Genomic DNA, 115,343 nt, shown 5'->3' with positions numbered 1-115,343 from the left:
CTTGGCTCAGGCGCGGGAACAGACCGTCGATGCGGCCTTGCTCCTGGGGTTGAGTACGCCGGTGGGGGAGGTGCGCAGCATTGCTATTCCAACCCGTGCAGCCTCGGTGGGAGCCCGCGTTTATATCAATGATCCGGCCAGCCCGGTGGAAGCGGCCGTGGTCTACTTTCATGGTGGCGGCTGGGTGGTGGGTGGGCTCGATTCCACGGATTCAGTGTGCCGCTACATTGCCGCCCATGCGAATGTGGCCGTGATTTCGGTGGACTACCGGCTGGCGCCTGAACATCGCTTTCCGGCCGGGCTTCAAGACGCTGTGGATGCGTACCGGTGGGTGCGGGCGCAGCCGCAATGGGGCGATGTTGTTGTGGTGGCCGGAGATAGTGCAGGCGCCACCTTCAGCGCAGCGGTGTGTGCCCAGACGCTTGAAGAGGGTGCACCGGATTACCAGTTGTTGTTTTACCCAGCGACTGATTTGTCCACGAAACACCGCTCCTACGAACTGTTCGGCGAAGGGTTCTTCCTGACCGGCACCAAGATGGATTGGTACCGGGAGCGCTATCTTAGCGATCCCGGACAAGCCACCGATCCGCTGGTCTCACCTCTCCTAGGGGAGGTTGCCGGCCACCCGCCTGCTCACGTGGCCGTTGCCGGTTTTGATGTGCTGCGCGATGAGGGGCTGGCCTACGCCGACAAGCTTGAGGCTGCAGGGGTCCCTGTCACTCGGCAGATCGCTACCGGACACATCCACGCCTTTGTCAATGTTATTGGCGTTGGCCAGACCGGACGCCGGGAGCTCGCTCTTGCGGTTGAATCTTTGCGAGCGGGGATCGCCGCGATTCGCCAATCCAGAGTTGATCCTTAGAACGGGCGGCGATCAACTAGCAACGGGCCAGCTGCAACGGGCTAGGGGCCACGGTGATCATGGAACTTACGGCGAACATTATCGGTAGTGCGTTTATTGAGTACCGTTTATTGAGCACCGTTGGCGTAGGCGATGATCTGCGTGACGCTGGGCTTTTGAGGAAGTCCGAGCGCGGTGGGGGTGATGGTGTTTTCCTGCCCAGCTTCGGTTACTTGGAAGGACACCTTTGACGTTGTGTTGATGCCGTCGGAGGCGCCCGCAAACGCTCTCAAGGACTCCTCCATGACTGTTTCCAATGAAGGGGTTCCGGCCTCGGCCGTAATCCTCACTGTGACGGAGGAACCCATGCCGGATTTCACGGTGTACCGCGAATCTACCGACTCCACACCGGGAACAGCCGCGATGGCTGCGTTGAGGTTTTGTGCCACGGAGCCGTCGTCGCCGGTTTTATTGGCACTTCCGCCGACGTTGCAGGCGCTGAGCAGCAGTGCCAGCAGCCCCACGAGGGCGACAGTTTTTGCTTTGTTGAGCATCTGGCTACCTTAACCTAATCCTGTCCCAAATCTAATACCGGCCGGTGGGGACATCCACGGCTGTCACCCGGGACGCATCATTGGTGAGGAACGGATTCATGGACGGATCGTTCTCATAGTCCGCGATTTGTGTGTACTGATCGGTGTTGGCCATGGAATCGACGTAATTATTGAAGTCATGATTTGTGATGGCGTCACTGGCAGCCGTGCCAGTAGCCGCCCCGGCAGCGCCGACAACCCTGCTGGCCTGATCTGGGGTAGCTCCGCCCGGAAGGTTTCCTATGGCCTCACCAACCCCAGCTCCGATGCCCCGACCCGTCTGACTAAACTGAGCGTCCTGTTGCTCGTTGGCAGGTGGGTTGTCCATGGTCACGGTGGTGACATTGGAGGGTTGGCTGGGGACTGAGTCATCAGCGCGGAGGCCGCCGAGGTCCAGCTGGGGGACTAGATCGCCCGCGTGTGCAACTTCCAAGATATTGACGCGGGGGTCCACATTGGCGCCGTCCACAGGTGAACCGACAGTCATGACGTTTGTAATGTTGTACTGTGCCATGAAGGCAGGATCCGATACGAGGGCGATCGCCAGCATGCCGCCCTGGCTGTGCCCATTGATCATGACGGGCGCTCCCGGAGGGATGCCGGCGCGCTGCATGGCCAGGATTACGGCTTGCTGGGCTGAACTGGATTGGCCCGCCATGACCATCAGGTTGCTGGTCAGATCCCGGCTCTGTCCACCGCCAGTGACGCCCCAATTCTCTGTTCCCGGGATGTTGACTATGTACGCGAAGCTACCGTCGGGCTGTTCAATCTTCAGGATGCGGATATCACCGTTCTCGGTGCCCGGCACATCTCCGGCAACGTACGCGTCTGAGACGCTTTGAATCATGGCGCTGGCGGAGCTGGGTAGCGTCAGTTCTGGTCGTGAAGTGTTGAACGCTACAGGGATGGGGTCCCCAGCGTAGGGACGTCCGTCGTCAAAAATATGGAGATCCACTTGGCCCCGGGTAAACACGTTCGCCCCGAAATTGATGCCAGCCCCTATGGTCAAGCCCACCTGGGCGGCCAGGGCAGACACGGAGGGTGGATTGCCGGTGAGCATATTGAAGCCCATGACGCTCAAGTGGCCCAACTGGTTGGCGAAGTTCCACACCGGTCTAATGGCAGGGAGCCGGATGATTTCCCCGCCAAGCCAACTCAGCCCGTCTCTGACCGTGTCAAGGGCGCCGTCAACAGCATCGCCGATACCATCCACAACATCGCCGACGCCTTCGGTGACGTCCTCCCAGAGGTTCTGTCCAGCCTCGATAATGCTGTCCCAGAAACCTCCGCCATCATCCACGGAGCTGGCCCGTTCCTGCTCAGCAATTTCGCGCAGCAGCTGCGTTGCGGCATCGTCCAAATCTCGGGCAGTGCTGCTCAGGCGTTTCCGGTTCGCCGGCCACTGCGTGCGGAACCGCTGGCTATCCGGCCCCTGCCATCCCGTGTGGGCAACAGTCTGGCTCAGGAACGCACCTGCCTGGTCCAGCTGACGCGCGGAATTCTGCAAGATCTTGACTAGATCACGGCAGTCCGCGGGATCAAGCCCCTGCATCCCCGTACTCATTTGGCGCCATCCTCGGCCGCACCGGCCGCACTCGGCGCAGTTGCAGCGCCGGCCGCACTCGGCGCGGTTGCAGCGGCGGCTTCGGCAGCCGCTAAGGCGTCGTGGGCGCCAACCACGGCGAAGAGCAGTTCGTGGGCAATGTGCCCCGCAGGCACCTCGGTCATCCGCAATTCAGGGGCTGCCCCATTGGCCGAGGTGTTAGCCACCGCGCTGTTTTCGCTGTTATTCTCGGGGCGCGATGCCGTGTTGCGGGTGGTCACCGAATACAACGTCTCGCCCTGGACCGACCACATGCCTGACCAGACCCGCGGTGGAAGTCCGGGGGATACCGTGGTGACGCTGAGAGTGACGTTCGCGTCCTCGGGAGGGAGCGACGCCGGATCGGTCCCCGCGCCGAGGACCACCGCAGGTTCGGCGTTGCTGGGTCCAGCCTTGGCCGGTGCACGCACCACATCCAGTGGTGGGAGTAGCCGGGACACCGCACCCCACACGTTTTCCTCGTTGAACAGCGTGATCTCCATGCTGTCTTCGCTGCCGGTGATGGTGGTCCCAGCAGGGCCTTGCTCCGACACGTGCCGCTGGTGGACAGCCAGCCCGCGCCCGGCCCGCAGCCCCACAGCACTAGTAGTGCTGACACCGTTGTACGTGCCCCGCGCCGTCACCGTGATGGGAGCCGTCAAAAGAAGTGCGACGGCGCCCGTCCACTGCCGCGTTACCTCACCTGGCAGCGGGGACATCTGGAGTTCGTTGAGTTCCGCCCAGCCCGCAGCTGTGGCTTCCTTAGCTATGGATGCGGCCCCGTTGGTGGGTTCTGCCGGTAGTCCCAGGGTTGCGCTGGTTGATTCGCACAGCAGTGTCCAGGCCGTGGTGCTCATTTGCACGCGCCGCAAAATAATAGGGCCGGCAGTGGATGGTTCGCTCATGTGTTTCCCCTGTGCAAGATCGGAATACGCCGGATGAAAAATCAATCCAGTAGCGTGGAATAGCTTTGTATCAAGCTATGTCACCGAGAATGCAGTTGGCGATGGGGCGCACTCCCCATCTGTTGGGAGCGGCACCACCTGACAGCGGGGCTACCTAGAAGTAGCGCCCGGCGTTAGATTTCGTGGAGCAGGCGCCGTACGAAAGCTTGGGTGCGTTCTTGTTGGGGGTTGCGTAGCACCTGACTGGCCGGACCCCGCTCCACCACCACGCCGCCGTCCATGAAGACCACCTCGTCCGCCGTTTGCCGGGCAAAGGCGAGTTCGTGGGTCACGATCACCATGGTCCAGCCTTCTTCGGCCAACTCCTTGATAACGGCCAGAACGTCGTCCACCAGTTCAGGGTCTAGCGCAGAGGTGGGCTCGTCGAAAAGGAGTAGTTGCGGCTTCAAAGCCAGGGCACGCACAATGCCCACGCGCTGCTGCTGTCCGCCGGAAAGTTCAAAGGGGTAGGCGTCGCGTTTATCGGCCAAGCCCACGCGCGCCAGCAGCTTTTCCGCCTCGGCGACAACTTCGGCACGGGGGCGCTTTTGCACCTGAACCGGGCCTTCTATGACGTTCTGCAACACCGTTTTGTGGGGGAACAGATTGTAGTGCTGGAAGACCATGGCACTGCGGTCACGTAACGCGTCAATCTCAGCAGCACGGGCCTTCTTCGATCCCGCTGTGGCACTGAAATCAACCGTCAGGTCTTCACCCCCCGCAGCGTCCCGGGCACCCATGGTGACGGATCCGGCGTCGGGCGTTTCAAGGCCGTTAAGGGAACGCAGCACAGTGGTCTTGCCGGACCCAGAGGGGCCAATGAGCGCCACCACCTTGCCGCGCGGGACATCGAGATCGATGCCGCGCAGCACGGTGTTGGCACCAAAAGCCTTAGTCAGGCCACGGACCTGAAGAACTGAAGCAGTATTAGTGGGCAACATAGCGGTCCAACCTCTTTTCCACGCGGGTCTGGGCAGTCGACAAGATGAGGCAAATGACCCAATAAATCAGGGCTGCTTCAAGGTAAAGCAGCATGAATTCCTGGCTGAATGCCGCCACCTGCTGGGCCACACGGAACATCTCGGTGACCAGAATCAGCGACGCCAGGGAGGTGTCCTTGACGAGCGAAATGAAGGTGTTGGACAGCGGTGGGACGGACACCCGAGCGGCCTGCGGCAAGATGATGCGCAGCAGCGTCTGGTTGCGCGACATCCCGATCATGTGCCCGGCTTCCCATTGGCCGCGGGGCACCGAGAGGATAGCTGCGCGAATGATCTCGGCCGCGTAACCACCCACGTTCAGGGAGAAGGCGATGATGGCACTGGGCCAGGGATCGAGCTTCACCCCGATGGTGGGCAGCCCGTAGAAGATCACGAATAACTGCACCAGCAGGGGTGTGCCACGGATGATCGAGACGTAGACCCGGCCCACGCCACTGGCCAGTTTGTTCGAGCTAATGCGCATGACCGCAATGACCAGCGCGATCAGCAAGCCCAGAACAAACGAGGCCAGTGTCAGTGGAATGGTGCCCTTGATGGCGCCCAGCAGCATGGGGCCTAAGGAACTCCAGAAAAGATTAAAGTCCATGGCTGAACTCTAACGGGTTCGTGACCGGCGCTTACTTGCTGAAGTCTTCGCCAAAGTACTTTTCGCTCAGTTTGGTCAACGAGCCATCTGCGGCGAGATCCTTCAACGCCACATCAACGGCGTCCTTGAGAGCAGTAGAGCCCTTGTGGAAGGCGATGGAGGAGTCGGAGGATTCATCGGTGGTTGCGGCGATCTTCAGGCCCGAGTTAGGCGTGTTCTTCATGTAGTCCTCCACGGTGAGCTTGTCATTGACGCTGGCATCAACGCGGCCGTCCTTCAGCAGCGAGGCAGCCTGGGCCCAACCCTCAACGGCCTCCACCTTGGCGCCGTTTTTAGTTGCCAGCGTGTACCAGTTACTGGTCAGCGACTGAGCTGTGGTCTTGTCCTTGAGATCGGCAAAGGACTTGATGTCAGTGTTGCTTTCCAGAGTCACGATGACGCCACGGGAAACCGTGTACGGCGTGGACAGCTCATACTTTTCCTGACGTTCCGGGCTGACTGTCACCTGGTTGGCAATGGCGTCAAAGCGCTTGGCTTCCAGCCCGGCAAAGATGGAATCCCACTGGGTTTCTTCAAACTTGGCCTTCACACCGAGCTTCTCGGCCACAGCCTTGGCGACCTCAACGTCGTAACCGGTCAGCTCGCCAGCACCACCTTCGTGGTAACTGAACGGCTTGTAGGTGCCCTCGGTAGCGAACACAATCTCACCGGCATCCTTCACGCTACTCAAGGACGTGTCCCCGCCAGCGGTGGTTCCCGTATCCGAGGTGCCGCCGCATGCCGCCAGGACAAGCGATGCTGCTGCCAGTAATCCGACGACTCCGAAACTGCGACGATTCATGTTGATGTGTTCCTTTACTGTGAACGATTGCCGTGCGCGTTTGTTGTGCACGTTTTTGTAATGCCGTATGCCGCGAAATTGTTGGGTCACGGCGAGCCCATGATTGGACGCTACCACTGTGAAACCACAAAACGGGCGGCAATATTTCCTCCGGCGTAGCAATGGAGACGTTGGTGATGTGAATCTCGGTCTCAAGGATGCCGGAGGCGGATTCCGGAGGCGCAGGCCGGCAGCGGAATCGGAACCCGGGAATTCCCAAGGCGGGGCCGGGCGTTTAGGCTTGTAGCTTGCCCTCTTAATGATTAGGAACACACGCATGAGTATGGAAGGCGCTGCCTGGAGCTCACTTTGGAGCACCATGCGCTCGGATAAGTCCAACGGCGGAATCTCGAAGGACACCCTGCGCCGCACCATCCTGTTCGCCAAGCCCTACAGCCGCAAACTGCTGATCTTTGTGGTGCTGTCGGTCATCTCGGCGGCGCTGGCGGTGGCCACTCCGGTGCTGGCAGGCCAGGTGGTGGATGCCATTGTGGCGAAATCTGCCGTGGATGTGGTGATCCGCCTTGCAGGTCTGATTGCTCTCGTAGCTGTTTTGGACGCTGGGCTCTCCCTGGTGATCCGCTGGATTTCGGCGAATCTGGGTGAGGGGGTCATCTTGGATTTGCGCACCTCCGTGTTCGACCACGTGCAGCGCATGCCCATCGCCTTCTTCACCCGAACCCGCACGGGTGCGCTCGTCAGCCGCCTCAACAACGATGTCATTGGCGCGCAACAGGCATTTTCCGGCACGCTTTCGGGCATTGTGTCCAACTCCGTTCAGCTGGTGTTGACGCTCATTGTCATGCTGAATACCTCGTGGCTGGTGACGGTTTTGGCCCTGATTTTGTTGCCGATCTTCCTCATGCCGGCCCGCCGTTTTGGTCGCCGACTGGCCGGGCTGCGCCGCGAGGCCGCCGACCTGAACGCGGATATGAGCACCCAGATGACCGAGCGTTTCTCGGCTCCCGGCGCCACCTTGGTCAAGCTGTTTGGCCGCCCCGCCGAGGAATCCCGCGAGTTCGCCTCCCGCGCCAACCGTGTCCGTGACATTGGCGTGCGCACGGCCATCTTGCAGTTCGTGTTCTTCACCGCGCTCATGCTGGTCTCCTCCCTGGCCCTGGCGCTCGTGTATGGCTTGGGTGGCGCCCTAGCCATCGGTGGCACGCTCAACGCGGGCGACGTCGTCGTACTGGCCCTGCTGTTGACCCGCCTCTACGCCCCGCTCACCGCCCTGGCGAACGCGCGCGTGGACATCATGAGCGCGCTGGTTTCCTTTGACCGCGTGTTTGAGATCCTCGATTTGAAGCCGCTGATTGCGCAGAAGCCGGTTCCGATGTTGCTTCCTTCGGGGCCGCTCGCCGTGGAGTTCAGCGATGTCCGCTTCGCCTACCCGTCCGCCGACAAGGTCTCGCTCGCCTCGCTGGAGGACGTTGCGGTGCTGGATACGCGCGGCGGCGAGGAAGTGTTGCATGGGATTTCCTTCCGTGCAGAGCCCGGCCAGACCATTGCGCTGGTGGGGTCCTCCGGTGCCGGCAAATCAACCATTGCCCAGCTTTTGTCCCGCCTGTACGACGTCGATTCCGGCACCGTGCGCTTGGGTGGCGTGGACGTGCGGGATCTGTCCTTCGATGGCCTCCGTGCCGGCGTTGGCATGGTCACCCAGGACGGGCACCTGTTCCACGAATCCATTCGTTCCAACCTGCGCCTGGCCAAGCCCACGGCCACGGATGCGGAGATTTGGGATGTGCTGCACCGTGCCCGGTTGGAGGATTTCGCGAAGGCGCTGCCCGATGGTCTGGACACTGTGGTGGGGGAGCGCGGTTACCGGCTTTCCGGTGGCGAGCGTCAGCGCCTGACCATTGCGCGACTGTTGTTGGTGCAGCCGGCCGTGGTGATTTTGGATGAGGCAACGGCCGCTCTGGACTCCACCAATGAGGCCGCCGTGCAGGCCGCCTTGGGTGAGGCTTTGGAAGGCCGGACCGCGCTGGTCATTGCGCACCGGCTCTCCACCATCCGCTCTGCCGACGTGATTTTGGTGCTGGAAGCTGGACGCATTGTTGAGCGTGGCACGCACGAGGAGCTCATTGGTGCCGGTGGCCGTTACGCCGAACTGCACGACACCCAGTTCGCCCAGGCTGTGGCCGCTGTTGCGGACGCCGAGGTGCCGGACGGCAACTAGCGGCGCCCCGGCTGTGGCCAAGCTGTGGCCAAGCGGGACTTTAAGTTGTATCTTCTGGGTGACAGGCGTGTTTCCTGCGCGGTGAAACCTGCACCATGTGAAAGGTACTAAATGTCGTTCATCGCAGCCGGAGCCGAGATTCTCGATGACCTCGTGGCCATTCGCCGCGACCTCCACCTAAACCCGGAGATTGGTCTGGACCTGCCCCGCACTCAGGCCAAGGTCCTTGCCGCCCTTGGCGGATTGGGCCTGGAAATTACGCTCGGTGCCGAAGCCACCTCTGTTGTTGCCGTCCTGCGCGGGGCCGCGCCCGGGCCCACGGTGCTGCTGCGCGGCGACATGGATGCCCTGCCCGTCAAGGAGCTGACTGGCCTCGATTACGCCTCAACCAACGACTACATGCACGCCTGCGGACACGACCTCCACACTGCTGGACTTGTGGGTGCCGCCCGCCTGCTGACTGCCCGCCGCGATGAGCTTGCCGGCAATGTCATCTTCATGTTCCAGCCCGGCGAGGAAGGGTACAACGGTGCCGGGGTCATGCTCGGCGAGGGTCTCCTTGAAGCGACCGGGGACAAGCCGGTTGCCGCCTACGCGATCCACGTGGGGCCGGGGCCCAACGGTGTCTTCATGACGAAGCCGGGACCCATCTTGGCTGGCGCCAACGAACTGCACATCACCGTCAACGGGGTTGGCGGGCACGGTTCGCAGCCGCACACCGCCACGGATCCCGTACCGGCACTCCTGGAGATCGGCACGGCCCTGCAGACCATGGCAACCCGGAAGTTCGACGCCTTTGACCCGGTCATCATCTCGGTCACCCAGCTGTCCGCCGGCGAGGGGCTCAATGTCATCCCCGAATCGGCGTCCTTGGGAGCCACCGTGCGCACCCTGTCCAAGGCCTCCACCGACAAGCTCGCCGCGGAATCCAAACAGCTGGCCGACGGTATTGCCGCCGCCCACGGCTGCACCGCTGACGTGAAATTCCTGACCACCTACCCGGTGACCAACAACGATCCCGACAGTGCCGCCGCCACCATCAAGGTGCTGCGCGCGCAGTTTGGTGAGAACCGGGTGGCCTTGATGGACACGGCCTTGATGGGGTCCGAGGATTTCTCACTCGTGCTGGCGGAAGTCCCCGGGACGTTTGTTTTCCTGAGCTGTTCGCCGGATGGGGTGGACCTGGCCACCGCCGAATTCAACCACTCACCCCGCGTGCTTTTCGACGACGCCGTCCTTGGCGGCCAGGCAGCGGCACTGGCCCAGCTTGCCTACAGTCACCTCGGCCCGCAGGAGGGCTAGTTGTTTAGGTTGGTGAGGTGGGGGAGGACGTACTCGGTGAGGAGCGGGGCGAGATCGTCGAAGTCCGCGGCCGCATCCAGATGCATCCAACGCAGTTCTGCGATCTCGGCTGCCGGGTGTATTTCAGCAGGGTCCCACGTGCCGGGAGCCGTGAAGACCGTGGCTTCGATGTCGGTATTGGACTCATTCGCGGCGGTGCCCGTCCACACCCCGATGAGTTCAAGGTCGACGGCGGTTATCTTCAGTCCGACTTCCTCGGACAGTTCCCGGACACCGGCCTCAGCGGCGGATTCGCCGGGCTCCGGTTTGCCTCCAGGGTGCATGAACTTGTTGGTGCCCTGTTTGCGGACTGTCAGCAGGCGCCCGGCTGGATCGTAAATGCAGACGGCTGAGACTCTGAGGATTTTTTTCACGTGTTGATCCTAGCCGTCGAAATTCCAAAGTACTGACGGCGCCGAGAACGGGGTGCAATGGTGGAGACTGGCTAGGCTGCCCTCGGGGCGAACATGATTACGCTGACGCCAAGCAGTGCAATAAGGGCGCCGATCACGTCCCAGCGGTCGGGTGAAAACTTGTCGAACACCATGCCCCAGACCAGGGAACCTGCAATGAACACCCCGCCGTACGCGGCCAGGACGCGGCCAAAGTTGGCGTCGGCCTGCATTGCTGCGATGAAGCCGTACGCCCCGAGCGCCACGATTCCCAGTCCGGCCCACCACCAGGCCTTGTCCTCGCGCACCGCCTGCCAAATGAGCCAGGCGCCGCCGATTTCAGCCACGGCGGCCAGGACGAACAAGATGACGGTTTTTGCAATGCTCATGGCTCCATCATCCCCCGCTGGGACCTGGCCCGCCGAGTGGGAGGCGCCGCCCACGCAATCTCATTACCCAAACCAGGGGACAGACTTGTGCTGCACTGGTACGGCGTTGTCCGCCGGTTGGAGCTCAAGTTCAAACGAGGAGTCGGCGTCTGCCAGTTCACGCAGCGACACCCGGTGAACGCCAGGGGCGCAGGGCAGGCGCAGGCTATTTTGAGGATCGGCAGCGTCCTCGTCCTGAAATTGTGCTGCCATGGTCAGCTGCGTATAGCTCGTCAGCCACAGACCGGCGTCGCCCACCCGGAGTGTGCCAGACGCCTCCCGCACCACCCTGCCAGCAACATGCCGGTTCACAAGCTGGAATGGTTCATCGGCAGCGTCGTCTCCTGGATAGGCGATGAAGGCGTTCCCCAGGTTCATTTGCTCCACGAACCGGTCCAGGAGTTGAGCCAGAGTCCAGTCCTCGCCAACGAACCCGCTGTAGTGTGCCGGGGAAACCAAGGCCAGAAAACCGTCTTCGTCAAGAGGGAAAGATCCGTTAAACGCCAGGGGCTGGTTCATGGCGTTGAGTCTAGCGCGGCCAGTGTTTTGCACGCAGAGAGGGAGCGTTGGGTGTGGCAGGTGGACGGCGCCGGTCAGCGGAGGCGAGGGGTCCGGCGCCGGCCATCCACCGCTAGGAATAGCAGCGACAACAAGATGGGACCGTAGGTGAATATGGAACTCCAGCCCAGCGTTTCGCCCAAATACACGGAAACGCCCACCAAGAGGACCGGTTCCACATAACTGAGCAGTCCAAACAGTGAGAGGGGTAGCCACTTGCTCGCCAGCAAATACAGGGCCATGGCGACACCACCGAGCACGCCGATCGAGATGGCTGCGAAGAGGCCGGTGGTTCCGGCATCAGAACCCACGCCGTGTGGACCGGTCAGAATGAAAAAAAGGCCCACCGGAAGCAACAGCAGTAGCTCGGCAGCAAAGGCTGGCAGGTTGTCGAATCCAAATTTGCGCCGCAGCACAAAGTAGATGGGGTAGCCCAAACACACCACCAGAGTTGGCCAGGCCAGACCGCCCGCGGAGAACGCCTCATGAGCCACGCCCACCGCCGCTGCGGCAACCGCAAATTTCCGCAATCGGCTGAGTCTATCGGCGAAGAAAATCCGCCCCGCCAAAACCATGGTCAGCGGCAGCAGGAAATAGCCAAAGGATACCGAGAGTGCCATATTATTCAGCGGCGCCCACATGAAAAGCCACAGCTGCACGCCGACGATCCCGGCCGCGAATACCCCGGGCAGAAGGAGGGCTGGCCGGCGTCGAACTCGTCTTGCAAGAGATTTTAATTCAGTACGAGCCCCGGGCAGGAACGGCATCATTGCGCCCAGAGTTGCCAACGTCAGGACCACGCGCCAGCCAAAGATCTCCTGAGCACCCCACCCCGGAAGGAGCCCGGCAATCAGGAAAATGACGGCGAACAGGACCGAGGCAACGATGGATGTGGCCACACCACGGCCGGCACGGGAAGGCGCTGAGGAAATAAGCCCGGAAGCCATGACCGTTCTCACTTTCTCCAAAGCGCCAAAAAACGCCGGGACGGCAGCGCTGAATGCGGGCATGAAAAGTGCCCCCGCCGGGGATCGAACCCGGATCTGCCCTTTAGGAGAGGGCTGTCTTATCCATTGGACTACAGAGGCGCGTCACCTAGCCTAGCGGAACAGGCAGGCAAGCAAAAAACTGGTTCAGGCTCGCAGCGAAGCGGCTTTCTTCTTGCCGCCGAGGAACAGGGCAACACCGATAGCCAGCAGTGAGGCGATCAGCAACATCCATGAGGCCGTGACGAGTCCCGAAGCCAGCGACACCGCTCCCGAGTCAAGGGTTTCGGCCCCAAGCATGGAATCCACGGCCGCATTGGACCACAGGGAAATCGCGGCAAAGGCAAGCGGCAGCACCCACAGCGTCCAGCGCAGCGACTTTTTGGCCACATTAGAGGCGATCAAGGTCAACGCCGTGATGGCGAAAATCAGGGCGAAGAGGGTCCCGGCGGTCTTGCCCACATAGTTCAGCTGGCCCAGCGCATCGGCATCCATGGCCAGGCGCAGCGCCTCCACATGGGCCGAACTAAAACCAAAAACGAACGACTGCGGCATGGCCAAACCGTCGGCTAGGTCCCTCATCTGGTTCAGTGTCAGCAGATGAAGGTACGCAAACAAGAATAGGCTGGCCACGGAGCCGGCGATCAGGATCAGATTTGCGTTGCCCTGAGCCTTCTGCGGCGTCCGCGTCGTGCTCGTGTTAACGATAGGTGTACTGGGCGGTGTTGCAGCCTTGCCATGCAGGGCTGCACGCTGGGCGGGAGTTTTTGCCATGCAGCCATTATCGCCCAGATTAGGCTTACCCCATGGCATACCTTGTAAATTCAGCGCCCAGTGACAGCGATTTGGCGGCGAAACTCCTGCGCGAAGCCGGAGCCCTGGCCCTATCCATCCGAGCCGAAGGCCTCGACGCCCTGCACTCCGGCCGCCAGATCAAGGCGAACGTCGCCGATTTCGCCACCGCCGCCGACCTCGCCGCCGAGGCCCACATCTTTAAGGCCCTGCGCGCCGCCCGCCCGGAGGACTCCATTCTGGGTGAGGAAGGCGCCGGATATGTGGGCACCTCGGGGCGCAGCTGGATCATCGACCCGGTGGATGGCACCTACAACTTCACCAGCGGCTCCTCCTATTGGTGCTCGGCGCTGGCCCTGGTCCGATCTTCGCCACTCTCCACCGATGAAGGCGCCCCTGAAAGTTCGACGCCGGACCCGCTCACCAACGCTGAGGTGCTGCTGGGCGCAGTGTTCCAGCCTGAAGAAGACAAACTGTGGTTGGGGGGCGCCGACGTGCCTGCCACGTTGAATGGGCAGCCGATCCGCACCCTTGCGCCGGCGTTGGTGGGGTCGCTGTCTGCCGGAACGTACATCCACCCCGGTTGGCTAGCCCAGCCCCGGGCCGCCGTGCCGTGGCAGCGGGCAGCCGAGTTACCGGCCACGCTGCGCATGATGGGATCCGGTTCGTGCGATCTTGCCCGGGTCGGCCAAGGCGAGTTGGGAGTATGGTTCCAGCACAGCGTCCCGTCCTGGGACTGGCTCCCGGGCAAAGGGATCGTTGAAGCGGCAGGCGGGGACACCGCCGTCGTGCGCGTCAATGGCTTGGATTGGTGTGTGGCTGGTCCTCAAGCTGCTGTGGCCGAGCTTGCCGCAGCGCTGCGGACAGGAGCTCTGCCGGGGTAGCTGCGCGCGAGTAGCGGGTAGGCACGGGAATGTCAGTGGGGCGAACTACACTAGATTGCACCATGGATATGTTGTTTGACCCTTACCCCCAGAAGCCCAAGCCAACGCTGAGCGCAGGTGCCGGACTGCCCGCGTGGCAGCCTTTTGAGCAGGAAGATCCCGGCGCCGATATGCCGGAGTTCGCCGGAGCGGCCCCTGCTTGGGAGCAGCACGCCCAGCCGGAGGAGCCTTCGCAGCGTCGCTGGCCCGATCGGGACAGCCTGCTCGAGGGCATGAATCCGCAGCAGGAAGCCGCCGTGATCCACACGGGCTCACCGCTGCTCATTGTGGCCGGTGCAGGCTCGGGCAAAACCCGAGTGCTCAGCCACCGCATCGCGTATTTGCTGGCCACGGGACAGGCTCATCCGGGGCAGATTCTGGCCATCACCTTCACCAACAAGGCCGCCGCGGAAATGCGCGAACGTATCGAGGCGCTCATTGGGGACGCGGCGAAGAGCATGTGGATTTCCACGTTCCACTCCTCGTGCGTAAGGATCCTGCGCCGCGAAGCCAAGACGATCGGGCTCAATTCCAACTTCTCCATTTATGATTCTGCCGATTCGCTGCGCCTGATCACCTTGGTGGCCAAGGGGCTGGATCTGGACCCGAAGAAGTTCACACCGAAATCGATCATGCACAAGATTTCAGCGCTGAAAAATGAGCTCATCGACGACGATGAAAACTCCATGAACACCAACTTCAGCGACCCCTTCGCGGCAGCCGTTGCCGAAGTCTACAAGGGCTATGCCCAGCGTCTGCGCCAGGCCAACGCCATGGACTTCGATGACCTGATCGCCCAAACCGTGTACATGTTCCGCGCCTTCCCCGGCGTTGCCGAGTACTACCGGCGCCGTTTCCGCCACGTCTTGGTGGACGAGTACCAGGACACCAACCACGCCCAATACGCGCTGGTAAAAGAAATTGTGGGGACCGAAGCCGGCGCCGCTGTGGCTCCCGCCGAGCTGACAGTTGTGGGCGACTCCGATCAGTCCATTTACGCGTTCCGTGGCGCTGACATCCGCAATATTGTGGAGTTCGAGCAGGACTACGCCAACGCGGCCACCATTAAGTTGGAGCAAAACTACCGCTCCACGCAGAACATCCTCAGCGCCGCCAACGCCGTGATTTCACGCAACCCGAATCGCCGGGAGAAGCGGCTGTGGACTGCCGAGGGCGACGGCGAAAAGATCGTGGGCTACGTTGCCGAGTCCGAGCACGAGGAAGCGCGGTTCATCGCCAAGGAGATTGATCGGCTTCAGGACGAGTCCGAACTCCGCCCCGGCGACGTGGCTATTTTCTACCGCACCAACGCCCAATCGCGCGCCATTGAGGACATCCTGGTCCGCGTGGGCCTGCCCTACCGCGTGGTGGGTGGCACCCGTTTCTACGAGCGCAAGGAAATCAAGGACGCCCTCGCCTACCTGCGTGCCCTGGTCAACCCGGACGACGACGTCAACTTGCGCAGGATTCTCAACGAACCCAAGCGTGGGATTGGCGATCGCGCCGAGGGTGCCGTGGCAGCGCTGGCAGAACGCGAGCGGATTTCTTTCTCGGCGGCCATGGCCCGGGCAGAGGAAGCTCCTGGCATTGCCTCCCGTTCGCTGAACGCCGTCAACACCTTCGCGAAGATGATGGCCGACCTTGCCGAAATTGCGGCAACCTCCTCACCGGCCACAGCGCTGGAAGCTGTGTTGGAGCAGAGCGGCTACCTTGAAGCGCTGCGCACCAGTACCGATCCGCAGGACGAATCGCGGGTGGAAAACTTAGCCGAGTTGGTCGCCGTCGTGCGTGAATTTGGGCAGGAAAACCCGGAGGGGACACTGGGGGAGTTCTTGGAGCAGGTCTCACTCGTGGCAGATGCCGACCAGATTCCCGATGCCCCCGGCGGCTCCGAAGCTGAAGCTGCCGCAGCCGTTGCCGAAGCCAAACGGTTGGGTGTGGTCACATTGATGACCTTGCACACGGCCAAGGGACTGGAATTCCCGGTGGTGTTTTTGACCGGGTTGGAACACGGATTGTTCCCGCATTCGCGCTCCGCCACTGACCCCAAGGAGCTGGCCGAAGAACGCCGGCTGGCCTATGTGGGGCTCACCCGTGCCCGCAAGCGGCTGTACATTACCCGCTCGGAAATGCGCAGCCTCTGGGGACAGAGTCAGTACAACCCGGCCAGCCAGTTTATCGATGAGATTCCTGCCGAATTGATTGAATGGAAGCGCGAAGGCACGGCCCGGGTGGCGCCGGTGGCGGGAAACTTTGGCACCAGCCGCTACTCCGGTTCCTCCTGGGGTGCAGGATCGGCCGTGGGCGGCCGCGATTCTGGTGCATTGCCGCCCAGCATCTCCGCCCGCACCGCTGCTGGGCGTGTGGAACCGCAGAAAGAAGTCATCTCCGTCAGCGTGGGCGACAAGGTCAACCACACCAGCTTTGGCAACGGCGTGGTTCTGGAAATCAGTGGTGCAGGGGACAAGACAGTGGCCAAGGTGCGTTTTGAGATTGGCGAAAAGCGTCTGCTGTTGCGCTATGCACCGCTGGTGAAAGAAGAAGGGTAACGGATGGGAATGGCTCTGCGCAGAACTGCGGCTTTGCTCGCGGCCATGCTGTTTTTTTGTGTTTCTCTTTCCGGCTGCATCACCGTTCCGGATCCAGCGCCGGCAACTGCCACCAGCCAAGGGCCCACGGATCCGCTCACTTATGTGGAGCGGCTGAAAGCTACTCCGGTGGTGAAGCCCACGGATGGTCTCGCCAGCACTGAACTGCCGCAGTTTGTGACGGATTCACGCAATATCGCCTGCATTTTCACCACCTCACAGGCTGGAAACTTGAACCTGCCGTGGGAACCCAACAACTACGGCAATAGTGCCAACGAGGCCGCACCGATCATCCCCGTGGCGCACTGTCAGATGGCGAACTATCCGACGCCTGCCCAGAACGACATCGTTGATAACTGCGCCGGCACCAATATCGGCTACCTCGGAGGCACAGCCCTGCTTTACCCAGATCATGCCGAATATGGTGGCTGCCGGGCAGGGGTCACCGCTGTTGAAGCTGTATTTGGTTTCAGCGGAGCGGCCAAGCAAAACTCGGGTGGCCAAGACATGAACAGCATTGCCGTGCTGCCACCCGGCAATGCCATGGAGGCCCAAGGGTATCGCTGCGCACCCCTGGACGACGGGGTGGCCTGTGCCAACCTGGCCGACGAGACCGGATTCTTCATTGCGGCCAAGAAATATGAAATCTTCGGGCCCGACGTCCCCGACGCCCCCGACGTCAAGGCATCTGCTGCACCCACTTCGGCCGCACCCACTTCATAAGTGCGGGAAAGTGCCCGCTCCTTGTGGAAGGGGGCGCACCCACGCCCTAGCCGAGGGAGCGCGCACGGTTGGTGCGCGCGCAAGGAAGGTCACGCCGTCGTACGTTCCGTGCGTCAATAGAGGGTCAGTGTGAGCCGAATTACCCGTTAATCGCTTTAAAACAGTGGTGAATTAGTCAAATATGTGCTTGTGGTGTGAGACGGTAATGTGTGAAAGGGGCTAACACCCTCAAGATCACTACTTCGACGCAGAAGGACACTAATCCGTGGACCTGTTTGAATACCAGGCGCGCGACATGTTTGAGGCTCACGGCGTTCCCGTGTTGGCCGGCATCGTGGCGCACACCCCTGAAGAAGCAAAGGCAGCAGCCGAGAAGATTGGCGGCGTCACCGTCGTCAAGGCACAGGTGAAGGTCGGTGGCCGCGGTAAGGCTGGCGGCGTCAAGGTAGCCAAGAACGCTGAAGAGGCGTTCGGTTATGCCTCTGACATTCTCGGCATGGACATCAAGGGTCACACCGTTAACACGGTCATGATCGCACAGGGTGCAGACATTGCGCAGGAGTTCTACTTCTCCGTACTGCTGGACCGCGCAAACCGCAACTACCTGGCCATGTGCTCGGTAGAAGGCGGCATGGAGATCGAGGAACTCGCCGTTGAGCGCCCCGAAGCTCTGGCCCGCGTTGCTGTTGACCCGGCCGTCGGTATCGATGCGGCCAAGGCCGACGAGATCGTCGCCACCGCAGGCTTCAACGCCGAGCTGGCTCCGAAGGTGGCCGCCACCATCATCAAGTTGTGGGACGTCTTCATCAAGGAAGATGCAACCCTGGTTGAGGTTAACCCGCTGGTTCTCACCGGCGCCGGTGACATCGTGGCTCTGGACGGCAAGGTCTCACTCGATGAGAACGCCGACTTCCGTCACCCGCACCACCTGGAACTCGAAGACGCTGCTGCAGCTGACCCGTTGGAGGCCAAGGCCAAGGCTGCGGATTTGAACTACGTCAAGCTCGACGGCGAAGTTGGCGTTATTGGTAACGGTGCCGGCCTGGTTATGTCCACGCTGGATGTTGTTGCTTACGCTGGCGAAAACCACGGCGGCGTCAAGCCCGCCAACTTCTTGGACATTGGCGGTGGAGCATCCGCAGAGGTCATGGCCGCTGGTCTGGACGTCATCCTCAATGACCCTCAGGTCAAGAGCGTTTTCGTCAACGTCTTCGGTGGCATCACTGCTTGTGACGCTGTTGCCAAGGGCATTGTCGGCGCACTCGCCGAGCTCGGCTCAGCTGCCAACAAGCCGCTGGTTGTCCGCCTGGACGGCAACAACGTTGAAGAAGGCCGTCGCATTCTCAACGAAGCCAACCACCCGTTGGTCACCCTGGCCGCAACCATGGACGAGGGCGCCGACAAGGCTGCCGAACTCGCCCACGCAGCAAAGTAGAGGTTTAGAAAACTTATGTCTATCTTCTTGACTAAAGACTCCAAGGTCATCGTCCAGGGCATCACCGGCGGCGAAGGCACCAAGCACACCGCCCTGATGCTCAAGGCCGGCACCCAGGTTGTTGGCGGCGTGAACGCACGCAAGGCCGGCACCACTGTTGTTCACGGCGACGTTGAACTCCCCGTTTACGGCGCTGTTGCAGAAGCTGTTGCCGCTACCGGCGCAGACGTCTCCATCGTGTTCGTCCCCCCGGCATTCACCAAGGACGCCGTCGTTGAAGCCATCGAAGCCGGCGTTCCGCTGGTTGTTGTCATCACCGAAGGCGTGCCCGTTCAGGACGCTGCCGAGTTCTGGGCACTGGCCCAGTCCAAGGTTGACGCAAATGGTGAGCAGATCACCCGCATCATCGGCCCGAACTGCCCCGGCATCATCACCCCCGGTGAAGCACTCGTTGGCATCACCCCGAACAACATCACCCAGAAGGGCCCGATCGGCTTGGTCTCCAAGTCCGGTACCTTGACCTACCAGATGATGTTCGAACTGCGCGACCTGGGCTTCTCCACCGCAATCGGCATCGGTGGCGACCCCGTCATCGGCACCACGCACATCGACGCACTTGCTGCGTTCGAGGCTGACCCGGAGACCAAGGCCATCGTCATGATTGGTGAAATTGGTGGCGACGCTGAAGAGCGCGCAGCCGAGTACATCAAGGCCCACGTCACCAAGCCCGTTGTTGGCTACGTTGCAGGCTTCACCGCTCCTGAGGGCAAGACCATGGGCCACGCCGGCGCCATCGTTTCTGGCTCCGCAGGAACGGCCCAGGCCAAGAAGGAAGCCCTCGAGGCTGCTGGTGTCAAGGTTGGCAAGACGCCTTCCGAGACCGCAACCCTGCTGCGCGAAGTTTACGCAGCTCTGTAAGTCTTCTTTACTCCCGGGTGCCGCCAAACTGGCGCCACTTGTGAATAATGCCGCTGTTTGACGTAAATGCCATGGTTTGAACTATGGCATTTACGTCAAACGGCGGCATTTTTCATTTCTGCCCGGCGACCACGGATTTTCATGTACGACGACGGCGGCTGGCTGGGTGCCTCGATGCGCCGCCGCTAGTGCGTTGCCGCCGCCGGTGCGCCGCCAGAGCTCAGCTGAGCCGGGCCAGGCCTGCTAACCCCCGAGGCACCTGGACTTTCAGCCGCGTCAGGACGTCCTGCAACTCCGAAGTCCGGTCCCGCTCTGGTGGCAGTCGCGCAGGATTAATGGCGACTCCGTCGGCCCAGGCCTTGATGTCTGGTTCGGAGTTGAAGGACATCGAGGCGCGGGTCCCCAGAAGGTTCATGAGTGCCCAGTCCGCCAGCGAGTTCGGGTACGGTGTTGCCGGGCACAGCCGGTTCTTCTCCGCGTCGTCGTCGCGGGTGGCCTCCACGTAGCCCGCAAGTGCCGCCCCGAAACAGGGGAATCCGGCCCGGATGGGCTGCAGCGTGATCGCTGTGCGGCTCCAGATGGGGATCACGGGCGGGTATTTCAGACCGGACGCAGCGCAGTGCACAATGACGGCGTCCTTCGCCGTTGGAACTGAACCTTGCTCGAGCGTGATGCGCCCAGTCTCAGCTTGGCGGACGTGCCCCAGCCGCACCACGTGTTCAATGGTGCGCAGCTGCTCCAGTTCCCACTTGGCCAGGGTGGGCGTTTTTGCCATGGTTGGTGTGAGGGAGCGGTCGATCCGCACCATGATGCCAGCGTCTTCCATCCGCAGGAACAACTCCTCGAGTGACGGCGCGGCCGCGGCCGCCTCCATGATATCGGCGGCCATGCCAAGGAACACCGCCGGATCCGGCTGAACCACTGCCCGGTTGAGCAGCCAGGGCTCACGCGGCCTGATCCAGCAGATGTTTACGGCCTCCACGCCATGGCTGAGCAGCCAGACGCAGGCATCGCTCGCCGTCTTGCCCGAGCCAACGATGACGTACTGGCTTGGCGCCAGATCTATCCGGGCCAAATCGCCGACGGGAATGACCCGGGTGCCGTCGGCCACCTCGAACGGAGCAGAGTTGTTCGCTGGAATGTCGGGGGAGAGGTAGCGTGCATCCACAACGCGGCAATCCGGGGGGACCTGCAGTAGCTGGCCGGAGACGCGCGAGAGAATCTGGTGGGTGGGCAGGTAGCTGCAGTTGGGAAGGAACTCCACCCGATCTGACTCCAGCATCCGGTCCGTCAGGATGTGGCTGTAGTAGGAACAGATTTCTGCGGAGTCGGCACGTTCGTGCAGCCCGGATTCTGGACCCCGATGCTGAAGTTGGCCGCGGCCAAGAAGCGTTGACGCGACGCCGTAGAAGGCGGATGCCTGATGCAGGCGGACGAAGGGGTAGGCATCCAACCAGTGACCGCCAACCCCGTGGCGCCGGTCCACCAGAGCCACGCGGGCGTTGGAGTGGTCAATCAGTGCATCCGTAAATGCCATGCCCGCGGCGCCTGCCCCGACCACGAGGTAGTCTGCCTGCACTACACGCGTCATGGACTAATCAAAGCACCGGGGTGGTGGCTGAACAATGGATTCCGGAGTATTTCTGCAACAGCCCGAGACACAGGAAGGATCCCGGAAAGGCACAGGAACGGGAGACGGTGCCCGGGCGGCATTGCACCCCGAAAGTTTCTCCATAGCTGGATGCGCCATCCACGGTCTCCGCAATCGAGCATTGGCTTCGGCAGGTGTTGTCAGCTGGTCCGCGATCGATGCACGGACATATTTGGAGACCGCACGTGGGGCACTCCCGATTAGGGAGCTCCGTTCTGGGCAGCGACCGTTAATGTCGCTGGCCCATCGGCTGGTAGGCGCCCACGGATCAGGGGCTACCACTGACGCCCGGCTAGGCCTGGTGCTCGAGTCCGACGGAGCCCCGTCGAGACCGACGCAGCGCTACGTCTGACTCGACGGCGCTCCGTCTGACTCGACGAGCGGGGCCCGGTTCCGCCCTAGACGGCAGGAACCGCGGCGTGGAGCTGGGGGAGGGCGGTAACCAGCGGTGCCAGCTCGGGCAGCAGAGCAGCTTCGGCGAGGGCGCACTCGAGAGCCTCGTCGTGAACAGGCCGCGCCAAGGTCAGTAGTTCCGATCCTGCAGGCGTGAGTTCGGTGTAGATGCCGCGGCGGTCATCGGCGCACAGGATCCGCGTGAGTAGCCCGCGATCCTCCAGCCGGTTGACCAAGCGCGTGGTGGCACTAGGGCTCAGCGCCGTAGCCCGGCCCAGTTGCTGCATGCGCATATGCCAGCCATCCTGCCGTGCCAAAGCATCCAAAACTGTGAATTCAACAACAGAGAGTTGGGCTGCATTCTGCAGCGACTTCTCCATGCTGGACTCAATCAGTCCGTGCAGAGCCGCCAGTGTTCGCCAGCCCTGGGCGCGAACTTCAACGGCGTCGTCCTTGATGCCCATGGACCTTCCCCTCCCGAGATTACGTGCTGTGCAGCACAAAAGTATTTAGTTGCTTGCGCGGGATAGTTGCGTGTGCAACAATTTATAACGCGTCTGCAACTAATAGTTTACGCGCATTGCAAGCAGTACCCAAGTCTCTCAAAGGAAAATCATGCCTCTTGGCCTCATTGCACTGGCCTTGGGAGGGTTCGGCATCGGACTCACCGAGTTTGTCATCATGGGCCTATTGCCCGAAGTCTCCGCCGACTTCCAAGTTAGCGAAGCCACCGCTGGCTGGCTCATCTCCGGCTACGCGCTCAGCGTTGTCATTGGCGCACTGTTCCTCACCGCCGCCGTTACCCACCTTCCGCGCAAGCCCGTGCTTGCCGCACTCATGGTCCTCTTCATTGCCGGGAACCTGTTGTGCGCCCTCGCCCCCGACTACAGCACCATGATGATCGGCCGCGTCATCGCCGCCCTCTGTCACGGAGCGTTCTTCGGTATTGGTGCCGTGGTGGCCGCCGACATGGTGGCACCCAACAAGAAGGCTGGCGCCATCGCCATCATGTTCACGGGCCTCACCGCTGCCAACGTTTTGGGCGTGCCGTTGGGTACCTTGCTCGGCCAGCAGGCCGGGTGGCGCTCCACCTTCTGGGCCATCACGGCTGTTGGCGTGGTTGCGCTGATCGGCATTTTGCTCCTCGTGCCCAAGATTACCCACGAACGCAGCGCTGGCCTCCGCGGTGAATTGCAGGCCTTCAAATCGCGCCAGGTCTGGCTGTCCATTGCCGTGACCGTGCTCGGCTATGGCGGCGTGTTCGGCGCCTTCACCTACATCGCCTTCACCCTGACCAATGTCTCCGGATTCGCCGCGACCTCCGTGCCGTGGCTGCTGATCCTCCTCGGCGTAGGTCTGTTCATTGGCAACACGCTCGGCGGTAAGGCAGCTGATAAGAACGTCGATGCGACGCTCATGGTGATCCTGCCGGTCCTCGTGGTTATCCTCGCCGTGTTCGCCCTGACTGCCAGCAACCAGCCCATGACTATTGCGTCCTTGTTCCTGATGGGTGGCATTGGTTTTGCCACCGTTCCCGGCTTGCAGATGCGTGTCATGAAATGGGCGACGGCGGCACCCACCCTCGCATCCGGCGCCAACATTGGCGCGTTCAACTTGGGCAATGCCTTGGGCGCCTGGTTGGGCGGGGTCACCATCACGGCTGGACTCGGCTACACCTCACCCATCTGGGCCGGTGCAGGACTGACCCTGCTGGCCGTCGGCGTCATGGCCTTCGCGGCAGTCGACGGCCGCAAAAGCGAGGCCAAAGCATTCAACCGCTCGGCCGCCGTCGACCATGCTTCGCAGCATGAGGCCAGCGCTCACGCGACACTCTAGTTCGCACTGATTTCTCACCACTCACGAAAGTAGAACACATCATGATTTCCATCCCCACCATCACTTTGAACAATGGCGTGGCCATGCCGCAGATCGGCTTCGGCGTCTTCCAGGTCCCCAACGATGAAACCGAGAAGGCAGTGACGGCGGCGCTTGCTGCTGGCTACCGGAGCATCGACACGGCCGCGATCTATGGCAACGAGGAAGGTGTGGGCCGCGCATTGGCCACATCTGAACTGGCCCGCGAGGAGCTGTTCATCACCTCAAAGGTGTGGATTTCCGATCTCGGATATGAAGCGACCTTGGCCGCCTACGATGCGAGCCTGGCCAAGCTTGGCCTCGAATACCTAGACCTGTACTTGATTCACTGGCCAGCCCCGGCAACGGATGCGTTCCTGGAATCATGGAAGGCGCTGCAGGAGTTGCTGGCGGCTGGGCGGGTGCGGGCGATCGGCGTCTCCAACTTCCTGCCTGAACACCTGGAGAAGGTCATTGCTCTCGGTGGAACTATTCCGGCTGTGAACCAGGTGGAGCTCCACCCGGCCCTGCAGCAGCGCTCAATCACTGATTTTAATGCAGCTAACGGGATCGCCACCGAGGCATGGAGTCCGCTGGCTCAAGGCGCCGTGCTGAACGATCCCGCAGTGCTGACCATTGCTGGGGCACACGGACGCACACCCGCTCAGGTAGTGCTGCGCTGGCACCTGCAGCAGGGGCGCATCATCATTCCGAAATCGGTCACCCCGGCCCGCATCGCCGAGAACCTGCACATTCTGGACTTCGAACTCACCTCGGCTGACGTTGCTGCCATTGACGCGTTGGAGCGAGAGGGCCGCACGGGTCTGAATCCGGCTGACTTCAACGGCTAAGATCCCGGCGCGTGCGTGCGTGCGGCGCATGAGTGCGCATGAGCCGGTGCGGCGAGTGCGGGCATCAGCCGGGGGGTGTGTGAGGGCGCGTGCCGCGGCGGAGCTTAAGCGTCCGGGGGCACCATCGGCAGGCCCTCGGCTTCCCATCCGCTCATGCCGCCGGTCAGCGTGTCGGCGTTGAATCCGAGCTCGGTTAGGGCTGCAGCAACCCGACCGCTGCGCCCGCCGCCGTGGCACACGGCAATGACGCGGCGATTCTTATCCAGCTCACCCGCACGCTCAACCACAGAGCCCGAAGGAATATGGACAGCGTCCTCGATCATGCCCGTGGCCAGTTCGGCAGTTTCGCGGACGTCGATGATCTGCACATCGGGATCGGCGGCCAAGATATCGGCGGGGGTGATTTCTTGCATGGGGTCTCCTGAATGATGGGTGGACGCGGTGCTGACGTAGCTGCTGGCGCCGCGCACGAATGAAGTACCCCCAGCCTAGACGGGATTTGGTGGGCGGCGCGGCTAGGCTGGGTGCGTGAATGCACCCCTCGCGCCCCAAGCCCGCACCGTTGAGATTGAAGAGCTGGATCATTTTGATGCGCTGATTGCCGGCGGTGCGAAGTCCATGCACGGCTGGCATTTCCAATCGGTCGATCTGCGCGAGAGGTCGGCGGCGCTGGTGGCGTTGCATGCTTCTGGTGCTGTTTTCATGGGCTGCAGTTTTGATACGGGTGTGGCAGATCTGCTGCGTGGGCGCGGTGCCCTGATTTTTCCAGCGCTGCCGGACCTGCCTTTCAACGCTTACCGCGGCCACCTGTACACGGGCGCCGAGCTATTCGCCGGGATTTCCGCTGCCAAATATGAGCAGGTACCGGACGCGCGCATTTACCAGTGGAGCCTGCAGCCGGGCCCCGCGCTGCATTCCACACTCGCCACCGCCATGCACGACCACGCCATCGCCGACGCACTCGATGATTTCCTTGCCCAGCAGTCGGCACCGGTGGTTGGTGTGATGGGCGGGCACGCGGCGGCACGGGGGAGCCGGGAGTATGCGCAGGCGGCCCAGTTGGGTCGGGCCCTGGCGCAGGCCGGATTTCTCGTCGCGACCGGCGGCGGGCCCGGCGCCATGGAGGCTGCAAACTTGGGTGCCTATCTTTCCACGTACGACGCCGGGACCTTAGAAAGTGCCCTACTCACCTTGACGGCCGTCCCCGGTTTCCGCCCCTCGGTCACCGAATGGGCGCGGGTGGCGATGGCGGTGGTGAAACGGTATCCGGACGGGGCCCCGAGCCTAGGGATTCCGACCTGGTTTTACGGCCACGAACCGCCCAATGTGTTTGCCAGCGCCATCGCAAAATATTTTACAAACGCGCTGCGTGAAGCTATCTTGCTGGACCGCTCCCGTGGCGGGATCGTGTTCCTGCCCGGCGCTGCGGGGACTGTGCAAGAAGTGTTCCAAGACGCCTGCGAAAACTACTACGCCGCCGAAGGCGCCGTGGCGCCGATGGTGTTGGTGGACCATCACTATTGGGCGGTTGAAGTTCCCGTAGTGCCGTTGCTACACACGCTGGCCAAGGACCGGATCATGGCTAACTTTGTCCATGTGGTGGACACCGTGGAGGAAGCGTGTCAGGTTCTAGCTGGCTGACCGACGGGCCAGTCTTGGGCAGAACCCGCGCGTTAGGCCTCACGTTAGGCCGCGCGCTAGGTCTCGCGTTGCGCCGTGCGTTAGGCGATCAGACCGCCGAATGCCAAGCCCAGCAGGTACGTGGCCGCGGCGGCACCCATGCCGATGGCCAGCTGGCGCAGACCGCGCCAGAGTGGTGACGCTCCGGAGAGCAGGCCAACAATGGCTCCGGTTCCCATGAGCGCAATGCCCACCAAGATGCAGGAGAGTAGTAGCGAGCCGAGTCCGGTCATGCCGAAGAGGAATGGCAGGATCGGAATGATGGCGCCAGAAGCGAAGAAGCAGAAGCTTGATCCGGCGGCGCCCCAGGCTGTGCCAAGAGTTTCGTGTTCGTCGGGAGATTCAAAGTTCTCTGGCTGCAACGACAGGCTGGGATCGCAGTCGCAGCTGAACTGTCCCATTCGCTCGGCCGCACGGTGTTCGGCGGCTTCGCGCGTCATGCCGCGGGCCAAGTAGACGAGCACGAGTTCGTTGTTTTCCAGATCCAGCGATTGGGCAGCTGTCAGGGTGACCTGTGTGGGTTGGGAAGCGTCGAGGAGTTCGCGCTGGGAGCGGACGGAAACAAATTCGCCAGCACCCATGGACAGGGCTCCGGCCAGCAGCCCGGCCATTCCGCTGAACAGCACTACTTGGCTGGATACACCTGTCGCGGCCATGCCGACGACGAGCGAGAGGTTGCTGACCAAACCATCGTTGGCGCCAAAGACTGCTGCCCTAAATGAACCCGAGAGGCGGATGCGGCCCCGCGTAGCTAGGCCTCGAACCACTTCTTCATGGATGGATTCATCGGCAGCCATGGCGTCGGTTGCGTCAACATCCGTGGCGTAGGGGGACCTGGACTCGGAACGCTGAGCCAGCGCTAAAACAAAAACGGAGCCAAAACGGCGTGCCAGTAAGCCCAGTAGTTGGTTGCGCAGTGAACCGCGGACTGGAGCCCCTGCATTCTCGCCCAGTAGCTCCAGCCAATGCCGTTCATGGCGCCCTTCGGCCTCGGCGAGGGCTAGCAGGATGGCTTGTTCTTCGCCGTCGCGACGCTTAGCCAAGTCACGGTACACGGCCGCCTCGGCCCGTTCATCAGCCAAGTATTGACGCCACCGCTTGATTTCTGCAGGTGTGGGTATTCGGTCTGGCGCTGTCTCTGCCACGGTGTTACTCCTCTAAGTCAGCAACCACTGTAGCGCGGAATCACGCGGTTTTTTGGCCGGTTAACCTCGGAAAAAAGTTTAGGTTGCCCGCAAAATCACACATCAAGAAAACCAATTATTAGAAAGTACTTGACGTAACGGAAAGTACTTCCCTAGTATTGAGTTATTGCTTCACCATCGAATACCTCATCTCAAGGAGAACACCATGAACGCCACCACAAAGACCCCAGCAGCAAACAACTATGGCACCCGCTTGCTGTGGATTGGCCCTGTTGCTGGGCTCGCGTGCATGGCCGCCCTGTTCATCGCCGGGCTGATCACAGGCAGCGCTGGAATGACTGTCATGGCCGCCACCACCGCAGCCTTGCTCGCCGCGGTCTGGTCCTCCACCGTAGCCGCGGCCAAGAAGAAGGCAGCGGCCCACAACTGAGCAGCCCGGCCCACTACACGAGTACACAGAAAACCATTTCCGCGGGACATATCCCGCGGGACACCCACACCAGCTTCCGTACCCAACTCGTGGCAGAGTGAAACGGGATTTCGCCAATGGGTAACGCCAGTCTCGCGCCGGGGACCTGAGCAACGACGGCGTGAGCCCGCCTGACAGCGCAAGGTGACGTCCCGGCGTCGTACCTTGGAGGGGGCGCACCGCGGCCGACGGATGGGTAACAGCCCCGCCCCGCAGCGTCTCGTTGTACGCTGGCAGTGGAGGCTCAACCATGCACACGATGGCAACCGAGGGTGAAAAGCCGGGCACACTGCTGACATCGGTGGGCCGCGCCCTGACGGTTTTGGACTGTATCGGTTCGGCGTCCCGCCCGCTCTCGGCAAAGTCCATTGCACGCGCCACGGGTCAAAGTCTGGGAACCACCTACAACGTGCTGCGCACCCTGGCCCACTCGAACTATGTGGTGGCCGAGCGCGACGGTTTCGTGTTGGGTCCGGCACATCCGGCGCTGGCCGCGGGCAGCCAAGCGGTCACGCTGGCGCGCAGCCGCGGCATCATGAACGGTCTGCGAGATGAGGTTCGGGCGGCCATTTATCTGAGCCGATTCACGGATGGTGAGATTGAGGTGGTGGACATTGTGGACACTCCGCTGACGCCGCGCGTGGATCTTTGGGTGGGCATGCAGGACGGTGCGCACGCCACAGCCTTCGGCAAGCAGATATTGGCCTCCCTCGACGCCAACATCCGGCTGGACTACATCGCCCGCCACCCGCTGGCCGAATTGACGCCGTACACCATCCGATCGCCCCGGGAATTCCTGCGGGAACTGGAGCAAAATTCCACCACCATGATGGACCACCAGGAATACGCCCTGGGCTTCACCTGCATTGCGGTTCCGGTGTCCACCTCGTCCTGGATTGGGGCGCTGGCGCTGTCGGTGCCCTCCGGGGAACGGGACGCGTCCGGGACATCGCGCGCCGAGTACGGGAAGGCGCTGCATGAGGCTGCCGGGCAATTATCGCTAGTGCTCGGCACCGGCCACGACGGCCCCTGAGCGGCTCGTTCCGGCCCGTTCCGAAGCGTTCCGGCCCGTTCCGAGGCGAACCGAGACAATACCCACGGTCAAGGCCGCACTTTTCACGGACTGAAATCTTGGCCATACCCTCCCACACGCCGCACGCATACGCTCGGAAGACAGGGACGTCGAGCCGGCCATGCGCGGCGTGGCGAGTGCTGATACAGCGCAGCAAGCAGCGCAACCGCGGGCTCCCACACACCCTGTTCGGACACTAGGGCTGGACAAAGGAGTCGCTATGACCACCGAAGCAACTGAGGCCGCAACGGCGCTCAGCGCAGAGCAGCAGCGCGGGCTGCTGCGCCAAATGATACTGATCAGAACCTTCGAAGAGGCCATCCTGCGCGAATACCACGCGGACAAGGGGCCGGGATTCGACATCGGCAAGGGTCTGATTCCGGGCGAAATGCACCTGGCCGCCGGGCAGGAGCCTGTGGCGGCCGGTCTGTGCGCCCACCTTGAACAAGGTGACGCACTCACGGCAGCTCACCGTCCGCACCACCTGGCCATAGCCAAAGGGATGAACCTGCGTTCGCTGACCGGTGAGATCTTCGGCCGCGAATCCGGGCTGGGCCGAGGACGCGGCGGGCACATGCACCTGTTTGATCCATCAATTCATTTCTCTTGTTCGGGCATTGTCGCGGAGGGCTTTCCGCCGGCGCTGGGCCAGGCGTTCGCGTTCCGCAACGCTGGCACCAACAACGTCGCCGTCGCCGTGGCCGGTGAGGGCGCGGCCAACGCCGGCGCCTTCCACGAGTCACTGAACCTGGCCGCGCTGTGGAAACTGCCCGTCATCTTTGTCATCGAGGACAACGACTGGGGCATTTCCGTTCCCCGCAGTGACTCAACGTCGGTTCCCTCCAACGCAGTCCGCGCAGCCGGGTACGGGATTCCTGGCGTGCGGGTCGAGGGCAATGACGTGGAAGGCGTGTACGCCGCGGCCGCCGAGGCAGTGGCGCGGGCCCGGGCAGGGGAGGGACCCAGCCTGATCGAGGTGCACACCCTGCGCCTGTGGGGCCACTTCGAGGGCGACGCCCAAGGCTACCGGCCGGACTTGGCCACCGTTTCCGACGACGACCCCATCCCTGTCTACAGCCGGAAACTGCTCGACGCCGGTGTGCTCACCGACGCTGACATCGCCACGATGGAAGACGACGCGCGCACGCAGGTGGAGGACGCCGTCGAGCATGCCAAAAACTCGCCAACGCCCAACCCGGCCGAGGCACTCAAGTACGTCTTTGTGGAAGGAGCCTCATCATGAGTGCAACAACGGAAAATACGACGGCGGCACTCAAGGCGCTGCCGCTGGAACCTCCCGCAGGGACTCGCCGCCTCAACACGGCCAAGGCGTTGCAGGAGGCCATCGGTTCGGCGATGGAGCAGGATCCGGCCGTGTTTGTCCTAGGTGAGGATGTAGGTGCCTACGGCGGCATCTTCTCCTCCACAACGGGCTTGCTGGAGAAGTTCGGGCCGGAGCGGATCATTGACACACCCATCTCGGAGTCGGCCTTCATTGGGCTGGGCATCGGGGCGGCCGTGGAAGGTATGCGGCCCATTGTGGAGCTGATGTTCGTGGACTTCTTCGGTGTCTGCATGGACCAGATCTACAACCACATGGCCAAGATCCATTACGAATCCGGCGGCAATGTCCGCGTCCCCATGGTGCTCATGACAGCCGTGGGCGGCGGCTATTCCGACGGCGCCCAACACTCCCAGGCGCTGTGGGGCACCTTCGCCCACCTGCCCGGGATGAAGGTGGTGATCCCGTCGAACCCGTATGACGCCAAGGGGCTCATGACCGCGGCCATCCGCTCCGATGATCCCGTGGTGTACATGTTCCACAAGGGCGTCATGGGCTTGGCCTGGATGTCGAAGAACAAGCGCTCCATCGGCGCCGTGCCCGAGGAAGATTACGAGGTTCCGCTGGGCAAGGCCAAGGTTGTTCGTGAGGGCACGGACGTGAGCATTGTGACGCTGTCACTCTCGGTGCATCACAGCCTGGACGTCGCTGAAAAGTTGGCGGAGGAAGGCATCAGCGTTGAGGTCCTGGACCTGCGCTCGCTGGTTCCGCTGGACCGTGAGGCCATCATCGCCACCGCCGCCAAGACCGGAAAAGTCATTGTGGTGGATGAGGATTACCAATCGTTCGGCCTCTCCGGGGAGATCGCTGCCACCATCACCGAGCACAGCCCCACCTTGCTGACACACTTCAGCCGGGTGTGCATGCCGGATACGCCCATTCCGTACGCCCAGGAACTGGAATATGCTGTGTTGCCAACGGCCACACGCATAGAGGCCGCGGTGCGAAAGGCGGTTGCCGAATGACTGAAATTCTCTTCCCGAAGATGACCGGGGACGCCAGCGAGCCCGGCGTCGTGTCCACCTGGTATGTGGAAGACGGCGAGCAGGTGGCGGAAAAGCACCTGCTCGCCGAGGTCTCCATTGACAAGGTCGACGCCGAGATTTACGCACCCGTCCCCGGCACCGTCCGGCTTCGGGTTGCCGAAGGGGACGAGGTGGCCCAGGGCGCGGTGATCGCCGCGATTGAATAGACGCCATTGAATAAGATGGCTATCCATTTAGTGGACCCGGGGTGATGAGCTGTGGCCCGCCTCATCATGTGGGCACCTCCACATAATGGTGGGGCAGCTCCACATCGGACGGCGCTTGCGGGAAAAGACGGCCGTCTAATGCCGTCTTTTCCCGCAAGCGCCGTCCTTTTTGCGAACGTGGTGCCGATCCGGGCCGACACCCGTGCGTTCCCGGCCGTCCAAGCTCTCAAGTCCATACGCAACGTCGAAATGCCTGTCCAGACTATGACGTGCAGACCAAGGTCCACTAAAAGGATAGCCACCTTGAATAGACGCCATTGAATAAGCACCCGCAGCAATGCGCCTGGCGGTCTTCCCCAGCCGCCCGGCGCATTGCTGTGCCGGCATTGCTGTGCCGGTGGGGCTTAGATTGCTGTGCTCGTGGGTCTAGATCGCCACGAGCGGTGCCCACTCACTGACTGTGAACAATGGTCCTGAACCGCTGTCTGATTTGCTGACCTTGAAGCCGCCGTGGCCACCAAAGTGTGCGGGAAACATGGTCAGTCCCTTCTCTGCGGCCTCGGTGAAGATCCGTTCCCGGGTGGCATTTGCCGTGGCCGGGTCCTCGTCGAAGCAGCTGGAGGTATGGACGTCGTGGACCTGGGCCGGACTGTGCAGGGTGTCGCCGACGAATAGCACTTCCTCGCCGTCCGAGGAGAGCCGCACGATCGATGCGCCCGGAGTGTGGCCCGGCGCGGCTTCCAGAGTCAACGCCTTATCGATGCGATGCTGACCGCTCCATGCTGTGGCCTGACCGGCGTCGAACACGGGCATAATGCTATCTGCCCAGACGGTGTGCGCGCCCTCGCCCATGATGGTGGAATTGCCGCTGGCAGGATTCCAAAAATCGAGATCCTTGGCCGGCAGCAGGTACTCCGCGTTAGGGAACGTCGGCACCCAGACCCCGTCCACGAGCCTGGTGTTCCAGCCAACGTGGTCGGCATGCAGGTGGGTATTTACCACGACGTCCACGTCCTGCGGTGCGATGCCCGCCGCGGCGAGCCGGCCCAGGAATTCGGTCTGCAATTGCGACCAGCTGGGCACGTCGGGTCGGTCCTTGTCGTTGCCGACGCACGTGTCAATGAGGATCACTTTTCCGCCACTGCGCAGAACCCAGGTCTGCATGGCGACGCGGGCCGTGCTGCTCAAGACGGTGTCGCCGTCGGATTCAAGGAAGTGGGGCCGCAACTGGTCGGCGCCGCCTGTCCAAGCCGCGGGATCCGTGCCGGGGAAGAATTGCTCAGGCGTCATGCCAATGCTGCCGACGCTTTCAACGACGCGGGTCACGGTGACGTCTCCGATGGTGAGGACGGGGGTGGTTTCAATGGTGGAAATTGTCATGATGATCTGTGCTTTCGCTCGGTGGTTTCATTCGATGGCTACGTGAAGTACTCGGGCAACGTGAAGGTAAGCCCCGGCGGGCTGTGTTCTTCCAGCCCTGGAATCCAGTATTCGTTCCAGCGAGGAATCGTGGCACTCCCGCTTTTGCCTACCACTGACAGGGGTAGGCAGCATTGGGTGAAAGGCAGCAGACTAGGGGCATGACATCTCTGGACAATGGTGATCTGAGTGCTTTTCTGCAGGCACGACGTGAACGCATTACCCCGAAACAAGCCGGTCTCACGCTGTATGGCGACTGACGCCGTGTGGCCGGGCTGCGCCGTGAGGAGTTGGCAATGCTGGCTGGAGTCAGTTCTTCCTATTACACAAGGCTGGAACAGGGGCGCTCACGCAATGCCTCACACCAGGTTCTGGATGCTCTAGCCACCGCACTGCAGCTCAACAGCGCCGAACGGGCCCACTTGATTCGGCTAGGGACAAGCCCTAAGCGCCGCCCGGGAACCCCTAAACCGCCGACAGAGGATGCCGACCCGGCTCTGCTGGAACTGCTGGCGGCTGTCGGTGACGTACCAGTGCTCATTCTGGGCCGGCGCAGTGACGTCCTCGCCTGGAATTCCTTGGGCCACGCGCTGCTCGCACCACATCTAGATATAGCCGCGCCACTATCGCCTGCAGCACGACCGAACATGGCATCCATGGTCTTCCTGGACACCGAAACGCGCGCCCTGTATCTGGACTGGCCATCCAAAAGCCGTGCTGTGGTGGGCAATTTGCGGCTCATCGCTGGCAAGTACCCCGAGGATCCGCTACTCGCTCAACTGGTGGGTTCCTTGGCCGTAGCCAGCCCAGAGTTCGTTTCTCTTTGGGCCGACCACAGAGTCCAACCGTGCGCGACTGCGGTGTACGAACTAGCGCACCCGCTCATCGGGAAACTTGCGCTGACCCAACAGACCCTCAGATCGGTGGAACACCCCGATCAAACCTTCGTAACGCACACGGCTGCGACGCACACGGCTGTCGCTGGATCGTCGGCGCGAGAAGGGCGAGAAGGGCGAGAAGGGCGAGAAGCGCTGGTGCTGCTGGCGCAACTGGTGGGAACCGCGCAGGCCGAGGCAGACAATGCAGTACAGCAGCACACCCAGCAGCCCACCCAGCGGCGCGCTAGTGAACGGCTCTAGAAAGCGGAGAGCCGGAAACCCACGTTGCGTCCGGCCCGCACACCGCTCTGCGCCACAGTGATGACCAAGGTGCCCAGCTCTGGAATCCAGCGGGCCGGGCGAACCGCCTGGGTCAGGGCTGTGGCAAGCTGTTGCGGCTCCTGCGTCTGATAGTCGTGGAAGCCGTTCGGGGTTTGAAACGAAACGGCGCCGCGGCTCACATCTACCGAAGGCAGCACCGGAATTCCGGTGGATTTTGCGGGCAGGTTCCCCACGGCGGGACCCGCCGCAGTCCGTGCTGCGGGGGCGGACTGCCCAACATTTTGGCGCTGACGGGGCGTGACAGGGGTGCTCGAAGACATGGCGATGACCTTTGCTTGCTCTTGCCCAACGGAGGTTTCCGCGGGCCGCTTCCTCATCCGAACCACCCGTGAAGCATGGGGTTGGCGTGCGGCCAGTCGGAGCTTGGCGCCGCATCTCTTGAAGCTGTCCTCTACACTACTGTTTTAACGGCCGACGGCGGATGGTGACGTAATAAATTACGTCACCATCCGCCGTCGTACTTCTGCGAAGGTTACTTCACGAGTTACTTCACCAAGGTGGCAGCGTCTTCATCCGGGTTGGAGTCCGTGACGGCCGCGGCGAGGCGGTCGTCCCAGCCCTTGCGGATGTGCGCGGGGGTTGCCGGGGTCAACAGGGAGATGACAACGTAGACCAGCAGCGAGGCGATGAGGCCGAAGTAGATGGGCTCGTTGGCGTAGATGCCGTCGGCGCTGGGGATGATTGAGGTGGCGTACAGAACCAACATGACCAGGGTCAGTGCGCAACCTACGGCCATGGACCAGGCGGCGCCGAGGCCCGTGCCGCGCTTCCAGACCAGACCGCCGATGATGGCCACGAGCAGGCCGCCAACCAGGATGTCGTAAGCGATGGTGAGGGCGAAGACCACATCGTTGACCACGATGGAGATGACGATCACCATGACACCCAGGATCAGTACGTACCAGCGGTTGGCGCGGACGTCGTGCTCGGGGTTGGTGGTGTCGGAGGCATCGATGGTTTTGCCGAACCAGCTGGCAACGAAGGGGACAACGTCTTTGCGGGCCACCGTGGCGGCGGCAATCAGGGCGCCGGACGCGGTGGACATCATGGCGGCTACGGCGGCGGCCATGACAATGCCGCCGATGCCCATGGGCAGCAGGTAGGTGGCGACCTCGGCGTAGACAACGTCCTTGCCTAGGCCTGCAACATCGATGTCTGGCAGTGCCACAAAGGCGGCCATGCCGATCATGGCACCGGCAACGCCGTACAGGATGCAGTAGATGCCGGCTGTGGCGCCGCCCCACCGGGCCACCTGCGGATCGCGGGCGGTGAAGACGCGCTGCCAAATGTCCTGACCGATGAGCAAGCCCAAGGTGTAAACCACAAAGTAGGTGATGATGGTCTGTACGCCGATGCCATCCCACTGGAAGAAGCTGGCGTCAACGCGTTCCTTGATGCCGGCCAGGCCACCGGCTGCGTTCCAGGTGAAGGGCAGCATGAGCAAGAAGATGCCCACGGTCTTGATGACGAACTGCACCTGATCGGCGAGCGTGATGGACCACATGCCGCCAATGGTCGAGTAAATCAGCACAATGACACCACCGATGGCAATGGCCAACCAACGGTCCAGGCCAAACAGCACCATGAAGATGGTGGCGTAGGCGCCGGTGGAGGTTGCCGAGATCATGATGGTGTAAGCCAGCATGACAATGCCGGACATTTTGGTTGCCTCGGCGCCGTAGCGCAGGCTCAACATTTGCGAGACCGTGTAGATCTTGAGCTTCTGCAAGGTCGGAGCGAACAACAGGCTCAGTAGCAGCACGCCGACACCGATCGCGACCACCAGCCACATGCCGGAAATTCCGAACTTATACCCCAGCCCAACGCCACCAACGGTGGAGGCGCCGCCGAGGACCACAGCAGCCATGGTCCCCGTGTAGAGGAAGGGGCCTAGACGGCGGCCGGCGACGAGGTAGTCGCTATTGTTCTTGGTCCGAGATTTTCCCCACCAGCCAAAGGCCAGCATGGCCACCAAATATAAGACGACTATGGCAATGTTTAAGTCCATGGTGTGCTCCAGTGTGCGAAAGTTATGGGATCCAGCCGCGCTCGCTGAACTAGCGGAGCTGGCCGAGAAATAGAGTAGCTAGGGTCCGACCTAGCCAATATTGCCTATTGAGCAACATTTGTTGTCTATTAGGATAAACTGTGATCGTGGTTACAGTCAATGTGCCGCTAGAAGTCCTTGGATCTCACTAGCAATACGCAATAGCAATAGAGGAGCCGTCATGAAAGCCTTAGCCCTAGAGCCCAGTTTTGGGCCGGTTGCCATTGGCTCGCGCATCCGTGCTGCCCGTCAGGATCAGCGCCTGACCATTGAGCAAGTGGCTGAGGCTACGGGCCTAACTAAGGGCTTCTTGAGCCGAGTTGAACGCGACCTCACCTCACCCAGTGTTGCCTCCCTCGTCACTATGTGTCAGGTGCTTTCGATCTCCATTGGGGATTTGTTTGCCGCTCCGGAGACGCACTTGACCCGTAGGGGCGAAGGCCCGCGAATCTCTTTGGGCGGCGAAGGGATCGTGGAGCGGCTCTTGACATCGCGTTCAGAACGGCGGTTGCAGGTCCTCGGGGCCACCATTGAACCCTTTGGCCGTGGGGAATCCGAACTGTACGCCGTGGACTGTGACGTGGATGTCCTGCACATCATCAGCGGGGAACTGACGCTCATTATGACGCAGGAATCGTATGACCTGAAAGCTGGGGATACGCTCTCCTTCCCTGGCCGTGAGCCGCACAGTTGGGAAAACCGCACACCGTATCCGGTGGAAGCGCTGTGGATTCTGGTGCCAGCGGCCTCGGGGTCCGGGGCCAGCTAACGGCGGAAGTTAACGGGCCCAGCTAACGGGGGCCGGCTAACGACGCCGGCTAACCGCGCCAGTGAGGGCGGGATGCTTGCGGCTTGGTTACCCGACGGTAAAGTATGTGTGAGCCACTTCACATACGAGGACTTCACGTCAGGGGTCAACATTGTCCGAGATTGCGCCGAGACTTTCGCAGCAGCGCAGTGAGCCGCTTCTCGGTGCCCGCACCTGGCTGTCCCTGATCGTTGTAGGCTTCGCCGGGCAGCTCGCCTGGACCGTGGAAAACATGTACCTCAACGTGTTTGTCTACAACACCATCAGCACCAACCCCGCAGTGCTCGCCTTGTTGGTTTCCTCCAGCGCCGTGGTGGCTACCCTGGCCACAGTTTTGGTGGGTGCCGCATCGAATAGGGCCCGCCGCCGTCGTCTTTACCCAACTCTCAGATGTGGAAGATGAGCTCAACGGCCTTCTCAGCTATGACAGGCGCGTGACCGAGCTGCCGGATCACGTGATGCAGGCCGTCACCTCGACGTTGGTTCTGAATGCTGCCACCCACTTTCACGTGACTCTAAACCTAAGGAACACGATGAGCGCGGGCATGCTGGTTGAACACGAAATTACGTCCCGGGTCGCTTTGACCTTGCCCAATGGCAGGCTCAATCCGGCCGCCGTGGGGTGGACGCGCACGCCGCTGCACGACACCTCCGGGATTGGTCGCGGACGGCAGCGGTGGAGGCGGAACAAGCGCTGGGAGTACTGGGCCATCACCTCGCCCACGCACATTGTGGCTATGACGGTGTCTTCGCTGGACTATGCCGCCGTGCATGAACTGTGGGTGCTGAATCGGGTCACCGGTGAATCTGTGGGCACGAATGTGACGGGTGTTTTGGGTGGGAGCGCCAGGTTGCCGGCGTCGCTGGGGGATGGGTCCGCGCGGGCCAAGACTTCCAAGCTGCAGATCGACATTGCCGAGGTCCCCTGCGGGACGCGGTTACGTGCTTCCACACCCCGGGTGCGTCTGGACATCATTGCGTCACGGCCGCTGGCCGTATTCGATGCACTGGAATTGGGGTGCCGGGTCCGGCGTCACGGACGGGCGAACCATTGGCATTCAGCTCGGATCCAAATGGACCGATGGCACCGGCGCCACCGAGAACTCGCTGCTGGTGGACGGACGGTTGCACAAGATCAGCGAGAACCTGATCTGGGATTACAGCACCACCGATTTTCCGGCCCCGTGGCACATTCACGGCGCTACAGCGGATCTGGTGTTCACGCCGTTTTACGACAAAGTCTCAGCGATCAACTTAGGTGTTCTGGGCAATAACACCCACCAGTGCTTTGGCCACTACGACGGCGAGATCGCCGACAGCGACGGGAACCGTATCACGGTGGCCGGCATCCTGGGATGGGCGGAGGATGTGCACAACCGCTGGTGACGTGTTTTCGCGTTGGCGTCGCTGCGCTCACGGGGTTTCGTGGGGCGCAGTGTCGCGTGCCTGCGCGTTTAGCCGACCTCGGCGCGTAGACCAGCGAGACTAGCCGACGTGGACCCAGGGGCGCTGCATGAGATCCGGCTCCGCTTCACGGAGCACTTCACGCGTGACGGGTGCAATTTCGCCTTCTCCAATGAACAAGAATTTCAGCAAATTGGTGATGGGATTGCCCTCGTTCCAGCGGAAGTAAATGTGCGGAATGAGTCCTGTGACATCACGAATGTGCAGCAGCACGGCGGCAACAGTGTTGGGCACGTTGGTGGCATGAACCTGCAGGATCTTGAAGCCGTGCCGGTTGATACCTCGGACTTCCAAGTCGGTTTCAAAATCCGAGGAATCATCCACAATAACTTCCAGGAACAAGACATCCTGCAGATTTCCCATCGCGTTGACATAGGCCGCGTGGGCCAGTTTGCGTCGATAAGCTGCGGCATTCTTGGTCTTTGGGTCGTGGGAAACGATCCGGATGGTGTCCGATTTTACGGAGGTCACAAAAGCAGTGGCCGCCTCATCCATGTGAATCGACGTGGCACGCAGCTCGAACGCCCGGCGCATGCGAGAAAGCAGGCTGACCAGCACAATCCCCAAGATAAACAGGGCCGCAATCTTGAGACCGTCGGGCCGTTCAATGGAGTTCGCCACCGTGGTGTAAATGAAGGCCACCGAGATCATGCCGAAGCCAATCGCCTTCTTTTTCTCACCCTTGCGTTTGGCAGACAGGGTGACCGCGACAGCGGCAGAGGTGATGAGCACCAGCACACCGGTGGCATAGGCACCTCCTTGAGCAACGACGTCGGCCTTGAAAATGATGGTGATCAGAACGGCGACGGCGGTGAATACCAATACCAGCGGACGGACGGCTGCCGCCCATTCGGGGGCCATGCCAAAGCGCGGCAGGTAGCGGGGGACCAGGTTCAGGAGTCCGGCCATGGCGCTGGCGCCAGCGAACCAGAGGATGGCGATGGTGCTGATGTCGTAGGCGGTGCCGAAGCCTTCGCCGAGGAGATCGTGGGCCAGGAAGGCTAGTGCGCGGCCGTTGGCGGCGCCGCCGGGCTGGAATTCGTGGGCCGGGATCAAGATGGTGGTGGCGAGCGAGGAGGTGATGAGGAAGGAGCTCATGATGAGCGCCGCCGTCGTCAGTAGCTTGTGAGCGCCCTTGATGCGGCCCTCGGGATTCTCCTCGGTATCGGTGGGGCGGCCCTTGATTTGCGGCATGACGGCCACCCCGGTTTCGAAGCCGGAAAGGCCTAGTGCGAGCCGGGGGAAGACGAGCAGTGCCACGGCCACGATCATGAACGGGCTGCCGTGTTGGGTGGTGAGGGCTCCCCACCAGTCGGCGGTGAGGAGGGGGCTTTGCGTCACTTTTGCCAGTGCCACCGAGATCACGATCAAGTTCATGGCGAGGAAAACGGCCACCAGAACCACGGCGATGCTCATGGCTTCCTTGAATCCGCGCAGGAAGATGGCGGCCAGGCCGGCGACCAGGATCAGCGTGATGCCGACGTTGTGGCCCTGCAGGAAGTGGGGTGCAAACGGGTTTTCAATAATGTGAGCGGTGGCGTCGGCGCCGGAAAGCGTAATGGTGATCATGAAGTCCGTGGCGGCAAAGCCCAACAACGCCAGAACGAAGAGTTTGCCCCACCAGCGTGGCAGGAGGCGTTCGAGCATGGCGATGGAACCGGCGCCGTGGGGGCTTTCCCGGGCAACGCGTTTGTAGACGGGGAGTGCTCCGAGCAAGGTGACAAGGACCAGAACGATCGTGGCCAGCGGTGCCAGAACTCCTGCGGCTAGGGCGGCGATGGCCGGCTGGTAACCCAGTGTTGAGAAGTAATCCAGACCCGTGAGGCACATGACCCGCCACCAGGAAGCCGGATGATGATTCTCAGCGGGCCGGCCATGGGGACCTTGACGTTTGCCGGAACTCTCAGGCAAACCCTCCAGTAGCCAGAGGCGCAGGGCAGCCTTTCCCCGCGGCTTTGCATACGTGCCGGGTTCGTCGGGTGCTTTGGCGAGCGATGTCACGAAGGGGCCTTCCGTGTCGTGGCCGTCCATTGGCGGCTTATGGAGACTAGCACCGGGTTGGGCTCGCAGACCCCTGTCTTGACGAAATCTTTACGGCCTGGTTTTTGTGTCACGGGATTCTTCCGGCGGAGTAGTCCGTGCCGCCTTAGTGACCAGCGCCGTCGATAGTGCGGCGGCGAGGGGCATTATCGACGGCTTTCTTGAACGGGAGCGCACGGGAGCGCACGGGAAGCGCACGGCGGGGTGGGCACCTGGGTAACGGGTCCGGCGTCGAGCATAAAAAGTATCCTTTATGAAACTTCTGGTTCCCATTAGTGAACATCGGTTGTACGATGGTGAACAATTGTTTGGGTGTGACGCACGTCTACTGTGCGGGACCCGCCTGAGAAAATGCCACACGAAACGAGGACGTCCATGAAAGAGCTCCGCATCGAGGCCAATGGGAATCTTGGCCCGATCGATTCCTCCCAAATTCCGCGCTATGCCGGTGCTGCAACCTACGCACGCTTGCCGCGCCTAGATCAAGTGGCAAAGGCTGATGTGGCCGTTGTTGGCGTGCCTTTCGATAGCGGGGTCTCCTACCGGCCCGGCGCCCGCTTCGGCGCCAATCACGTCCGCGAGGCCTCACGCCTGCTACGCCCTTACAACCCGGCGTGGGACGTTTCGCCCTTTGAAAACTGCCAGGTCGCCGATGCCGGTGACATGGCCGTGAACCCCTTCAATATCAACGAAGCCATTGAAACCATCCAGCAAAACGCCCTCGATCTAACGGCTGACGGCGCCAAACTCCTGACCATCGGTGGCGACCACACCATCTCGCTGCCTCTGTTGCGAGCTGCTGCCGAACGTGCCGGCGAGCCTGTGGCCATGTTGCACTTTGACGCGCACCTGGACACTTGGGACACCTACTTCGGTGCCGAATACACACACGGCACCCCTTTCCGCCGAGCTGTCGAAGAAGGGATCCTGGACACCGAGGCCATCTCCCATGTCGGCACCCGCGGTCCGCTCTACGGCAAGAAGGACCTCGACGACGATCACCGCTTCGGATTTGGCATCGTCACCGCAGCAGACGTCTACCACCAGGGGGTGCTGGAAACCGTGGCCAAGATTCGTGACCGCATCGGCAAGCGCCCGCTCTACATCTCCGTCGACATTGACGTCCTGGACCCCGCGCACGCACCTGGCACCGGCACGCCCGAGGCCGGCGGCATCACCAGCCGCGAACTGATCGAGATCATTCGTGGATTCCGCGGCATGAACCTGGTCGGCGCCGACATTGTGGAGGTCGCCCCGGCTTATGATCATGCGGAAATCACCGGCATCGCCGCCAGCCACGTGGGCTTCGAACTCGTCACGTTGATGGCTGACAATCATGTGGAAGGTGACCGCTTTGGCACCCCGAACGGTTACGCCGCGCAGGCCCTTGACGCGGAAGCACGACGCCGGCCCGCCGGTTTCGCGCCCACGGCAGCCACTAAGGGGGAAACCAAGTGACGAACGGATTGAACATGAAAAACCACGCCACGGAGGTTCAGGCCGCAGAGGCCCAGACCATGGAAGCCCAAGCACCGGAAGCCCAGCGCAACGGTGGCGACCTCGTCGTAGAGACCCTGACCGCACTGGGTGCCAAGACCGTTTTTGGTATACCCGGCCAGCACGCCTTGGGCCTCTTCGATGCGCTCAGCCGATCGTCCCTGCACTTTGTGTCCTCCAGAGTGGAGAACAATTCGGCGTTTGCCGCCGACGGCTACTCCCGTGCCACCGGTGAAGTGGGGGTGCTGTTCTTGTCCACGGGCCCCGGCGCACTTACTGCGTTGGCCGGATTGCAGGAAGCCTACGCCACCGGTGTACCCATGATTGTGGTGGCTAGCCAGATTCCGTTGGAGGGTTTGGGAGCCCGACGCAAGGGCATGTTGCACCAGCTCGATGACCAAAAAGCCTCCGCAGCCAACGTCACCAAGAGCCAGCGACTCATCCAGCATGCCTCCGGAATTCCGTCGGCCATCCAGGATGCGTGGACCGAAGCCGTGTCTTCTCCGCAGGGCCCGGTCTGGATTGAAGTGCCACAAAACGTGCTGCTGGATCCCATCTTCGTGCCCGCAGTCGAGGATGCGCTGGCCGAACCGTTCGACAACCCGCCGCGCGTCGAGCTTGTCAGGGAGGCCGTGAAGTGGTTGACGGCCGCCAAGCGCCCGGCGATTGTGGCCGGTGGTGGCACCCGCCGCGGACACGCTGAAAAGCAGTTGCTCTCCATCGCCGAGAAGCTCAACGCACCCGTGGTCTGCACACCCGGTGGCAACGGGGCGTTCCCTTGGAACCATGAACTTTCCTTGCAGTCGTGGATGGAGGACCGCTACGTCACCGAGGTCCTTGAAGACGCTGATGTGCTGGTGGTCATCGGCTCCTCGCTGGGGGAGGTCTCTAGCAATTACTTCACCATGGAGCCGCGCGGGCGCATCATCCAGATCGACGCAGAACCGCGCGTACTGGAATCCAACCGCCCCGCGCTGGGTATCCGGGCCGACGCCGGACAAGCACTGAGCGCTCTCGATGACGCTCTGGACGCATCGTTGCGGGACGATGCCGATTGGCACGGCGCCACACCGCAGGCCGTGGTGGCGGAAACTCTTGCGAAAGTTCAGGCGCGCTTGGACAGCCAGGATTTGGGCCTCGAACGGAAATTCATGGCCGATATCCGCGACGCCGTCCCTGCCGATATGCAAACCTTTTGGGACATGACCATCTCCGCTTATTGGGGATGGAGTTGCTGGGATTCCAAGGACGGCGAGTTCCATTCGGCCCAGGGTGCTGGCGGGCTGGGCTATGGTTTCCCGGCGGCGCTCGGAGCGGCGCTGGGCCTGCAGAGTCAGGGTAAGTCGCCGCGGGTTTTGGCGGTGGCCGGCGATGGTTCCGCCATGTACTCCATCTCGGAATTGGCCACGGCTCGTCAGCACAACGCGCCTGTCACCTGGCTGATTGTGGACGACGGTGGCTACGGGATCCTGCGCGAATACATGATCGACACCTTCGGCAAGGCTACCCACACCGAGCTGGCCCGGCCGGACTTCGTGAAGCTGGCCGAAGCCTTCGGCGTGCCGGCTCAACGGGTCAAGCCGGAGGATGTGGGGGACGCGCTCAAGGCGGCCTTTGCAGCCGACGGCCCCAACGTAGTGGTGGTCGACGTGCTCCTGAAGATGTTCGGCCCCACCCACCTGGACATCTAGCCTCAGCCCCTCAGCGACGCTATCCCACCTTTGGTGCGTTTTTCCGAAACGCTATCCCACCATTGGTTCCCTTTTCGGGATCGCTATCCCACCCAGTACGACGACGGGAGGTCACCTTCGCGAAGAAGGTGACCTCCCGTCGTCGTACTTCAGACGTTACTGGGCGAGGAGCTCGAGCAGGTTCTGCCGGTACTCCAGAAACGCTGCCCGCCCACGCGCAGTAATGCCGAGGTAGGTGACCGGGGTGCGGCCCTGGATGGTCTTTTCTTGGATGATGTAACCAGCGTCCTGGAGCCTGTGCAGGTGCACCGACAGATTCACCGCCCTCATGTCGCGCAATCGGGCGCCTCACCGCGAGGCCTAGACTGGGGCGCATGGCCATTATTTATGACGCGCAGTTGAGCCCATCCAAGTCCGAACTCCTTGAGAAATGGCTGCCGTCGCAGCCGTGGTTCCGCGGCGAAGCGTCCACATTGGTGCGACTCGGAGCGTTTCGCTTCGACGATCCCGCCGGTGAGGTGGGAATCGAAACTCACGTTCTCGCCGTCGATGGTGCGACGTATCAGGTGCCGTTGACCTATCGTGGCGCCCCGTTGGAGGGTGCTGAGGATTTCCTGGTGACCACCATAGACCACTCGGTTCTTGGCACGCGGTGGGTCTATGATGCCACGGCCGATCCGGTTTATCTCCACGAGCTTGCCGCCGCCATAGTCTTGGGGAAGCCGCAAGCGCCGGAGCAGTTGGTGGTGGGAGATTCGTTCGAGGCCCTTCCTGTCACCGTCTCCGTGAGCAGTGCAGGAACGCACGACGCCGCTCTGCCGGAGTTGCGCTTCGAGGCCCCGCGAACTGCTGCAGGAGTCACCACTATTCCAGCTGGGTCAATCAACTTCGCCGTGCTGCGCGAGCTAGACACCTCGGGTGCTCGCCAGTCCGGACCCGCGCTAACTGCCCGATGGGATGGTCAGGACGAACCCGTAGTGGTTGCTGCGGCGATTATTGTCTGAAGCTGAGCTGTTCCGGCCCTAATTTCCCGAGTTACCGAATTCGAGTCGCCACATATGGCCCGTTCGCGGCCTCGGAACAGGCCATATGTGGCGACTCGAATCAGCTGGACGATGCGAATCGATTTATCTGCGGTTTCGAATTGCCGACGCGAGGTGAGGGCACCATTTCGAGCGGCGCCGAGATCGTGGTGTACCTAGCGTTTTTGGTGCGGTTCTTGTTCTAGCTCGCCCCTTCCCACCTCTACTACTTAGCGCTACTATGTACTTGTAACTAGTAGTGCTAAGTAGCTGAGGGGAGTGTGCCGTGGGGAAGCAAATGACGGAGATGCTCAAGGGCACTCTGGAGGGCATTGTTCTGGCTATTCTGGCCACGCAGCCCGCCTATGGCTACGAAATCACCGCGCAACTGCGGGCTCAAGGCTTTGATGACATTGCTGAAGGCACTGTGTACGCGCTGTTGGTGAGGATCGAGCGCAACGGGACGGTCGACGTCGTCAAGGTCCCCTCCGAAAAGGGCCCGCCGCGGAAGGTGTATTCGCTGAATCCGCAGGGCCGGGAACAACTTGAAGAATTCTGGAGAACGTGGGGCTTCGTGGCCGAGAGGCTGGAGAAACTCCGTCGTGGAGGATGGCAATAATGGCTGCAAAATGGATCGAGACGGTCACTGGATCGCTCGAGCAAAAGAAGCAATACAAGGCCAATAAGGCGCGCATGCAAGCACTGCCGGGGCCGTATCGCACGGCGGTCGAGGCGATCGAGCGGTACCTGACGTACTTTGGCGCCATTAATAAGGGCGATGTTTTGGTGACGATGTTCCAGGACCTCGGCGATCTTTTCGAACAGGCGGCGGCGGACGGCACCCCGATCCGCGACCTGATCGGCGCGGACCCCGTTGAATTCGTGGAGGCGTTCCTGGCGAATTACGCCGAAGGGCAGTGGATCAGCAAGGAACGCCAGCGCCTGATCGATACCATTGACGGCATCACAGAAGCCTAGCGGAGCCCGCCATGAGTGCGTTTACGCCCCAATCCCTGGCCATCTCGGTGCAGGGTCTGGAGAAGTCATTTAAGAATGTGCACGTGCTGCGGGGCGTGGATTTCGAGGTGGCCCGCGGCAGCATCTTCGCCCTCTTGGGGTCCAACGGGGCCGGTAAAACCACTATCGTGAAGGTCCTTTCCACGCTCTTGAAGCACGACGCCGGGGCTGCCGCCGTCAATGGATTCGACGTCGCCTCCCAGTCCGGCAAGGTGCGGGAATCGATCAGCCTGACCGGGCAGTTCGCCGCCGTCGATGAAATTCTGACAGGGCGGGAAAACCTTGTGCTGGTAGCCAAGCTGCGGCATGTGGCGGACCCAGGTGTTGTGGCTGACGGCCTCCTGGAGCGGTTCGCGCTGACCGAGGTGGGCTCCCGGAAAGTGTCTACCTACTCCGGAGGCATGCGGCGCCGGCTGGACATCTCCATGAGCCTGATCGGAAACCCGCCCGTCATCTTCCTCGACGAGCCAACCAGCGGGCTCGACCCCCAGGCGCGCCTTGAGGTGTGGGCTGCGGTGCAGGAACTTGCTGGCCACGGCACCACTGTACTGCTCACCACGCAGACCCTTGACGAGGCCGAACATCTTGCCGATCGCATCGCGATCCTGCACGAGGGACGGATTATCGTCAACGGCACACTGGCCGAACTGAAGGCGCTGCTGCCTCCGGCCAAGGTTGAATACGTGGAAAAACAGCCCACCCTCGAGGACGTCTTCTTCGCTCTTGTTGGCGGGAGCGGTGCCGGGAACAACGGCAGCAGTGCCGCCGGGCGCGGCGTCGCCACATCGGACTGAGGATCCACCATGAGCAAGCATTTCTTTTCCGACACCACCGTCCTGTTGGGCCGGTCCCTGCGGCACATCACGCGCAGCATGGACACCATCATCACGACCACCATCATGCCGATCGCGTTTCTGCTGCTCTTCGTTTACGTCTTGGGCGGTGCGATCCACGCGGGCGCAGGATCCTATGTGAGCTACCTGCTGCCGGGCATCTTGGTCATCACCATAGCCTCCGGCATCTCCTACACGGCATTCCGGCTGTTCCTGGATATGCAGAGCGGCATCTTTGAGCGGTTCCAGTCCATGCCCATTGCCCGGTCTTCGGTGTTGTGGGCACATGTGGTGACCTCGCTTGTCGCCAACCTGGTTTCCGTGGCCGTCGTCGTGCTTGTTGCCCTTGTTATGGGATTCCGCTCGGGTGCTGGGCTCTTGACGTGGCTGGCCGTGGCCGGAATTCTGCTGCTGTTGACGCTGGCATTGACCTGGATCGCCGTGATTCCGGGGCTTACGGCTAAATCGGCGGACGGGGCGAGCGCCTTCGCCTATCCCATCATTTTCCTGCCATTTATCAGCTCGGCGTTTGTGCCCACCGATACCATGCCGGGCCCGGTGCGCTGGTTTGCCGAAAACCAGCCGGTGACCTCGATCGTCAACACGGTCCGGAACATGCTGGCGCAATTGCCCGTGGGTGGGGATATTTGGCGGGCGCTCACCTGGTGTGTTGGCATCCTGGTGGTCGCGTACATTTTTGCCATGGTGGCCTACCGGAAAAAGATCGCGTAGCTTGGCGCCTGCAGAAATGATCCCGGTCCCGCCAAATGATCCCTAGAACTCAAGATTCCGGGATCAGAAAGCGGGCTCCGGACCTTTTTGGCAGTCGTACGCCGTAGGCGCGGTGTTGTCAGTATTCGCGGGGGAGGGGCTCATGCCCTGCGCGGGGGAGCAGAGCCGCGTAGGTGCAGGCTGCTGCGGTGAATAACAGCAGGAAACCTAACATGCCCATGGCCACAGAATTGCTGGAGACCTCAGTCGGGTCCAAGTCCACGGTGCTGAGTATTGTTCCCAGCGCCACCCCAATCACGCCGTAGCCCAGTGACACGAAGCAGACCACCACGGCTTTCTGGGTGGGAAACCAGTGACCGTCCCGGAAGAACCCGCGGGCCAGGGCCCAGCCAATAAGGAATGGGAGAATGGAGGCGGCGAAGATGACAGCCATGATGAGAACCGTCGAGCTGTAGCCAACGCCGTCGGGTCCCACATGCCGGGCAATCTGGCTGGGGATCAGGGGACTGAGAATTAAGTAGAGAACCACGGCCAGGATCAGTGCGCAGGCCGGGGCCACGATGAGTAATGGCACGGCTCTGGTGTTCACGCGGGTCATGCCGCTCGTGTTTGAATTCACAGTCAATCTGTCCCCTCAGATTCCAATCCCGAAATGGATTGCAGTAACCAATGTATCGACGCCGGGTCGGGGAGTCGAACCGTTCCGTCCCGGGGATGTTCGTTATGGCTGTAGCGCCAGCGACGACGGTTTGATTACGATTGCGCCATGACACACACCGCACCAGCCCCCGTGATCTATCTCAGTTTTCCCGGCACCGCGCGTGAAGCGCTCACTTTCTATGCCGACATCTTTGGTGGGGAGCTCGTGCTGCACACTTATGAGGAATTCAGCCGCACCGATGGTCCCGGCCATGCGATAGCCCATGGAATGCTCCTGGCTCCGGTCTCCTTGGCGGGGTCGGATGCTGCCACGGGACAACAAACGGTTCGGATGGAAGGGGCCATGCTCTCCCTGCTTGGTACCGCGGACGCAGACGTGCTCGAGGAGTGGTTCGCCAAGCTGGCCGTGGGCGGAACTGTTGTGGATCCTCTGGCTGAAAAACCATGGGGAGCCTGCGACGGGCAGGTTATTGACCGTCACGGCCTGCATTGGCTCATTGGGTACGAGCATTGAGAATCCGGAGAAACCCAGCTAGCCCTCCAGCAGTTCCAAAAGTTGAACGTGTTCAAAAATGGTGCTTTACTCAGAACTGAACACGTTCAAAAGATGGGATTCGGTATGGACGCGCAACCGATGGACAGCAAGAGCGAGCAAACCAAGGCGCTGGTACGTGAAACTGCCATGGCCATGTTCCGCACCAAGGGCTACGCGAAAACCACCATGCGGGGTATTGCTGCCGACGCCGGAGTCTCCCTGGGTAGCACCTATTACTACTACGCCTCCAAAGATGAACTGGTCCTGGAGCTCTACCGCGAATCCGTCACCGAGCAGCAGGCCGCCGCCACCTTGGCGCTGGCCGATGCGAGCGGCTTAGCCGACCGGCTCAAGGCCGCCCTGCATGCCGGCATTGACGCACTCACGCCGTATCACTCCTTCGGCAGCGCGTTGATTGGCAGCGCACTTCCGCCGCAATCGCCACTGAACCCGTTTGGTGAGCCGTCGCGGGAAGTCCGGGAGTCCGCCGTCGGAATTTTCAGTGAGGTGGTGGAGGGCGCCAAGGTGCCGGCATTCCTCCGCGCCCAACTGCCCGAACTCCTGTGGCTCGGGTACATGGGTGTGGTGCTGTTTTGGGTGTACGACCGCTCCGAAGGCCAGCGCCGCACCCGCACCCTGATCGACGGAGCAGCGCCGCTGATCGCCAAGCTCGTTGCATTCTCGCGCCTGCCGGTGGTCAAACCGTTGGTCGAGGAAGTGCTCGCGCTCAAGGCGAAGGTTCAGTCGTGAAAACCGTTGTCATCGCCGGGGCGTCCGGGTTCATTGGCGCTCATTTTCGCCAACAGTTTGCCGCTGCCGGGTGGCAGGTGCGAACCGTGGGCCGCAACGGCTCAATCGCCGACGCCGCGTGGGGCGACACTGCCGCCATCACCGCACTGCTGGATAACGCTGACTTGCTGCTCAATCTCGCCGGAAAATCGGTCTCCTGCCGCTACACCCCTGCCAACAAGGCCGAGATCGTGCGGTCCCGGGTCGAGACCACAGCCGAGCTGGGCCGGGCTATGGCGGTCTGCGTGAATCCGCCGCGCGATTGGTTCAACGCCAGTACCGGCACCATCTATCGTGATGCGCGGGACAGGCCTCAAGATGAGTACGACGGCGAACGTGGCTCCGGTTTTTCCGTCGAGGTGGCGCGGGGCTGGGAGGAAACGCTCGCTGCCGCGGACACTCCGTCGACGCGGCGGATCCCGCTTCGGATTTCCATCGTCATGGGCCCTGGCGGTGGCGTGATGCGCCCCTTCAACAATCTGGCGCGGCTGGGGCTGGGTGGGCGTATGGGTGATGGTGGGCAAATATTCAGTTGGATTCATGTCCAGGATTTGTTCCGCGCCGTGGTGTTTCTGCACGAGCACAGGGAGATCACGGGACCCGTAAATATCGCGTCTCCAGTGGTGGTGACGAATGCCGAGCTGATGCGGGCTGTGCGCAGCGCAAACCGGGCACCGTTCGGGGTCCCCACCCCGGCATGGCTGCTGAAGATGGGGGCGGTGTTGATTCGGACCGAAACCGAGCTGGTGCTCAAGAGTCGGTGGGTGGCCTCGCGGAAACTCCGGGATGCAGGCTTCATCTGGAAGCATCCGGAACTCAGCGGTGCGCTTGCGAGCATTGCCGGGGATCGGCATGAGTGAGGAAAAGGTGGCCGGATTCAGAATGGAGTATGGGGTCCCGGCGGTATTGATTGGCTGGTTCGTGACGTTCTTCGTTTTCTGCTTGGGATTGACCGTCGCCAACTTTGTGACGGAGGGAGCCAATGGGCTGGGCCTTGGATTCCTAGCCGCGTCTATGATGGTTGGCCTCCCCGTCGCAGTATTGATCGGGTTGCCGCTTGCGCTGCTGATTTCTTGGCCGCTGCGGAGGGTGCGGAACCAGGAACTGCACGTTCTGGTATTCGCACTCGGCGTTGGCGCGGCCATGGTGGGTGGGGTGTATTTCTCCTACGGGGGAGAGGTGAACTGGGGTGCTGCGGCTCTGGTAGCAGGGGCCGCCCTGAGCGCCGCAATTGGGCGGGCTAGTGTCATCACCATGGTGGCGAAACGGAATCAAGTGCAAATCGGGCCGCGAGGTAGGTACTAGCAAGCACGTGGATGGCCAAATCCGCTAGGCTCACAGCAATAGAGATCTCCTGCTTTTTGCGTGCCCCTCGACTGTGATTGGACCTTCCGTATGTCAGCCGTCTCCACCCTGAAAATCACAACCCGGACCCTTGAGCTGGCAGAGTTGGGCGCCGATTCGCCGCTGCCTTCGGTGCAGCCGCTGCTGGAGCCGCCCTATACCGTGGGCGCAGGCATTCCCGAAGAGATCTCAGCGGGGGTGCGCTGGGGCAAGGTCAGCAACATTTACCCCTATCCCATGCAGGAGAGCTATTCGCGAGAGACCCGCGCAACGGAACTGACCGCCGTCGTGCTTGAAAATGAGCATCTGAAGGCCACCTTCCTGCCGCAGCTGGGCGGGCGTCTGTGGGAGCTCACGGACAAGGCCACGGGCAAGGAATTGTTGCACACGCAGGAGAAGATTCAGTTCGCGAATCTGGCCCTGCGCAATGCCTGGTTCGCCGGTGGGATTGAGTACAACATTGGCACGCGCGGGCATTCGCCCACCACGTGCGTGCCGCTGCACACGGCGATTGTGCGCACGCCGGAGGGTCAGGAAATCCTGCGGATGTGGGAGTTCGACAGGCTCCGCGAGGTGGTGTTCCAGATCGACGCATGGCTGCCGGCCGACTCCAACGTGGTCCTGGTGGCCGTGCGCATTCGCAACCCCAACGACAAAACCGTGCCCATGTATTGGTGGAGCAATGCGGCCGTTCCGCAGTCGCCGGACACACGCGTGATTGCCCCGGCGACGCACGCCTACGCGACCGATTATGACGGTTCCATGACGCGCGTTGACACCACCAACTTCCACGGTGCCGATGCCACCTGGCCTGTTCGGAATTCCCAGGCGGCGGATTTCTTCTTCGATATTGCTCCTGAGGAGCGGCGCTGGGAGGTAGCTGCCGATGCCGACGGCGATGGGCTGGCCCTGATTTCTTCGGCGCAACTGCGGGGCCGGAAGCTGTTTGTCTGGGGCGAAGGTGCCGGTGGCCACCGGTGGCAGGAGTGGCTGTCGCCCTCGGATTCTGGCGAGCCGCGGCGCTATGCGGAGATCCAGGCCGGCTTGGCCCAGACCCAGTTTGAGCACGTGCCCATGCCCGCCGGGGCCAGTTGGCAGTGGGTCGAGGCGTACGGCAACGCTGCCCTTGATCCGGCTCTCGCCGCAGGGGACTGGGGCGCCGCCGTGGCTCATGGCGCGCAGCGCGTGGAAGCGTTGGTCTCTGAGCGCAGTATTGCCAATGCCCTGTCCGACGCCGGACGCTGGGCTGATCTGCCGCCTTCGGAAATGGTGGTGGCTGGCAACGGTTGGGGTGCTTTGGAGCGGGTCCGTCGCCACCATTCCACCACTGACTGGATCGATGAGGCCGGCACGCCCTTTGGGGTTGAGACGCTCACCGCAGATCAGGCGCCATGGCTGGAGTTGCTCAACGCCAACGAAGGAATTGTGGAGAAGCCCTTTGAAGCGTCTTCGGGGGAGGCGCCGAGTCAGCCATTCGCGGGAGCTGAGTCCTTTGTGCGTGGCTTGGATTGGGAAGATCTGCTCACGGCTGGCCGGAATTCCAGCGCCGAGGGCGCGTTCCACCACGCCGTCATGGTACATGCGCGGGCTTCCACGTCGGCGGGGGATCAGAGTGTGGTTGCGGCGTTGTACCGAACGGCCCTTGAAGGGACCTTCGTGGCCGGGGCTGATTTGAGCGCGCGAAGCCGTTCATTGGCACACCGCGGTTTGGGGTTGGCGCTGATTGCCTCCGGGGATGTGGCCGGTGGACTAGCCGAGTTGCGGGCAGCTTGCGGCGTAGATCCCAGCTGCCGTGAACTGTTGGTCGAGGCCATGGCTATGGCTCTGGACAACGCTGAGCCCGCTGTGGCGCTGGAGGTGCTCAGCCGTGCACCCGAATCTCTGGCATCGCTGGGCAGGGTCCGGTTCCTGGAAGCCACGGCACTCGCTGCACTGGGGGAGGACGCTGCCGCCGCCGCGATTCTCACGGCAGGACTGGAAGTGGCCGACCTCCGCGAAGGAGTCAACTCAATCTCGGACCTGTGGACTCAGGTCTGCCCAGGACAAGATGTTCCGGCGGAGTACCAATTCAGCATGCAGTGACTCGCCCTCCTCCAGTCCTCCGACGCTGTCGCCTCCTGCCGAGGCTGTCGCAGCAATGGCTGGATTTCCAGGAACGCTCGCGCACTCAGCGTGAACTGCTCCCCGATTTAGCAGCCATTGCTGCGACAGGGTCGTCGATAAAGCAGCCATTGCTGCGCTAGCGTTCCCGAAATAGCAGCCATTGCTGCGCTAGCGTCGAGACGGATTGACACGCGCTGTGAGCCGTGTCATAGTCTTCATTATGAACTTGTCAGACAGCTGGACAGCCGGACAGTCGCAAATCGTCCGGGTGAGCGCCGCCGAGGCCGTATTCCAAGCCATCCGCTCCGCCATTGAGGGCGGCCAGCTCACCGTTGGCACCAAGCTCAGCAGCGAAACCGCGCTCGCAGCCCAATATGGTGTCAGCCGCTCAGTGGTCCGTGAAGCCCTCCGGTCCTGCACCGCGCTGGGCCTGACGGAAACGCAGACCGGCAAGGGCACCTTCGTCATAGCCAGCCGAGCATCGAGCGATCTGGTCCTGGGTCAGTTCTCGGCCCGCAGCCTCATGGAGGCCCGCCCTCACATCGAGGTGCCCGCCGCCGAATTCGCAGCAACCCGCCGCAGCACCGAACAACTCGAGGAAATGCGCGGCATCCTGACCCTCATGGCCGAAGAGGACGACCCCGAAATCTGGGTCAACCTAGACGCCGCCTTCCACGGCGCCATCGCCCGCGCCAGCGGCAACGGCGTCTTTGAAAGCGTCGTCAACGACATCCGTGACGCCATGGTGAACCAGTCCGAAACCATCAACCTCATCACCGGCCGGGCACGCCAATCCGACGCCGAACACCTCGTCATCCTCGACGCGATCCAACGCAGCAACACCAAGGACGCGGGCCTCGCCATGGCCACGCACCTCTCCGCCGTCGACACCGCCCTGAGCCAGATCATGGGAGCCACCCAAGCATGAACCGCAGCAATTTTCCGGCCCACGCACCGCTCGCCGTGCAGACGCGCGGCGACCTCATTGAGAGTGTCCATTATGGTTCGCTCGTTGCCCTGACGTCCGACGGCGGGAGCGTCCTCCTGCGTGGAGAGCCCACCGCCCGCATGTACCCCCGCTCCGCCCTAAAGCCGCTCATGGCGGTGGCCATGTTGCGCGCCGGTGTGGAACTCTCCGATGAACAATTGGCGCTGGCCTCAGCCAGCCATTCCGGCGCAGCTGAACACCAGAGCACCGCGGCAGCCATTCTGGCAGGAGCCGGCCTCACCCCGGCTGATCTGGGGAACTCCACCGATCTGCCCTACGGTGTGGAGGAACGGGTGCAGTGGCTGGCCGCAGGCAATGGCCCCACCCAGTTGACCCAAAACTGCTCCGGGAAGCATGCCGCGTTGCTGGCCACCTGCGTGCATAACGGCTGGTCGGTGGAGAACTACTTGCACGCAGATCACCCGCTCGCGGCACTCATCCGGGCCACCGTGGAAGATCTCACCGGCGAGGCCATCACCATCGTCAGCACCGACGGCTGCGGCACCGAGGTGTTTGCGCTGTCACTGACGGGCATGGCCCGCGCCTTCGCGCGCATGGTCACGGCAAAACCGGGCACCCCGGAACGCCGCGTTGCCGACGCCATGCGCGCGCACCCCGAGCTGGTGGCCGGCCGCGGCCGAGATGTCACCGCGCTGATGCAGACAGTTCCCGGGCTCCTGGCCAAGGACGGTTTTGAAGGCATCCAGGTGATTGCCCTCGCTGATGGCAGCGCCGTGGCACTGAAAATTTCCGACGGCGGCGACCGAGCTCGTATGCCGGCGGCAACTCCGGCACTCATCGCCCTAGGAGTCGACCCTGAGCAACTGACTGCTTTCAATCGCCTCCCCGTCTATGGCGGCGGGCATCCTGTGGGTGAGCTGCTGGGGCTGCCAGTTCCTCTTTAGTCTCGACCGAGCAGCACCCACAACAAGCTACTAATCCCCACGCTTATCCGCACCAGAGAGTGCAATTTTGTGGCGTAATGATGCGCCGTCCTTAGGAGAGTCATGACTGAAACTATGTCCACCACCCCCGTATCCGATCCCGTTGACTACCGCAGCGAGCACGATCTCATTGGTGACCGCGATATCCCGGCGGACGCTTACTGGGGTGTGCACACACTGCGAGCCGTGGAGAATTTCCCCATCACCGGCATTCCTCTGAGCAATAACACTCACTTGGTCAACGGCTTGGCCATGGTCAAACAAGCCGCAGCGCAGGCCAACCATGAACTCGGATTGCTCGACGACGTCCGGGCCGCAGCCATCATTCAAGCTTGCCAGGACATCATTGCCGGGAAGCTGCACGACCAGTTCGTGGTGGACGTTATCCAGGGCGGTGCCGGGACGTCCTCGAACATGAACGCCAACGAAGTCATCGCCAACCGGGCACTGGAAATCCTGGGTCACCGCAAGGGCGATTACCAGCACCTGCACCCGAATGACCACGTCAACCTGAGCCAGTCCACCAACGATGTCTACCCGACGGCCGTGAACGTGGCGACCATTTTCGCGGCGAAATCGTTGGTCGGGGCCATGGAATACCTGTGCGATGCCTTCGCTGCCAAGGCGCTGGAATTTAGGACCGTGGTGAAAATGGGCCGCACGCAGTTGCAGGATGCGGTGCCCATGACGCTCGGCCAGGAGTTCAACACCTACGCGGTGACGATGGGCGAGGACCGGGCCCGGCTCGCCGAATCCACGCTGCTGGTCCACGAGATCAACCTCGGCGCCACGGCCATCGGCACCGGGCTGAACGCTCCGCGGGGCTATTCAGAACTGGCCTGCCGCCACCTTGTGGAGATCTCAGGGCTACCGCTGACCGTTTCAGTTGACCTGATTGAGGCCACACAGGACGTCGGTGCGTTTGTGCACCTCTCCGGAGTGCTCAAGCGCGTGGCCGTGAAACTATCCAAGATCTGCAACGACCTGCGACTCTTGTCCTCCGGTCCGCGCGCCGGCTTCGGCGAAATCACGCTGCCGGCCGTGCAGGCGGGATCCTCCATCATGCCGGGCAAGGTCAACCCTGTCATCCCGGAAATGGTGAACCAGGTGGCCTATGAGGTGGTGGGCAACGATGTCACCATCACCATGGCGGCAGAGGGCGGGCAGTTGCAGCTCAACGCCTTTGAACCCGTCATTGTGTACAGCTTGACCAAGAGCATGCGCCACCTTGAAGCGGCCTGCATTACCTTGGCCGACAAGTGCATCCGCGGCATCACAGCCCACGAAGACAAGCTACGCGCACAAGTTGAGCACTCCATTGGTCTGGTCACCGCGCTCAACCCGCGCCTTGGCTCCGCCACCTCAACAGCCATTGCTCTGGAAGCACTGGCCAGCGGGCGCGGCGTGGCCGAGCTGGTGCTCGAACGCAAACTCCTCACAGAAGAACAGCTCAACGAACTGCTGCGTCCGGAGTACCTCGCCAATCTCAGCGAGCTATCTACCAGCAATTGAGCTCCTCAGTAGCTGACCTCTTCCGTAACTGAGCTCTGCTTCCAGTGATCTCACCAGCAACTTTCCATCCAGTATTTTTCCTTCGAGTGGCCCGAATGCGCGGACGTAGCAGTGCGCTAGCGTTCCAGAAGAAACCGCCATTGCTGCGCTAGTCGCGAAGCTTCGAACCATCGCTGGAGCCGCGGGCTAGGCGCTGTTTCGCTGGCCTCAACCAACGCCGGGAATAACTCCGGAATTCTCTCTGTTGACTCAATTAGATGCAAACGCATGAATTAAGGAGTCATAATGCAGCGTACGGTAGTAGTCATTTCGGCAGGCCTCGGTGTTCCCTCGTCCACCCGTATGCTGGCGGACCAAATTGCCGCTGATGTACAGTCGCGTCTGAGCCAGGCAGGGACCGAACCCATCATTGACGTCATTGATCTGCGCGACTACGCCACCGACATCGCCAACAATATGGTGTCCGGATACGCCGGACCGGCATTGGCCGCGGTCATCAAGCGGGTGGAAGCTGCCGATGCCATGATCGCCGTGACTCCTACCTTCAGCGCTTCCTACAGCGGTTTGTTCAAGTCGTTCTTCGACGTTCTGGATCCGAAGTTCATTGACGGAATGCCCGTGCTGTTCGGTGCTACGGGTGGCTCATCGCGCCACTCCCTGGTGCTGGACATGGCTATCCGACCGCTCTTTAGCTACCTGCGTGCCAATACGATGCCCACCGCCATCTACGCTTCCCCGGAGGATTGGGGCGGCTCCGGCACCAACACCTTGGAACGCCGGATTGGGCAGGCCGCGCAAGAATTGGTGACCGTCCTGACCGGCCAGCAAGGATCTGCCGCCGGAACCTCGGGAGCCGTCCTGATCGATCACAAGGCCAAGCGCGCCGAACGTGAGGCCTCGGATATGACATCGCTGCCGTTCGAAGAACTGCTCGCCCAGACACAGCGCCGATAACCAGTCACCAAGCCGGAACGTACCGAGCCGGAACACACCGAGCCGGGGCCGCCTAGAAGATGGGCTGCTCCGGCTTTACTGTGAGCGGCCGCGGATCCAAGGCGTCCAGCACCACAGAGAGCGCAGTGCGGTAGACCTCCGGATGAATTTCCGGGCTTGCATGCCCGGTGTGCGGAACGTCGTAGGCGAACCGTGGATTGCGCGGCAGCAGCGCCTCCCAGCCAAGTTTGGCCATGACGGCATTGACTATGAAGTCTTCGGGATCGTAAATGAGCCCGAGACCGGTGCTCGTGGGCACTCCGCCGTCGAACTGCCGGGGGAACGCTTGCAGGAACGTGGCTTGGGTGGTGCTCAGAATCAGCGAATTATTGTTCGAATCCAACGATCGAGCCACACCACTGCGGGCCGCCTCATACATGCCCTGACCGTTCGGGTTGCTCAGCCCACCCCAAAGTCCCGCACCCAGCCGCCCCAGTAGCCCCAGATACGGCACCACTTTTCCGGCGATCGAGATGTATTCCTTGCCGGGGTCCAAGGTGTCAGCCACATTCGACGGGCTTGATCCCATCACGATCAGCCGCACTTTAACGCCAATATCCGTCAGTAAAGAAGCAAGTACGACGGCGGCCATCCCACCAAAACTGTCTCCGTAGAAATACACGGTGTCGATGTTGCGGGCGTGGATGTCGCGCTGGATGGCAATGAACAGTTGGGCGATGTCGATACCTTCATTGGAGTAGCCAATGTAGGAGGCTGGAGCGCGCTGGTTCATGGCCGGCTGCAACGCCTCGAGTTTGCGCCCGGCGTCGCGATAGCTGACCCGGAAACCACCCAACAGGTACCAGGTCCGGCCGGGAAAACGTGCAGCGGCAGTCTGGTTGGCTTCGTTATCTGGAGTGGCGATGCGGTACTGGCTGCGCTCGGTGAGTTGAGCGTCCAGGGCAATGTTGGCTTGGAACGCCGTGGTCAGCGCAGCGGCACCCATGGTGAGAAAGAACTTTCGGCGAGGCATATCGGCGATCTGGTGAGCGGGCTTCGCGGCAGGGGCGGGCTGCTCGGGAGCCTCGTCGGGCCGCTGGCTAGTGTCAGGTACTGTGCTTGCTGTCATGGTGGATCACCCTTATTCTTCCACGCTTCGTGAGGGATTATTCCAGCGACTACCAGCCGTTCCCAGCAACCCGGACTTCAGCTGCGAACCCGTAGACTGGGGGCGTGAACACCACGCCGCACAACCTGCACCCTGCCGTTCCGGGGCTACCATCTGCCGGAACAGTATCTGGGCGCCTGTATTCCGGCTTGCAACCATCTGAACGTGTTCAGGAACGGTACGAGAAGTTCATTGACGCCGGCATCGAGGTGTTTGGCACCGTGGGCTATGCCTCATCCAAGATCAAGACATTGTGTCACTGTGCGGGCTTGAGTGAGCGTTACTTTTATGAATCCTTCGATTCCCGCGAACACCTGCTGACCGACGTGTATGAGAGGATTTCCACCAACTTAATGCAGCAAGTGACCGCGGCACTGCAGGATCCTGACGCTGAGGCAAAGGATGCCATCAAGGCCAGTTTGGCGGCGGTGGTCAATTTCATGCTGGGAGATCCCCGCCATGCACAAATTGTGCTGGTGGAAATTGTTGGTATTTCCGAGGAATTGGAAGCCAAACGCCACTTGGCGATGACGAATTTTGCCGGACAGTCCATGGGGGCGTTGCTGGTATTGGGCGGGCTCGAAGGCCCCGTGGTTAAGGAGATGCTCGGTGGTGGACTGGGGAGTCAAGGTGGGGGATCCAAATCCCGTGCAGGTATACGTCCTGTAGACCCGAATCATCCGCTGGCCGAGGTATTTGAATTTGCTAGACTTACGGCCATTTCCATGGTGGGCGGAGTGAATAATATGCTCCTCGACGCAGTCATCGGGGGGACCACCGCCAACGTTGAGAAGATCCTCGAGGTCGCCTACCAGCTGATATGCAACGCCTCCTCCGGGATCAGGGCACTTGCCGGCACTGGCCCAGCACGTCCGGCCCGAAAGTGACCCCCGCGACGTAACTATTGGTTGCTGCACAGCGAAGTGACACGATGGGTTCATGTCATTTCCAGAACTCTTTGCCAGCTATTGGTGGTTGCTCTTCCCACTGGGAGGCATGGCGGCCGGCGGTTTCAAAGCACTGTTCGCATCTCATGAACGTGCGCAGGAGCGAGCCCATCAACGTGAGATTGAGATGTACAAACTCCAACACCCGGAAGTGGCGGCGCTGGATGTCTCAACCCGCCCCCAGCCGTTGACGGAAACCATCAGTCTGGCCAAAGACGGCTATTCCGAAGGCGACGTGGCCAGGGTGAAGGGTGAACACGATTTGGTGAATAAGCGCTGGCTCAGCTACGAGCTTGACGTCGGCAAGCTGATCGACTTCCCTATGATGAGCGATGTTCGTGAACCGCTGACAGTCGCGTTTTTACGAGCCAAGCGCGACGCCGATGCCCTCCGCCCGCTCGAGGGCGATGAGATCTCTGCCAAGAGCCGTTGGGACGACTACCGCAACGCCGTCAATGCCTTCGCGGTGGCCTTTGACGTCGCGGAAAAGGAAGCCCACCGGATCAAGGACTCCGCCTTCAACGATGCGCAACGGGCGCGCCTAGGCACCGCCCGCAAGCTAGTGAACATTGCCGAGGACAACGCCGCCAGCCCTGCCGAGCGCCAGACCGCCTACAAGCGGGCGCGCAAGGAACTCGATGGCCTGATCGTCCTCCCCGACGTCACGATCGCCTCCCTCGAGCAAAAGGTGGCACGCATGATTGACGGCACTGCGGGCTAGATAAGGCCGCGCAAACGCTTTTGGGCTCACCCGCTTCCGGTTGCCATGCCTCCCGCGCGAGACCCTCCCCAAAGCCCCAATCCGCACGACGCCAAGGACCCGATACTGTGAACGCCCCGAGCCCTGCCTCCACGCTTGCTGCCAATCTGGCCGAAAACCCCTACAACGTCGTCATGGATCTAGAAAACCCAGGTCCTGGCACCGGTGGGATTCAACCGCGCGCCCACGTGGACAGCGGTTTGCCCACCCTCTCGCTCAACGGCGATTGGCGTTTCCACTACGCACCAACGCTGGCAGCGGCCCCTCTCGGTATTGAATTTGAGACGTTCGACGACGGAGCCTGGGACACGCTACCGGTCCCCTCCTGCTGGAATTTCCATGGTTATGGGGCTCCGGCCTATACCAATGTCCAGTTCCCCTTCCCACTGGATCCGCCGTTCACGCCGGATGCGAATCCCGTGGGCGATCATAGGCTGAGCTTCGATGCCACGCCTGAGTTCCTGAACGGCGCCATTTTGCGTTTCGATGGGATCGATAACGCGGGAACTATTTGGCTCAATGGGGAATTGTTGGGCACCACTCGTGGCGCAAAGCTGGTGCAGGAGTTTGACGTAACAGGCAAGGTCCGAGCCGGCGAAAACCTGTTGGTGGTGAGGGTTTCGCAATTCAGTGCATCCAGTTACCTCGAGGACCAAGACGCTTGGTGGTTACCGGGCATCTTCCGTGATGTGACCCTGTTGGCCCAGCCCGCCGGAGCCATTCGGGACGTGTTCGTGCATGCAGGCTTCACCCCAGACAAAACAGGCTCCGGCGCCACCCAAGGCACGGGAACCCTGCGCGTGGAGTTGGATCCGCCGCTGCCAGGAACCACAGTGGAGATTCTCCAGCTCGGCGTCTCTGAAATCCTGGATTTCGGGGCGGTATCTGAGGCTGACGCCAGCACAGCCAAGGTCTCAGCCGCCAGCAGCGCAGCCAGCAGCGTAGCCACCTCGCAAACACTTCACGTGGGTGCCGTGGAACCATGGAGCGCCGAATCGCCCACCCTGTACCAACTGCGGATCACCACACCAGTGCAAACCCTTCGCCTAAACGTAGGTTTCCGGAGCATCACGGTTGAGGACGCGCAGATTAAACTGAATGGCAAACCCCTACTCTTTAGGGGTGTCAACAGGCACGAGCACAACCCGGATTTGGGCCGCACCGTCCCACAGGAACAGGTACTGCGCGAACTGCACCTGATGAAGCAGCACAACATCAACGCCATCCGCACAGCCCACTACGCCCCGCACCCGTTCCTGCTGCACGCTGCCGACCAGCTGGGCTTCTACGTCATCGACGAGTGCGACTACGAAACCCACGGTTTTGAAGACGGCGACTGGGCGGGGAACCCCAGCGCCGAACCGCAGTACCGGGAGGCCCTGCTGGATCGGATGGCGCGCTTGGTGGAGCGGGACAAGAACCACCCTTCAATCATCATGTGGTCGCTGGGCAATGAGGCAGGCACAGGAGCCAACCTTGAGGCCTTGGCGCAGTGGACTAAGCAGCGCGATCCCGAACGGTTGCTCCACTACGAGGGCGACTGGGCCAGCCCCTACGTGGATGTCTATTCGCGCATGTACGCTTCACCGGCGGAAGTGGAGTTGATCGGCCGCCAGCAGGAGGAGCCGCCAGCGGACGCCGAACAAGATAGTCACCGACGGAACTTGCCGTTCATCCTGTGCGAATATGTCCACGCCATGGGCAATGGCCCCGGCGGCCTGCAGGAATATCAGGAGCTATTCGATAAATACCCGCGCCTACAAGGCGGCTTCGTGTGGGAATGGATTGAACACGGCATCCGCCAGCACACCATGGACGGGGAAGCGTACTTTGCCTACGGCGGTGACTTTGGCGAAAAGGTCCACGACGGCAACTTTGTCATTGACGGGCTCGTCTCCGCAGATCTGGAACCGCGCCCGGGACTGTTGGACTTCAAAAAAGTGGTGGAACCGCTGAGCCTGGTCATTGATGCGAACTGGCAGAGGCTGAACATCCACAACAAGTACAACTTCCTGGACACCTCGCATCTGGCCTTCACCTGGAGCGTTGCGGGGCCGGAAGGTCGCGTGGCCTGTGGCACCCTGGAGGTGCCGTTGACGGCGGCAGGGGAGGAGTCCGGCGTCGTGCTTCCGGCGGAATTGGCTGCGCACCGAGGTGAGCAGCGGGTGGTTTCGATCAGTGCCGCGCTGGCCGCCGATGAGCCGTGGGCGCAGGCCGGGCATCAGATTGCCTGGGGTCAGCAGGGGCAGGTGGCCGCGCCGCTTCCTGAGGTCAGTGGCGACGGCCAGGTCGAGGTGGCGGGCCGGAATGTGCGTTTTGGGCCCGCGGTCTTCAGCCTCGATACGGGGGAGCTGAGCGCGTTCAAGGGTGTGCCGGTCAATGGCCCGAGGCTGACCGTGTGGCGCTCGCCGACAGACAATGACCACGGTAAGAATTGGGATCTGCCGGGGCAACCGCGCGATGCAGACACCTGGCGGGCTGCCGGGTTGCCGCTGCTTGAGGGGCGTCTGCAATCGATGAAGCACGACGCCGGGATGTTGGCTGTGCGGGTGCGCTACGGTGTGCCGGTGCTCCGGAATCACGTAGATGTTGAGTATGTGTGGCGCACCGACGGGGTTTACCTGGAGTTGGCGGCCAGGGTGGAGCCGGGGCCCTGCTGGGGCGTGAGTTGGCCGCGCGTCGGCTTTGATTTTGAGTTGCCGGGCGAGTTTTCACAGGCGTCATGGACCGGATTCGGGCCGGGACAAAAGTATCCGGACACGGGGTTGGCTGCGCGACTGGGCTGGTTCAATGCTTCCATCGAGGAACTCCAGGTGCCGTATGTGCGGCCGCAGGAAAATGGTGCGCGGGCGGGAGTTTCCCACTTGGAGATTGCGGCTCCGGAGGCCGGGCAGAGCATCACGTTCCAGAGCGAAACGATGTGGTTCACGCTGCGCCCGTGGTCCCAAGAAGTACTGACGGCGGCGAAACACACCCCGGATCTGGTGGCCGATGGCATCAGCTATCTGACGTTGGATGCTGCGGTGCACGGGATCGGCACGGCGTCATGCGGTCCCGGAGTGCAACCGGCGTACCAGCTGGCACCGGGGCCAATGACATTCAAGGTGGTGCTGTCCTAGTACGCAGCTGGGCGGTGGTCCCGGGGGTAAGCTGAAAATTGTTCTAAGGATGCACTATGAAACGAACAGTTATCATCACCGGCGCCAGCGACGGCATCGGAGCGGCAGCGGCAAAAATGCTGGCCTATCCCGGCGATACCTTGGTTTTGGTGGGGCGCTCGCCGGAGAAGACGCGGGACATCGCACAGGAACTCGACGCCGACTATTTTCTGTGCGACTTCACCGAGCTGGCGCAAGTGCGTGCGCTGGCGGTCACGCTTGCGCAGAAGTATCCCAGAATCTCCGTCCTAGCCAACAATGCAGGCGGCATCATGGCTGCGCGGGAAGAAACCGTGGATGGGCACGAGAAGACTTTTCAGGTGAACCACCTAGCCCCGTTCCTGCTCACCACACTGCTCATTGATAATTTGGTGGCCAGCAGGGCAACCGTCATCAACACCTCCAGTGCTGCGCACCGGCACATGGCCAAGTTCGACATTGACGATCTTGACGCGCGCCAGCACTACAGCCCCAGTACTGCGTACGGGAACGCCAAGCTGGCGAACATCCTGTTCACCACGGAACTGCAGCGCCGCTTCGGGGATCACGGCGTGAACGCTGCTGCGTTTCATCCGGGCGTGGTGGGAACCAACTTTGCTGCCGAATCAACACCCATAATGAAGCTGGGTTACGGGCCTATTGCCAAGCGGTTGCTGCTCTCGCCGGAGCAAGGAGCAGACACGCTGCTGTGGTTGGCCACCACCGTTCCCGGTGCTGATTGGAAACCGGGGCAATACTATGCCAAGCGCAAACCGGCTAAGCCGAGCCGACAGGCGCAGGACCCCGCCTTGGCCGCGCAATTGTGGGAGCACAGCGCTGCCATGGTGGCGGCCGGCTAGCGCTGACACTAAACCCAGCCCCGACAACCTGGACCTGCAACCTGCCTTAGGGCTGCAGATACCCGCCGGTGTAGACGCCTTCGCTCAGTTGCTGAACAAGCCAGGGGCTGAAGGCGAAGGGTGTGGCCGCAACCGCTTCTTCAACATCCACTACGTCGGCCCAAGCCCAGTCACAGACTTCGGCGGGGTTGGGTGCGATGGCAGCAGCATCAGCGGCATCAGATCCGGCAGCAGCATCGCTGTCGGTGGTTGGCACGCCATCGGCGGAAACAGCGCCGTCGTACACGGCGGTGAAGACGGGGCAGATTTCATTTTCCACAATGCCGGAGGCGTCCACTGCCCGGTACCGGAAGTCCGGCAATGCCGGCTCGATGTTGGTCACGGTGATGTTCAGTTCCACGGCGGCACGGCGGATGATGGCTTCTTCGAATGATTCACCGGGGGCCGGGTGGCCGCAGAAGGAATTGGTCCATACGCCCGGCCAGGTCAGCTTGGACAGTGCCCGGCGGGTCAGCAGGGTGCGGCCCTGGGCATCGAAAAGGTGGCATGAAAAAGCCAGATGCAAGGGGGTCTCGGTGGTGTGGACCAGAGCCTTGTCGGCGGTTCCGATCTCAGCTCCACTGTCATCTAGCAACCTGACCAGCTCAACATTTTGACCCATGGTGGGGGACCAGCTCCTTCTACACGTGTCTGGCCAGTTTACGGCTTGAGCACGTCATGCGTGACCACGGCATGGAGCTCAATCCCGCCCTCCTTCAGCTTCCAATAGTGCAGCCGCAGCGCCCCCGCAGTTCCTTGCTCAACATAGAGCCGCCAACACACATCCTCCCCGCGCATGGTGGGTGGGGCTTGGGCACCGTCGTTGAGTCGCAAGATGTGCGGCTCCCGCTTGTGCAGGGGCCCTTTCCAATGGGCCACCAACTCCACCGCAGCACGCAGCGACTTGGTGCGTTGTTGCGTTGTGAGGTCCGCCAGAGAATCCAAAAAGACCGGACCCACAGTGAACTTTCCCAGCGGATGCAGACTCTTCTCCGTCGCCGGAACCACCTGTGCCCAAGCATTCCGCAGCTCGAAGGAGAATTGTTCGGCCGGGTCCAGGAACAGGGTCTCCGGCGCATTCTCGGACCGAGAAGTGGCTGATCTGCGCTGCTGCCGGATCTGCACCAGCGACGCCTTGGTCTTGGCCAGCTCAGCCCGCAGCGCCTCCACCTGATGTTCGGCCGCATGCAATGTGCGGGCAAGCTCGGCAGAGCTGCGACGTTCGTCCGCCAGCTGATCTTGCAGCGCCCGCGCCACCTTATCCGTGGCCCCTTGCCGCTTCGCCGCCGCCATCAACTCATCGATGGTGCGCCGGGCCGTCACCAGCTGCATTTGCGTGCTTTGGAGTGCCGTGCGCCGTTGAGCCGGGCTGAGCAGGGCTTCCTGCTGTGAAAGTTCGGCCCCGGATAGTCCGGGTTCGCCGTCGTCGTCCGCGGTCTCCGGGGTAGGGGAGGTAACGGCGGGGCAGGTGGTGAAGATCGAGGCATAAGGCCGGTCCAGGTCAAGCCACGGAGGACCGCCCCGAAGGAGAGCTGGCGGCGGGACTGCTGTTTCGTCGTCGTCCACGTCCAGCATGGACAACACCACCGCACCGTTCTCGTACAGGACTCGCACCCGGACCACTTCACCCTCGGTCAGCAGGTCCTGGGCGGAATCGAGATCGTTGGAGGAGATTCGTTCCACGCCAATGCGGAAGTCACTGCCGGGCCAGAGCTCCACCATGGCGTAGCTGGGGTAGACGTTTTTGACCCGGGACAACGCCACATCGCCATTTTGGTAGACGGTGACCGGGGAAGTGCGGGGGAGCAGAAGGGTCTTGATGTCCAGGGCGTGGGTGGCGGGATCGAGGATCCCAGAGAGCTGCTGGCCCTTGGCGATCAGCCAATTGAGCGGGATCCCCGGCAGCAGATCCTCGCTGCGAATGAGTGCCTGTTCGCCGCTGGATACCAGTTCCACCATGGCCCGGTCATCGGCGAGAAAGCCCTTGACTATGGCTTCGGAAAGTACCGGGACGGGTGCGGTGACGGGCGGGGCCGGCTCGGGATGCTGGGCAGCCAAGACCTCGTGCTCAAGAGTGTCATACAGTGCCGGCAACTGGCCCGCGTGGTGTGGCACATGAGGCCGAGGGACCCGCGCCTGCCACAGCTTGCCATAGGGATAGACCCGTGCGCCCGTGCCGAATATGTGCAGCTGAGGAGGCAAGCCCTTTTCCAGCTGGTGAGTGTCGGGGCCGTTAGCCACCTCGATGACTGCGGCCTCGGCACCCAGCCGCGAAGCGAGCACCTGGGCATCGATCCGAAAAGCTTGCTCCGGGATGTGGGAGAGCACCACCACCGTGACATCACGGGCCGGATCCACAAGATGCCTGGCCAGTGCCGCCCCGCCCATCTGGTGCACGGCCGGCTGGATGGGTTGTTCGGGGGTGGACGCTGGAAGGAGCCGCTTCCTGTTCCGCTGTGCAGGCACTGTGGCTCCTCCCGTCGGTATTACCGAATCGTGTTAGTGACCCACCTTACAGTGGTGGTCTGACACTGGCGCTTGCAGGCTCAAAATTACGTGCTGGCCCAGCTGCCAGCCCATAAACCACCCCACCAAGGAGGGTCGACGGCGTGACATCAGTGCCGTCGTCGTCCGCGGCCCGGGAGGCATCTCCCCAGACACCCATGGGCAGGACCGAGGTCAGCCCCATGACCCGCTCACAGTAAACACCTAGGGGTGAGTGCAGGAGCTCGACGACGTCCGCAAAGCAGTCGTCGGCGATCAAGAGCGCGAAGGGTTGCACCAGCGGCACCACCCGCGCCAGCGGCGCAGATGCTGTTTTGGCTGTGGCGCAGACTATGTCCCGAGAGGTGAGTATCTGAATGCCAGCTGCCGGGGCCGTGGAGAAATCCCGCTGCAACGTGGCCAACCACTGCTGCCGGCGATGCTCGTGAGGAACCACAATCAGGACCGCTGCGTCGCGCAGCACCGTGCAAATCGTGGCCGTCACACCAAGGTAGGCCTTGCCGGCGTCGGAGCCCGTTTCAATCACACCACGCCGGGCATTCATGTCCCAGGCAGCCAACGCCTTGTGCTGCCAATGCTCGGGAAAGCCACTGGTGGACAACGGCCGCGTTGAACCCTGCGCTGGGCCACGCGCGGGGGAATCCTCCTGCTGTTGGACTGTCATGTTGCTCCTTGAGATGAAAGATTTGGGGCGAAACTTGGCGGTGAAACTAGGCTGCGAGTGCCATCGCACGGCGGCGCTTGAGCGTCACAGCGCCAGCGATCGCTGCGCCAGCGACCACGAGGCCGCCGAGAATCCATGACCACATGCTCGCTGGCGATGCGGGCTCTGAAGTTGCGGCGCTAACGCCGTTGTCGGCAGCCGCCAACGGTTCCGGGGCTACCGGAGCGGCCAGCGGTGCAACCACAAGGCTGGTGGTTGCCGTTGCTTCTTGGGGAGTGCTGGTGGTGACGGTGACGGTCCATTCACCCTCGGCCAAGAAGGCTTCCGGGCTAACCCAGAGGCCGCGGCCTTCGGAGGAAGAGATCAAAGCGATGGGGCCGGCTTCCTTGCCGTCCTTGGATGTTGCAGTAGCCACAGGATCCATGATCGATTGGACCGTGTGGCCGTCCTCCGTGTAGGTGGCCGCCACAGTGATGCCGCCGGCACCATCGGGTGTCACTTGAAGTTCGTAGGGCCCGCCGTGGGCGCTGGCCGTGGAGATACCGGTCAGAAGAAGTATGAGGGACAGAGCGGCAACAACGAATGTGCCCATCAGTGTCCGGGAAAGCTGAAGTCCAGTGGTGAACATGGTGAAGTCCTTTCCATGGGTGCTTGTGTCGCCGCGGCCTGAGCCGAAGCGACACAAGCACCCATGATGTTGGTTTGCACTACTGAATTACTACTGAATTACTGAACTGCTGTATTACTGCGTTGCCACTGGAACTGCTAGTGCCGCGTAGTTTCACGACGGCGCTTGGCCAGCAACATTCCCAGCCCTGCCAGCAGGATCAAGATCCCACCTGCCGTAGCCGGCCAGATGCTGGCACCGGTGTGGGACAGCTCTGAACCGCCCGAACCTGAACCCGAACCTGAACCGCCGGGCTTGGTGCTGCCCGGTGTGGTGTCACTCGGTGTGGGGCTTGGCGGAGTGCTCGTGCCAGGTGCCGGGGGAGTAACCACAGGATCAGTGGGGTCCACCGGAGGATCGGTGGGATCCACAACTGCGGCCGTCACGGTGAGGGCCTGGTTTGCCAGTTCCTCATCGCCCACCAGCGCACGAACGTGGTGTTCGCCCACGTCGGTGCTGGCCGGGATCTGCACCGTGGCACTGAAAGCGCCCTGTGCATCGGTAACCACAGTGGTCAACAGAACAGGATCAGAAGCCAGCCACAGCTCAATGCTGGTACCGGCCTCAAATCCGGTACCGGTGACGATGATGGACCCGCCCTGCTTCACGGTTGACACATTGAGGCTGAGAGCAGGATCCACCGGCTGCGGTGCGTCTGCTGCAATCTCAAGGGTCGCTGCGCTGCTGGCATTGCCGGCCACATCGATCGCCCGGTACTGCACTGTTACTGCCTCGGTGCCGGAAACGGTGAAGGCCTCCGAGTAGCTGATCCACTCTGTCTCGGCACCCACCAGGTACTCGAGGTGGTCAATGCCGCTCGTTGCATCCGATCCTTCCAAGGTCACCGTGCGGCCACTAGCCGAAGCCGTTGCCGCAGGTACCACGGAGTCGATCTTCAGCGTCATGGTCTCCGATTCCACAGCGAAGGTGCCGTCGGTAGCGCTGACAACAACTTCCGAGGTGCCCTGCTCAGCAATGGTTGCCGCGCCGGTAAAGGCAACGTCCGCACCGTTGACGCTCATGCCGTAGCTGAGCTCATCGGTGCCCGTGGTGGTACCCACAGCCGTGAGGTCCACCGCCCTCGTGTACCAGCCGCCAGCACCGTTAGGCGCTGCCGGATCCAGTGTCACATCGAGGGTGATGATGGGATCTGCCGGATCAACCGGTGCTGCCGGGACGTTGAGAGCCCCTTCAACACTGATGTTTCCGGCCGCATCGGTTGCGCGGTAAGCAATGCTCTGCGCTGTGCCGTCAAGTTCGACGGCGGCCACGTACGCCTGCCATTCACCGTCACCAATGCGGTACTCAGTGGTGGCGACGCCGCTTGTAGCATCGGCTGCCGTGATGGTCACGGTGCGCGGAGTAGCTGCGGCTTCCAGAACGGCAGCGACGGTGGGAACCGTCTTGTCGATCTTGAGGGCGAGCGTTTCGCCATTGACAGTGTCCTGGCCTGGGGCCGAAGCGCGGAAGTCAATGGTGTGTTCACCGTCTTCGGTGACGAGCAGCGGTGCGGTGTATTCGCGCCAGAGCGTGCCATCGAGGTTGATCTCACGGTAGACGGTGCTTTCGCCGCCGCCTTCTGTGTGGACCGTGACGGCTACGTTCTGCTTGAACCAGCTGTTGCTGCCATCAGGTGTTTCCGGTGAGGTGGTGGCACTGACCGTGACTGGTTCCACGGCCTCGTTGCCAACAACGTGGAAGTAGTCGAACCGGGCCGTTGCGGAGCTATCGCCCTGCTGCGGATTGCCCAGCGCGTACAAGCCCACAGTGGCGCTCGCAAGTGCCGGGTTGACCATGGTGTCAGCGAAAGCAGTCCAGTCGGTTCCGTTAATGGAGTACCAACCGGTTAAGGTGTCACCGGTCTTGCCCAGTCGCAACCAGACAACACCATCGGCCGGGGCCGTGGCATTAGGCTGCGGGTTCTGAACCACGCCGGCGATCTCACTGCGCATTTCCAAACCGCGAGTAACGGCGGAACCGGCAGTGTTGGTTGCCAACATGTCGACCTTGACGTAGTTGTCATCATCTACGTAGAGGATCAAACCACCCTGCTGGTAGCCGCGGTCAAACGCGGAACCATCCAGCTTGGTTTCCACAACCCAGTCACCTTCCGGCTGTGCCTGAACAATGAAGTTCTGCACACCCGAATCGGCGCCATAGATATCGAACGGTGAGGTGTCGATCTCCAAACTTCCATCGGAAACTCGGTAGCCACTAGCGTCCTCGTTGACGACGCTCCAACGGCAAGCGTCCAGTGAAGCTCCACCAAACTCGTCATTGGGTGTGTCAACAACCGCAGTTGAATCCGGGGTGATGTGGAACCAATCGAAGTTGGCGTCGATCACATCGGCAGTGGAAGCGGTGTTGGCAAAAGCCATGACGCCGATCCGTGGGTTGGTCATCCCGGCCAGTGACTTGGTCTCCGGCATTGACGTGAAGCTCACGCCGTCCGCCGAGTAAGCCGCTGTCAGGTTGCTGCCATCGCTAGCCATCCGGACGTAGTACGTGTCCGGGAAGTCAGCGCCCAGGTTGGCGGTGTTGGAGGCGGCTACCTCGTTGGGTTCGCCACCTTCTTCGACAACGAACTGGAAGATCCGTTGTGCAGCATCGGATCCACTGCTACGTCCCTGCAGTGCCATCTTGGCGTAGTTGTCATCGTCTCCGTAGACAACCAATCCCGCCTGCTGGTACTGATTGCGGGCTTCGAAGGTGACCTTGGTAGTTGCCTGCCATGCGCCATCAGGAAGATCCTGCATGACAATGTTGGGCACGGTACCCTCGCCGGCACCGTAAATGTCAGTCTTCGTTGCCGGGATGGTGAGGTGGCCGTCGGCTACATGAGCGTCCTGGTTGGGACGGACAATGCGGTTCCAGCGGCTGGCGTCAAGGTTGGCGCCGTCAAAGCCGTCGGAGCGACCGCTAAAGCACTTGCCTGCTCCGGGAGCGGTGACCGTGATGGTGACCAATTCCTCGGTGTAGGCGCCGCCTTCATCAGAGGCCCGGACCGCCAAGGAGTACGTGCCCGGAACAGTGTAGGTGAACTGTTCAGAAGCTGTGCCCTTGATGAATCCTTCGCCGGTTCCCTGGTTCCACATGAAGGTGACTTCGCCACCGTCGGGATCGGTTCCGGTCGCGCTCGCATCAACCACTAGTGGCGTGCTGCCAAGTCGCGGTGTTGCTGTGAGAACCACATCCTTGGGTGGGCTGTTGGCGTCTACGCCGGCGCCGAGCCATTCGAAGTAGTTGTAGTTTGCCCCGCCCACGGTTTGGACGAGGAACAGGGTTCCGGTTTCAGCCGGCAGGTTTTCCAGGTCAATGGTGAAGTCCTGGTATTCCTGCCAATCACCGGTGTTGGGGAAGGTGACCTCACCCAAAACCGGACCATCAGGGGCGTTCCAGCGCATTTGCACCGTGCCGCCATCGGCGGCGTCTGAGGCAATGCGCATGGTGACGCCATTGATTCCCTTGAAGTTGACCGGTGTGTAGGACCACCAGTCATTGGCCTCAACGTAACTGACGTTCTGGCCACCGCCCTTGACGTCAGCGGTGGTTTCCACCTGTACGCCTTCACCGTCCGCGCCGGTTCCACCAAGGGCACCGGTCTGGTCGAAGAACTCTGCCTGGAAATGCTTCGGGTTCAGGATGTTCAGTCCGTAGCCTGTCAGCGGAATCCCGGCTGCACCGCCGTCGTCCGTGTAACGAATGTCAACAACCCAGAAAATGTTGGATTCAATGCCGTGTCCGGCATCGCGTGCGGTCTTGATGGTTCCCTCACAACCGCTGAGCTGCTGCATGGGGTGCTGGTGCGAATCGTGACCCAGTGCCGGAAGCACCTGGACACGGCTGCAGTCGATCGGGCCTGCGGCGTCGGGATCATTGATCTCAACCTTGTAGGAGACATCATCACCCCAGCTGAAGAATCCGCCACTTTCGGGGAAGGTGATGGAGACGGTGGGGATTTCATTTCCCACCACAATCGGGATGCTGGCAAAGGCTTCCTTGCCATCCTCATCGGTCACCGTCAGCGTTGCTGTGTAAGCGCCGTTGGCTGTGTAGGTGTGGCTCGGGTTAGCCTCCGTGCTAGCAGGGGTGCCGTCACCAAAGTCCCAGCTCAAGGAGATGGGCTTGGAGACGGGGTGGCGGGTGCCTTCCGAAGAGAACTTCACGTCCAGGCTCGGGCCGGGACCGTGGGTCACATCCGCGGTGGCTTTTGCAATCGGGGACGGTGATGCCTGGACATAGTCCACGCGGTAGATGCCGGAGTTTTCCGTGTTTCCGCCGAAGTCCGAACCCCAGTCCACAACGTACATGGAACCGTCAGGACCAAATTCAAAGTCCATCGGCTTACTAAAGCCCTTGTTCGGATCGAAGATCTGCGGAAGCATGCGGTTGATGTCCACAATTTCGGTGTGCAACGGTGCTGTGGCAGTGTCCTCATTCAGTTGGAATGAGTACATCTTGCCCTGGTTCCACTCGGCAAACATTGCCTTGCCGTCCCAGTATTCGGGCCACTTCGTGTCCGAATCCAGTTCGGGATCGAACTGGTACAGAGCTCCCGCCATGGGGGCGCCGCTGTTACCGATCTCCGGGTAGGTGGCGGTGGTGCCATTCTCTGTCCACCACTGGGGCTCAATAACTGGTGGCAGCGTGGTCAGACCGGTGTTGTTCGGGCTGTTGTTGATGGGGGCGTTGTGGTCAAACTTTGCTCCGGAAGCTTTGGTATCAAAGTTGTAATCGTTGTAGCAGGTGAGGGCAACGCACAGCGGCCAGCCGTAGTTTCCGGCTTCGGAGAGGATGTTCCACTCCACTGAACCACCGGGTCCGCGGTTGGCATTGGCGCTGCCGGCGTCGGGACCGTAATCGGCTACTAGATAGTTTCCGGTGTAGGGGTCAAGGCCAATACGGAACGGGTTTCTAAAGCCCATGCCATAAATTTCTGCGCGGGTTTTATCTGACGCTGCAAAGAGATTGCCTTCCGGAATTGTGTAACCGCCGTCATCTGTCGGCTTGATTCGCACGATCTTTCCGCGCAGATCGTTGGTGTTAGCGGAGGTGCGTTGGGCGTCGTAGTCTGCACGGCCCGGGCGTTCGTCAATCGGTGAGTAACCGTCTGATTCAAACGGGTTGGTGTTGTCCCCCGTGGCGAGCACCAGGTTGCCGTCTCCGTCAAAGAGCATGTCACCGCCGGCGTGGCAACAGGTGTTGCGCTGCGTGGGGATCTTCAGAACGGCGATCTCGGAGGCAGGGTCAAAGGTCCCTGACGCCGAGTTGTAGGTGAAGCGTGAAATGCGGTTGTGTGGACCGTCCGCACCAGGATCAGTGGGGGACCAGTAGAAATAGCCCCAACCGTTCATGGCGAAGTTCGGATCCAGCACAGCTCCCAACAAGCCATCCTCATTGGCGAGGGTGACGTTGAGCTTCAACGCTGTGGTGGTGTCATGAGTGACGGGGTCAATGCGCTGAACCCGGCCGTCACGCTCTGCATAAAAGACAGTTTTATTTGGTGCGATGGCCAACGCCATCGGGTTGCCAGTGTTGTCATCGAGGGTGACGAGTTCGTAGCTGCCGCTCTGGCTGGCGGCGCAATCGGCGTTTTCAACGCCGGCTGCCGTCTTGATGCCGCCGAGCAGGTGACTGACGAACTTTTCATCAACGTAAGATTCCTTGGTGTGACCGCCTCCGGTGTACCAGGATCTGCCGCCTTCATAGTTCTGGCACCAGGCGATGGGGTGGTCGGTGCCCATGGTGCCGCCGGTGTAGGTACTCTCATCCAGTGACATCAGTACATGGGCGGTGTCGCGGGTGCTCTTGTTGAAGCTGTACCACTCATCGAAACGGTCCCAGGTGTCGCCCAGACCAACAGTAGAGGGATGGACGTGATCCTCCACCTTGACGGAGGCGTTCTGGGGTGCGGGGTGGCCGGCGAAGTAGGCGCCCACCAGGCCGCCATACCAATCCCAGGTGTATTCGGTATCTGAGGCTGCGTGGACGCCGGCGTAGCCGCCGCCCGCTTCAATGAAGCGCTCGAAGGCCCCTTGCTGGTCCTCGTTGAGGACATCGCCGGTTGTGGACATCCAAATGACCACGTCGTAGTTTTTGAGGTTTTCATCGTTGAAATCCGCACCGTCTTCGGTGGTGTCAACGTCGAAGTTGTTTTCTAAACCGAGCTTTTCCACTGCGGCAATGCCGGCCGGGATGGCATCGTGCCTGAATCCGGCGGTTTTTGAGAATACTAGCGCCTTGAAATCTGATTCCGGCAGCTCATCTGCCATAGGAATCAGCTCAAGAGGTGCGGCACTAGCAGCCACTGGTCCCATAAAGAGACTAGAGGCAACTATGCCAAAAGCGGCCACCGTAGCAATGGCACGAGACCGCCATTGTTTTGGGGGAGGTTGGACAACACTGTGCAACATACTTCTCCTCGGTTCGGTGCATTCGCTGAACCCAGATGGATTCGGCGCTGACACGTACCGGGCAGCCCCCGTTATTCAACGCGCATATCACGGGTCGTGCCGACGATACTCGCTGGAGCCTATCAACGCTATTTGTTGTGTATCAATACATAATTAATTAAGGAGTCCCTTTGGATGGTCCGACATAAAAACCGCTTAAAAACAGGATAAAGTCAAGGGTATTTCTAGAATGTTCTAATTTTTTGCAAAAGGAGACATTTCTGTTTTGGCGCTTTAGTTCAGAATCAACACATATTTCATGTGGCGCGGAGAGCCGAGCCTAGGAACGTTTCTCGGGGCTCGGCTGTAGAAGATTCACGCACGACGCCGGGCCCGCTCACCTGGGCTGGACCACCACGGAGTGGGCGGGGCGCAGGGTGGCAGGGCACAGGGCGGCGATGGGCAGGGCCAAGGGCAGCCAGGCGGACCCGGCGCAGGGCAGCGTCAGGACACCTCTTTCGCGTCAGGACGCAGGTAACCTGACGGGGCCAGGTGTCAGCTGATCAGCGCCTCGGGCTCGGCGATACTGGCCGGGTCTGCCAGCACCGAGGCAAAAGCCAGCTGTGCCGCACCCACCAGCAGTAGATCAAGACCCAGTACGGCACGGACAATGCGGACGTCCGCATCAGGGCCGGTCATGGCCTTGGCCTTGACGATCTCTTCCATGCGTTCGGGCTCGGTGGCGTACAGGGTGCCCAGGAAGCCACCCAAGATGATCAACTCCGGATTGAAGACATTGACAATGCTGCACAGGGATTCGCTCAGGTACCCGACCTGTTGGTGGACTAGCTCTAGAATCTTCGGCTCGGGCCCGCCGGGACGGGAGAATTGTGCCAGCAGGGTGCTATCGAGTTTTTCAACCTCGTTGCCACTCAAATCCAATGCCGCCAGCAAGGGTGCCTGGCGTACTTCAGTTTCGAGACAGCCTTGCCGTCCACAATGGCAGGTGAGGCCGTTTGAGTTGACTAGGCCGTGGCCAAATTCGCCGGCAAAACCACTGGTTCCCAGTAGCGGATGTCCGTCAATGGCAATGCCGCCACCAATACCGCTGGCGCCGCCGTTGAGGTAAATGTGGTTGCGTCCGCCGCGGCCTGCGCCAAAGGTACTTTCGGCCATGAGCCCGGTGGAGGCATCGTTTGCAGTAGTAACGGGCAGCTTAAGTGCGGCGCTGAGCATGGCCGAGAACGGGACGCCATGCCAGTCAAGGTGCGGTGCGGCAACCACTTCACCATCAATTTCACGTACCAGCCCGGGGACCGCCACGCCAACGCCTACGGTACGGAAAGAACTATCCAGCTCACCACGCATGCCAGCTACAACGGCTGCCACAATGTTGATGACTTCCTCAGGGGTGGGCACACGGGCAGTGTCATAGCGGATGCGCTTGAGGACGCGGCCGGACAGAGAGACCAAACCGATGGTGACGGCGTCGACCTCTGGATTGATGGCGATCGCCACAACGTCCTCGCGAGGCACAATGATGGGACTTGGGCGGCCGGCATGATGTGTCATGCCGGGCTCTTGTTCTTCCACAAGCCCCAACTCAACGAGTTCGGCGACAAGACCAGCCACCGTGGACCGGTTCAGGCCTGTTGCGCGGGTGACATCAGCTCGCGACAAGCGTCCACGAACATGGGCCAGGTTCAAGACAACGGCCAGGTTGTTCCTGCGGACGTCATCAAGGTTATTGCCCCTGCGTACAGTCCGAGGAGCTGGAAGATCTGGTACTGCCACTTAAACCACCTCTTTCGGCACACTTGTGGAGGAGAAAACTTGCAAGCGGCCCGCTCCATATTACCCGAACGGCGCGTTACCCGAACGGCGTGGGAGTTGGAGCGGACCGCTGATCACTGCTGGGCCAGCTACTGGGCTTTGAACGCGGAGTCGAAGGCGGCATCCGGGGCAGCAAAGGCGTTGCGTTTGACGAAAGCCAGTGCCTCGGGTGCGCCCAACAGCCTGTCCATACCGGCGTCCTCCCATTCCACGGAGATGGGTCCGTCGTAGCCAATCTGGTTCAAGGCGCGGAAGCTGGCCTCCCAAGGAACATCGCCGCGCCCCGTGGAAACAAAGTCCCAGCCCCGGTTCAGATCTGCCCATGCCAAGTGCGATCCCAGCACACCGTTGCGGCCGTTGCCCAGACGTAGCTTCACATCCTTGCAGTCCACATGGATGATCCGGTCAGCGAATTCCAGAATGAAATCGACAGGATTCAGCTGCTGCCACATGAAATGGCTCGGATCCCAGTTCAAGCAGAACGCCTCACGGTGACCAATAGCTTCCAGCGTGCGCTTGGTGGTCCAGTAGTCATACGCAATTTCACTGGGGTGAACCTCGTGAGCGTAACGCACGCCCACCTCGTCAAAGACGTCAAGGATCGGGTTCCAGCGGTCGGCGAAGTCCTGATATCCGGCGTCGATCAGTTCCTGTGAGACCGGCGGGAACATGGCCACATATTTCCAGATGCTGGAACCGGTGAAGCCAATGACTGTCTTCACCCCGAGCTTCGCGGCGAGCCGGGCAGTGTTCTTCATTTCCTCGGCAGCGCGTTGGCGCACACCTTCGGGATCGCCGTCGCCCCAGATCGCATCGGGGAGGATGTCACGGTGCCGCTGGTCGATGGGATCATCGCAAACAGCCTGTCCTTTGAGGTGGTTGGAGATGGCGTACACCTTGAGGTTGTACTTGGCCAAGAGGGCCAGTTTCTCGGCGATGTACGCTTCGTCATCCCACCGCGAAGGGTCTAGATGATCGCCCCAGCAGGCAATTTCAAGCCCGTCGTAGCCCCAGCCTGAGGCCAGTTTTGCCACTTCTTCAAGGGGCAGGTCGGCCCATTGGCCGGTAAACAACGTGATCGGTCGGCTCACTTGCGTCTCCTGTTTCTTGGTGCTCTTGAATGGGGTTAAAGGAATTTCGGTTAGAGGGTGGTCCAGATGCTGTCGGCCGCCGCGCTGGCTTCCACGGCCGCAAGGACTTGCTGCACCTGCAGTCCGTCAGTGAACGACGGCGTGGGTGCGGTGGCGCTGGCAACGGCCTGAACGAAATCCCGTACCTGGTGTGAAAAGCCGTGTTCGTAGCCGAGCATGTGCCCGGCCGGCCACCACGCGCTGATGTAGGGGTGCTCGGGCTCAGTCACCAAAATAGTGGTGAAGCCCTGCTCAGTGGCAGGTGCGCTCGCATCGAAGAAATCTAGCTCATTGAGCCGTTCCAAATCGAAGCTGATGGCGCCTTGGGAACCAGACACTTCGATGCGCAAGGCATTCTTGCGTCCCGTACTGAAACGGGTGGCTTCAAAGGAGCCTAGGAAGCCATCGTCCTTGGATCCAAATCGACCCGTGAAAAGGGCCAAATCATCGACAGTGACGGCGCCCCGGCCTTCCGCCGCGGTGCCGGAGAGGCCAGTGGAAGCTGCGGCAAGCGGACGTTGCGCCACAATGGTTTCCATGGTGCCGCTGACAGAGCTCAGCTCCACACCGGTGATGAACTGGGCAAGATCGACGGCGTGCGCCCCGATATCTCCCAAGGCGCCTGATCCTGCGCGATCCTTTTGCAACCGCCAGCTGAGCGGGCTGTTCTCATCCATTAGCCAGTCTTGCAAGTAGGAGGCACGGACCTGGCGGATCTTGCCGATCCGGCCAGCGGCAACCATGTCACGGGCCAGGGTAGCTGCGGGCACCCGACGGTACGTGAAACCCACCATGGAAAACGCCCCCTTCTTGGCGCCACGTTCGGCAGCCTCAGCCATTGCTTTGGCTTCTGCAACCGTATTCGCGAGGGGCTTTTCGCACAAGACGTGCTTACCGGCGTCGAGCGCTGCAATGGCAATTTCAGCATGAGAATCGCCGGGGGTGACGATATCAATGATGTCAATGTCCTCGCGGGCAATGGCCTCACGCCAGTCAGTTGAGGTCTCTGCCCAGCCCCACTGTTGCGCAGCCGCCGCGGTTTTCTCGGGGTCCCGGGCAACCAGCAGTGTCATCTCGGGTGTAGCGTCCAAGTCAAAAAACCGTGGGGCTACGCGCCAGCCCTGGGAGTGAGCCGCACCCATGAAGCCAGCCCCGATCATGGCGACCCGCAGTGGGCGTGGTGAGTCAGACATGAAAAACCTCTCTGAGTTCTTAGTGGTTGAACCAGTGCTACTTTAAATACTTGTCAATGCTGAAGAGCGGGGCGTCCGTGACAGCATTTGAGTGCTGTCACGGACGCCCCGCAGTCAGGCTAGGAAGCGAACGCTGCGCCGATGTACTGGTCCACGTTGTCCTTGGTGACTACCGGGGCATCGAGCACAATCCGGTTCGGGACACCCTTCGTGATCAGGTCTGTGACCACTTCGCCCTGAGCGATCAATCGTGCCAAGGCAATGCCGTCAGCTGCCTGGGTTGACGGGTAGATGACCGTGGCCCTCAAGACCGAGTCGCCAGCCTTGATGGATTCCATGGCGTTCTTGGAACCGGCGCCGCCGACCATGAAGAACTCGCTGCGGTTGGCGGCCTGGATAGCAGCCAGCACGCCGATGCCCTGATCATCATCGTGATTCCAGACGGCGTCGATCTTGGGAGCAGCAGCCAACAGCTGCGAGGTGGAGGCTTCGCCGCCCTGGACGGTGAAGTCTGCGGCCACGCGGTTATTGACCTTCAGGCCACAGTCCGCAAGGGCTTCCTTGAAGCCGCGGCTGCGGTCCTGTGTCAGGGGCAGGCTGTCAATACCGGCGATTTCGGCAACCACGGCGTCCTTCTTACCGTCGAGCTGCTCACAGATGTAGGTGCCGGCGCTGATACCCATGCCGTAGTTGTCGCCCAAGACTGTGGTGCGGGCGGCGAAGGTGCTGCTGAATTCGCGGTCGACGTTGATGACGGGGATGCCGGCTTCCATGGCCTTGATGGCTACGTCGGTCAGTGCGGCGCCGTCGGTGGGCAACATGACGATGGCATCAACCTTGTTGTTGATGAAGGTTTCAATCTGGCTGATCTGAAGGCTCGCATCGTTGGTGCCTTCGGAAACTACCAGTTCTACGTCGTCGAACTGTTTGGCCGCATCAAGAGCGGCGCTATTAATAGCGCCCAGCCAGCCGTGGTCAGCTGCGGGGCCCGAGAAACCAATGGTGATCTTGCCGCCGGGAGCCTTTGACTCTTGGGTCTGGCCCGCGCTGCTGGTTGTTTCACTTTCGGGTGTCCCCGGGGTGCAAGCGGTGAGCAGACCGCCAACAGCAAGCAGGGCTCCTGATGTCATGAGCAGCCTGTGGCGAAGTGAACGATTTTGACGCATCTTTTTTCCTCCAAAGTTATTCAGACCCAGACGGTCCAATGTGGGGTGGTGCGAGTCGCCGCTGCGGAGGGAAAATCATCAGCTGGGGAGTTGGCTCGAGGCTGTGATGTCCACTTTGACGTCTAAAGCAACATAACAGGCATTTTTTGAATTTACTAGGGATTTGGAGAGAACTTTTACCGTTCCGTTATCTGTTTCATGTGTATTCCAACAAACTAGATTCCCGTAACTTTCAGGGAACAGTCGCAAAAAAACCCGTGCACAATCGAGTTTTTACTGTTATGTTGCCTTTATGATCAATGTTGCCCATGACGGTCCTCTGCTGACCGTACGCTCCCTGACCAAGGGATTCTCCGGCGTCCAAGCGTTGAAGGGTGTGGACCTTGAGGTTCGCCCAGGCGAAGTCCACTGCCTCTTGGGCCAAAATGGCGCCGGTAAATCCACTCTCATCAAAACCCTTTCCGGGTCCTATCAGCCCGACAGTGGCGATATCGTCTGGCAGGGCGAACACGTCACCATAGCCAGTCCGTTAGACGCCATCGAGATGGGCATTGCCACTATGTACCAAGAGCTCGATGTGGTGGACGGGCTCACCGTGGCGGAGAACATCTTCCTTGGCCACGAACACGCCAAGGCCGGAGTCATCGACCGGCGCACCAGCATCAAGCAGGCGCGGCAGTTGATGGAGCGTCTAGGCCACAACAACATTTCGGCTACTCAAGAAGTGGGCACACTTTCGGCAGCCAATAAGCAGATTGTCAGCATGGCCAGAGCACTGTCCCACGACACCAAGCTGATCATCATGGATGAGCCCTCCGCAGTCCTAGACTCCGACGAGGTCGGCAACCTGTTCCGTGTAGTGGAGGACTTGAGTGCCTCCGGTATTGCGGTGATCTACATTTCCCACAGGCTTGAGGAGATCCGCAAGATTGGTGACCGCATCACCGTCATCAAGGATGGGCGCACAGTTGCCACGAACCTTCCAGTCGAGACCACCCCTACCCAGGAGCTCATCAAGTTGATGACGGGCAGGGAAGTCAAAAACGTCTTCCCAGAGGCTCGGCCACTTCCCGAAAACGCTGCCGTCATTTTGGAAGTGCAGGACCTGGCACTTGCCGGGGTCTTCACAGGTGTCGGCTTCGATGTCAGGGCCGGCGAGGTTGTTGGTTTGGCCGGGCTAGTGGGTTCAGGCCGCTCGGAAATCCTAGAAACCATCTATGGCGCGCGTAAGGCTTCCGCCGGCACCGTGAAAATGTCCGGAAAGACGGTAGCGCCTGGTTCGGTGTGGGCCGCAGTGAAATCGGGGATGGGACTTTCCCCTGAGGAGCGCAAGAGCCAGGGCCTGATTCTGGACGAGCCGATCTACCGCAACATCACCCTGGCAAGCTTTGCCCGCTGGGCTACCGGTGGCTTCGTCAATGAGAAAGCTGAGCGGGAAGTTTCACACCAGCAGCTGGAATCGTTGGAACTGCGGCCCGCCGAACCAGACAGGATTACCCGCACCTTGTCGGGCGGGAACCAACAAAAGATACTTCTGGCGCGGTGGCTCCTGCACGGGACAGATCTACTTCTGCTCGATGAGCCTACCCGCGGTGTTGATGTTGGCGCACGTGCCGAGATTTACGCCTTGATCCGCAAGCTTGCCGACGCCGGGACCGCCGTCGTCGTGGTCTCCAGTGAAATCGATGAGGTGCTCGGTCTATCGGATCGGGTCCTGGTGATCGCTGATGGCCGTGTCATCCATACTTCCCCCGCAGCCGCCATTGACGAGCACGGGGTGCTCGACTTGGTCATGAAAGGATCTGCAGCATGAGCGAAAATAACGTATCCATCGACGTCGCCGAGGATAATTCCCCGCCGCATAATGCTGGCGGGAACCGCAGCGGTGGAGCTCAGTCAGGGAGTCTTTTTTCTCGTCTCATGGGAAGCTCCGGAGCCCGCTCCATCGGCTTGGTCGTGGCACTGCTGCTCCTGGCGCTGGTGGGGTACATTACCGCCGGTGAAAGATTCGCCAGCGTTGGCAACCTACTGGTGATCCTGCGCTTCGCCTCCGTCATTGGTGTGGTCAGCATCGGTATGACCTTTGTGATTACCAGTGGTGGAATTGATCTGTCTGTGGGCTCCGTGCTGGGGCTGACCAGCGTGGTGGCTACCTTGTCCTGGGTACAGGCCTTTGCTAACGAAACCCATTGGATCGTTATGGTGCTGGTAGCCATGGTGGCCGGTATGGTGGTGGGCCTGATCAATGGACTGGTCATTGCTTATGGCGGGGTGGTGGCCTTCATCGCCACTCTGGCCACTCTGGTGGCGGCGCGAGGATTGGCAGAACTGTTAGCCAACCGCACAACCCAGATTGTGGTTGTCAGCGAGTTCAAGTCCGCTCTCTCCGGGAACCTGTTGGGCATCCCGGTGCTGATCTGGATGTTTGCCGTGGTGGTTGCTTTGGGCTGGTTCCTGCTCAACCGGACTACCTTTGGCCGACGCACCGTTGCTATTGGTGGCAACTTGGAAGCTGCCCGCCTAGCCGGTATCAACGTCAAGCGTCACCTGGTGTATGTGTATGGTCTGGCCGGGCTAACCGCCGGTTTTGGTGGCGTCATGATGTTGGGACGCACCACTGCTGGTACGTCCACTCACGGAACGTTGCTCGAACTCGACGCCATCGCCGCCGTTGTGGTTGGCGGTACCCTGCTGATCGGTGGCCGCGGCAGCATCATGGGTACTGTCTTGGGCGTCCTGCTCTTCTCCACCCTGACCAACGTATTCACGCAGAACAACATGTCCACCTCGGTGCAGGCCATCGCGAAGGGCGTGATCATTGTCGGTGCAGTCATGCTCCAGCAGCGCTTCGCCAACCGTGCCCCGAAGAAGCTAGCCGCCGAAATGAAGATGCCGGCGGCGACTACCGGAACTGCTGGGACTACCAAGCTCTGAGTCTGCGTGGGTGTTTGTCCCCGTGTGTTTGTCCCCGAGTGATTGTCCGCGAGTGTTTGTCCGCGAGTCGCCACGTCTGGCCCCCTCATCACGTTTTAGGGGGCCAGATGTGTCGACTCGCGTTGGTGGTGGGCGGTGTGAGCCCGTGCTGAGCCCATAAGAAGCCCGTGCTGATGGATAATGCCCCCGATTCGGGGAATCTGCCCTGGAAAAACACGATTAGCGGCCCGGTCGTGGAAAGTTTTTCGGCAATTCATTGGACCAAACTGACCCGTTATCCACAGATTCTTCACTTTGGCCGATATCCGGCCCATTCCCTGCAAATTTTTGGCATTAATGGGGCATGGACAGATTGAATCCTCTGCCACGTCATCTCGAGAAAAGGCCGTTCACTCTCGAAGAGGCGCGGAGGGCAGGCCTTTCCCGCAAGCGAACACGTGGGCGTGACTTGGTGACGCCGAGTCGTGAGCTTCGCTTCCCGGCTGCCGTCCCATCGACACTCATGGATCGTTGCCGGGCCTACCTTGCTGTGACACCAGAGGGCATTATCAGCCATGCTTCTGCGGCAGTCCTCCATGGGCTGTTGCTGCCTTGGCGTCTTGAGAACCTACCCGACATCGATGTGACACGGCCGCGGGGAGAAAGGGGAGTCAGACGGAAGGGAATCAATGGACACGCCTTGCGCCTTGAGCCCTGGGAGGTGACAAGGGTGGCCGGGATCGCGATCACTACCGTGGAAAGAACTCTCCTAGACCTTGCACCATATCTGGGGATCGACGAATTGGTGGTGATTGCAGACCAAATTGTTTGTGAGCACCACCGCTCCTATGGCAGGGAAGTCTATCCGCGTGTTGAACTCGGCAGATTGCTTCGTTACCTGTCAGGACATTCGGGGGCGCGCGGCATGAAGCGCCTGCGGGCAGCGATGGACCTGGTCCGAGTTGGTTCCGACTCGCCTCCTGAAACCAATCTGCGGTTGTTGATCATGCGTTCACCCCTGCCCAATTTTGAGCACAATGTCGAGATCAAGGATGCGTATGGCCGTGGCAAGGTTGGGCCTGACTTGGCGTGTGAAGAGTACAAGACGTGTGCCGAATACGATGGCCGGCACCATTTCACGCCAGCGCAGCAATCCAGCGATCACGACAGGGACTTTGTCACGAAGTCCTTGGGTTGGCACCAGGTCCTGATCAACAAGGACGATATGGAGGCAGGGGAACTTGTGGTTGTCACAAAAATTGCCCGTATGTTGGTCGCAGGAGGCTGGAAGGATCCGCAGAACCTCGCACAGCGCTCAATTGAGGGCCGGCTAAACACGCGCTGGGACTTCGGCTGACGCCCCACTGCTATCCCACACTGACACTTCGAGCCCGCGAGTGGACGCATTTGGCCCGCAAATGAGGAATTTGGGGGCCAAATGTGTCGACTCGCGGAGATCGGAGAGTAGAGAGCGGAGGGCGAAGAGCCGAGAGCGGAGAGGGGCGGAACGAGCGAGAGGTTACGCCTTGTGCGCGGCCTCCTGATAGTTCGTCAGGATCTCCGGGCGAAAATCGGCGGCGGGAGAGGCGATTGTCTCCAGCGGCCAGTCCGGACGTTTACCGTGCAGCATCCATGCGGCCTGCACTGCGGCACCACGGGCTACGTATTCGCCCGGCGTGGGGATGACAACTGGCACATCAAACACCTGACCAGCCACCACCTGGACCGCAGCATTTTGTACGGCACCGCCAATGAGTAGCAGGCGTTTGGCCGCCGCACCCGTTGCCGCGATGGCGCCGAGTCCGCTGGCTAGTCCGCACAGCATGCCCTCGATCGCAGCGCGGGAAATGTTTTCCCGGGTCGTTGAGGAAATGCTCAGACCATGAAAACTGGCCTTGGCGTGCGGCAGATTAGGTGTCCGCTCACCTTCAAAATAGGGAACAAGCACGACGCCGTCACTTCCCGGCTGGGCGGCTAGAGCCAGTTCCGCGAACTCATCAAAGCTGACATCCAGCAGTGAGGACACGGAGCTGAGGATGCGGGCGGCATTCAAGGTGACGGCGATAGGTAGGAAGGCACCCGATGCGTCCGCGAAACCGGCAATGGTTCCAGAGGTGTCACTGCTGGGCTGCTCGGCTACGGCAAAAACCGTCCCGCTCGTCCCAACCGAGACCACCATGTCCCCGGCAGCGGCTCCAAGACCAAGGGCGCCGGCGGCGTTATCGCCCGCACCTGCTCCGATAGTCACAACGTCGTCTGTGGTCCGGTCAAAGAGTGAGCCGTGAACGGTACCAACAGATTCTGCTGGGCCTGCCACTCGGGGGAGAATCACCACTGAACTCGCAGCACTGCCGGCCTGAGGATCGGCTTCCCGGGCGGACCGGCCCAATGCGATTTCAAAGAGCTCTAGATCGTAGCTTTCCAGATGAGGGGACCAGTAACCGGTGCCGCTGGCATCGGAGCGGTCCGTGGTTAGTTGCTCAAGGTCCGGACCCAACGGGCTCTCCCCGGCAGGACCGTAACCGCGCAGCCGCCAGGTGAGCCAGTCGTGGGGGAGTGCCACGGCTGCAACGCGGGCAGCATGGCTGGGTTCGTGGTCACGAACCCAGCGCACCTTGGTGATGGTGAGGGAAGCTACGGGGACCGATCCGCAGCGGCTCGCCAACTCGGCGGCGCCCAGCTCGGTGATCAGATCGGTAGCGGATTGGGCCGATCGGGTGTCGTTCCACAGCATGGCCGGGCGGATCACCTGCCCAGCCGAATCCAGCAGGACCATCCCATGCTGTTGCCCCGCGATGGAGATGGCAGAGACGTCAGCCAGCCCTCCGGCGTCGTGCATGGCAGCCGATAAGGCCTCCCACCACAGAGACGGGTGAATTTCCGTCCCGTCCGGGTGGGAGGCCTTGCCGGTGCGCACTGTTTGCCCGGTGCTGGAATCAACAACAACAACTTTGCAGCTTTGGGTCGAGGAATCGACTCCGGCAACGAGGCTCATTATTCTCTACCGGGCGCCAAGGAGGTGTTCGAGGAACAGCTGCTGGAGCTTAACAAAGCCGAAGCCCTTGCCGTCGTAGTAGGCTGCCGAATCGAAATCTTCGTAGGAAGACTTGTCTGCCAGTAATGCGTCGTAGCTTTCGCCAGCGTTGAGGGTGGGCTGGTTGATTTCGGCAACCTTGGAGAATTCCAGTGCGGCCTGGACTTCGGGATCGGCGCGGAAGGCTGCGGCACGTTCCTTCAGGAGCAGGTACATGCGCATGTTGGCAGCGGCCGAATCCCACACTCCGTTGATGTCCTCGGTGCGGGAGGGCTTGTAGTCGAAGTGGCGCGGACCGGTGTAGGTCTGGGTGCCGCCGGGGCCACCATTTTCCAAGAGGTCAACGAGGGAGAAAGCGTTCTGGAGATCGCCGTGGCCAAAGACCAGGTCCTGATCGAACTTCACGCCGCGCTGGCCGTTGAGGTCAATGTGGAACAGCTTGCCTTGGTACAGGGCCTGGGCGATGCCGTGGGTGTAGTTGAGGCCGGCCATCTGCTCGTGGCCGGTTTCCGGGTTGACGCCCACCATCTCGGGGCGTTCGAGGGTTTCAATGAAGGCGAGGGCGTGGCCCACGGTGGGCAGGAGAATATCGCCGCGAGGTTCGTTGGGCTTGGGCTCAATCGCGAAGCGGATGTTGTAGCCCTTGTCGGTGACGTAGTCGCCGAGCAGGTTTACGGCCTCGCGGTAACGCTCCAGTGCGCCGCGGATGTCCTTGGCGGAATCGTATTCGCTGCCTTCGCGGCCGCCCCACATGACGAAGGTTTCGGCGCCCAGTTCGGCTGCGAGGTCTAGGTTCTGGATGACCTTACGGATGGCGAAGCGGCGCACATCGCGATCATTCGAGGTGAAGCCTCCGTCCTTGAAGACCGGATGACTGAACAGGTTGGTGGTGACCATGGGGATCACCAATCCGGTGGAGTCCAGGGCGCCCTTGAGCCGATCAATCTCCTTGCGGCGTTCGGCGTGTGTGGACTCGAACGGGAAGAGGTCATCATCGTGGAAGGTCATGCCATAGGCACCCAAATCACTGAGCTTGTTGACGGCAACCACGGTGTCCAGTGGGGGACGCGTTGCCGAGCCGAACTGGTCCTGGGCATTCCAGCCGATGGTCCAGAGACCAAAGGAAAATTTGTCTTCGCGGGTGGGCTCGAGAGCCATGAGATGCCTCCAATGTAGTGGGACAGAGCTTTAATAAGTTCTGATCTCAAACATATTAGCTAATCGCAACAAGGTCAATGACCTGTGGAAAGAATATTCTTGGCGTCCTGACCAGGAAAGTACCGGTGGTGAGAAGGATGGGCCGTGGAGAGTGCCGCTCCTGGGCCTGGGGTTAATTTGTGGGTTCTTGCACGAAAAGGGCCTCCGATGGGCACCGCTGGACGCATTACTGGAACTGTTAGCAATTTTCGGCTGACCATTCCGACAGTATTTTTGGCTAGTACTGGCCTCACCTGGAGAGGCTCGTTTCCTGTCTTGGCGCGACCTTGAGCGAGAGTATCTCAGGCTCGTCGCGCCCGAAAAGCGGAACGTTACTGACGAGTAGTCCTTTTGGATAGGAGTTCCGTTTCCCGCGCCAAGAGGGCAGTGAGCTGCTGTACATTGGCTTGAGCAAGTGTGAGGGAGATAACATTTCCGCTCATCTCAGACCAAGTAATTCTCGTTGAGGCCCGGCCGTCACCCATGGTCACCCCCGCGAACCAGCTCAAAAGGATGACTTAATGCCACTGCACTCACCCACGCAGCGGAGGCCGCATCTTGTTGCCATCGCTGTATTGCGGAGGCTGATCCAATGATCGGCTTCATCGCAAAACGGTTTATCAACTACGCGATCCTCTCGGCGATCGCTACTTTGAGTGCCTACGTTTTAGCCAGCCTAATTTTGAACCCGGCCAGCAGATACCTTGGCCGTAACCCCCGCCCATCAGATGAGACCATCAACGCCATCTTGGACGGGCTTGGCGTCAACCCCAACACCCCCGTCATTGAACGGCTCTGGGCTTGGATTCTCCGGTTGGTAACCGAAGGATCCTTGGGCGACACCATCCACAACACCAGCGTGATCACAGAGATGACGGCACGCGCCGGAACCAGCTTGCGTCTGCTTATCTTGGGAACCATCATTGCCGCACTGATAGGTGTTTTCCTGGGTGTCTGGGGTGCTGTGCGACAGTACAAACTCAGCGATCAAGTCATCTCTTATGGTTCCTTCACCATCTTGGCCATGCCGTCCTTTGTCATTGGCATCCTGCTCATGATCGCAGCCACTTCGCTGAACAATGTTCTGGGTATCCAGTTGATCAACTTCACCGGCGAATACACCGCAGGGCTGGAGGGCGGTTGGTGGGTGCACACATGGGACCGTGCAGCGCATCTGTTTCTGCCAACCATTTCCCTGGCCCTCATGGGCGCCGCTGGCTACTCCAGATACCAGCGCAGCGCCATGCTTGATGTGCTCTCCGCTGACTACATCCGCACGGCTCGCTCCAAAGGACGCACTCGGGGCTCGGCACTCATCCGGCACGGTGTCCGCGTGGCGTTGATTCCCATGTCCACATATTTTGCTTACTCCTTCGCGACAGTCCTGGCCGGGGCTGCCGTTACCGAGCTGGTCTTTAGCTGGCACGGCATGGGCGAGATGCTGGTGCAGGCCATCTCCCAAAGCGACATCAACGCTTTCACTGGCGCCATTTTGTTCAATGCCGTCTTGATCTTAATTGCCGGAACCCTGGCCGATGTTGTTTACGCCGCCCTTGACCCGAGAGTGAGGGTGTAAGCATGTCCATGCTGGAAGAAGTTTCCGTTCCTGATGTCACCGCAGCTAGTGCCGACATTGTTAAATCCAAAAAGCCGATCTCACGTTTCAAGCTGGTCCTCTCCAGGCTGCGCAGCACACCACGATTTTGGGTGGGCATTGTGGGACTTGGCATCATCATCCTGTGGGCTATCTTCGGTCTAGTGCCCAATGCTTGGAATTATACGGATCTTGATGTGTACAACATGGGCTCAAGCCCTTCCGCCCTGCACTGGTTCGGTACCAGCGATATTGGTGAAGACATTTACGCACAAACCATTGTTGGCCTTCGCAAGTCGCTCATCATTGGTCTCTTGGTGGGTCCGCTGGCCGCCATCATTGCCGGGATTATTGGCGCAGTTGCTGGTTACTTAGGCGGCTGGTGGGACCGGATTCTGGTCTGGATCATCGATCTTTTGCTGGTTCTGCCCAGCCTGTTCCTGTTCATCCTCCTCAGCCCCATCTTCAAGTCGTTGTCATGGGTGGCCCTGATTTTCCTCTTATCCGGCTTCGGCTGGATGATCATGGCCCGCGTGATCCGAGCACAGACCAAATCCTTACGCGAACGCGATTTCATCAAGGCCGCGCGTTTTATGGGCGTTGATACCTGGACCATCATTCGTCGCCACGTCCTGCCGAACGTTTCCTCACTGCTCATCATTGATGCGACGCTGGGCATTGGTGGTGCCATCTTGAGTGAAACCACCCTGAGCTTCTTCGGCTTTGGTATCCAAGCCCCAGATGTCTCCTTGGGGACGCTGCTCTCCGCGGGCCAAACCGCGGCGGCGACCAGGCCTTGGCTCTTCATTTTCCCCGCGGCCATCCTCGTATTTACGGTGCTCTCGGCCAGCCTTGTTGGCGATGCCTTGCGCGACGCCGTGGACCCTACCTCCGGAGTCAACCGTGACTGAGATTCTTACTTCTGCAACAACCAGCCCGCTCAAGGCCTCCAACCACCTTTTGGAAGTACGCGATCTTCACGTCACGTTCCCGCAACCCGGCGGAGCGGTCACAGCCGTCCGAGGCGTCAACTACCACGTTGATAAGGGTGAATTCCTTGGCATCGTAGGCGAGAGCGGCTCCGGAAAATCAGTTTCCTCGCTAGCCGTGATGGGGCTGCTGCCCTCATCAGCCAAGGTTTCCGGCGACATCCTCTTTGAAGGGAAGTCCCTGCTGGGCAGCAGCGATAAAGAATTATCCAAGTTGCGCGGCGACGGCATCTCCATCATCTTCCAGGATCCGCTGTCCGCGCTGACCCCGGTGTACACCATTGGTACGCAGATCGCGGAGGCGCTCCAACTCCACGACAGCAAACTTTCCAAACTTGCCGCCAACACCCGTGCCGTGGAACTGCTGAAAATTGTGGGTATTCCCAACCCCGAACGCCGTGCACAGGCGTTCCCCCATGAGTTCTCCGGCGGCATGCGTCAGCGCGCCATGATCGCCATCGCCATCGCCAACAACCCTCGCTTGATCATCGCCGATGAACCAACGACGGCGTTGGATGTCACCATTCAGGCGCAAATCCTCGAGGTGCTCCAGAAAGCAAAGGAGCTCACCGGTGCTGCGGTGGTGCTGATTACCCACGATCTTGGAGTGGTGGCTGGCAATGCTGACCGGCTCGCTGTGATGTATGCCGGACGGATCGTGGAAACTGGAACGGTTGATCAAGTCTTCCAGGCTCCGTCCATGCCCTACACCATTGGGTTGTTGCGTTCCATGCCGAACCTCGCCACGGCCGGCCATACTCGCTTGGTCCCTCTGGAAGGGCGTCCACCGCAGTTGAGTAACTTGGCGCCGGGCTGTCCCTTCGCGCCACGGTGTCCGGTAGCCATTGATGCATGCCGCACCACAGAACCGCCACTGACCATGATCAACAATGAACCGCTGAACGCCTCGGCCTGTCTACGGATCCAGGAGATTGCTAGTGGTGAACTAAACCGGAGGACGTTGTATCCCGTACCGGAGCCCGTGGCTGCTGCCCAACGTGCTGATGTGGCACCGGAGAATATCATGGCCGTTTCCGGATTGAAGCGGCACTTCCCACTCTCCAAGGGATCCATCTTCAAACACACCATTGGTACCGTGCGTGCAGTGGACGGGGTAAGTTTCCACATCAGAGCCGGCCAGACGCTGGGACTGGTGGGCGAATCCGGGTGCGGCAAGTCCACCACCATCATGGAGATCCTAGAACTAGCCAAGCCTCAAGCTGGCCAAGTGGAGATCAATGGCCAGAACGTGGCTAGCCTTTCGGCTAAAGATCGACGGGCGTTACGGAAAGACATTCAAGTGGTTTTCCAGGACCCCATGGCGTCCTTGGATCCGCGGCTTCCGGTCCAGGACATTGTGGGCGAGCCACTGACCGTTCACGGTATTGGGGCCAAGGAGCGTCTGAAAAAAGTGGCGGATGTTCTCGAACTCGTGGGTCTGGATCCCTCCATGGCATCACGCTATCCCCATGAATTCTCCGGAGGTCAGCGTCAGCGAATCGGCATTGCCAGGGCGCTTGTGACCGATCCCAAGATCGTGGTGCTGGATGAGCCAGTGTCAGCGCTGGATGTTTCCATTCAAGCCGGCGTCATCAACTTGCTCCAAGACCTGCAGGAAAAACTGGGGCTCTCCTACTTGTTCGTGGCCCATGACTTGGCAGTGGTGCGGCAAATCGCCGACGACGTTGCCGTCATGTACCTGGGGCGGATTGTGGAAAGCGGTCCAACAGAGAACATTTTCGACAATCCCCAGCACCCTTACACGCGGGCGCTCCTGTCTGCGGTGCCCGTGCCAGATCCTGCTGTAGAGCGCAGCCGCACCAGAATCATTCTGGATGGAGACCTGCCCAGCCCCACCGAAGACATAACGGGTTGCAACTTCCGCACCCGTTGCCCGCTATACCGGCTTATGGATGAGGCAGGACAACAAATGTGCCGCACCATTGATCCTCAAAATAGGTCAGTGAATGGAAGTGACGTTGCCTGCCATCACGCTGAGCACATAGATCTCATGACCCCTGCGTAACGCAGACAAAGACCCACCAAAACCAAAGAGCCTTCGGATTGCAAGATCTGTAACTACGAAGGTTCACTCACTGGGAGGAAACAAATGAAACACATCAACAAAATGCTGGGGGCAGGTGTTCTGGCCCTTGCCCTCACCGTCACTGGTTGTAGCGCTGGCGGCGGCGGGGACAACAAGCCCACCGTTGACAGCAGTAAAGGTGCAGCAGAAACGGCGACTCTGCCCACGACGGCGTGGACTGTGGCCGATTATGCCAAGGTCAAAGATGGCGGCACGCTGACGCTGGCTGTTGATCAGCTGCCGGATAACTGGAACACGCTCCAGGTGGACGGCAACGTCAAGGCCGCTGCTCAGATCCTTGACCCCACCACGGGTGGTCCGGTCCGCAACACAGCTGATGGCGGTTGGGAATTGAACAAGGACTACGCCACGGACGTGAAGCTAGCCAGTGAAGATCCTCAGGTTGTTGAGGTCAAGTTGAACCCGAAGGCTGTGTGGGAAGATGGCACTCCCATCACCTACAAGGACTACGACGCCACCATTAAGGCCAACAACGGCAGCAACAAGGATTACCAAATTGTGGGCGACAACGTCTTCAAGGACATTGAATCGGTGACCAAGGGCGATACCGACTTCGACTTCAAGATCACCTTCAAGAACAAGAATGCAGACTGGCCTTCGATCCTTGGCGGCAGTACAGCCGGATCGTCGCAAGTAGCTGTTCTGCCGGCAGCTGTTGCTGGGGATGTGAAGGCATTCAACGAGAACTACAAGTCAAAGCCGTTGCCCTCCAGCGGGCCTTTCAAGGTAGGAAACGTTGACACCACCGGCCAGGTAGTTACTTTGGTCCCCAATGACAAGTGGTGGGGCCAGAAGCCCAAGCTGGAAAAGATCATCATGAAAGTTGTTTCTCGCGATGGTTTGGCTCAGGCCTACGCCAACAAGGAACTCGATGCTATGAGCATTGGCACCAGCAAGGACAACTATGAAACCGCCAAGAAGCGCGACGACGGTACCGTCCAGCAATCCGGTGGCCTGACCTGGAATCACGTCACGATGAACGGTTCCAAGGGACCGCTGGCCGATGTCAAGGTTCGCCAGGCCGTAGGCCGCGCCATTGACCGCGACACTATCTCCGCCAGCCGTTTGTCGCCCATTGGGGCTCCGGTGGCTAGCCAGAACAGCTACATCTTCATGCCGGGCCAGAAGGGCTACGAGGACAACGCCACCGCAGTCATCGGTTTCGACACCGCGAAGTCTGAAGAGCTGCTGAAGGAGGCTGGCTACACCAAGGCAGCCGACGGAACCCAGGAAAAGGACGGCGCAAAGCTGGAATTGACCTACACCCTCGATGCCAAGAACCCAGTGTCAGAGCAGATCTTCAAGCAGATCCAGGCCAACCTGAAGGTTGTGGGCATCACCCTGAAGAACAACACTGTCCCTGAGGATAAGTTCTTCTCCGATTACGTACTCAAGTCCAACTTCGAGCTCACCGGCTTCGCCTGGTCGGGCACGGCGTACCCGATTGCTGGCACGGAATCCGTCTTCTACCCGAAGGATGCTGGTCAGAACTTCTCCGGCGTCACCGATGAGAAGTTGGGTGAAATGTGGGCTAAGGCCAACGGTGAGCTCGATCCGGAAAAACGTCTGGCTCTCGCCAACGAGATCGACAAGACGATCTTCGCCTACACCCCTGTCATCCCGTTGACCCCCACACCGAACACCTACGGTGTGAAGAAGGACCTGGTCAACTACGGTGCCGCGCAGTTCCAGTCGATGGACTGGACCACAGTGGGTTTCACGTCCTAAGTAAGTCCTAAAAATGTCAGGCCCGGTCCGCTCGTGAAGAGCTGGCCGGGCCTGACTTTTTGCGTTCTAGCTGAGGGTACTGATGACTCCCAGAACCAGCAGAAAGACACCGACGACGACGATGAGCACGTTCCAGCGGCTGCTCACCTTGCCCAGCTGGCCCGGCTGGGAGGCGGGGGAAAGCTGGGAGGAGGTCTCGGCGTCGTGCATCATCAGGCTGTTGTTGCGCTCCCAAACATCCCACTGAGTTTGGATGATGGATTGTGTACGGGGGAGTGAGGGCAGCTTAGCCGCTCCAGTTCTGGCGAATTGAGGGCCCGTTTTGCCAGCGCCCGGTGCGCCCCAGCTGGTGATGCGCCCGGCGGTGGTGTCGAGGGTGAGGGTGTGGATCACTCGCAGGGAGCGTAGTTCGCTGAATGGAATGGTGTGCTCGCGCAGGATGTTGCGCACGGTCAGGCCGTCGGGGCGTACCAGTAGGCATGGGCGCCAGAGGAGAACGAACATACCCCACGCAACAAACAGTAGCCACGGTAGAAAATGCCAGATGGAGCTGGGCGTGCCGGCCATGATCAGGTTAAGGGCGAGGGCTGCGCAGATGGCCAGCACCACTGCCCCGAGCACGCGGGTGGGGGTCGAATAGACGGACACGGTGGGCAGGGCGGCGGAGACTGATTCCATGATCTTTCAAGGATGCCAGAGTTTGCCTGAGCACAGATCCAAGCTGGCGGCTCGTGAGGCCTAGAGCCTATCGGGCTCGGTTTCCGACTCGGCTTCTAACGAGGCTGCATGTTCGTTGATCTCTTCAATGTCCGGAGTCACCAGTTCCGAGTAGAGCTCACCAAGTGCATCAGGGGCGGTGTTTTCATGAATCAGGTCTTTGTCGTCAAAATCTGAATTTGTGCTCATAACTCCACCTTAGCCGTGGGGATATGACGTTGCTAGGGGCCAAGAGAAGCCAGGGCTCCACCAAAGTTTCAGTTGTGCGTTAAAGTAGAGAAGCCCGGAAGTCAGCCTATTTTCGCTCACCCGAGAAGCGACCAAGACACATTCGAGACACCGTGACGCAACTGCGAGGCAACCGCGACTCACCCCGGGCATGGATCAAGGTCCGTTCCGCACCGCGAGCGGACCAGTAATCCACCCCAACGAAGCTGAAGAGGACCCACCCATGGCCGTCAAGCCGCCAACGGCCACCCCAACACCTGAGCAGTTGCAATCGGTGTGGGGAACGCTGAAGTCACCGCGCCGTCTAAAAACGGAAGTTCTCGGCGGGCTGGTAGTTGGTTTGGCCCTGATTCCGGAAGCCATCGCCTTCTCCGTGATTGCCGGCGTCGATCCCAGAATTGGGCTGTTTGCCGCCTTCACCATGGCTGTGACCATTGCCTTCACCGGCGGACGGCCTGCCATGATTTCGGCGGCGACGGGTGCGGTGGCGTTGGTGATCGCGCCCTTGGTGAGGAGCCACGGCGTGGATTACCTCATTGCTGCAGTCATTCTGGCGGGCGCCATTCAGATCATTCTGGCGCTGTCTGGTGTTGCCAAATTGATGCGGTTCATTCCGCGTTCGGTCATGGTGGGCTTCGTCAACGCACTGGCCATTTTGGTGTTTCTCGCCCAACTGCCCGAGCTCATCGGAGTCCCGTGGCTGGTCTACCCGTTGGTGGTAGCGGCGCTGTTGATCATGTTCGTGCTGCCGCGCTTCACCCAGGTGGTGCCCGCGCCGTTGGTGGCAATTGTGGTGCTGACGCTGGTCACGGTCTTGGCGGCCATCGCGGTTCCGACCGTGGGGGACAAGGGCCAGCTGCCGGATTCGCTGCCCACCATGTTCATCCCGAACGTGCCGCTCACCTGGGAGATGCTACAGACAATTTTCCCATTTGCACTGGCCATGGCCTTCGTGGGGCTGTTGGAATCCCTCATGACCGCCAAGCTCGTGGATGACATCACTGACACCCGCTCGAATAAAACCCGTGAAGCGTGGGGCCAGGGCGTGGCCAACATCGTGACCGGTTTCTTCGGCGGCATGGGCGGTTGCGCCATGATCGGGCAGACCATGATCAATGTGAAAGCTTCCGGCGCGCGGACCCGCATCTCCACATTCTTCGCCGGAGTCTTCCTATTACTCCTGGTGGTGGTGCTGGGCGATATTGTCTCGCTGATCCCCATGGCCGCCCTGGTCGCCGTCATGATCTTCGTCTGCTGGGCCACGTTCGATTGGCACAGCATCCGCCTCCGCACCCTCAAAACGTTGCCGAAGAGCGAAACCTTCGTCATGGTTGCCACGGTTATCGCTACCGTCGCCACGAACAACCTGGCCATTGGTGTGGGCACCGGCACCGTGCTGGCCATGGTCATGTTCGCCCGGCGTGTGGCCCACTTTGTCACCGTCAAACGCGTGGAAGGCGAGGACAGTGTCACGTACGTGGTCAACGGCGAGCTGTTCTTCGCGTCCTCCAATGACCTCTACACTCAGTTCGAATACGCGCTAGATCCGGCACGCGTCATCATCGATATGAGCGATTCGCACCTCTGGGACGCCTCCACCAGCGCCACCCTGGACGCCATCACCGACAAGTACCGCCGCCACGGCAAGGACGTGGAAATCGTCGGCATGAACGACGCTAGCGCTCAGATGCGCCAGCGCCTGGCCGGAAAACTGGGCGGCTAATTTTCCTGCAGCAGGAGCCCCTCACCTGACAAGGAAGTACGACAGCGGTCAGCTCACCCGAGTGCCGGGTGAGCTGTTGGTCGCAGTGCGCAAACGGATGATCACGGTGAAAGCAACCACCAGGATGGCTCCCACCATTGCCGCTATGGCCGCAGGCGTGGACACGAGATCACCGCTGAAACGAGCAACGGACACCCAAGCTAGGCCCCAGCTCAGCGCTGCGGCCGGAGCCAGCCGGCCCTTGCCATAGATGGCCAGAGCAATTCCAACGGCAGCGGCGACGGCCAGAACAAACAAGGCCCAAGCGTTTGGATTTACACCGAAGCCGTTGAAGCCAGCGGCCACTAAGACGGCGGAAATATTAGCTGCTGTTGCCACGCAAACCCAGCCCAAATACAAGCCCATAGTGCCGTCGGTGATGATGGCGTCCACGGTGTTTGTGGGCCGGTGGCGAAGGATCAGCACAAAAATATAGGCCAGAACAGCGAGCAGGATGACAATGATCGGCACGCTGAGCGGCAATAGATCAAATTGAACGCTGAGGATCCATGCGGCGTTTAACAGCAGTGATGCCGCCACGGGATAGCCCAGTAGGCGATGCCTGTGCTCGGTTTTCTGACTAGGCAGGAACTGCCAGACGGTGTAGGCCACCAATCCCAAGTAGATGACGCTCCAGATGGAAAATGCCGGACCGTCTGGTGCAATGAGCGTTGAATCAGCTGAAAGCGCCCCGTTTGAGGCGTTCTGAATTTGGGTGCCCCCCGCTGCGCCGGAGCCAATGAATGAGCCAATGATTGCTACCACGGCGCTTGCGGCAACTACTAGCTGGCGTAAGGTGTCGTTTTTTGCTGGTGTCTGGTTCATCCTTTCACCCTAGCGTCCGGGCGAGGTCTGCGTCATGGAGTTGGAGCCTTGCCAGCACATAATCGTCCGTATGCATAGGCCTGGGGACTAGCCGCGGCCGGATGAATGCCGGCTACTCCGCCGCCCCCGGCACAAAGAACGTGCTCGCGGTAAGGCGCGATCCGTCCAGCAGCACCACCCATTCGTAGGTGGCGCCCGTGGGTAGCGGCAGCCCGCCGGGGAAGTTCAGCACAATGTTCGATGTCCCCGGAAACCCCATGGGCGGTTGCTGCATCTCAGGCTTGGCAGAATGGCGAAAATCAACGTCTTGCTTGAACGCCATGGTGTTGCCGCCGTCGGGCCCGGGAAGAGTGACCGGCTGCCCATCGGCGTCCACGAGCAACACCTCCACCACCGCCGACGTCTCTTCAAACATCGGAATCGTGACTGTGATGTTTACGTACACGGCAAACGGCGCGGTCAGCCCGGACTCCGGATCAGACCCCAGAAACTGAATCCCGCCACCAATGATGTTGACTTTGCCCGCGGCGTCAACGTTCACGAAATCGGCGATCAGCACCGTTCCGCTGCCACTGCTCGAACTCATTGCCATATCAGGATCTCCATAGTTCTCAGGGCCGGCTGGTCCCTTAACCATAGGTCCTAGGGTGCGGCGGCTCGGTTTCTCGCGGTGACTAGGAAGTGTGCCTATGAAGTGCGCGGAGGAAGTACGACGCCGGGCCCTCACCTCGGGTGGTCAGGCCACTTGCTCTTGAGGTGCAGAGATATCCACGAACTCCCCAAGTGCAGTGCAGTAACCGGGTTCCCTGAGCTTTTTGATGGTTAGGGATTCAATCTGACGGATGCGCTCGCGAGTGACGCCATAAATCTGCCCGATTGTGTCAAGGGTCTTTGGTTCCCCGTCGCCAAGGCCATATCGCATAGAAATAACTCCAGCCTCGCGTTCACTGAGGGAATCGAGGACGCTATGCAAGGCGGCACGCATATCCGTGCGCTCAGCGTATTCGTGAACTGTGGCCTCTAGCGGGTCGTACATTTGCTCCGATAATGGTTCTGATCCGCCGCGACCGTCGGGAACCAGTATGTCTAGGGAGAACACCGGGGCAGCGTACCTCAGGAGCTTGAGAACATTTTCCACGGTGGAATCGAGTTGTTGCGCCAATTCTTCTGACGTTGTGGGCCTTCCCAACTCCACAGACAGATGGCGCCTCACGGAGAGCAGCTTGTTGATTTGTTCCGTGATATGGACTGGAACGCGGATGGAGCGCCCAAGATCAGCAATGGCACGAGTAATTGCCTGCCGAATCCACCAAGTGGCGTAGGTCGAGAACTTGTTGCCCAAGGTGTAATCAAACTTCTGGACGGCGCGCAGCAGGCCCAGATTTCCTTCCTGGATGATGTCAATGAAATCGAGGCCGCGATCTAGGTACTTCTTCGCAATGGAGACAACGAGCCGCAAATTTGCGCTCGTCATCGTGTCAAGGGCACTGGCACCAAACCGGGCCAGCTTTTCCAAGTCGTGGCGGTCGCGGCGGGAGTCCAAAGCGCAGTTTTCCAATTTGTAAGAGGCCATCAAACCAGCCTCGATAGCTTGACCTAGATCCACCTCGGCGGCTGCATCGAGAAGTGGAAACTTGCCAATCCGTTTGAGATAGTCGGCCACAATGTCGTCCGTGAGACCAGTAACGTGAGCCAACAACTCGACCGGCTCATCGTCGTCGTCCTCCTCTGGCAGCTCAAACAGGGGAGCAGCCGGTTTCGGAACGGCAACGTCGGGTTCCGGTTGCGGCGAAGGAGTGGACCTCTCATCACCGGATGTGGCCTCACCTTTACCGCCAACTGATGCGGCATCATCCGGCACTTCAATTTCCGGGTACCTCAGGAAATCTTCGATCTCCTTCAGATCGGTGACTATTTCAAAGAACTCATAACGACGCGCAAAGGGAAGTACACGGCCCAAGAATTCTTCACCCTGCACATCAGGGTCTTCCACGGTATTGATTGCAAACAGCACCACGAGCCGACCAACACGCCCGTCTTTCTTTTTACGAATCACTCGTCCCAGCCGCTGCACCATCTGACGTTGGCTGCGATTGGCGGCCACGATGATGCCCAAATCTGCCTCGGGCACGTCCACGCCCTCATCGAGAATTCGAGGAGCAGCCAATACTTGGGCATCGCGATTGCTGAAATTAACGAGTCCCTGCTTGCGTTCCTCGGGACGCATGCCGCTGTAGATCGCCGTAGCGGTGCAACCCACCGTGCGGAAGATATCTTGGGCGCTGCGGGCAGAGGCTTGGGTCTGGGTGAACACCAAGGTGCCTCCCGACTCTGCAACGGGTTGATGCAGTGCGGCCAGCGCCAACCCCTTGGTCTTGGTTTCGGCTAATAAGGACAAACGCGCGGACAGAGCCTTCATATATTTGCGAGCCAATCCTGCCTCAGCTGTCAATGACGCCGAGGCGGCCAACGCTGCAATGGCGGCAATGAACGCGGGAAATGGCGTTGATGGCACGTTGGCGTACTGCTTCAGGTATAGGGCGGCCTTGGACATGGTGTCGGAGAGTTCGTCGTATTGAGCGCGCTCAGCTGGTGTGAGCTCAACACCGACCAAGGCGATATCGAACGGGGCTATAACCTCGTCACGCAATGCCCTGTCATACCAAAGGTTGAAGACCACTCCGCCAAAGTAGGGCGACAACATTTCATGATGGCCGCCGTCGTTCCTCTCATACGTGGCAGTCAATCCCAAACGCCAGTTGTAGCCCTGACCCAGCGCCGCGGCGAAGAGGGGAGCCGCATAGCGGTGGCACTCGTCGGCGATCAGTAGCCCGGCTTTGTGGACACGCAGCGTCTGGTGCGTCGCTGCCGAATGCACGATGGCGATGAGGACATCCACATCGTCCAGAGAATCCTTGCGACCGTTGCCCAATAGTCCAGTGGACGCGGCGGGAAAATCGCGTTTTAGGGTAGCGAGCCATTGACGCTGGAGCTCTGCGGTGGGGACCAGAATGAGTACTTTGATGCCCTGTCGGACAGCCTCATGGGCAGCCGCGACACCAAGGCGGGTCTTGCCGGAACCCGTGACAGCTTCAATGACGCCACGGCGAGCATTGTTATGCCAAGCGTCGAGCGCCTCGTGCTGCCAGGGGTAGAGGAAACCGTAATCGGCTGCGGCAGGTATGCTCCGTAGGATGGGCGGCAAGCTGTCATGAAGGACCTCGTCGGCACTTGCCAATGGTGTGTCCACTACCTGTGTCATGATGACTCCTTTTCCTGCGCAGTCCACCGGAACGTGATGGTGGTCTCAGACTAGGAGGAGGGTCTGACATTCAAGAGTTACAAAAGTTTTGAGTATGCGTTTGACGGGCCAGATTCTTCCGGTGAGAATCGACAGACATCCCGTAATTTTGCATGGATGACCTGCCGAGAATGGACTGGCTATGTGGAGTATGGACGCAACTTGGGGAAGCCTACGGGCGACGCGGCGACAATTCGCAGAGAGCGGAGGTTGGACGAGCTCGACAGACCATTTGGCGCACCCGGGGGCCTTGGACTCATCGATGGAATACCTCGATGATGAACCGTACTTTTCCTATGATGCGCGCAAGCACTACGTGCCAAGCGCGGTGAAGTACTACTTAACCGGTGCCAATGGTCGTGCCATTCGCCTCGCTAAAACGGACGAATCTGCTGGCACCAGCGTGTATCGCCTCGACGGGGAATGGGTCGCCCACGACCACCTAGATGTTCCTGCCGACGCCGGCACTGCTCACGTCACCGAAAATGCGGTTGACGTGTGGGACCGATTCAATGGGAAAGCGTCTGTGCGGGCTTTTGCCAACACCAATCTGGACAACCCGGCAAAAGGCTGAGCCGCCTCAACCTCGTGTAAAAATCCTACGCCGCCAGGGCCAGTGACCCTTGGCCAGCCAGTCCCAGCACCGACTCCTGAATACCTGACAACAGCACGTTTCTTTGCGCGTTTGTCAGTTCTGCTTCCTTGGCGCGGCGGGCCAAGACAGCGAGCCTGTCTGCGGTGTTGTTGAGGTCGTTGCTGCCGTGGCCTTTGACCCACTGGAACGCCACCAGAGACTTCTGCGTCAGTGCACGGATGGCCGACACTTCTTCGCGGCAACCAGTACTGAGACCTGAAGGAAGAGCAGAGTGGGTGGTGAGCAAATTGACAGCGGTCAGGTTGTCAGAAAGTACGGTGACAGCGCAGCGGCCGTCCATCGTGCCAGCGAACCGGGCACGTGCGGCCAACAGTCCCAGATAAATGGAGTGCAGCTCGGCCTTCAGGATGTTTCCATGTTGGCTGGTCCGCAGCCCCAAGATGGGAGGGCTGTCCAAGCCGAAGTCCATGACCCAACCGTGGCCGCGCCACGAGCTACGGGTGCCCTTGGACGCATCGGTAGCGATGACAAGGTTGGTGAGCAGCGATTCAATGTGTTCGGGAACCGCCCTATCAATAGCTGCAGTCGCTGCGGCCGGCGGAAACAATGGGCTGACTGTGATGCCGGCAGCTTCCAAAAGATCGCTCAGCGTGTCCGCATAGACCGGGACGTCACTGCCAGGCTGGAGCGACTTGATGGCAGCCAGAATTTCTGCGAGTTGCCCTCCGCATCGGTCCTTGGAATTGGGCGTCAGTCTGGAACCAACACGCATTTCAACAACATCCGCACCCTGGGTCCGCACAACAACCCACACGCAGCGGCCCCACCGGAATTGCACCGCAGCAGTAATACCGTGTCTGGCCCCAACTTCCATGAAGGCCGGCCGCAATCCGAGGAGTCCGGGCCCGGGCAGCGGCAGCTTGCGGCTCGCTGTGGCAACTGTTGCTGATGCGCTGCTGTCCATGAGGGCACTCCCTGAATCGTCGATGTGGCTATTGAGTGTGAGCCTAGGGGCAGGGACTGACATTGTGAGCAGACGGAGTGGCGACCATGCAGAGCGGTAGGGGAATGTCGCCCTTCGGGGTCGTAACAATCTTGCGATGTCGGACCCCTGTGGTTCATTGAGACCATGAAGCTACCCAAGATCCTAGATTCCGCCCATGTCGAGCAAGCCGCGGCACTGGTCCAGGACTACTACACCGAGACGTACAAGCGCGGCGAAATCCAGACTGGTGCCCGCTTCGAATCATGGATGGGTGGCGGTGACGCACCTGAGGTGGTCAACACCATCACAGCCAATGACCTGATTGCCGTGACGTTCCTCTCCGTCAACGTCCCCGCACCTGCTGCCATTGGGATTCTGGAAACCTACAAGGAGAAGATTTCCGAGTTGCTAGAGCAGATCCCGGCCCACCTTGAGCTTGCTAACCTTTCTGTCGAGGAGTTCGCCTCAACGCTGGATCAGGACAGTGCAGCCATCCAGCTCTGGAGGCTTCTGCGTCAATCTGATGCGGAGCGTTGGGGTGTTGGTCCCACTACGGCAAGCAAAATCATGGCCCGAAAGCGTCCGCTGCTGATTCCCATTTATGATGCCGTGATCGGGTCAGTGATGGAAATGAAGAATTCTGACAAGCAGTGGAGCTTCTGGCATGAGGTACTGACGGACGGATCGGGACTGCCCGAGCGGTTGAAGGAGATTCAACTGAAATCGGGCGTCGCCTCCGAGGCCTCAGCACTGCGCATCATGGATGTTGTTCTGTGGAAGCACGGCAAAATGCTAGCAACGGCGAAGAAAAAATAGACGGGACCGGACTCAGCCGTCCTAGAAGAGCCTATTCTTCATGCTTGCCATGCTCGTTTGAGAATGGCAAGCATGAACGTACGAGAAGAAACTGGACCACATAAGTTTCCTGAGTAAAACCGCGCCGTGGGGCAGCCCCAGGGGGGCCATCCCGCTTCTTCCTTGTGGCTCGGCACAGCAGTACCGGCGCCACGTCAAGAGGCTGCAGTGCCTGGCACTCCCACACAAAAATGGGGTGATTGCTACTGGGGGCAGGATCCCGAATTCGCCGCCAAACGGGGCACCGGCGGCAGCTGGATCATCATCCGGCACGAGAGAGGAAGCGTCACTGAAGAGACCATCGCCAGCGACAGAGATCTAGTGGTGTTGTGGCTCGAAACCTTCCGCAACCGTTTTGTCCTCCCATGGGGCGTTGGGTACGCAACTGAAGATCAAGACGCCGCCGAGCTTGCGCCCGCCACACTGCCAGTGCTGGAGGCAGACATGGCAGATGCCCGCTATCCATACCGAGCCGACTGGATTGCTAAGCGGGCCGCGTTTTTCGCCGCACTCCCCGATGCCACTGAGGAAACGCCTGCTCCTGCCCAGGGTGACTAGGCAGTTCCCCGCAGCACCTTCATAAACGCACCATTCGGCTGGGCGTTGGGCAGTGTGCGGCGGATCCGCTCCAACGACTCCATGGCATGCCCTCCCAGCAGTTCCCCATACAGCGCGGCAACCGTGGGCGTCCTGCTCTCGGCCTGGACACAGTGCAGGTACACGGTCCGGCCTTCGGCACGGAACCGGGCCACCGCCTTCGCCGCATCCCGCAACACAAACTCCAGATGGATATTCTCAGCCGAATCGGCATTGTCAATGAGCCAAAATGTCGCGTGATTCTCGGCCGCGATGGCAGGAGCCTCTTCCTGCCCAACCCTGCACAAACTAACGACGGCGGACACCTCACCCAGCGCTGCCGGCAGGCCGCGAGTGGCGGCCTCAGCCGAACCGAGGAACGGCAGCTGCGCTGAGCCGCCAATCCAGACGCCGGCATCATCGGGGTGCTGCACAACCGTGCCAATTCCCCGCCATCCGCTGTAATCCACAGCTGAAAGACGCGGCCACGAACCCGGTCGGTTCCCACCTGCAACGAGTTCCAGTGCCAGCGCTACGAGCTCGCGCTCGCCGTCGGCACCCCAGCCATGGAGCTTCCGGCGCCATCCAGAAGAGATAGCGGAGTAGCCAGCAGCGGCTCCGATGAGTCCGCCCGCAATAGCTGCAACGGTGTCGGTATCGTTGCCGCCTCGAACGGCATTCTCCAAGGACAGTCGCAGCGCCTCCGGGCCAACAGATCCGGCCGCGGCAACACCGTGGTGAATCGCAGACCATGCGCCCTGGAACGCCTCCACCACCCAGCCATTCTGGGTGAAGTCACGTGGCTGCCATGCTTCAGCAGTCCGGATCCGTTCGAGCCACAGCTGCGCTCGCTCGCTGTCCAGCTGCAAGAGGCCAATCCGCACATCCAGCCGACCCGTCAGTACAGCGTGGCGGATGGCAGCAGTCCACAGCTGGCAGGCCTCCGTGGCGTCGAGCTCGTAGTGGGTTAGCCCGCTGATCTGAGCTGCGGCGTCCCACAAGGCAACATCTGAGTCCAGCAGCGCCAAGGCGACCGGAGCCGTCCGCATCAAGGAACCATTGCCGGCAGACCGCCCACTTGCCTCGTGGTGAGCACGCGCTGCAGCGAAGGCAGCGGCGTCGGCGCCCAGGCCATCAACCATGAGACGAGCCGCCCGGTGCAGGACGGAACTCGTCTGTGCGCCCACATCTTTGGACTCAGCGGCCCACGCCTGCCAACCGGTGACCATCGATGCGAGGGTGGTGCCAGCGGAAGGTGCGTGTCCGGCGTCGAACCCGTCAAGGATGGAGTGGGCAATGACGATCGCCATGGAGGTATCGTCGGTCCATTCGGCAGGGGCGAAGCCGAAGGGGCCGCCGCCCTTCATGGTGACGGGCGTGGTGGAGGGGAGTGCGGGGCCGAATTCGTAGCCCGCGCCGAGGGCGTCGCCTGCTGCGGTGGCAACGAGGACGCCGGCTGCGCGGTCGAGCTGTGCGGTGGTGAGTTTCATGGTGCTCCCTTACGGTTCTCAAAAGCTTGTGGTCGGGCCGCTAAGGCCCTGAAATCTGTTGAGCCGGAGTTGCTGGCTAGGCAAGCATGCTGTGTTTGCCGTTCCACGCAATGAGGTGGGCAATCTGCGGATCAGCGCCGTCCGTTCCCTCAATACTCACGCCCTTGAGGGGCAGCTGGGGGTGGTTACCTTCAAAGCGTCGTGCCGGAATGGTGCGGTTTCCGCTGCGGTGCTCGGCATGGTCTCGGAAAACAAAACCGTTGGAGGCGATGGCGACAATGAAGTCCCTGGCAGACTGCGCCCGCACTATCGCTGGTGCACCGCGGCCTGCAGGCGTATTGAAAAGCAGCAGGTCCGGCACCATGGATTCCATGAGTTCGGCGTAGTGCTGGCGGAACAACTTGTGAGATCCGAAGAGCTCCAGAGACAAGACCCGCCCGTCAAAACCGATGATGACTCCGCGCTGGCCGTCCACGATGTTCGGCAGCACAATGTCCTGCGGCCGGGGCTGGTCGAGGTGATCCAGCAGGGAGCCAGTGGCGCTGGTGGTGCGGCTTCCCTCATAGCGGTGAACTCGGTGCCAGACGTCGCTTTGGCGGTCAGTTCCCGTCCTGTGAAGTCCGGCGTGGACCTGAAGCGGTGCGCGTCGTCCGGAGCTGCGGTGCTCTGCGCTTCCGCTCCATCGGCCCTTTTCTACACACAGGACATTGATGACGGCAGTCTCTGATGCGCCAATGAGAACCGTCTGCTCCGCGATGCGGTGTTGCTGGCCGCTTTCTAGCAGCTGCCCCTCCGTCAGTAGAGCCGCCTTGGCGCCCATGTTGGTGACGGTCAGTCGGCCGACCTCCGGTGTGGGAAGTTCTTGGACTACCAGTTGGGTCTCGGAACCTGTCACCAAGCCCTGTGTTTCAGGGGAATCCGCCCAGACCGGGAAGATGGTGGCCGATCCGCACTGGGTGCCGAAGCCTACGTGAAGTTGGGGCAGTTTCATGGCGGTTCTCCTTTAGCTAATCTCGGTGAAATAATCATTTGCGCATTTCTGCGCTAAATCAAAGGTAAGTCATGTTGCACACTTTGCGCAAGTCTGCGCAAAATAGAGTTATGACTTCCTCCCATGAGTTGCCCACGGACCAGCCTGGCAAGACTTTGCAGGACTACCCCCGACCCTCAGTCGCGGTGGACACTGCACTACTGACAGCGCACGACGGCGGTCTGAAAGTTCTCCTGGTCCACTCACCTGGGGGCGAATGGGCTTTGCCGGGGACCTTCCTCCATCCGGGGGAGAAGCTGGCTGACGCTGTCCTTCGCTCTCTTCGCGAAAAGGCTGGAGTTACTGGGCGTTCTCCGCAGCAGCTGCACGTTTTTGATGAACCCGGACGGGATGCGCGTGGCTGGGTTTTGTCCGTGGCTCATGTTGACGTGTTGCCAGCGTCGGCGCTGCTTGAGCCTCTAAAAAGTGAACGGGCAACAGTGGTGGCCGTCGAGGAAATTCACAACAGCGAGCTTCCTTATGACCATGCTCAGATCATTGGCTTCGCAGTGGAACAGGTCCGCAGCCGGTACGCGACAACACCAGATCCCGGTGGGCTGCTTCAATCACCCTTCACGCTGAAGGACCTGCGCCTGGTCCACGAATCCGTGTTGGGGGAGACGCTGCAACGGGACACCTTCCGCAGAGCCATGGAACCGCACTTGGCAGGTACGGGAGAGATGTCAGATGGTGCAAAGGGCCGGCCAGCCGCGTTGTTCAGGGTTCGCTAAACCGGCTCTGGACTCGATGAGTTACGCCCAGCTAGATAGATACTCGGCATGCGCGACTGCGGCCAGAGTTACCTGCTCCACCGTCATGTTCGGCAGTTTTTTGTAGCGGTAGACAAAATCGGGGTCGAAATGGTTGAACTCTCCGTCAGCTTTGCCCTTCTTGTTATGAGAGAGAGGCGCGTCTGACGACCCTAGTATTCGATCCAAATGGTCGAAGGAGAAGAATTGTGGGTTTTGTCTGGCGAAGGCAGCCCGGGTGTTCTTACTGTCGGGGCCCTTGCCCGAAAGGTGGGGGAGGACCAAAGCCAGGCGGAACTGCCCCTGCTGGTATTGCCAGCCCGCGCTGAATTGTCGACCTCCGCTTTGAACTTCAAAGAAACTGCTGACGCCGGGCAGGGCGTTGCTAAAAAGGCTGTACGCAGTTGGGGCCTGTCCATGGCGTACGAGACGATTGTTGATGTGATCGGCGACCCGTTCATCAACGCTGCTGATTCTGGCGGTGCCAACGAGACCACCTAGGGCAAATAAAACGGTCGAGTATCGCTGTACCGTTTCGACTTCGTAACTGGTTTCTCGACCATCAAATGCGAGCTGGAGGAGCTCGGCCAGCCTTTCAAAGCTGAGATGTTCCCACTCCAAGGCGCGACCAGACTTGTTGGTATAGCGCGTCTGGTAGCCATCTTCAATGAATCCAGAACGTGTAGGACTAAGCAGTAGCATCTTGCTAGGGCTGTTATCCCATTTGGACGCCTTCTTGGCGTAGCTATCAAGTTGTTTCGGGCCGGGTACGGAAAATACCTTATTCTCGATGACTAATGGATCTTTGTCTGGCCAGTGGAAGACGAGGTAAATATTCTCCTTCTCACGCTCAACGCGGCGTTCGCCACTTCCCACTCCGACCTCGACGAATGATCCGAACACCTGGTCCGTTTCATCGGGGAATGCGTGGAAGATCCAAGCCAGCATATTGGAGTGAAACAACTCCTTATTGCCGAACATGATTTGAGCTAACGGTTCTTCGGCAAGCTGCTGTGCAAAAGTGGCACGTGAAGGCAGCACAGGTGCAGGAACACCGTTGAGAAATAACCGAACAGGATTGGCCGCGCCTGTGCTCGGCGCGAGGTGACGGACGCTGGATCCGATCCAAGCATCCGTTTCCAAGGATTTGTGCCCGTTAAAGTAGGAGCGCTTCTCAAGCCCCTTGGCGACTTCGGGAGCATACCGCTCACTGCTGTTTCCCCAGGAATCAATTTTGTAGGCACTGTGAATGATTCCGTCAGCGATTCCAAGTGCGATCTCAGCGCTATCACGGCTCTTTGATCCGATACGCCAGTTGCCTCGAGTCATGTCATAGAGATCAACTTCCGTGTTGGCTTGGTGGATGCTCTTGCTGATGACAAACATGACGACGGGAGAACCTGTTCCTTCAAAAGGCTGTTGGAAATCTGCTGAATCATTCAAGTTGATGCCCCCGAAACGACTGATCCGTCCGGCGCAACGGCCATGCCCAGCCCACCCGGACGGTACTCGCCCTGGCTAATTTCTGGCGCTGGGTGCAGGTACGGCACTAAGGAGCGGCGGGTGAACGTCGCCAAATCTACAACCGCCAAGCCCTCCGCAGTCGCCACATAAGCGGCATGGGTGGGGAAGTGGACCCCAATGCCCCACGGTGCCGCACCAACAGTGAGGAATTCAACCGCGTCCTTGTCTTGGTTCTCCGGATCGATGCGCGCGATCTTGTCCGTGTGCGCCAGTGTCGCCAGAAAAAATGAAGAGTTCGACGCCGGGTGACTCACCGTGGGTGCTGCGCTCGCCGTCGGTGTCGGAGCAGCAACGGTGGTGGGCTTTTGCACTGGCACGCCATCTGTGGTGCAGCCGGCCAGGGCAAGAGCCGCAATTCCGGCCGTGCCCAACACGGTCCGCCGGGCGATTACGGGCTCCACTGCCGTGCCCGCGAAAGAGCTAAACGTAGCTGCGTTCCGCCGGCTTCGGCGATCAGCCCCGTGTCGCCAACAACCACCAGCAACGTTCGTGCTCGGGAAAGCCCAACATAAAGCAGCTCGGCTGCTCGCTCCATATCCTTGAATCCATTGATGCACAGGATAACAACGGAGCGTTCAAGACCTTTGAAGCCCAAGACGTGACCGTAGAACTCACTTTCGTTGGCATGGAATTCACGCCAGTACTCACCGATTTCATTGCGGTCAGAGTATTCCAGATGGATTGGATGCCGGTTTTTGGTTGTCAGTAGGGCAATTTGGTTATTGGTCCAGCCGTCTTCGATGAGTGCATCGATGCAGCTACTCGCAACGTCCAAAGCGGCATCCGTAGCGCATTCGACCATCCGGACAGCCATGCCGGTGCTACCCCGGGAAATGAATTTATCCCCAGCAAAGCCCTTGAAGGTTTCGGCAATCTTCTTTGTATTGCGCAGATTCTCGTCAATGTGGATCGGTAGGAGGTCGGATATCGCAGCGTCGCTGGACCAGCGCTTGTAGACGTCCTGGCCATCATCCATAAAGGCATAGATTTCAGACTCCTCAGGATCCTTCAGGCAGGCACGCAGCGCTTCCCACCACAGAGGTGCAAAGTCCTGCGCCTCGTCAACGATCACGGCATCGAACTTTTCATTCTCCGGAAGGTCGGCGGCGAGCTCTTTCAAAATCCGGGGCATTTCCACATCGTAATAGTCTTGCCCCTCGCCGTCGGGGACACCCAGGGACTTCACGAATTCATGGAACTCACCGGTAAATGCGGGCTGGGCCTGTCGCCAGCCGCTGACTTGGTTGGACAGGTACATGCCAAGTCCCTTGTTGTAGCAAAATAAACCTACGCGTTTTCTCGATTTGCACAGCTCCCTGGCCTTTTCCACCGCCAGCCAGGTTTTGCCGCTCCCGGCACCGCCGGTGAACCTGATGCGAGGCAATGAACGAGTCGCAGAAAGGAGGACCTTTTGCCGCTCCGTCAGGTGATCCTGCTTATCTTCATCTTCTCCATAGCCGGCTGCGTCATTTTTGGCTTGGTCAAGATTTCCCTCGAGCTTGGGGATAATTCTTTCCAAGAATGGCTTAGCTAGCGGTCCTGTGCCGTTTCCTTCGTCTTCGATAGCGTGGCGAATCAGTTCGGCAGGTTTCTTGAGATCGTTCTGATCTAGAAACAGGACTCGAGGATTGCCGGACTTGACCCAGTCTGGGCCAACAGACGAGTAGGGGAATGCCGCCATGTAAACGAACCTGCTGGTCAGCAGTATTCCCATGTGGTCTTGCAGCCATAGCTTGAATGCATGTTGGGAACCTTGGGACTGGGCCAGCGGGTCTTTCAGTTTGCGTTTGCCATCAGCTCCACCGGATTGGAACCACTGGCCGTGCTCATTAGTAACTAGGCCACCCTTGACCTCGATGGCTGCCAGACCTACGCCGGGCCAGAGCACCAGAATGTCGATCTCGTGTTCCGCCCGTCCGTGCCGTACCTGGACCGAGTGGACCAAGACGACGTCGTCAGGCAGCAACGCTTTTAGGACATCCCAGACGGCCTTTTCGGCAAGTTGGCCATCGCTGAAATCAGGTTCGGGCGGAATAAGGCGCAAGGCGTGGTTACTCTCGATCCGACGTCTACCTACCAACAACCTACCTGACCCATCCCCCATTTAGGGCTGCGGCTCCGTATTGCGGCAGGGCGCCGTTCCTAACCGGGAAGATAGCCTGCAGAAATTGCATCATTGGACTAAATCTGGCTTGGAGCCTGTCGCGTTCATACCGCACACGAAGACCGGTTGGACGTCTCTGTCGAAGCAATCCCCATAAACTAGGACAAAAGTCGATCGGACGTATGTTTGAAGTCCGTCTGGCCCGCAATTCAAGAGTCGATTGACGGATTTGGAACCAATGCGCCGTCGTCTATGGAACTGGTGCCTAAATAGATACACTTCAAACGGTTCCAACACCCAGAATTATTCAGCCTGTGATAGAGAACGCAGATACTTTGTGGCCGAAGTATCGATGGTGTCATGAGAGTATGGACGGGCGCTGTATGCCCAAGCTTTAGTCGTCGGAGGAATCATGTCGTTATCTGTAGTCGAGATCTGTGCTGGCGCTGGCGGCCAAGCTCTCGGCTTAGACCTCGCTGGATTCCAACATCGCTTGGCCATTGAGATTGACCATCATGCGGCAAACACGCTCCGCCACAACCGTCCCCTGTGGGATGTCAGAGTGGGCGACGTGGCCGATATATCAGTTTGGAACCCCGGAGACTTCGACGGTGTTGATCTGCTTGCCGGCGGAGTTCCATGCCCACCATTTTCGATGGCTGGTAAGCAGCTTGGTGCTGAGGATGAGCGTGATCTTTTCGCGTGGGCTGTAGAAGCCGTCGGTATGATGCGGCCTCGGGCGGTGCTTCTAGAAAACGTGCGTGGGCTATCCATGCCCCGATTTGCTGCCTACCGCCAACGGGTTAAAGACAGACTGTTGGAACTGGGATACTGGTCGGACTGGAAGCTCCTCGAGGCCAAAGATTTTGGCGTGCCCCAGCTCCGGCCACGGTTCGTACTAGTTGCGCTTTCTCATGAAGATGCAGCCTACTTCAAATGGCCGGAGCCGAGGGCCGATGTTTTATCCGTCGGGACAGTTCTGGAGTCGCTCATGGCTGCCAATGGCTGGGCGGGTGCCCAAGACTGGGCGAGGCGGGCAAATAGCATCGGGCCGACCATCGTCGGCGGCTCAAAGAAGCACGGAGGTGCTGACCTCGGTCCGACGAGAGCCAAGGCTGCGTGGAAGAAGCTTAGTGTTGACGGGTCTGGTGTGGCCGACAGCGCCCCGAGTTCCGACATGCCAATTAACTTCATGCCGAAGTTGACGATCCCGATGGTCTCGCGAATCCAGGGTTGGGATGGTAATGAATACGCTTGGGAATTCCAAGGCCGGAAGACCAGCGTCTACCGTCAAATCGGCAACGCCTTCCCGCCGCCTGTTGCGCGTGCAGTTGGCGAATCTATTGCGAACGCCCTGAACAACGTGGGCACACCCCGAAACCTTCATGAAATAGTCAGCGGCGAGGTTGTCCACGATCCGATCTACCGCGTGTTGGTGGCAGCTGATTCGCCTCTCAGTCCCAGCGCTGCCATCAAGCGGGCTCGTGTAAGCATGAGCCGTGATGAGTTCATGGGTCACATGAATCGGTTGCGACACGACTTCGAAGTCGAAGTACATGGAACAGATAAGCGCCCAACCTTTAAGCTGGGAACGTTCAAAGGGTTTACAGGGCAGGCCGAGCATGCTCGCCATTCTGCGTTTAGCGACAAGTCGGCCCGCTCGCGCATCAGCTAGGCTCTCGACACTATGTCAAGCCCCGGGTTTGGTGGAGGGTTTATTAGACCCGTTCCATCGTTTTGATGGCGGGCAGGTTTGAGTAGTAATTGGTTTCTGCTTCCACGGGTGGGATATATCCGATTTCGCCGTGGAGGCGCCGGTGGTTGTACCAATCGATGTATTCAGCGACGGCTATTTCAAGGTCATTGATGCCGGTCCAGGGGCCCTTGTTGCGGACCAGCTCGGCCTTGAAGAGGGAGTTGAGGGCCTCGGCCATGGCGTTGTCGTAACTATCACCCTTGGCCCCTACGGAAGAGACGGCTTCTGACTCGGCAAGGCGCTCGGCGTAGCGGATCGCACGATACTGCACGCCTCTGTCCGAGTGGTGAATAAGTTGTGATACATCTTTTCGATCATGCCGGCGAGTCCATAATCCCATTTCCAACGCGTCCAGCGCTAGGGCTGTGTGCATGGTGGTGGAGAGCTGCCACCCGACCACGCGGCGGGAGAAAACATCCAGCACGAAGGCCGCATAGCCCCAGCCAGAAAACGTCTTGATGTACGTTATATCTGCCACCCAGAGACAGTTTGGTGCCGGGGCTGTGAACTGCCGCCGGACCAGATCCGCCGGCCGCTCAGAGATGGGTCCTGACACTGTCGTACGAGGCCCCTTGGCCCGCCTCACACCGTGCAGCCCGGACCGGCGCATGAGCCTCTCCACCGTGCACCGCGCGACCTTGTGGCCGGCACGGTTCAGGGCGGCATAGACTTTCCTGGCCCCGTAAACACCGTAGTTTTCCTTGTGCACCTGTTTGATTTTTTCTGTCGTCACTGCATCACTGACAGTACGTTTGGAGTCAGGGCGGGCCTTGGCAGCGTAGTAGGTGGAGGGGGCGATCGGCAGCTGCCTGCAGATCGGCTCGACCCCGTATTCATCCTTGTGCTGGTCGATGAAAGTGATCATCGTCGTGAGGGGCGGTCGAGCTCCGCCGCGAAGAAAGCCGACGCTGATTTCAAGATCGCGTTCGCCCTCCGCAGCTCGGTAACCTCTCGCTCCAGCTCGGCCAGCCGGGTCGCGTCATCAGTGGTCGTGCCAGGCCTCACGCCCTGATCGATCTCTTCGATCTTGACCCAGCCACGGATCGTGTCCGCCGGGATACCCAACTGCGCGCCGATACGGGTGCAAGCTCCCCGCCGGTCAGCCGGGTTCTTCTGGGCGTCCATCACCAGGCGGACTGCTCGCTGGCGAAGCTCATCTGGATATTTCTTCGGTGGTGCCATGGTGCTCATCCTTTCAAGGATTCAACACCCTCCATTAAACCCGGGGCGGTTCACTACGCCCACCAAACATCCGAGGAAGTACCTTGGATATCGATGTGGCCTAGATGCAGGCCCCTGGTCAGATGACTATTCGATAACAGCAGCTGGGAACTCGCCCAACGTCCAACGGGTGGCGCGTCCAGTGGAACATGACTACGCACCATCGCTTGATCAATCGTGGCTAAGGCGGCGACTTGCATCGTGTCGTCTAGGCCCACTGTAACCAGCCTCCAGCTCGGGTCGCGAGTGGAAACCTCATACTCGTTGCGACTTAGGAAAATTTTTAACGAGCGCATCTTGGAAGTACTCTTTACCTCAAGGTGATACTCGGCATTATCCACGTAAACGCATAGGTCAAAACCAGCACCATCGTCGAATGCCGAGATTTGCTCCACCGCGTTCGCACCCGATTGAAGCAGCAACTCGGCGAGGGCTGCTTCACCTGCTGCGCCGACAGCCGCCCGCATCTCCAAATCAACCTTGCCGTATGCCCGGCGGATTATTTCTGGTGCCCAGTCTTCGTTGAGCTCCAGTGCGGATACCATGTCCATCGCCTCAGTTGGTGGATCAGCGATTGCGCCTTCCACCACGCTGTCCTCGAGCCATATGGGGAGGTTCTCTGCAATCACATCCGCAGCAAAAAATGCTCTCAACTGTTCGCCAGATGCCCAGATGAGGTCGTGGCGTAGTCCTTCGCCGGGGAGATATATGCCCATTCTATTCAAGAGGGCGAAACCACGATCGTATTGGTCTCGTGACAGGTCTTGATACTGGGCGTTGTTCCAAAGCAACGACTTGGCTTGTGAGTGCGAACCGCCTCGCAACAAGTGCAGCCACCGACCTGCAGCCTGCAGAGTCCTAGTTGGGGTTGTCATAGTTCTTCAAATGCTCAAGGAGTGCGGCGATGTCTCCAGAATCCATCCCCTCAGATTGTGCGGGCGCGATGTCGATATCAACTAGCTGCTCAACGTACGGATCATTGAGAATATTTAGTTGGAACCGAATTTTCAGATCCAAACGCTCGTGAACCACCTCGTCGATTGTGCCTTCAGCGATTAGAAGTACCATACGGGTCCGGACGTCACTGGGTAGCCCTAGACGATGGATCCGGTCGAGCGATTGAAGGTATCGACCGGCGTTGTAGTCGCGGTCTAAGTAGATGGCCTCATGGCACACCTGATGGAGACTCACACCCTCGCCCAATGTGGCGGGGTTGGATAACAACACCCATGACGTTGAGTCGTGTCTGAATTTCTTAAGCTGATACTCGCGATCCTTTGTACCGCCGTGAACCATGGCAGGATTGAGCCCGTTATCTTCCAGGAGTGCATGCAACGACGTCAAGTTTCTGACGTAAGTCGACCACACAATCGTCTTCCTTCCCGCGATCCTGTTCTCGTTGAGGATCGCCAGAGTTTCTCGGTATTTCGGAGGAAACTCCAAAGCGGGGAGGTCTCGGAGCAGGGCATCGAGAGCCTTATCGTGAGGCACCTGTCTCGAATCGAACTTGAAATCAAGGGCGTCGTACCGGGACTGGCCCAGAGACAGTAGCGCAGGTGAGTCGGCGGCCATTAGCAACCTTGATGCAGTCATGTTGAGGACTGCTGGGTCCGCGGAGTCCTTTACCCGAGTGCGCGATGCCTCAATCAGAGCGTCGTAAACTTGGCGGTGAATTCCGTCGAACTTCACGCGCCGCGGTTCAATAGTCGTGGGCGGTAGCGCTAGGTCTTCTTTGGTCGTTCTCACATAAAATGGCGCAAGTTGACGACTAGCTGCCTGTAAATTAGCACCTGACAGAGCACCCTCAACGCGTCTGCGGCCCATACCGGGCCAGACAAAGCCGAACAGACTAGATAAGTCCTCTGGACCGTTGGGCGCCGGTGTGCCGGTCAAAATTAGGCGCGTCTTCGCATGAGGAGCAAGTGAATAGCAGGCTTGACCCCACTTGCCTGCGGTGCCGAGTTTCATGCGATGGGCTTCATCTAGAACCAGGAGTGTGGGCCGGGCCCTTAGATGAAGGGTCAGAGAACCCACCAGGTCCGCTATACGCTCGTAGTTAACCAAGACAATGTCGGTGGGGGGAATCGCCTTGCCGGTTACTTGGGCAATCGAGGGAGTGGACTCCTTGTCGTAGCAGCCAACGAGCTCTGTAGTCCAGGCTTCGTAGGCGGACTTCGGACACACAACAACCAATTGCTCGATGGCACCGGCTTGGCGGCGTGCTTCAAAATACGCAAGGGTGACTCGAGTTTTTCCAGCTCCGGGAACGCTGAAGTTCGCGCCGTGAGACAGGGACAGAAGTCCGGCGAGGTCTCTTATCTGGAACGGTCGCATATCTGCGACCCAAGGAGCTTGAAGCGAGTCTAACGGGAAGTTCCTATCCCCTAAACGCCCATGGGCCGTCCCAAGTCCAGCGGAATCTACCACATCGCTTATGTTGCCTTGAAGGAGTTCAAGGAGCTCTTGCTCCCAATGCACTTCATCGTCGGACCATCCGCCAAGGCGTTCCAACCCGTGAAAAAAGTCCTCGAGGTCTATCGAAAAATGCCGCGGGTTCACCGTTGATGCAGAAGGAAATCGTGCGCGCATACGAGTGAACCTCGACGCTGCCTCCTGCGACGGTCCGTGCAGGACAAGATCAACGCGAGAAACGGCCGTACCCAGA

The 115,343-nt window shown here is 60.5% G+C and carries 100 protein-coding genes, 1 tRNA gene, 1 pseudogene, 1 riboswitch and 1 other annotated feature (1 of these 104 running past the window's edge); of the genes and pseudogenes, 54 read left to right on the top strand and 48 right to left on the bottom strand.

Annotated features, from left to right (window positions below):
• Positions 1 to 862, top strand: the 3' portion of a protein-coding gene (locus AB0P14_RS02980; protein ID WP_363837509.1) for an alpha/beta hydrolase. Its footprint begins 215 nt before the window's first position; 862 of the gene's 1,077 nt are visible here — the last part of the coding sequence; its start codon lies off the left edge, out of view; the stop codon is at positions 860 to 862.
• 107 nt (positions 863 to 969) lie between these two features.
• Here the strand turns inward: AB0P14_RS02980 and AB0P14_RS02975 are convergent, their stop codons facing one another.
• From AB0P14_RS02975 to AB0P14_RS02950, 6 genes are all read right to left on the bottom strand, one after another.
• Complete coding sequence (locus AB0P14_RS02975) at positions 970 to 1,395, bottom strand: hypothetical protein (protein WP_363837506.1); 426 nt, start codon at positions 1,393 to 1,395, stop codon at positions 970 to 972.
• A 31-nt stretch (positions 1,396 to 1,426) separates the two neighbouring features.
• Positions 1,427 to 2,998: a hypothetical protein gene (locus AB0P14_RS02970; RefSeq protein WP_363837503.1), complete on the bottom strand. Its 1,572-nt coding sequence runs from the start codon at positions 2,996 to 2,998 to the stop codon at positions 1,427 to 1,429.
• Positions 2,995 to 3,921 (bottom strand): hypothetical protein, encoded by a 927-nt coding sequence (locus AB0P14_RS02965; protein WP_363837500.1) that lies wholly within the window; start codon positions 3,919 to 3,921, stop codon positions 2,995 to 2,997. Before AB0P14_RS02965 ends, AB0P14_RS02970 begins: the two co-directional genes overlap by 4 nt.
• 173 nt (positions 3,922 to 4,094) lie before the next feature.
• The gene (locus AB0P14_RS02960) at positions 4,095 to 4,901 is read right to left on the bottom strand and encodes an amino acid ABC transporter ATP-binding protein (RefSeq protein WP_363837498.1); all 807 of its coding nucleotides are present in this window, start codon (positions 4,899 to 4,901) and stop codon (positions 4,095 to 4,097) included.
• A complete protein-coding gene (locus tag AB0P14_RS02955) occupies positions 4,888 to 5,547 on the bottom strand; it encodes an amino acid ABC transporter permease (RefSeq protein WP_363837495.1) in 660 nt (219 codons plus the stop codon). Before AB0P14_RS02955 ends, AB0P14_RS02960 begins: the two co-directional genes overlap by 14 nt.
• Before the next feature lie 31 nt (positions 5,548 to 5,578).
• Positions 5,579 to 6,388, bottom strand: a complete 810-nt coding sequence (locus AB0P14_RS02950) for an amino acid ABC transporter substrate-binding protein (protein WP_363837492.1) — start codon at positions 6,386 to 6,388, stop codon at positions 5,579 to 5,581.
• 316 nt (positions 6,389 to 6,704) lie between these two features.
• Here AB0P14_RS02950 and AB0P14_RS02945 point away from each other — a divergent pair, with 316 nt between their 5' ends.
• Positions 6,705 to 8,606 carry an ABC transporter ATP-binding protein gene (locus AB0P14_RS02945; RefSeq protein WP_363837489.1) on the top strand — a complete coding sequence of 634 codons (1,902 nt, stop codon included), beginning with the start codon at positions 6,705 to 6,707 and terminating at the stop codon, positions 8,604 to 8,606.
• A 111-nt stretch (positions 8,607 to 8,717) separates the two neighbouring features.
• On the top strand, positions 8,718 to 9,908 hold the full coding sequence (locus AB0P14_RS02940) for a M20 family metallopeptidase (RefSeq protein WP_363837487.1): 1,191 nt from the start codon (positions 8,718 to 8,720) through the stop codon (positions 9,906 to 9,908).
• Here the strand turns inward: AB0P14_RS02940 and AB0P14_RS02935 are convergent.
• The 6 genes from AB0P14_RS02935 to AB0P14_RS02910 form a co-directional block, all read right to left on the bottom strand.
• Positions 9,905 to 10,321: an NUDIX domain-containing protein gene (locus tag AB0P14_RS02935; RefSeq protein WP_363837485.1), complete on the bottom strand. Its 417-nt coding sequence runs from the start codon at positions 10,319 to 10,321 to the stop codon at positions 9,905 to 9,907. The genes AB0P14_RS02940 and AB0P14_RS02935 overlap by 4 nt on opposite strands.
• Positions 10,322 to 10,392: 71 nt before the next feature.
• A complete protein-coding gene (locus AB0P14_RS02930) occupies positions 10,393 to 10,728 on the bottom strand; it encodes a YnfA family protein (protein WP_363837482.1) in 336 nt (111 codons plus the stop codon).
• A gap of 63 nt (positions 10,729 to 10,791) precedes the next feature.
• The gene (locus AB0P14_RS02925) at positions 10,792 to 11,286 is read right to left on the bottom strand and encodes a hypothetical protein (protein WP_363837479.1); all 495 of its coding nucleotides are present in this window, start codon (positions 11,284 to 11,286) and stop codon (positions 10,792 to 10,794) included.
• 74 nt (positions 11,287 to 11,360) lie between these two features.
• The gene (gene rarD / locus AB0P14_RS02920) at positions 11,361 to 12,335 is read right to left on the bottom strand and encodes an EamA family transporter RarD (RefSeq protein ID WP_363837476.1); all 975 of its coding nucleotides are present in this window, start codon (positions 12,333 to 12,335) and stop codon (positions 11,361 to 11,363) included.
• A 6-nt stretch (positions 12,336 to 12,341) separates the two neighbouring features.
• Positions 12,342 to 12,413, bottom strand: a tRNA-Arg gene (locus AB0P14_RS02915).
• A 45-nt stretch (positions 12,414 to 12,458) separates the two neighbouring features.
• On the bottom strand, positions 12,459 to 13,085 hold the full coding sequence (locus AB0P14_RS02910; RefSeq protein WP_363837474.1) for a hypothetical protein: 627 nt from the start codon (positions 13,083 to 13,085) through the stop codon (positions 12,459 to 12,461).
• A gap of 32 nt (positions 13,086 to 13,117) precedes the next feature.
• Between AB0P14_RS02910 and AB0P14_RS02905 the strand changes: the two genes are divergently transcribed.
• The 5 genes from AB0P14_RS02905 (at position 13,118) to sucD (ending at position 19,690) form a co-directional block, all read left to right on the top strand.
• Positions 13,118 to 13,987, top strand: a complete 870-nt coding sequence (locus AB0P14_RS02905) for an inositol monophosphatase family protein (protein ID WP_363837472.1) — start codon at positions 13,118 to 13,120, stop codon at positions 13,985 to 13,987.
• A 170-nt stretch (positions 13,988 to 14,157) separates the two neighbouring features.
• Positions 14,158 to 16,575, top strand: a complete 2,418-nt coding sequence (pcrA, locus tag AB0P14_RS02900) for a DNA helicase PcrA (RefSeq protein WP_363838158.1) — start codon at positions 14,158 to 14,160, stop codon at positions 16,573 to 16,575.
• Between the two features lie 9 nt (positions 16,576 to 16,584).
• On the top strand, positions 16,585 to 17,337 hold the full coding sequence (locus AB0P14_RS02895) for a hypothetical protein (RefSeq protein WP_363837469.1): 753 nt from the start codon (positions 16,585 to 16,587) through the stop codon (positions 17,335 to 17,337).
• 265 nt (positions 17,338 to 17,602) lie between these two features.
• Positions 17,603 to 18,772, top strand: coding sequence for an ADP-forming succinate--CoA ligase subunit beta (sucC, locus tag AB0P14_RS02890; RefSeq protein ID WP_363837466.1), 1,170 nt, complete (start codon positions 17,603 to 17,605; stop codon positions 18,770 to 18,772).
• Positions 18,773 to 18,787: 15 nt separating this feature from the next.
• Entirely contained in the window at positions 18,788 to 19,690 is a 903-nt protein-coding gene (gene sucD, locus AB0P14_RS02885; RefSeq protein WP_363837463.1) for a succinate--CoA ligase subunit alpha, read from the top strand.
• 220 nt (positions 19,691 to 19,910) lie between these two features.
• Here sucD and AB0P14_RS02880 read toward each other — a convergent pair whose 3' ends face one another.
• A complete protein-coding gene (locus tag AB0P14_RS02880) occupies positions 19,911 to 21,281 on the bottom strand; it encodes an FAD/NAD(P)-binding protein (RefSeq protein ID WP_363837460.1) in 1,371 nt (456 codons plus the stop codon).
• Positions 21,282 to 21,739: 458 nt separating this feature from the next.
• The gene (locus AB0P14_RS02875) at positions 21,740 to 22,198 is read right to left on the bottom strand and encodes a MarR family transcriptional regulator (RefSeq protein WP_363837457.1); all 459 of its coding nucleotides are present in this window, start codon (positions 22,196 to 22,198) and stop codon (positions 21,740 to 21,742) included.
• A gap of 151 nt (positions 22,199 to 22,349) precedes the next feature.
• Here AB0P14_RS02875 and AB0P14_RS02870 point away from each other — a divergent pair, with 151 nt between their 5' ends.
• Positions 22,350 to 23,570 (top strand): MFS transporter, encoded by a 1,221-nt coding sequence (locus tag AB0P14_RS02870; RefSeq protein WP_363837455.1) that lies wholly within the window; start codon positions 22,350 to 22,352, stop codon positions 23,568 to 23,570.
• Positions 23,571 to 23,611: 41 nt separating this feature from the next.
• Positions 23,612 to 24,439, top strand: a complete 828-nt coding sequence (locus AB0P14_RS02865) for an aldo/keto reductase (RefSeq protein WP_363837452.1) — start codon at positions 23,612 to 23,614, stop codon at positions 24,437 to 24,439.
• A gap of 104 nt (positions 24,440 to 24,543) precedes the next feature.
• Here AB0P14_RS02865 and AB0P14_RS02860 read toward each other — a convergent pair whose 3' ends face one another.
• Entirely contained in the window at positions 24,544 to 24,852 is a 309-nt protein-coding gene (locus AB0P14_RS02860; RefSeq protein ID WP_363837449.1) for a rhodanese-like domain-containing protein, read from the bottom strand.
• A 115-nt stretch (positions 24,853 to 24,967) separates the two neighbouring features.
• On the opposite strand from AB0P14_RS02860, the gene AB0P14_RS02855 reads away from it, so the two are divergent.
• A complete protein-coding gene (locus tag AB0P14_RS02855) occupies positions 24,968 to 26,080 on the top strand; it encodes a Rossmann fold nucleotide-binding protein (protein ID WP_363837446.1) in 1,113 nt (370 codons plus the stop codon).
• 80 nt (positions 26,081 to 26,160) lie between these two features.
• On the opposite strand, the gene AB0P14_RS02850 is transcribed toward AB0P14_RS02855, so the two are convergent.
• Positions 26,161 to 27,264: a VIT1/CCC1 transporter family protein gene (locus tag AB0P14_RS02850; RefSeq protein ID WP_363837444.1), complete on the bottom strand. Its 1,104-nt coding sequence runs from the start codon at positions 27,262 to 27,264 to the stop codon at positions 26,161 to 26,163.
• Between the two features lie 205 nt (positions 27,265 to 27,469).
• Between AB0P14_RS02850 and AB0P14_RS02845 the strand changes: the two genes are divergently transcribed.
• From AB0P14_RS02845 to AB0P14_RS02825, 5 genes are all read left to right on the top strand, one after another.
• Complete coding sequence (locus AB0P14_RS02845; protein WP_363837441.1) at positions 27,470 to 27,694, top strand: hypothetical protein; 225 nt, start codon at positions 27,470 to 27,472, stop codon at positions 27,692 to 27,694.
• 289 nt (positions 27,695 to 27,983) lie between these two features.
• Entirely contained in the window at positions 27,984 to 28,766 is a 783-nt protein-coding gene (locus AB0P14_RS02840) for an IclR family transcriptional regulator C-terminal domain-containing protein (protein ID WP_363837439.1), read from the top strand.
• Positions 28,767 to 29,025: 259 nt separating this feature from the next.
• Positions 29,026 to 30,048, top strand: coding sequence for a thiamine pyrophosphate-dependent dehydrogenase E1 component subunit alpha (locus AB0P14_RS02835; RefSeq protein WP_363837436.1), 1,023 nt, complete (start codon positions 29,026 to 29,028; stop codon positions 30,046 to 30,048).
• Positions 30,045 to 31,112 carry an alpha-ketoacid dehydrogenase subunit beta gene (locus AB0P14_RS02830; RefSeq protein ID WP_363837433.1) on the top strand — a complete coding sequence of 356 codons (1,068 nt, stop codon included), beginning with the start codon at positions 30,045 to 30,047 and terminating at the stop codon, positions 31,110 to 31,112. The genes AB0P14_RS02835 and AB0P14_RS02830 overlap by 4 nt, the downstream gene beginning before the upstream one ends.
• The gene (locus tag AB0P14_RS02825) at positions 31,109 to 31,339 is read left to right on the top strand and encodes a lipoyl domain-containing protein (RefSeq protein ID WP_363837430.1); all 231 of its coding nucleotides are present in this window, start codon (positions 31,109 to 31,111) and stop codon (positions 31,337 to 31,339) included. The genes AB0P14_RS02830 and AB0P14_RS02825 overlap by 4 nt, the downstream gene beginning before the upstream one ends.
• A gap of 426 nt (positions 31,340 to 31,765) precedes the next feature.
• Here the strand turns inward: AB0P14_RS02825 and AB0P14_RS02820 are convergent, their stop codons facing one another.
• The gene (locus tag AB0P14_RS02820; protein ID WP_363837427.1) at positions 31,766 to 32,719 is read right to left on the bottom strand and encodes an MBL fold metallo-hydrolase; all 954 of its coding nucleotides are present in this window, start codon (positions 32,717 to 32,719) and stop codon (positions 31,766 to 31,768) included.
• Positions 32,720 to 33,024: 305 nt separating this feature from the next.
• Between AB0P14_RS02820 and AB0P14_RS02815 the strand changes: the two genes are divergently transcribed.
• A complete protein-coding gene (locus AB0P14_RS02815; protein WP_363837425.1) occupies positions 33,025 to 33,897 on the top strand; it encodes a helix-turn-helix transcriptional regulator in 873 nt (290 codons plus the stop codon).
• Here AB0P14_RS02815 and AB0P14_RS02810 read toward each other — a convergent pair.
• Positions 33,894 to 34,238, bottom strand: a complete 345-nt coding sequence (locus AB0P14_RS02810; RefSeq protein ID WP_363837423.1) for a hypothetical protein — start codon at positions 34,236 to 34,238, stop codon at positions 33,894 to 33,896. The two genes, AB0P14_RS02815 and AB0P14_RS02810, sit on opposite strands and share 4 nt — an antisense overlap.
• Before the next feature lie 12 nt (positions 34,239 to 34,250).
• Positions 34,251 to 34,362: riboswitch (SAM riboswitch) on the bottom strand.
• Positions 34,363 to 34,462: 100 nt separating this feature from the next.
• Positions 34,463 to 35,986, bottom strand: a complete 1,524-nt coding sequence (locus AB0P14_RS02805; RefSeq protein ID WP_363837421.1) for a sodium:solute symporter — start codon at positions 35,984 to 35,986, stop codon at positions 34,463 to 34,465.
• A 220-nt stretch (positions 35,987 to 36,206) separates the two neighbouring features.
• On the opposite strand from AB0P14_RS02805, the gene AB0P14_RS02800 reads away from it, so the two are divergent.
• From AB0P14_RS02800 to AB0P14_RS02785, 4 genes and pseudogenes are all read left to right on the top strand, one after another.
• Positions 36,207 to 36,794 (top strand): helix-turn-helix domain-containing protein, encoded by a 588-nt coding sequence (locus tag AB0P14_RS02800; protein ID WP_363837418.1) that lies wholly within the window; start codon positions 36,207 to 36,209, stop codon positions 36,792 to 36,794.
• A 151-nt stretch (positions 36,795 to 36,945) separates the two neighbouring features.
• Entirely contained in the window at positions 36,946 to 37,236 is a 291-nt protein-coding gene (locus tag AB0P14_RS02795) for a hypothetical protein (RefSeq protein ID WP_363837415.1), read from the top strand.
• A 55-nt stretch (positions 37,237 to 37,291) separates the two neighbouring features.
• Positions 37,292 to 37,732: pseudogene (locus AB0P14_RS02790) on the top strand (DUF2804 family protein); the annotation flags it as partial.
• 103 nt (positions 37,733 to 37,835) lie between these two features.
• Positions 37,836 to 38,219, top strand: a complete 384-nt coding sequence (locus tag AB0P14_RS02785; protein WP_363837412.1) for a DUF2804 family protein — start codon at positions 37,836 to 37,838, stop codon at positions 38,217 to 38,219.
• A 99-nt stretch (positions 38,220 to 38,318) separates the two neighbouring features.
• Here the strand turns inward: AB0P14_RS02785 and AB0P14_RS02780 are convergent, their stop codons facing one another.
• Complete coding sequence (locus AB0P14_RS02780; RefSeq protein WP_363837409.1) at positions 38,319 to 40,298, bottom strand: amino acid transporter; 1,980 nt, start codon at positions 40,296 to 40,298, stop codon at positions 38,319 to 38,321.
• Positions 40,299 to 40,712: 414 nt separating this feature from the next.
• Here AB0P14_RS02780 and speB point away from each other — a divergent pair, with 414 nt between their 5' ends.
• Positions 40,713 to 41,795, top strand: coding sequence for an agmatinase (gene speB / locus AB0P14_RS02775; protein WP_363837406.1), 1,083 nt, complete (start codon positions 40,713 to 40,715; stop codon positions 41,793 to 41,795).
• A 59-nt stretch (positions 41,796 to 41,854) separates the two neighbouring features.
• A complete protein-coding gene (locus AB0P14_RS02770; protein ID WP_363838156.1) occupies positions 41,855 to 43,525 on the top strand; it encodes a thiamine pyrophosphate-binding protein in 1,671 nt (556 codons plus the stop codon).
• Between the two features lie 156 nt (positions 43,526 to 43,681).
• Here AB0P14_RS02770 and AB0P14_RS02765 read toward each other — a convergent pair whose 3' ends face one another.
• Positions 43,682 to 43,855, bottom strand: coding sequence for a transcriptional regulator (locus AB0P14_RS02765; protein ID WP_363837404.1), 174 nt, complete (start codon positions 43,853 to 43,855; stop codon positions 43,682 to 43,684).
• A gap of 44 nt (positions 43,856 to 43,899) precedes the next feature.
• Between AB0P14_RS02765 and AB0P14_RS02760 the strand changes: the two genes are divergently transcribed.
• The 5 genes from AB0P14_RS02760 (at position 43,900) to AB0P14_RS02740 (ending at position 47,129) form a co-directional block, all read left to right on the top strand.
• On the top strand, positions 43,900 to 44,529 hold the full coding sequence (locus tag AB0P14_RS02760; RefSeq protein WP_363837401.1) for a hypothetical protein: 630 nt from the start codon (positions 43,900 to 43,902) through the stop codon (positions 44,527 to 44,529).
• 304 nt (positions 44,530 to 44,833) lie between these two features.
• The gene (locus AB0P14_RS02755; RefSeq protein ID WP_363837399.1) at positions 44,834 to 45,166 is read left to right on the top strand and encodes a PadR family transcriptional regulator; all 333 of its coding nucleotides are present in this window, start codon (positions 44,834 to 44,836) and stop codon (positions 45,164 to 45,166) included.
• Positions 45,166 to 45,525 (top strand): DUF1048 domain-containing protein, encoded by a 360-nt coding sequence (locus AB0P14_RS02750; RefSeq protein WP_363837396.1) that lies wholly within the window; start codon positions 45,166 to 45,168, stop codon positions 45,523 to 45,525. Before AB0P14_RS02755 ends, AB0P14_RS02750 begins: the two co-directional genes overlap by 1 nt.
• An 11-nt stretch (positions 45,526 to 45,536) precedes the next feature.
• Positions 45,537 to 46,358, top strand: coding sequence for an ATP-binding cassette domain-containing protein (locus AB0P14_RS02745; RefSeq protein ID WP_363837393.1), 822 nt, complete (start codon positions 45,537 to 45,539; stop codon positions 46,356 to 46,358).
• Positions 46,359 to 46,367: 9 nt separating this feature from the next.
• Complete coding sequence (locus AB0P14_RS02740; protein WP_363837390.1) at positions 46,368 to 47,129, top strand: ABC transporter permease; 762 nt, start codon at positions 46,368 to 46,370, stop codon at positions 47,127 to 47,129.
• A 118-nt stretch (positions 47,130 to 47,247) separates the two neighbouring features.
• Here the strand turns inward: AB0P14_RS02740 and AB0P14_RS02735 are convergent, their stop codons facing one another.
• A complete protein-coding gene (locus AB0P14_RS02735) occupies positions 47,248 to 47,754 on the bottom strand; it encodes a hypothetical protein (protein WP_363837387.1) in 507 nt (168 codons plus the stop codon).
• Positions 47,755 to 47,895: 141 nt separating this feature from the next.
• Here AB0P14_RS02735 and AB0P14_RS02730 point away from each other — a divergent pair, with 141 nt between their 5' ends.
• The 9 genes from AB0P14_RS02730 (at position 47,896) to AB0P14_RS02690 (ending at position 56,958) form a co-directional block, all read left to right on the top strand.
• The gene (locus tag AB0P14_RS02730; protein WP_363837385.1) at positions 47,896 to 48,303 is read left to right on the top strand and encodes a VOC family protein; all 408 of its coding nucleotides are present in this window, start codon (positions 47,896 to 47,898) and stop codon (positions 48,301 to 48,303) included.
• Positions 48,304 to 48,408: 105 nt separating this feature from the next.
• Positions 48,409 to 49,074: a TetR family transcriptional regulator gene (locus AB0P14_RS02725; RefSeq protein WP_363837382.1), complete on the top strand. Its 666-nt coding sequence runs from the start codon at positions 48,409 to 48,411 to the stop codon at positions 49,072 to 49,074.
• The gene (locus AB0P14_RS02720; protein ID WP_363837379.1) at positions 49,071 to 49,973 is read left to right on the top strand and encodes a TIGR01777 family oxidoreductase; all 903 of its coding nucleotides are present in this window, start codon (positions 49,071 to 49,073) and stop codon (positions 49,971 to 49,973) included. The genes AB0P14_RS02725 and AB0P14_RS02720 overlap by 4 nt, the downstream gene beginning before the upstream one ends.
• Positions 49,966 to 50,418 carry a hypothetical protein gene (locus AB0P14_RS02715; protein WP_363837376.1) on the top strand — a complete coding sequence of 151 codons (453 nt, stop codon included), beginning with the start codon at positions 49,966 to 49,968 and terminating at the stop codon, positions 50,416 to 50,418. Before AB0P14_RS02720 ends, AB0P14_RS02715 begins: the two co-directional genes overlap by 8 nt.
• A 90-nt stretch (positions 50,419 to 50,508) precedes the next feature.
• Positions 50,509 to 52,539: a DUF5107 domain-containing protein gene (locus AB0P14_RS02710; RefSeq protein WP_363837373.1), complete on the top strand. Its 2,031-nt coding sequence runs from the start codon at positions 50,509 to 50,511 to the stop codon at positions 52,537 to 52,539.
• Between the two features lie 241 nt (positions 52,540 to 52,780).
• A complete protein-coding gene (locus AB0P14_RS02705; RefSeq protein WP_363837370.1) occupies positions 52,781 to 53,488 on the top strand; it encodes a FadR/GntR family transcriptional regulator in 708 nt (235 codons plus the stop codon).
• Positions 53,485 to 54,453 carry an asparaginase gene (locus AB0P14_RS02700; protein ID WP_363837367.1) on the top strand — a complete coding sequence of 323 codons (969 nt, stop codon included), beginning with the start codon at positions 53,485 to 53,487 and terminating at the stop codon, positions 54,451 to 54,453. Before AB0P14_RS02705 ends, AB0P14_RS02700 begins: the two co-directional genes overlap by 4 nt.
• Before the next feature lie 114 nt (positions 54,454 to 54,567).
• Complete coding sequence (aspA, locus tag AB0P14_RS02695; protein ID WP_363838153.1) at positions 54,568 to 56,004, top strand: aspartate ammonia-lyase; 1,437 nt, start codon at positions 54,568 to 54,570, stop codon at positions 56,002 to 56,004.
• A gap of 285 nt (positions 56,005 to 56,289) precedes the next feature.
• On the top strand, positions 56,290 to 56,958 hold the full coding sequence (locus tag AB0P14_RS02690) for an FMN reductase (RefSeq protein ID WP_363837364.1): 669 nt from the start codon (positions 56,290 to 56,292) through the stop codon (positions 56,956 to 56,958).
• Between the two features lie 52 nt (positions 56,959 to 57,010).
• Here the strand turns inward: AB0P14_RS02690 and AB0P14_RS02685 are convergent, their stop codons facing one another.
• Positions 57,011 to 58,066 (bottom strand): hypothetical protein, encoded by a 1,056-nt coding sequence (locus tag AB0P14_RS02685; RefSeq protein ID WP_363837362.1) that lies wholly within the window; start codon positions 58,064 to 58,066, stop codon positions 57,011 to 57,013.
• 104 nt (positions 58,067 to 58,170) lie between these two features.
• Here AB0P14_RS02685 and AB0P14_RS02680 point away from each other — a divergent pair, with 104 nt between their 5' ends.
• From AB0P14_RS02680 to AB0P14_RS02665, 4 genes are all read left to right on the top strand, one after another.
• A complete protein-coding gene (locus AB0P14_RS02680; protein WP_363837360.1) occupies positions 58,171 to 58,992 on the top strand; it encodes a TetR/AcrR family transcriptional regulator in 822 nt (273 codons plus the stop codon).
• 52 nt (positions 58,993 to 59,044) lie between these two features.
• Positions 59,045 to 59,773: a hypothetical protein gene (locus AB0P14_RS02675; RefSeq protein ID WP_363837357.1), complete on the top strand. Its 729-nt coding sequence runs from the start codon at positions 59,045 to 59,047 to the stop codon at positions 59,771 to 59,773.
• A 107-nt stretch (positions 59,774 to 59,880) separates the two neighbouring features.
• Entirely contained in the window at positions 59,881 to 62,931 is a 3,051-nt protein-coding gene (locus AB0P14_RS02670; RefSeq protein ID WP_363837354.1) for a glycoside hydrolase family 2 TIM barrel-domain containing protein, read from the top strand.
• Between the two features lie 56 nt (positions 62,932 to 62,987).
• Entirely contained in the window at positions 62,988 to 63,809 is an 822-nt protein-coding gene (locus tag AB0P14_RS02665) for an SDR family NAD(P)-dependent oxidoreductase (protein ID WP_363837351.1), read from the top strand.
• Positions 63,810 to 63,855: 46 nt separating this feature from the next.
• On the opposite strand, the gene idi is transcribed toward AB0P14_RS02665, so the two are convergent.
• From idi to AB0P14_RS02620, 9 genes are all read right to left on the bottom strand, one after another.
• A complete protein-coding gene (gene idi / locus AB0P14_RS02660; RefSeq protein ID WP_363837348.1) occupies positions 63,856 to 64,470 on the bottom strand; it encodes an isopentenyl-diphosphate Delta-isomerase in 615 nt (204 codons plus the stop codon).
• A 38-nt stretch (positions 64,471 to 64,508) separates the two neighbouring features.
• Positions 64,509 to 66,314 (bottom strand): hypothetical protein, encoded by a 1,806-nt coding sequence (locus tag AB0P14_RS02655; RefSeq protein ID WP_363837345.1) that lies wholly within the window; start codon positions 66,312 to 66,314, stop codon positions 64,509 to 64,511.
• A gap of 46 nt (positions 66,315 to 66,360) precedes the next feature.
• Positions 66,361 to 67,017, bottom strand: a complete 657-nt coding sequence (locus AB0P14_RS02650) for a hypothetical protein (RefSeq protein ID WP_363837342.1) — start codon at positions 67,015 to 67,017, stop codon at positions 66,361 to 66,363.
• Between the two features lie 46 nt (positions 67,018 to 67,063).
• A complete protein-coding gene (locus AB0P14_RS02645; RefSeq protein WP_363837340.1) occupies positions 67,064 to 67,645 on the bottom strand; it encodes a hypothetical protein in 582 nt (193 codons plus the stop codon).
• A 137-nt stretch (positions 67,646 to 67,782) separates the two neighbouring features.
• Entirely contained in the window at positions 67,783 to 74,001 is a 6,219-nt protein-coding gene (locus AB0P14_RS02640; protein ID WP_363837338.1) for a ThuA domain-containing protein, read from the bottom strand.
• A 630-nt stretch (positions 74,002 to 74,631) separates the two neighbouring features.
• A complete protein-coding gene (locus AB0P14_RS02635) occupies positions 74,632 to 75,870 on the bottom strand; it encodes an ROK family transcriptional regulator (RefSeq protein ID WP_363837336.1) in 1,239 nt (412 codons plus the stop codon).
• A gap of 128 nt (positions 75,871 to 75,998) precedes the next feature.
• Positions 75,999 to 77,000: a sugar phosphate isomerase/epimerase gene (locus AB0P14_RS02630; RefSeq protein WP_363837333.1), complete on the bottom strand. Its 1,002-nt coding sequence runs from the start codon at positions 76,998 to 77,000 to the stop codon at positions 75,999 to 76,001.
• 50 nt (positions 77,001 to 77,050) lie between these two features.
• The gene (locus AB0P14_RS02625; RefSeq protein ID WP_363838152.1) at positions 77,051 to 78,199 is read right to left on the bottom strand and encodes a Gfo/Idh/MocA family oxidoreductase; all 1,149 of its coding nucleotides are present in this window, start codon (positions 78,197 to 78,199) and stop codon (positions 77,051 to 77,053) included.
• Between the two features lie 152 nt (positions 78,200 to 78,351).
• Positions 78,352 to 79,398 (bottom strand): substrate-binding domain-containing protein, encoded by a 1,047-nt coding sequence (locus tag AB0P14_RS02620; RefSeq protein WP_363837330.1) that lies wholly within the window; start codon positions 79,396 to 79,398, stop codon positions 78,352 to 78,354.
• A 292-nt stretch (positions 79,399 to 79,690) separates the two neighbouring features.
• Here AB0P14_RS02620 and AB0P14_RS02615 point away from each other — a divergent pair, with 292 nt between their 5' ends.
• The 3 genes from AB0P14_RS02615 (at position 79,691) to AB0P14_RS02605 (ending at position 83,668) form a co-directional block, all read left to right on the top strand.
• The gene (locus AB0P14_RS02615; RefSeq protein ID WP_363837327.1) at positions 79,691 to 81,211 is read left to right on the top strand and encodes a sugar ABC transporter ATP-binding protein; all 1,521 of its coding nucleotides are present in this window, start codon (positions 79,691 to 79,693) and stop codon (positions 81,209 to 81,211) included.
• Between the two features lie 107 nt (positions 81,212 to 81,318).
• Positions 81,319 to 82,332, top strand: coding sequence for an ABC transporter permease (locus tag AB0P14_RS02610; protein ID WP_363838149.1), 1,014 nt, complete (start codon positions 81,319 to 81,321; stop codon positions 82,330 to 82,332).
• Positions 82,333 to 83,011: 679 nt separating this feature from the next.
• Complete coding sequence (locus tag AB0P14_RS02605) at positions 83,012 to 83,668, top strand: hypothetical protein (RefSeq protein ID WP_363837325.1); 657 nt, start codon at positions 83,012 to 83,014, stop codon at positions 83,666 to 83,668.
• A gap of 162 nt (positions 83,669 to 83,830) precedes the next feature.
• On the opposite strand, the gene xylB is transcribed toward AB0P14_RS02605, so the two are convergent.
• Positions 83,831 to 85,306 (bottom strand): xylulokinase, encoded by a 1,476-nt coding sequence (gene xylB, locus AB0P14_RS02600; RefSeq protein ID WP_363837322.1) that lies wholly within the window; start codon positions 85,304 to 85,306, stop codon positions 83,831 to 83,833.
• Positions 85,307 to 85,312: 6 nt separating this feature from the next.
• Entirely contained in the window at positions 85,313 to 86,503 is a 1,191-nt protein-coding gene (gene xylA, locus AB0P14_RS02595; protein WP_363837319.1) for a xylose isomerase, read from the bottom strand.
• Positions 86,504 to 87,134: 631 nt separating this feature from the next.
• Here xylA and AB0P14_RS02590 point away from each other — a divergent pair.
• The 4 genes from AB0P14_RS02590 (at position 87,135) to AB0P14_RS02575 (ending at position 92,960) form a co-directional block, all read left to right on the top strand.
• Entirely contained in the window at positions 87,135 to 88,118 is a 984-nt protein-coding gene (locus tag AB0P14_RS02590; protein ID WP_363837316.1) for an ABC transporter permease, read from the top strand.
• A 2-nt stretch (positions 88,119 to 88,120) separates the two neighbouring features.
• Positions 88,121 to 89,047 (top strand): ABC transporter permease, encoded by a 927-nt coding sequence (locus tag AB0P14_RS02585; RefSeq protein WP_363837313.1) that lies wholly within the window; start codon positions 88,121 to 88,123, stop codon positions 89,045 to 89,047.
• On the top strand, positions 89,040 to 91,151 hold the full coding sequence (locus AB0P14_RS02580) for an ABC transporter ATP-binding protein (RefSeq protein WP_363837310.1): 2,112 nt from the start codon (positions 89,040 to 89,042) through the stop codon (positions 91,149 to 91,151). The genes AB0P14_RS02585 and AB0P14_RS02580 overlap by 8 nt, the downstream gene beginning before the upstream one ends.
• An 84-nt stretch (positions 91,152 to 91,235) precedes the next feature.
• Complete coding sequence (locus AB0P14_RS02575; protein ID WP_363837307.1) at positions 91,236 to 92,960, top strand: ABC transporter family substrate-binding protein; 1,725 nt, start codon at positions 91,236 to 91,238, stop codon at positions 92,958 to 92,960.
• Positions 92,961 to 93,026: 66 nt separating this feature from the next.
• On the opposite strand, the gene AB0P14_RS02570 is transcribed toward AB0P14_RS02575, so the two are convergent.
• On the bottom strand, positions 93,027 to 93,638 hold the full coding sequence (locus AB0P14_RS02570) for a PH domain-containing protein (protein ID WP_363837304.1): 612 nt from the start codon (positions 93,636 to 93,638) through the stop codon (positions 93,027 to 93,029).
• Positions 93,639 to 93,698: 60 nt separating this feature from the next.
• Positions 93,699 to 93,866 (bottom strand): hypothetical protein, encoded by a 168-nt coding sequence (locus AB0P14_RS02565; RefSeq protein ID WP_363837301.1) that lies wholly within the window; start codon positions 93,864 to 93,866, stop codon positions 93,699 to 93,701.
• A 262-nt stretch (positions 93,867 to 94,128) separates the two neighbouring features.
• Here AB0P14_RS02565 and AB0P14_RS02560 point away from each other — a divergent pair, with 262 nt between their 5' ends.
• The gene (locus AB0P14_RS02560) at positions 94,129 to 95,628 is read left to right on the top strand and encodes a SulP family inorganic anion transporter (RefSeq protein ID WP_363837298.1); all 1,500 of its coding nucleotides are present in this window, start codon (positions 94,129 to 94,131) and stop codon (positions 95,626 to 95,628) included.
• Positions 95,629 to 95,676: 48 nt separating this feature from the next.
• Here AB0P14_RS02560 and AB0P14_RS02555 read toward each other — a convergent pair whose 3' ends face one another.
• From AB0P14_RS02555 to AB0P14_RS02545, 3 genes are all read right to left on the bottom strand, one after another.
• Entirely contained in the window at positions 95,677 to 96,492 is an 816-nt protein-coding gene (locus tag AB0P14_RS02555) for a TspO/MBR family protein (RefSeq protein ID WP_363837295.1), read from the bottom strand.
• A gap of 112 nt (positions 96,493 to 96,604) precedes the next feature.
• On the bottom strand, positions 96,605 to 97,078 hold the full coding sequence (locus AB0P14_RS02550) for a hypothetical protein (protein WP_363837293.1): 474 nt from the start codon (positions 97,076 to 97,078) through the stop codon (positions 96,605 to 96,607).
• 150 nt (positions 97,079 to 97,228) lie between these two features.
• The gene (locus AB0P14_RS02545) at positions 97,229 to 99,754 is read right to left on the bottom strand and encodes a sigma-70 family RNA polymerase sigma factor (RefSeq protein ID WP_363837290.1); all 2,526 of its coding nucleotides are present in this window, start codon (positions 99,752 to 99,754) and stop codon (positions 97,229 to 97,231) included.
• A gap of 301 nt (positions 99,755 to 100,055) precedes the next feature.
• Here AB0P14_RS02545 and AB0P14_RS02540 point away from each other — a divergent pair, with 301 nt between their 5' ends.
• A complete protein-coding gene (locus AB0P14_RS02540) occupies positions 100,056 to 100,367 on the top strand; it encodes a hypothetical protein (RefSeq protein ID WP_363837288.1) in 312 nt (103 codons plus the stop codon).
• A 25-nt stretch (positions 100,368 to 100,392) separates the two neighbouring features.
• On the opposite strand, the gene AB0P14_RS02535 is transcribed toward AB0P14_RS02540, so the two are convergent.
• Positions 100,393 to 101,352, bottom strand: coding sequence for an RNase H family protein (locus AB0P14_RS02535; RefSeq protein ID WP_363837285.1), 960 nt, complete (start codon positions 101,350 to 101,352; stop codon positions 100,393 to 100,395).
• 165 nt (positions 101,353 to 101,517) lie between these two features.
• Between AB0P14_RS02535 and AB0P14_RS02530 the strand changes: the two genes are divergently transcribed.
• Both AB0P14_RS02530 and AB0P14_RS02525 read left to right on the top strand, forming a co-directional pair.
• The gene (locus tag AB0P14_RS02530; protein WP_363837282.1) at positions 101,518 to 102,189 is read left to right on the top strand and encodes a DUF6308 family protein; all 672 of its coding nucleotides are present in this window, start codon (positions 101,518 to 101,520) and stop codon (positions 102,187 to 102,189) included.
• A gap of 207 nt (positions 102,190 to 102,396) precedes the next feature.
• Entirely contained in the window at positions 102,397 to 102,786 is a 390-nt protein-coding gene (locus AB0P14_RS02525; RefSeq protein ID WP_363837279.1) for a hypothetical protein, read from the top strand.
• On the opposite strand, the gene AB0P14_RS02520 is transcribed toward AB0P14_RS02525, so the two are convergent.
• Positions 102,783 to 104,294, bottom strand: a complete 1,512-nt coding sequence (locus tag AB0P14_RS02520) for an ADP-ribosylglycohydrolase family protein (protein ID WP_363837276.1) — start codon at positions 104,292 to 104,294, stop codon at positions 102,783 to 102,785. The genes AB0P14_RS02525 and AB0P14_RS02520 overlap by 4 nt on opposite strands.
• A 76-nt stretch (positions 104,295 to 104,370) precedes the next feature.
• A complete protein-coding gene (locus tag AB0P14_RS02515; protein ID WP_363837273.1) occupies positions 104,371 to 105,285 on the bottom strand; it encodes a DUF6569 family protein in 915 nt (304 codons plus the stop codon).
• Between the two features lie 110 nt (positions 105,286 to 105,395).
• Here AB0P14_RS02515 and AB0P14_RS02510 point away from each other — a divergent pair, with 110 nt between their 5' ends.
• On the top strand, positions 105,396 to 106,055 hold the full coding sequence (locus AB0P14_RS02510; RefSeq protein WP_363837270.1) for an NUDIX domain-containing protein: 660 nt from the start codon (positions 105,396 to 105,398) through the stop codon (positions 106,053 to 106,055).
• 21 nt (positions 106,056 to 106,076) lie between these two features.
• Here AB0P14_RS02510 and AB0P14_RS02505 read toward each other — a convergent pair whose 3' ends face one another.
• From AB0P14_RS02505 to AB0P14_RS02495, 3 genes are read right to left on the bottom strand one after another with little or no spacing between them, the layout of a single operon-like run.
• Positions 106,077 to 107,516 carry a PD-(D/E)XK nuclease family protein gene (locus AB0P14_RS02505; RefSeq protein ID WP_363837267.1) on the bottom strand — a complete coding sequence of 480 codons (1,440 nt, stop codon included), beginning with the start codon at positions 107,514 to 107,516 and terminating at the stop codon, positions 106,077 to 106,079.
• Positions 107,513 to 107,998, bottom strand: coding sequence for a hypothetical protein (locus tag AB0P14_RS02500; protein WP_363837264.1), 486 nt, complete (start codon positions 107,996 to 107,998; stop codon positions 107,513 to 107,515). Before AB0P14_RS02500 ends, AB0P14_RS02505 begins: the two co-directional genes overlap by 4 nt.
• The gene (locus AB0P14_RS02495; protein WP_363837261.1) at positions 107,986 to 109,701 is read right to left on the bottom strand and encodes an NERD domain-containing protein; all 1,716 of its coding nucleotides are present in this window, start codon (positions 109,699 to 109,701) and stop codon (positions 107,986 to 107,988) included. The genes AB0P14_RS02500 and AB0P14_RS02495 overlap by 13 nt, the downstream gene beginning before the upstream one ends.
• Before the next feature lie 412 nt (positions 109,702 to 110,113).
• Here AB0P14_RS02495 and dcm point away from each other — a divergent pair, with 412 nt between their 5' ends.
• Positions 110,114 to 111,376: a DNA (cytosine-5-)-methyltransferase gene (gene dcm, locus AB0P14_RS02490; RefSeq protein ID WP_363837258.1), complete on the top strand. Its 1,263-nt coding sequence runs from the start codon at positions 110,114 to 110,116 to the stop codon at positions 111,374 to 111,376.
• A 43-nt stretch (positions 111,377 to 111,419) separates the two neighbouring features.
• On the opposite strand, the gene AB0P14_RS02485 is transcribed toward dcm, so the two are convergent.
• The 3 genes from AB0P14_RS02485 to AB0P14_RS02475 form a co-directional block, all read right to left on the bottom strand.
• Positions 111,420 to 112,639 (bottom strand): IS3 family transposase gene (locus AB0P14_RS02485; RefSeq protein ID WP_363837255.1). Its coding sequence is split into 2 segments (ribosomal slippage): positions 111,420 to 112,360 and positions 112,360 to 112,639, totalling 1,221 coding nucleotides; the frame shifts between segments, so codons are not numbered across the junction.
• Positions 112,248 to 112,361 (bottom strand) — a sequence feature (AL1L pseudoknot). It overlaps the preceding gene by 114 nt.
• Before the next feature lie 53 nt (positions 112,640 to 112,692).
• The gene (locus AB0P14_RS02480; protein WP_363837253.1) at positions 112,693 to 113,394 is read right to left on the bottom strand and encodes a DUF3883 domain-containing protein; all 702 of its coding nucleotides are present in this window, start codon (positions 113,392 to 113,394) and stop codon (positions 112,693 to 112,695) included.
• Between the two features lie 142 nt (positions 113,395 to 113,536).
• Positions 113,537 to 115,267 (bottom strand): DEAD/DEAH box helicase, encoded by a 1,731-nt coding sequence (locus AB0P14_RS02475; RefSeq protein WP_363837250.1) that lies wholly within the window; start codon positions 115,265 to 115,267, stop codon positions 113,537 to 113,539.
• Positions 115,268 to 115,343 lie beyond the last annotated feature (76 nt).

It is taken from the genome of Specibacter sp. NPDC078709, assembly GCF_040686795.1.
GTDB lineage: Bacteria > Actinomycetota > Actinomycetes > Actinomycetales > Micrococcaceae > Specibacter.
This window is presented reverse-complemented; position numbering and strand designations above follow the sequence as displayed.

Excerpts from the sequence above, each read along its gene's own strand:
- AB0P14_RS02975 (WP_363837506.1), bottom strand. The coding sequence starts at position 1,395 with ATGCTCAACAAAGCAAAAACTGTCGCCCTCGTGGGGCTGCTGGCACTG.
- AB0P14_RS02970 (WP_363837503.1), bottom strand. The coding sequence starts at position 2,998 with ATGAGTACGGGGATGCAGGGGCTTGATCCCGCGGACTGCCGTGATCTA.
- AB0P14_RS02965 (WP_363837500.1), bottom strand. The coding sequence starts at position 3,921 with ATGAGCGAACCATCCACTGCCGGCCCTATTATTTTGCGGCGCGTGCAA.
- AB0P14_RS02960 (WP_363837498.1), bottom strand. The coding sequence starts at position 4,901 with ATGTTGCCCACTAATACTGCTTCAGTTCTTCAGGTCCGTGGCCTGACT.
- AB0P14_RS02955 (WP_363837495.1), bottom strand. The coding sequence starts at position 5,547 with ATGGACTTTAATCTTTTCTGGAGTTCCTTAGGCCCCATGCTGCTGGGC.
- AB0P14_RS02950 (WP_363837492.1), bottom strand. The coding sequence starts at position 6,388 with ATGAATCGTCGCAGTTTCGGAGTCGTCGGATTACTGGCAGCAGCATCG.
- AB0P14_RS02945 (WP_363837489.1), top strand. The coding sequence starts at position 6,705 with ATGAGTATGGAAGGCGCTGCCTGGAGCTCACTTTGGAGCACCATGCGC.
- AB0P14_RS02940 (WP_363837487.1), top strand. The coding sequence starts at position 8,718 with ATGTCGTTCATCGCAGCCGGAGCCGAGATTCTCGATGACCTCGTGGCC.
- AB0P14_RS02930 (WP_363837482.1), bottom strand. The coding sequence starts at position 10,728 with ATGAGCATTGCAAAAACCGTCATCTTGTTCGTCCTGGCCGCCGTGGCT.
- AB0P14_RS02925 (WP_363837479.1), bottom strand. The coding sequence starts at position 11,286 with ATGAACCAGCCCCTGGCGTTTAACGGATCTTTCCCTCTTGACGAAGAC.
- rarD (WP_363837476.1), bottom strand. The coding sequence starts at position 12,335 with ATGCCCGCATTCAGCGCTGCCGTCCCGGCGTTTTTTGGCGCTTTGGAG.
- AB0P14_RS02910 (WP_363837474.1), bottom strand. The coding sequence starts at position 13,085 with ATGGCAAAAACTCCCGCCCAGCGTGCAGCCCTGCATGGCAAGGCTGCA.
- AB0P14_RS02905 (WP_363837472.1), top strand. The coding sequence starts at position 13,118 with ATGGCATACCTTGTAAATTCAGCGCCCAGTGACAGCGATTTGGCGGCG.
- pcrA (WP_363838158.1), top strand. The coding sequence starts at position 14,158 with ATGCCGGAGTTCGCCGGAGCGGCCCCTGCTTGGGAGCAGCACGCCCAG.
- AB0P14_RS02895 (WP_363837469.1), top strand. The coding sequence starts at position 16,585 with ATGGCTCTGCGCAGAACTGCGGCTTTGCTCGCGGCCATGCTGTTTTTT.
- sucD (WP_363837463.1), top strand. The coding sequence starts at position 18,788 with ATGTCTATCTTCTTGACTAAAGACTCCAAGGTCATCGTCCAGGGCATC.
- AB0P14_RS02880 (WP_363837460.1), bottom strand. The coding sequence starts at position 21,281 with ATGACGCGTGTAGTGCAGGCAGACTACCTCGTGGTCGGGGCAGGCGCC.
- AB0P14_RS02875 (WP_363837457.1), bottom strand. The coding sequence starts at position 22,198 with ATGGGCATCAAGGACGACGCCGTTGAAGTTCGCGCCCAGGGCTGGCGA.
- AB0P14_RS02870 (WP_363837455.1), top strand. The coding sequence starts at position 22,350 with ATGCCTCTTGGCCTCATTGCACTGGCCTTGGGAGGGTTCGGCATCGGA.
- AB0P14_RS02865 (WP_363837452.1), top strand. The coding sequence starts at position 23,612 with ATGATTTCCATCCCCACCATCACTTTGAACAATGGCGTGGCCATGCCG.
- AB0P14_RS02860 (WP_363837449.1), bottom strand. The coding sequence starts at position 24,852 with ATGCAAGAAATCACCCCCGCCGATATCTTGGCCGCCGATCCCGATGTG.
- AB0P14_RS02845 (WP_363837441.1), top strand. The coding sequence starts at position 27,470 with ATGAACGCCACCACAAAGACCCCAGCAGCAAACAACTATGGCACCCGC.
- AB0P14_RS02840 (WP_363837439.1), top strand. The coding sequence starts at position 27,984 with ATGCACACGATGGCAACCGAGGGTGAAAAGCCGGGCACACTGCTGACA.
- AB0P14_RS02835 (WP_363837436.1), top strand. The coding sequence starts at position 29,026 with ATGACCACCGAAGCAACTGAGGCCGCAACGGCGCTCAGCGCAGAGCAG.
- AB0P14_RS02830 (WP_363837433.1), top strand. The coding sequence starts at position 30,045 with ATGAGTGCAACAACGGAAAATACGACGGCGGCACTCAAGGCGCTGCCG.
- AB0P14_RS02825 (WP_363837430.1), top strand. The coding sequence starts at position 31,109 with ATGACTGAAATTCTCTTCCCGAAGATGACCGGGGACGCCAGCGAGCCC.
- AB0P14_RS02820 (WP_363837427.1), bottom strand. The coding sequence starts at position 32,719 with ATGACAATTTCCACCATTGAAACCACCCCCGTCCTCACCATCGGAGAC.
- AB0P14_RS02810 (WP_363837423.1), bottom strand. The coding sequence starts at position 34,238 with ATGTCTTCGAGCACCCCTGTCACGCCCCGTCAGCGCCAAAATGTTGGG.
- AB0P14_RS02805 (WP_363837421.1), bottom strand. The coding sequence starts at position 35,986 with ATGGACTTAAACATTGCCATAGTCGTCTTATATTTGGTGGCCATGCTG.
- AB0P14_RS02800 (WP_363837418.1), top strand. The coding sequence starts at position 36,207 with ATGAAAGCCTTAGCCCTAGAGCCCAGTTTTGGGCCGGTTGCCATTGGC.
- AB0P14_RS02785 (WP_363837412.1), top strand. The coding sequence starts at position 37,836 with ATGCACTGGAATTGGGGTGCCGGGTCCGGCGTCACGGACGGGCGAACC.
- speB (WP_363837406.1), top strand. The coding sequence starts at position 40,713 with ATGAAAGAGCTCCGCATCGAGGCCAATGGGAATCTTGGCCCGATCGAT.
- AB0P14_RS02770 (WP_363838156.1), top strand. The coding sequence starts at position 41,855 with ATGGAAGCCCAAGCACCGGAAGCCCAGCGCAACGGTGGCGACCTCGTC.
- AB0P14_RS02765 (WP_363837404.1), bottom strand. The coding sequence starts at position 43,855 with ATGAGGGCGGTGAATCTGTCGGTGCACCTGCACAGGCTCCAGGACGCT.
- AB0P14_RS02760 (WP_363837401.1), top strand. The coding sequence starts at position 43,900 with ATGGCCATTATTTATGACGCGCAGTTGAGCCCATCCAAGTCCGAACTC.
- AB0P14_RS02750 (WP_363837396.1), top strand. The coding sequence starts at position 45,166 with ATGGCTGCAAAATGGATCGAGACGGTCACTGGATCGCTCGAGCAAAAG.
- AB0P14_RS02745 (WP_363837393.1), top strand. The coding sequence starts at position 45,537 with ATGAGTGCGTTTACGCCCCAATCCCTGGCCATCTCGGTGCAGGGTCTG.
- AB0P14_RS02740 (WP_363837390.1), top strand. The coding sequence starts at position 46,368 with ATGAGCAAGCATTTCTTTTCCGACACCACCGTCCTGTTGGGCCGGTCC.
- AB0P14_RS02730 (WP_363837385.1), top strand. The coding sequence starts at position 47,896 with ATGACACACACCGCACCAGCCCCCGTGATCTATCTCAGTTTTCCCGGC.
- AB0P14_RS02725 (WP_363837382.1), top strand. The coding sequence starts at position 48,409 with ATGGACGCGCAACCGATGGACAGCAAGAGCGAGCAAACCAAGGCGCTG.
- AB0P14_RS02715 (WP_363837376.1), top strand. The coding sequence starts at position 49,966 with ATGAGTGAGGAAAAGGTGGCCGGATTCAGAATGGAGTATGGGGTCCCG.
- AB0P14_RS02710 (WP_363837373.1), top strand. The coding sequence starts at position 50,509 with ATGTCAGCCGTCTCCACCCTGAAAATCACAACCCGGACCCTTGAGCTG.
- AB0P14_RS02705 (WP_363837370.1), top strand. The coding sequence starts at position 52,781 with ATGAACTTGTCAGACAGCTGGACAGCCGGACAGTCGCAAATCGTCCGG.
- AB0P14_RS02700 (WP_363837367.1), top strand. The coding sequence starts at position 53,485 with ATGAACCGCAGCAATTTTCCGGCCCACGCACCGCTCGCCGTGCAGACG.
- aspA (WP_363838153.1), top strand. The coding sequence starts at position 54,568 with ATGTCCACCACCCCCGTATCCGATCCCGTTGACTACCGCAGCGAGCAC.
- AB0P14_RS02690 (WP_363837364.1), top strand. The coding sequence starts at position 56,290 with ATGCAGCGTACGGTAGTAGTCATTTCGGCAGGCCTCGGTGTTCCCTCG.
- AB0P14_RS02685 (WP_363837362.1), bottom strand. The coding sequence starts at position 58,066 with ATGACAGCAAGCACAGTACCTGACACTAGCCAGCGGCCCGACGAGGCT.
- AB0P14_RS02675 (WP_363837357.1), top strand. The coding sequence starts at position 59,045 with ATGTCATTTCCAGAACTCTTTGCCAGCTATTGGTGGTTGCTCTTCCCA.
- AB0P14_RS02665 (WP_363837351.1), top strand. The coding sequence starts at position 62,988 with ATGAAACGAACAGTTATCATCACCGGCGCCAGCGACGGCATCGGAGCG.
- idi (WP_363837348.1), bottom strand. The coding sequence starts at position 64,470 with ATGGGTCAAAATGTTGAGCTGGTCAGGTTGCTAGATGACAGTGGAGCT.
- AB0P14_RS02650 (WP_363837342.1), bottom strand. The coding sequence starts at position 67,017 with ATGACAGTCCAACAGCAGGAGGATTCCCCCGCGCGTGGCCCAGCGCAG.
- AB0P14_RS02645 (WP_363837340.1), bottom strand. The coding sequence starts at position 67,645 with ATGTTCACCACTGGACTTCAGCTTTCCCGGACACTGATGGGCACATTC.
- AB0P14_RS02640 (WP_363837338.1), bottom strand. The coding sequence starts at position 74,001 with ATGGGACCAGTGGCTGCTAGTGCCGCACCTCTTGAGCTGATTCCTATG.
- AB0P14_RS02625 (WP_363838152.1), bottom strand. The coding sequence starts at position 78,199 with ATGATCGGGGCTGGCTTCATGGGTGCGGCTCACTCCCAGGGCTGGCGC.
- AB0P14_RS02620 (WP_363837330.1), bottom strand. The coding sequence starts at position 79,398 with ATGCGTCAAAATCGTTCACTTCGCCACAGGCTGCTCATGACATCAGGA.
- AB0P14_RS02615 (WP_363837327.1), top strand. The coding sequence starts at position 79,691 with ATGATCAATGTTGCCCATGACGGTCCTCTGCTGACCGTACGCTCCCTG.
- AB0P14_RS02610 (WP_363838149.1), top strand. The coding sequence starts at position 81,319 with ATGGGAAGCTCCGGAGCCCGCTCCATCGGCTTGGTCGTGGCACTGCTG.
- xylB (WP_363837322.1), bottom strand. The coding sequence starts at position 85,306 with ATGAGCCTCGTTGCCGGAGTCGATTCCTCGACCCAAAGCTGCAAAGTT.
- xylA (WP_363837319.1), bottom strand. The coding sequence starts at position 86,503 with ATGGCTCTCGAGCCCACCCGCGAAGACAAATTTTCCTTTGGTCTCTGG.
- AB0P14_RS02590 (WP_363837316.1), top strand. The coding sequence starts at position 87,135 with ATGATCGGCTTCATCGCAAAACGGTTTATCAACTACGCGATCCTCTCG.
- AB0P14_RS02585 (WP_363837313.1), top strand. The coding sequence starts at position 88,121 with ATGTCCATGCTGGAAGAAGTTTCCGTTCCTGATGTCACCGCAGCTAGT.
- AB0P14_RS02575 (WP_363837307.1), top strand. The coding sequence starts at position 91,236 with ATGAAACACATCAACAAAATGCTGGGGGCAGGTGTTCTGGCCCTTGCC.
- AB0P14_RS02570 (WP_363837304.1), bottom strand. The coding sequence starts at position 93,638 with ATGGAATCAGTCTCCGCCGCCCTGCCCACCGTGTCCGTCTATTCGACC.
- AB0P14_RS02565 (WP_363837301.1), bottom strand. The coding sequence starts at position 93,866 with ATGAGCACAAATTCAGATTTTGACGACAAAGACCTGATTCATGAAAAC.
- AB0P14_RS02560 (WP_363837298.1), top strand. The coding sequence starts at position 94,129 with ATGGCCGTCAAGCCGCCAACGGCCACCCCAACACCTGAGCAGTTGCAA.
- AB0P14_RS02555 (WP_363837295.1), bottom strand. The coding sequence starts at position 96,492 with ATGAACCAGACACCAGCAAAAAACGACACCTTACGCCAGCTAGTAGTT.
- AB0P14_RS02550 (WP_363837293.1), bottom strand. The coding sequence starts at position 97,078 with ATGAGTTCGAGCAGTGGCAGCGGAACGGTGCTGATCGCCGATTTCGTG.
- AB0P14_RS02545 (WP_363837290.1), bottom strand. The coding sequence starts at position 99,754 with ATGACACAGGTAGTGGACACACCATTGGCAAGTGCCGACGAGGTCCTT.
- AB0P14_RS02540 (WP_363837288.1), top strand. The coding sequence starts at position 100,056 with ATGGAATACCTCGATGATGAACCGTACTTTTCCTATGATGCGCGCAAG.
- AB0P14_RS02535 (WP_363837285.1), bottom strand. The coding sequence starts at position 101,352 with ATGGACAGCAGCGCATCAGCAACAGTTGCCACAGCGAGCCGCAAGCTG.
- AB0P14_RS02530 (WP_363837282.1), top strand. The coding sequence starts at position 101,518 with ATGAAGCTACCCAAGATCCTAGATTCCGCCCATGTCGAGCAAGCCGCG.
- AB0P14_RS02520 (WP_363837276.1), bottom strand. The coding sequence starts at position 104,294 with ATGAAACTCACCACCGCACAGCTCGACCGCGCAGCCGGCGTCCTCGTT.
- AB0P14_RS02515 (WP_363837273.1), bottom strand. The coding sequence starts at position 105,285 with ATGAAACTGCCCCAACTTCACGTAGGCTTCGGCACCCAGTGCGGATCG.
- AB0P14_RS02510 (WP_363837270.1), top strand. The coding sequence starts at position 105,396 with ATGACTTCCTCCCATGAGTTGCCCACGGACCAGCCTGGCAAGACTTTG.
- AB0P14_RS02495 (WP_363837261.1), bottom strand. The coding sequence starts at position 109,701 with ATGGGGGATGGGTCAGGTAGGTTGTTGGTAGGTAGACGTCGGATCGAG.
- dcm (WP_363837258.1), top strand. The coding sequence starts at position 110,114 with ATGTCGTTATCTGTAGTCGAGATCTGTGCTGGCGCTGGCGGCCAAGCT.
- AB0P14_RS02480 (WP_363837253.1), bottom strand. The coding sequence starts at position 113,394 with ATGGGCATATATCTCCCCGGCGAAGGACTACGCCACGACCTCATCTGG.
- AB0P14_RS02475 (WP_363837250.1), bottom strand. The coding sequence starts at position 115,267 with ATGCGCGCACGATTTCCTTCTGCATCAACGGTGAACCCGCGGCATTTT.